Here is a 115,343-nt window from a genome sequence, read left to right as displayed (position 1 = left end):
CACCCACCAGCGCCTTCAGCGCGCCGCTGTGGGCATCCAGCGAGACCAGTGCGGACTGGCCGCGCGGGATCTGGTCCAGCAGCCACTCCCCTTCCTTGGCACCGGCGCGTACGCGCACGATGTCGCCGCGCTGCACCAGCTTGCCCGGGGTCTTGTTGGTCCACTTGGCGGCGCCGGCCGGCAGCACGATCTCGGTGCGGTTGGCCAGCACCACCGTGGCGCTGCCATCGGCCGCGGTGCTGGCGACGATTGCCGGCAGCAGGCCGGCCTGGCCGTACATGCCGCGCAGGTGCTCGGCCAGCGCGGCGGTATCGTCGCCGGCGCCCAGCTGCACCTGCTTCTCCACGCCGTGCCAGCCGTGGCGGTGGTCGTACAGCAGCAGGCCATCACGGACGGCCAGGTTGGCGGCGGTCTGCAGGGTGGAGTCGATCGTGGTGGTGACGTGGTAGCCCTTGTTGACCACGTCGCCGCCGAAGCGGGCGATCATTTCCTGGCGCACCAGCTCGGCCACGTAGGGCGCATCGACCTGCACCGGCGGCTCATGCGCGGTGGCGTGCATCGGCACGGCCTTGGCCGCGTCGGCTTCGGCCTGGCTGACGAACTTCAGGTCGGCCATGCGCTGCAGCACGTAATTGTCGCGGCGCTGGCGGGCACGTTCCGGGTTGGAGATCGGGTTGCCCGACGACGGGAACTTGGGGATACCGGCCAGCGAGGCCATCTCGTCCAGGTCCAGCTCGTTCAGCTTCTTGCCGTAGTAGAACTCGGCGGCGGCCGCCACGCCGTAGGCGCGGTTGCCGAAGAAACTCTTGTTCAGGTACAGCTCGAAGATCTCGTCCTTGCTCAGCTCGGACTCGATCTTGCGCGCCAGCAGGATCTCGGCCAGCTTGCGGGTGTAGCTGTACTCGGAGCTGAGGAAGAACTGGCGGGCAACCTGCTGGGTGATGGTGGAGCCACCCGGCACGCGCTTGTCGTTGGTGGTGGCCAGCAGCCAGACCGCACGGCCGATGCCCATGTAGTCCACGCCGCCGTGTTCGTAGAAGCGGGCGTCCTCGGTGGCCAGGAAGGCCTGCTTCAGGCGCTCGGGCACGTCCTTCATGGTGACCGGGGTGCGCCGGGTCTCGCCGAACACCGCCATCAGCTTGCCGTCGGCAGCGTAGACGTACATCGGCTCCTGCATTTCCACGTCGCGCAGGGTCTGCACGTCGGGAAGCTTGGAGGACACAGCGTAGTACAGACCGCCCACGGCGGCCGCGCCGATCAGCGCCAGGACCAGGACAATCAGGAAGATCCAGCGCAGCCAGCGGCGGAGTCGAGTCATCGGGTTCAGATTCCGATTGCGAATTTCGTGGTCGCAGAGTATAGATTACGCAAGGTGGCGGCTGGGGTCGGCACCGGGGAGCGCAAGGGGAACAGTCAGGGGCTGCATGGTGAATCCGTGAGGGATTTCACAGCAGGGCCGTTGCCATTTGCTAAGAATACGTTATTAATGCTCGGACGCAGGTCTTGCGTCCAAGTGCCCGTCGGCAGGGGAGAAACCGTGGGGCTCATCCCAAAAAGTCAGTCGCCGCTTGTAGGCGTCGACATCAGTTCGACTGCGGTAAAGCTTTTGCAGCTGTCCCGCAGCGGCAATCGTTTCCGCGTGGAACATTACGCTGTGGAACCTCTTCCGCCGAATGCGGTGGTGGAGAAGAACATCGTCGAAGTGGAGGCCGTCGGTGAGGCCATCCGCCGGGCGATGAACCGTTCAGGCAGCAAGGCCAAGTTGGCCGCTGCCGCCGTCGCGGGGTCGGCGGTGATCACCAAGGTGATCCCGATGCCGGCCGATCTCGACGAAAACGACATGGAAGCCCAGATCGAGCTGGAAGCGGTCAACTACATTCCGTATCCGATCGAGGAAGTGAACCTGGACTTCGAGGTGATCGGGTCGATCCCGAACAACCCGGAGATGGTCCAGGTGCTGCTGGCCGCGTCGCGTTCGGAGAATGTCGAGCTGCGCCAGTCCGCACTGGAGCTCGGTGGCCTGCAGGCCAAGGTGATGGACGTGGAGGCCTTTGCGGTCGAGAACGCCTACGCCCTGGTCGCCAGCGAGCTGCCGGTGTCCATCGACGGCGTGGTTGCGCTGGTCGACATCGGCGCCACCATGACCACCCTCAATGTCCTGCGCGGCGGTCGTAGCCTTTACAGCCGCGAGCAGGTGTTCGGTGGCAAGCAGCTGACCGACGAGATCATGCGCCGCTACGGCCTGAGCTACGAGGAAGCCGGGCTGGCCAAGCGCCAGGGCGGCCTGCCGGAAAGCTACGAGATGGAAGTCCTGGAGCCGTTCAAGGAAGCCACGGTCCAGCAGATCAGCCGCCTGCTGCAGTTCTTCTATGCGGGCAGCGAATTCAACCGCGTCGATCACATCGTGCTGGCCGGCGGCTGCGCCGTGCTCGGTGGCCTGCCGGAGATGGTCGAGGAACAGCTGGGCGTGCCGACCGTGGTCGCCAACCCGCTGGCGCAGATGACCCTGGGGCCGAAGGTGAACGCGCATGCGTTGGCCCAGGATGCCCCCGCGCTGATGATCGCGACCGGTCTGGCGCTGAGGAGCTTCGACTGATGGCACGCATCAATCTATTGCCCTGGCGCGCCGAGCGGCGCAAGCAACGCCAGCGCGAGTTCTACGCAATGCTGGGCATGGCCGCTGTCGGTGGCCTGCTGTTGTCGCTGATGATCTGGTTCTATTACGACCGCCAGGTGAGCGGCCAGATGGACCGCAACGCCTATCTGGAAGCCGAGATCGAGAAGGTCAAGGAACAGAACAAGGAGATCGATCGCCTCGACGCGCAGAAGGAACGCCTGCTGGCCCGCAAGAAGGTGATCGAGGAACTGCAGGCCAAGCGCTCGCAGATGGTCCACCTGTTCGACGCGCTGGTACGCACCATTCCCGATGGCGTGGTGCTGACCGCGCTGAAGCAGGAAGGGGATGTGCTGACGCTGGAAGGCCGCACCCAGTCCAACGCCCGCGTTTCGGCCTACATGCGCAACCTGGAGACCTCCGGCTGGATGACCAATCCGGAGCTGTCGATCATCGAAGCGCGTGACCCGGAGAAGGACAAGGATGGCAAGGTCGGTCCGCTGGCCGACATCAAGGCGCTGCCCTACGTGTTCGTGGTCAAGGTGAAACTGCCGGCACAGAGCGAAGAGGTCTCGGCGACGCCGGGCCTGAACGCCGATGGGTCGGTGGCGACGGCTCCGCCGGCACCGGTGGCTCCGTTGGCCGCAGGTCCGGATGCCGCGACGCCTGCGGCTCCGGCAGCGGGCCAGCCGGCAGCGGGCCAGCCGGCAGCGGCTCCCGCCGCACCGGCCGCTGCACCGCCGGCCACTCCGGCCAAGCCGAACCAACCGGCCGCTCCGGCCGCCGCGCCGGCCCCGGCACCTGCCCCGAAGCCTGAGGGCAGCCGCCTGGCGCAGCCGCCGCAGGCCTTCAATGCGCTGCTGCAGGGGGACCGCGCATGAGCCAGAAGATCGATATCAAGAACCTGGATTTCAACGACATCGGCAACTGGCCGCAGAAGGCCAAGATCGTCTTCTGCTCGTTGCTGGCGCTGGTCATCATGTTCGTGGCGTGGATGCTGCTGATCAGCGGCAAGCGCGAAGAACTGGCCGGCCTGGAATCGAAGGAAGTCGAGCTGCGCGCCGAGTTCACCAAGCAGCAGGAACGCGCGGTGAACCTGGGGCCGCTGAAGCAGCAGCTGGCGCAGATGGAGCAGGTGCTGCAGCAGATGCTGCGGCAGCTGCCGAGCAAGACCGAAATGCCCGACCTGATCATCGACATCTCGCAGACCGCGCTGTCCAGCGGCCTGACCAACGAGCTGTTCGAGCCGGAGCAGGAGCAGATCAAGGAGTTCTACGCCGAGAAGCCGATCAAGCTGCGCATGGTGGGCAGTTACCACCAGTTCGGCGCATTCGTCAGTGGCGTGGCCTCGTTGCCGCGGGTGGTGATCCTGACCATGCATGACATCAACCTCAAGCCCAAGGAAAAGACCGGCGGCAACGTCCGCAGCGGTGCACTGGAACTGTCCGGTACGGTCAAGACCTACCGTTACCTGGACGAGACCGAAGTGCAGGCGCAGCAGGCGGCCGACGCTGGCAAGGAGGGCAAGAAGTGATGCGCGCGCAGACCGTACGTGGTGCGATGGTGCTGGCTGTACTGCTGCTGGCCGGTTGCGGCCGTGGCGTGACCAGCACGCCCGGCGACGCACCGAACCTTGAGAAGTGGGTGGAAGGCGAGCGCGCGCGACCGGCGCAACCGCTGGAGCCGCTGCCGGTGATGCAGCAGTTCGAGACCTTTGAATACTCCGCGCAGGGCATGCGCGATCCGTTCACCGATGCCTGGACCAATCCGCAGCAGGGGAACGGCGGATTGCGACCGGACCCGAACCGGCGCAAGGAGCCGTTGGAAGGCTTCCCGCTGGATGCGCTGGACATGGTCGGCACCATCGGTACCGGTGCAGGCACCGTGGCGCTGGTGATGGGGCCGGACAAGGTCACCTACCGGGTTCGCCCGGGCGGTTACCTGGGGCAGAGCGACGGGCGGGTCACGGCGGTCTTCGAAGACCGCGTGGAGCTGATCGAACTGGTGCCGGATGGCGCGGGTGGCTGGCTGGAACGGCCGGCAACGCTCTCGCTTGAAGATCAATGATCGTTTACTGGGGATAGCACGATGACCTTTCACCAAGCCAAGGGGCTGCGTCCCATCCGGCGCTCTACCTTGAACCGTGTCAGCGCGCTGGGAGTCGCGCTGATGCTGGCCTGCGCTCCGGCGCTGGCTGCCGCACCGGCGGAAAAGCCGGTGGGCGCCACCGTGGCACCGGCCGCTGCGCCGGCAGGCCTGTCGGTGGCCAAGATCGATTTCAAGCGTGGCGATGACGGCGCCGGGCGCCTGATCGTGCAGTTCGACGGGCAGGGCGCGATCCCTGACCTGCGCACGCAGGGCAACAGCGTCGTGGTCGACGTCGGCAATGCCCGACTGCCGGCCAACCTGCAGAAGCCGATGAACGTCACCGACTTCGCCACGCCGGTACAGCGCATCGACGCCAAACCGTCCGGTGCCGGTACCCAGCTGGTGCTGAGCACCGGGGGTGCCGTGGAGTCGCTGGCCTACCAGAGCGGCAATGAGTACGTGGTCGAGATCAGCCCGCGGCAGGCCCCGGCCGCCGTCGGCGCGGTCACCGCCGGCAGCGTCACCCAGGCGGCCAAGGCCGTCGGCCAGCGTGGTTTCACCGGCAAGCCGGTGACCTTCAACTTCCAGGACGTGCCGGTGCGCACCGTGCTGCAGTTGATCGCCGAGGAGTCCAACCTGAACGTGGTTGCGTCCGACTCGGTGCAGGGCAATGTGACCCTGCGCCTGGTCAATGTGCCGTGGGACCAGGCGCTGGACATCGTCCTGCGCGCCAAGGGCCTGGACAAGCGTCGCGATGGCAGCGTGATCTGGGTGGCGCCGCAGGCTGAACTGGCCAAGTTCGAGCAGGAGAAGGAAGACGCGCGCATCGCCATCGAGAACCGCGAAGACCTGCAGACCGACTACATCCAGATCAACTACCACAGCGCCACGCAGATCTTCAAAGCGCTGACCGAGGCCAAGGGCATCGGTGGCAGTGGCGGTGGTGGCAGCGGTGGTGGTTCGGGCAGCTCGTCGCAGGAAGACAGTGGCTTCCTGTCCTCGCGCGGCCGCATCGTGGCCGACGAGCGCACCAACACGCTGATGATCAGCGACATCCCGAAGAAGATCGCGCGCATGCGCGAGCTGATCAACGTGATCGACCGCCCGGTCGACCAGGTGCTGATCGAAAGCCGCATCGTCATCGCCACCGATACCTTCGCCCGCGAACTGGGTGCGAAGTTCGGTGTCAGCGGCAGCCGCGACAACGTGTACTTCAGCGGCAGCCTGGATGCCAACGCCAAGACCCGTGAGTCGCAGGTGACGACCGACCTGGCCAACGCCAAGGCCGAGCGTGACTGGGAAGCCGGTGGCCGGGTCGGCCCGCCGCCGGTGAAGTCCGGCTCGGCGATCACCCGTGGCCTGAACTGGAACCTGCCGGTGGCCGCCGCCAGCAACCCGGGTTCGCTGGCACTGTCGATCCTCAATGCCGGCTACCTGCTGGACGTGGAACTGTCGGCCATGCAGCAGGAATCGCGAGGCGAGGTGATCTCCAACCCGCGCGTGGTCACCACCAACCAGCGCGAAGCGATGATCAAGCAGGGCAAGGAGATCGGTTACGTCACCATCAGCGGTGGTACCGCTGGCGGCGTGGCGACGCCGAACGTGCAGTTCAAGGAAGTGGTGCTGGAGCTGAAGGTCACTCCGACCATCACCAACGACAACCGCGTGTTCCTCAACATGCAGGTGAAGAAGGACGAAGTCGACCAGCTGATCCAGCTGGAGGGCTACGGCACGGTGCCGTCGATCAACCGCCGCGAAGTCAATACCGCGGTGCTGGTCGAGGACGGGCAGACCGTGGTGATCGGTGGTGTCTACGAGTTCACCGATCGCAACAGCATCAGCAAGGTGCCGTTCCTGGGCGACGTGCCGTTCCTGGGCAACCTGTTCAAGAAGCGCGGCCGCAACAAGGACAAGGCCGAACTGCTGGTGTTCGTCACCCCGAAGGTGCTGCGCGTGGCCAAGCAGAACTGAGCCACCGCTCCGAAGTCTTCGAAGAAGGGCCGCCCTGTGCGGCCCTTCCTCGTTTCCGCCGGTAGATCCACGCCATGCGCGGATGCGCTGTTCAGCCGTTCTTGATGCCAATCGCAAGGCACCCTGCGATGATGTCGGGAACCCGTGCCGTCCTGCGCCGGTCAAAGGCCCCCATGAACCTGCCACCGCCGATGCCCGAAACTGTCTCGCCGCCGCCCGCGCCGGCAACCTCCCGCCTGCATGCGGCATTCACCCAGCTGCGCGATGCGTTGTCGACCGAGATCGTCGGCCAGGCGGCCCTGGTCGAACGCCTGCTGATCGCGTTGCTGGCCGACGGCCACCTGCTGGTGGAGGGCGCGCCGGGCCTGGCCAAGACCACGGCGATCCGTGCACTGGCCTCGCGCCTGGAAGCAGACTTTGCCCGCGTGCAGTTCACCCCCGACCTGCTGCCGGCCGACCTCACCGGCACCGAGATCTGGCGCCCTCAGGAGGACCGCTTCGAGTTCGTGCCTGGCCCGATCTTCCACCCGATCCTGCTGGCCGACGAGATCAACCGTGCGCCGGCCAAGGTGCAGTCGGCGCTGCTGGAAGCCATGGGCGAGCGCCAGGTCACGGTTGGCCGCCATACCTATGCGCTGCCGCCGCTGTTCCTGGTGATGGCCACGCAGAACCCGATCGAGCAGGAAGGCACGTTCCCGCTGCCGGAAGCGCAGCTGGACCGCTTCCTGATGCATGTGCGCATCGGTTACCCGGACCAGGCCGCCGAATCGGAGATCCTGCGGCTGGCCCGTGAGCGTGCCCGTGGTGCATTGGGCGAGGCCGCGCCGGCGCCAGACAAGATGCCGATGCAGGACGTGTTCGACGCCCGCCGCGAAGTGCTGGACCTGCACATGGCACCGGCACTGGAGCGCTACCTGATCGAACTGGTGCTGGCCTCGCGTGATCCATCGCGCTACGACGCCGGCCTCGGCCGCCGCATCGCATGGGGGGCAAGCCCGCGCGGTTCCATCGCACTGGAACGCTGCGCCCGCGCGCGGGCGTGGTTGGCTGGCCGTGACTTCGTCACGCCCGACGACGTGCGCGCGGTCGCCGCCGACGTGCTGCGCCATCGCGTGCTGCCCAGCTATGAAGCCACCGCCGAAGGCTGGGACGGCGAGCGCCTGGTGCAGGAGCTGCTGGCCCGGGTGCCGGCACCCTGAGCCTGCGCATGACCGATCCATCCGTGGAACAGGCACCGTCTGCGCTCGAAGGTGACGGGCTGCGCCCGCAGCTGGCCGAACTGGTCGCGCTGCGCCGGCTGGCACAGCGTCCGCCGCCGCCGCGCCGTGGCCGCACCGGCAACGCGGGCCAGGCACCGTCCCCGCTGCGCGGCCGCGGCATGGAGTACGCCGAGTCGCGCGAATACGTGGCCGGCGACGACGCGCGCCACATCGATTGGCGTGTGACGGCGCGCACCGGTCGCGCCCATACCAAACTGTTCCAGGCCGAACGCGAACGAGTCAGCCTGATCGTGGCCGATACCTCGCCGGCGCTGTACTTCGGCACCCGCGTGCGCTTCAAATCGGTGCAGGCCGCACGCGCCGGTGCTGTTGCCGCGTGGTCGGCGCAGCGCCGTGGCGACCGCGTGGGCGCATTGCGTGGCAGCGACCGCGAAGCGCCGATCGCTCCGGCAGGTGGGCCACGCGGCGTGCTGCGCGTGCTCGACGCGCTGACCCGCTGGTACGCACAGCCGCCAGCCGACGATCTGGGCCTGGAGCGCGCGCTGGACCATGCCGGTCGCGTGCTGCGCCCGGGGGCACGCATGCTGGTGCTGGCCGATCCGCAGCAGGCCATCCGCATTCCGCCCGCGCGCTGGAGCGCGCTGGCCCAGCATCACGACCTCAGCCTGGTGCTGCTGGTCGATCCACTGGAGCTGCGGCCACCGTCGGCGGCGTTGCAGTTCCAGACCGCGCAGCAGCGCATCGGTCTCGACCTGCGCCGCAGCGAAGTGCAGGCGCACTGGCAGGCGCACTTTGTCGAGCCGCTGCAGGAACTTCGGCGCCAGCTCGGCGCACGCCGTGTCGACGTGCAGGTGCTGTCCTCCGATGCGCCCAGCGACGCCTGGCTGGCGCCGTCGCCGACCGAGGTGCCGGCATGAGCGCCGCGCTGCCGTTGCGCGATGTGCAGCTGCCGCCAGCACCGTCATGGTGGCCGCCAGCCCCTGGTTACCTGATGATCGGCGCGGTGGTCGTGCTGGTGCTGCTGGTGATCGCCGTGGTGATGTGGCGACGTCGCCGCCGCCGCCAGCGCTGGTTGCAGCTGTTCGATCAGGAACTGGCAATCGCCCCCGACGCTACGGCCGAACTGGCGGCCATCGCGGGACTGCTGCGCCGTGCCGCACGCCATGCGAAGCCGGGCAGCGAATCACTGCGCGATGACGCCTGGTGGCAACGCCTGGACCCGCAGGGCACGTTGCCCGATGCGCGCCGCAGCCTGTTGGCCGAAGGCGCCTATCGCCCGTGCGTCGACAGCAACGACGTGGCCGCTGTGCGCAGCTGGGCCCGCGAACGCTATCTGGCGATGCTGCTGGAGCGGCGCCGATGAACCTGCTGGCAAGTTACTGGCCATGGCCGGACCTGCAGCTGGCGTGGCCGCTGGCCCTGCTGGCCCTCCCGATGCCGCTGCTGATGCGCTGGTGGAAGCGCCGTGCAGAACCCGGCGCCGCACTGCGTGTGCCCTATGCTGCCGCCGAGCTCGAAGCCCTGTCTGGTGGCGGCCGTGTTGACGCGTCGTGGCTGCGCACGCTGCTGCTGTGGCTGGGCTGGTGTGCACTGTGCATCGCGCTGGCACGACCGCAGCAGCTGGGCGAAGCCATCACCCCGCCGCAGCAGGGGCGGCAGATGATGCTGGCGATGGATGTGTCCGGCAGCATGGGCGAGGGCGACATGGTGCTGGGCGGCCAGGCGGTCGATCGCCTCACCGCGGCCAAGGCCGTGCTGGCCGACTTCCTGGATCGTCGTGCCGGCGACCGCGTTGGCCTGCTGATCTTCGGCGACCGCGCCTATACGCTCACGCCACTGACTGCGGACCTGGCCAGCGTGCGCGACCAGCTGCGCGACAGCGTGGTCGGGCTGGCCGGGCGCGAGACCGCCATCGGGGATGCCATCGGCCTGGCGGTCAAGCGCCTGCGTAGCCAGCCGGAGGGGCAGCGCGTGCTGATCCTGTTGACCGATGGTGTCAGCAATGCTGGTGTGCTGGAACCCCTGCGCGCCGCGGAAGTGGCGCGCGCCGAGGGCGTGCGCATCCACACGGTTGCGTTTGGCGGCGATGGCAGCATGCGGTTGTTCGGCATTCCGATTTCCACCGACCAGGATCCGGTCGATGAGGCCACTCTGAAGAGGATCGCCAGCATGACCGGCGGCCAGTTCTTCCGCGCGCGTGATACCGCGCAGCTGGCCGGCATCTATGCCGAGCTCGATCGCCTGGAGCCAGTGGCCGCAAAGGGCCCGAGCCTGCGCCCTCGCGAGGAACGCTATGCGTGGCCGTTGGGCCTGGCATTGCTGCTGGGCGCATTGGCATGGCTGTGGCCGGAGCGTCGCCGATGATCGCGTTTGCTTCGAATCTTCCCGACTGGAACGCGCTGCACTTCCTGCGGCCCGAGTGGTTGTGGGCACTGCTGGCGCTGCCGCTGATCATCGCGTTGGCGCTGTACCGGCAACGGCGCAGTGATGCGTGGCGGCAGGCGGTGGATGCACATCTGTTGCCACATCTGCTGGCCGCCGGCGCGAAGCGTCGTGTGCGCCTGCCATGGGCGCTGCTGCTGGGCTGGACACTGGCATCGCTGGCGATGGCCGGGCCGAGCTGGCGGCAGCAGGCGCAGCCGATGTTCCAGGCCAGCGCACCGCTGCTGGTGGTACTGGACCTGTCCAGCCGGATCAGCGCAACCGATCTGCCACCGTCGCGCCTGCTGCAGGCGCGCGCGAAAGTGGGCGAGCTGCTGCGCGCGCGCCAGGGCGGGCAGGTGGGCCTGGTGGTGTATGCCGATGATGCCTACACCGTGGCGCCGCTGACTGATGACGGCCGCAATGTTGCGCTGTATCTGGATGCGCTGTCGCCGGACGTGATGCCACGCGATGGCCAGCGTGCCGACCGCGGCATCGACTGGGCAGCACGGCTGATGCGGCAGATCGGTGCGCTGCAGGGGCAGATCCTGCTGGTCAGCGATCAGGCGGATGGTGAAGCTGCACTGGCGGCAGCGCAGGCACGCAGCCTGGGCCTGCAGGTGTCGGTGCTGGGCCTGGGCACGCCTGCCGGTGCGGCCTACCGCGATGGCAGCGGGCAGATCCGCCAGGCTGCGCTGGATGAAGGCAGCCTGCGCGCGGTGGCCACTGCCGGCGGCGGCCGCTATGCACGCATCTCCGCCGATGACAGCGATCTGCGTGCGCTCGGTGTACTCGACGCGCGCGAAGGCACGCCGGCGCAGCGGCCGGGCGAAGGCAAGCAGTGGCGTGACGAAGGCTTCTGGCTGCTGCCGCCGGTGATGCTGCTGGCATTGCTGGCCTTCCGCCGTCGTGCGCTGCTGGCCGCGGTGCTCGCGGTCGGCCTCGTGCCATGGATGAATGACGCGCAGGCGCAGGCACCTGCGACGCAGGCCTCGCAACCCGCGCAGGGCACGCTGTGGAAGCGTAACGACCAGGCGCAGCATCAGCGCCTGGCCGAGGGGGTCCAGGCTTACCGCAAGGGCGACTTCGCCACTGCGCGCAGGCAGTTCGAGGGTATCGACAGCGATGCCGGCTGGTACAACCTGGCCAACACGCTGGCACGCGAAGGCAACTACGACGAAGCGATCGCCGCCTACGACCGCGCGCTGGCGTTGCATCCCGGCATGGCCGATGCGGTCGCCAACCGTGCCGTGGTCGATGCCGCGCGCAAGCGCAGGCAGTCGGGTGGCAAAGGCCAGGATCAGCAGAAGCCACCGCAGAAAGGGCAGCAGAAGCAGCAGAACGATGCCCCGGGCCAGCAGAACCCGCAGGGCCAGAAGCCGCAGCAGGGACAGCAGAATCCCGGCCAGGGCCAGCAGGGGCAGCCCAAGGCGGGTGACGACAAGAACCCGTCGAGCCCGCAGCCCGGCGAGCGCGGCCGCGATGGCCAGCAGGCGCCACCACAGGTGGAGGATGCCAAGGCACAGGCCCAGGCCGATGAGCAGCAGCGCCAGCGCATGCAGCAGGCGATGCAGCAGGCACGCGAGGGCGAGGCTGGCAAGGACGGCAAACCCGTACCGGGGGGGGAGGGCCGCACGCCGCGCGAGCGCGAGGAGCAACAGGCGGTGGAAGCGTGGATGCGGCGTGTGCCGGATGATCCGGGCGCGCTGCTGCGGGCCAAGTTCCAGCTGGAAAACGAACGCAGGAAGAGGGAAGGGCGATGACGCGGGCGATCAACATGCACGGGCACTGGTCACGGCCGGTACTGGCGGCGCTGTTGCTGTGGCTGCCGCTGCTGGCCTGGGCGCAACCACGTGCCTGGCTGGACCGCGACCGCATCGCGATGGGTGATACGGTCACCCTTAATGTCGAGAGCGATCAGGGCGCTCCCGACTTCACGCCATTGCGCACCGACTTCGACCTGAGCGGCCAGACCAGCAGCCGCCAGGTGGAATGGAGCAATGGCAGCATGCGGCAGCGCAACCTGTATGGCGTGGCGCTGACGCCGCGGCGCAGTGGTGCGCTGGTGGTACCGGGCCTGCAGGTGGGCAGTGTGCGCACTGCGCCGCTGACGCTGCAGGTCGATGCGGCCGCCGTGGCCAGGCCTGACAGCAATGCGATGGCCTTCATCGAAACCCTTGTCGATGACGATACGCCGTACGTGCAGCAGAGCGTGGGCGTGGTGGTGCGGTTGTATTTCGCCTCGCAGCTGGCCTCCGGCGAGCTGGTGCTGGATACCCCGGCGGGCGCGTCGTTGCAGCGCGTTGGCGACGACCGCACAGATGTGCGCCAGGTCAACGGGCGCCGCTACAACGTGGTCGAACGACGTTTCCTGCTGATCCCCGAGCGCAGCGGCGCGTTGCGGCTGTCCGGTGCGCGTTTCAGCGGGCGCAGTGCCGGAGGTTTCTTCGATGACTTCTTCGGGGGCGGCGATGGCCGCATGAATGCCACTGGCGCAGACCGCACGTTGCAGGTGCAGGCACAGCCGGCACAGGCGCCGCAGCCGTGGTTGCCCCTGCAGAGCCTGCAGCTGCGCTACACCAGCGCGCCCACCAGTGCCCGTACCGGCGAGGCAGCCAACGTGGTGGTCGAAGCGGTTGCCGAAGGCGCCACCCGAGCACAGTTCACCGACCTGCCGGTCCCCGATGTCGGCAACGCAGCGCAGGTGTTTGCCGAGCCGGCACAGTACGAAGAGACCTTCAACGGCAGCACGCCGCGCCTGAAGATCACCCGCCGCTATTCGATCGTGCCGCGCAAGCCGGGTTCGCTGGTGGTGCCGGGACCACGCCTGCCCTGGTGGGATGTGCGCAACGGCAAGGCACAGGAAGCCAAGCTGCCGGACCTGACGCTGGCCGTTGCGGCCGGTACCGGCGCTGCCACTGCCTCGCCGGCAGCGCTGCCACCGATCGACACCGCTGCCGCGCTGCCGGGCAGCGATGGACAGGATGCGCGTATCGCCGCGACCGATCCACGCGCCAGCGGCCTGTCCGAGCGTCCGTGGCCGTGGATGGCGGCGGCCATTGGCCTGGCGCTGCTGTGGCTGCTGACCCTGTTGTGGGGCTGGCAGCGAGGCCGACGCCCGCGTGTGGCGACGCCTGCAGCCGGCACGCCCTCTGTGCCGACCGTGGTGAGCGGACGCGCGGGCCTGGCCGAACTGCGCCGCGCGCTGGATGGTGAGGGTTTCGATCAGGTGGAGGCGCGTCTGTGTGCGATGGCGGGCGTGGAGCGCATCGAGCAGGTGATCGCCCGGCTGGATGACCCGGCCCAGCGCCAGGTGTTGCTGGACCTGCAGCAGGCGCGCTGGGGCGGGCAGGGCGAACTGGCCCCTTTGCGCACGCGCCTGCGCGAGGTCTTCCGTGACGGACCGCACTGGTCGGCGGCTACCGGCGCCGCCGACACTGGCCTGGCGCCGTTGTATCCAACGCGGCGAACCTGAACCGGCGCCGCTTGCGCGCTTTGTTAGAGTGCATTCATTTTTCGAGGAAACCCGCGCATGACAGCAGCTGCTGCCGACAAGAAGAAGTTGCCCCTGCATTGGAAGATGGGCATCGGCTTTGCGATCGGCCTGATCCTGGGACTGATCGTGCACGCCCTGGGCGGCAGCGTCGATGGTCTGCAGGCCGGTGCCAAGTGGGTCATGGACTACGTCACCACCCCGGCGTCGGGCCTGTTCCTCAACCTGATCTTCATGCTGATCGTGCCGCTGATCTTCTCGGCGCTGATCATGGGCGTGTCGGAGATGGGCGACATCCGCGCCCTCGGCCGCATCGGCTGGAAGACCCTGGCGTATACCGTGCTGCTGTCCGGCATCGCGGTGGGCATCGGCCTGGTGCTGGTCAACCTGCTCAAGCCGGGCGCCGGCGTGGATCCGCAGGTCGCCGCGATGATGCTGTCGGAGAACGCCGAACGCAGCAAGGAAATCGTCGCTGGCATCCATGGCACGCCGAAGGGCATGGACATGCTGCTGTCGATCGTGCCGAGCAATGTGCTGCAGGCCGCGTCGGACAATGGCGCGATCCTGTCGCTGATGTTCTTCGCGCTGATGTTCGGCATCGGCATGGTGCTGACCGACAACGAGAAGGTCGCCCCGTTGCGCCGCGCCATCGAAGGCGTGTTTGAAATCTCGATGACCCTGATCAACCTGGTCATCCGCTTGGCCCCCTATGCAGTGGCCTGCTTCATGTTCAATCTGGCCGCGCTGTTCGGCTTCGAGCTGATCATCCGCCTGGGCGCGTACGTGGGCGTGGTGGTGCTGGCGCTCGGCCTGCACATGGTCGTGACCTACGGTACTGCCGTATGGCTGTCTGGCCGCTCGCCGCTGTCGTTCTTCCGCGATACCCAGGAAGCGACGGTGATGGCGTTCTCCACCGCCTCCAGCAACGCGACCCTGCCGACCGCACTGCGCGTGGCGGACCAGATGGGCCTGCCGCAGCGCGTGTCGCGCTTCGTGCTGACCGTGGGTGCCACCGCCAACCAGAACGGCACCGCCCTGTTCGAGGGCGTGACGGTGATCTTCCTGGCCCAGTTCTTTGGCGTGGACCTGAGCATTGGCCAGCAGATCATGGTGATGGCGGTCTGCATCCTCGGCGGCATCGGCACTGCTGGTGTGCCGTCGGGCTCGCTGCCGGTGGTGGCGATGATCTGCGCGATGGTCGGTGTGAATCCGCTGGGCATCGGCCTGATCCTGGGCGTGAACCACTTCCTGGACATGTGCCGTACCGCCCTGAACGTGACCGGCGACCTGGCCCTGACCACGCTGGTGGCCAAGGGCGAGTCGCATGACGGACCGGCGCTGGGCACGCCCCTCGATTGAACGCGCCCTGAATGCCATGGATACTATCCCGACGCATGGAAGGCGTCGGGATTGGCGCCGTGCGAAAGGGAGCAGAAATGAGGATTTCGTACGTGATGGTCGCCGCCCTGGGCCTGCTGGCTTTCGACGCCAGTGCCCAGAAGGCCTGTGAAACCAACTACACCAAGACCGGCAGCTTCTTCGCCGGGCGCACCTTCACCACCTGGGACGTGGTGCCCAACGTTACCCCGGCCGACGCTCTCAAGCGTATCCAGATCGAGGGCGTGAAGTCGGGCCTGAAGGTGGCCAGCGTGGACAAGGACCTGGGCATGCTGACCCTGGAACAGAACGTCCAGTTCAATGGTGGCCAGACCACCCTGCCGTGGAACGTGCTGGTTGAAGCCGAGGGCAAGGGTTCGAAGATCACCGTGACCAAGACCACCCCGGCCACCTACGCCACTGGCGAGGACTTCCAGAAGAAGTCGATGTGTGGCGTGATCGAGGCTGCCGCGCCCAAGTAAGGGGTTGGCGGGACCAGATCCCTTTCACTGGCAAGGGATCTGGTCCTACGCCTGAACCCGGCCCCGCGTCTGTGGGACAATAGGCCGCCCGCACGTCCGCGGCCGCCTCCCGATTCCGACAGAACCATGACGCAGCCTACCCGTCGCCAGTTGGCCAACGCCATCCGCTTCCTCGCCGCCGATGCGGTTGAAACCGCAAAGTCCGGCCACCCCGGCATGCCCATGGGCATGGCCGACATCGCCGAAGTCCTCTGGAACGACTACCTCCGCCATAACCCGAGCAACCCGCACTGGTTCAACCGCGACCGTTTCGTGCTGTCCAACGGCCACGGTTCGATGCTGCAGTACGCGCTGCTGCACCTGAGCGGTTACGACCTGCCGATCGAGCAGCTCAAGCTGTTCCGCCAGCTGGGCAGCCACACCGCCGGCCACCCGGAGCGCCACGAGACCCCGGGCGTGGAAACCACCACCGGCCCGCTGGGACAGGGTTTCGCCAATGCCGTGGGCTTCGCCCTGGCCGAGAAGCTGCTGGCACAGCGCTTCAACCGCCCGGAGCTGGAAGTGGTCGACCACCGCACCTGGGTGTTCATGGGTGATGGCTGCCTGATGGAAGGCGTGTCGCACGAAGCGGCCTCGCTGGCCGGCACCTGGGGTCTGCACAAGCTGGTCTGCTTCTGGGACAACAACCACATCTCCATCGACGGCAACGTCGAGGGCTGGTTCACCGACAACACCCCGGAACGTTTCGAGGCCTATGGCTGGAACGTGATCCGCGATGTTGACGGCCACGACCCGGAAAGCATCAAGGCCGGCATCGAGGCCGCGCTGTCGCAGAGCGACAAGCCGACCCTGATCTGCTGCCGCACCACCATCGGCTTCGGTTCGCCGAACAAGGCGGGCAAGGAATCCAGCCACGGTGCTCCGCTGGGCAAGGACGAGCTGGAAGCCACCCGCAAGCAGCTGGGCTGGGAATACGGCCCGTTCGAGATCCCGCAGGCGATCTACGACGGCTGGCGCGCCAATGGCGCCGGCACGCTGCGCCAGGCCGAGTGGGAACAGCTGTTCGACAAGTACGCCAGCCAGTATCCGGCGGAGGCGGCTGAGCTGACCCGCCGCTCGCATGGCGAGCTGCCGGCCGACTTCGTTGCCAAGGCCGATGCCTACATCGCCCAGGTGGCCGCAGAGGGCCCGACGATCGCCTCGCGCAAGGCCTCGCAGCTGGCCATCGAAGCCTATGCGCCGCTGCTGCCGGAAATCGTCGGTGGCTCGGCCGACCTGGCGCACTCCAACCTGACCCTGTGGAAGGGCAGCAGGTCGGTCGCCAGCGACGACGCCAACGCCAACTACGTGTACTACGGCGTGCGCGAGTTCGGCATGACCGCCATCGCCAATGGCCTGGCCCTGCACGGTGGCTTCATTCCGTTCGACGCCACCTTCCTGGTGTTCAGCGATTACGCCCGCAACGGCGTGCGCATGAGCGCGCTGATTCCGGCCCACGCCATCCACGTCTATACCCACGACTCGATCGGCCTGGGCGAAGACGGCCCGACCCACCAGCCGGTGGAGCACCTGGCCTCGCTGCGCTACATCCCGAACAACGACGTGTGGCGCCCGTGCGATGCGGTCGAGTCGGCCGTGAGCTGGAAGGCCGCGATCACCCGCCAGGACGGCCCGAGCTGCCTGGTGTTCAGCCGCCAGAACCTGCCGCACCAGCCGCGCAGCGCCGAGCAGATCAAGCAGATCGAGCGCGGCGGTTACGTGCTGGCCGATGCCGCCGGTACCCCGGACGTGATCCTGATCGCCACCGGTTCGGAAGTCTCGCTGGCTACCGAAGCCAAGGCCCAGCTGGATGCGGCCGGTATCAAGACCCGCGTGGTCTCGATGCCGTCCACCGACGTGTTCCTGCGCCAGGATGCGGCCTACCGTGAATCGGTGCTGCCGAACGCGGTGCGCAAGCGCGTGGCCGTGGAAGCTGGCGTCACCGGTTTCTGGCGCCAGTTCGTAGGCCTGGACGGTGCCGTGATCGGTATCGACACCTTCGGTGCCTCGGCCCCGGCCGACCAGCTGTACAAGCACTTCGGCATCACCACGGCGCACGTGGTGGAGGCCGCCAAGGCGCTGTAAGCGGCGACATGGAGTGATGAAGGAAAGGCCGGCGCAAGCCGGCCTTTCTCGTTGACGGAAGAAAAAGGGGACGGAGGGAATCAAGTCGTATGTGCACAAACGACTTGATTCCCGCCGTACCCTTTTTTCAGGCGGTGCGTGCCAGTGCCAGGCGCAGCAGCCGCGCGTCCAGGCGTTCGGCGAAATCTTTCGGTGCCTGCAGGCCCATGCGCTGCAGGTACACCGCATCGCCGTCGCCGGCCGGTTGCCGCAGCGCTGCCCAGACGGTGCGCAGCTTGTCGCTGCGGGTCTGCGTGTTGGCCTTCAGCCACGCCAGCGCTTTGACCAGCACCTGCTCGATCTCGTTGAAATCGCTGCCCAGCGGGTAGTCCGGCAGGCTGCCATCGGCACGGAATGGGGCCAGTGCCGCGGCCAGTGCCTGCGGCGTGTTGCGCTGCTGGCGCTGCGGGTCGGGCTGGGACGCCGCCAGCAGCTTGCGCGAGGCGTGTGCCTGCTGCAGCAGATCGCCCTGGAAGGGCGCTTCGGTGATCGCGGTCATCGCATGCACGCAGTCTTCGTCGGTCAGGCCGCGCAGATCGGCGATGCCGTACTCGTTGAGGTAAATGTCGCGCAGGTGGCGCGGGATGGTGGTGTGGCCGTAGTTCCAGCGCACGTTCGATTCCCGGTGGCCCTTGTCATCGCGTGCGGCACGGAACATCAGCACGCTGCGCGCTTCCGGCAGGGCATGTGCCATCGCCACGAAGTTGTACTGGCCGCCCACGCCGGACACCACGCGTCCATCGTCCAGCGCGTCCGATACCGCCGCGCCGAGCGCGGTAGCCATCATGCAGGAATTGAAGAAGCGCGCATGGCGGCGCTGCAGGCGCTCCAGTGCCTCGTTACCGCCATACAGCTGGTTGATCTCGCTGATGCGGCGCATGCCGATCGCACGGCATTCGTCTTCCGGCAGCGTGCGCAGCCACTCGTAGAACTCCGGTGAGCCCAGGTAGAACGCACCGTGCAGGTACTCGCCTTCGGCGGCCAGGGTGGCATGGTCGATGGACAGCGTGCTGCCATTTTCGATGCGTTGCATCAGCGCCAGGTCGTCGTGCACCTTGCGCTTGATCACCCCGGTCTGCACCAGCCTGCGGAAGCCCTCGTTGAGCATCTCGCTGCAGCCGTACAGTCCCACTTCGAACGGGTCCACGCCGCCGATCTCCTGCACCAGCGGGTGGCTGGCCAGCTGCGGATCAAGTGCATGCAGCACGCGGCGGTAGCGCGCGTTGTCGGTGTGGCGCAGCACCAGCGCATGGCTGAGCGCGTCGGCCAGCGTGCCGATGCCGATCTGCAGGGTGCCGCCGTCGCGCACCAGGGTGCTGGCATACAGGCCGATGGCGTAGTCGGCATCGCCGACCGGCTGCCGCGGCAGCCCGAACAGCGCCGGGTACGGTGGCGGTGGGGTGATCACCAGATCGAAGAACGACACATCGACCGTCGCCGAGCCGGCCAGGTAGGGCAGCTGCGGATCGATCTCGGCGATCAGCAACGGGCGCGGCAGGCCGCGCGCGGTCATCGCATCGAGCGTGTCCTGGGTGATGTCGTTGTTGCACGACAGCGAAAGCCGGCGGTCATTCGGCCGCATCGCCACCTTCTGCACGATCACCTGCGGTGCGCGCTGAGCGACCGCATCGGCGGCGTGGGTGTAGTTCAGGCTGGTATAGCTGGATTGCGCCTGCCGCGAACCGAGCAGGGCGCCGGACTGCATGTAGAACTCTTCCACCTGCACGTGCGCTGGCAACGCGTCGCGCGCGATCGCATCGGCATAGGCCAGGCGCGGGAAATCGTCGCCGAAGTGGCGCTGCGCAAACGGCGCCAGGAAGCGTGCCTCCAGGCCGTTGCCACGCGCCTTCGGCGGATTCAACGACAGCGCGGTATACAGCTGCAGCGGCCGTGAGGGATCGTGCTCGACGCGCGCATACAGGGCGTTGAGCAGCCGATGTGGCTTGCCCAGCGCCAGCGGTGCCCCGATCCGCAGCGGCCCGTCCACGCGCGCTAACAACCAGTCGACGGCGGCGTCCAGGTCGGTGAGGTGTTCGGTCATGCGTGGCGGTCCTGCGTGCGGGGGAGTGCGGGCATTACAGCATGTCGGGCTTGAACCGCCGTCGACGCGAGACTTCCACGCCGGACACCATGAACTGCCCGTCGCCGCGGTAATGCACCGTGCGCGGCAGTTTCGGCCGGGACGCAACATGGGCGCGCACGATCTCCCAGATGAACAGGTTGCTCGACGCCACCTGGCTGTCGTCGTACAACCGGCATTCGAAGTTCGAGTGGCATTGCCCGACCAGCGGCGCACCGACCTCGCGCGCGGGCAGCGCATCGAGCCCGAAACGGGCGAACTTGTCGACCTCGCGGCCGCTGCAGTTGCCGATGTCCACCACGGTATCGAGCAGTTCCACGCCGGGTACGTTGATCACGCACTCGCCACTGCCGACGGCCAGTGCATGGCTGTGGTTTTCATTCCACAGGTAGGTGGCGACCAGCGACGGCGAGAAGCCCATCACCATGTGCCAGCCCATCGTCATCAGGTTGCGCTGGCCGCGCCAGGCGGTGCTGACCAGCACGATCGGGCCGGGTTCGAGGAAGCGTCGGGCCTGCTCGACCGGGAATTCCTTCTTGGGAAGCGCTTTCATCCGAAGCCTCGGCCGGGAGTGCTCGATGCTGGCGCAAAGCCGATGAATCCGGAGTCGAGGGGCTTGACAGGAGGTTCGATTACGCGCGTAATCAGATTATCGATTACGGATGTAAACAATGATCCCGATCAGCGAAGCCGAAGCCGTTGTGATGGAGGTGCTGTGGCAGCAGGCACCGCGCAGCGCCGATGATGTGGTGGCTGCGCTGGCTCACCGCGACTGGGCCGAGCCGACCATCAAGACCCTGCTCAACCGCCTGCTGACCAAGGGCGCCATCGCCGCTGAGCGCGATGGCCGGCGTTACCTGTACCGGCCGCTGCTGCAGCGTCAGGCGTGGGTGGAGGCGCAGAGCCGGGACTTCATCGGCCGTGTCTTCGAAGGCCGCGTGGCACCGCTGGTGGCGCACTTCAGCGAACGTGGCCAGTTGAGCGCGCAGGACATTGCCGAACTGAAGAAGCTGATCCAGGAGCTGGATCATGACTGAGCTGCTCGGCGGACTATGGCAGGCCAGCCTGTGGCTGGCGGCAGGCGTGATCATGCTGGCTGTGCTGCGTCCGTTGCTGCTGCGGCTGGGTGGCGTTGGACTGGCCTATCGCAGCTGGTGGTTGCTGCCGATGCTGCTGTTGGCGCTGATGCTGCCGCTGCCGCAGGTTGCGCTGTTGCAGCAGGTACCGACGTTGCCGCTGAAAGTGATGCCCGGTGCCATCGATGCGCTGAGCCGGCCGTCGCTGCCATGGGGTGGGCTGTTGCTGGCGCTGTGGGCGACGGGTGCAGGTGCCTGCCTGTTGCGCGACCTGCGCGCGCAGCGTCGCTTCGAACGGCGCATGGGCCAGCTGAAGCCGCGCGCCGATGGCAGCTGGCAGGCCAGTGGTGACCCAGGCCTGCCAGCACTGGTTGGCCTGTGGCGGCCGCGAATCGTGGTTGGCCCGGACTTCGATCAACAGTTCAGCGCACAGGAACAGGGGCTGATCCTGCAGCACGAGCGCAGCCACCGCCGCAATGGCGATCACTGGGCCAATGGTGCGTTGCTGCTTATGCGTGCGGTGTTCTGGTTCCACCCGCTGGTGCTCTGGGCTGCACGCTGCTTCCTGCGCGACCAGGAACTGGCCTGCGATGCCCGCACCATCGCCCCGCAGCCTGCGCTGCGCGGGCTTTACGCCAGCACGCTGCTGAAGGCGCAGCTGGTCCACCCGGTTGCGCCAGCGGTCTGCCATTGGCGCAGCCAACCCGTGTTGAAGGAGCGTATCGCCATGTTGAAGCAGTCCAAGCGGAAGGCATTGCCGTGGGTATCGGGGCAGGTGCTGGTCGTCGGGTTGTGCCTGGGAATGGGCGCAGTAGCGTGGGCCAGCCAGGGCGATGCGATGGCTGGCCGCCCGGCAGCGGCGGTCATGGATCGGGAGATCCAGGTCGTCAAGATGCCACCGCCTTCCTATCCGAAATCCGCGGTCGAGGAGCGCCAGGTGGGCGTGGTGAACCTGCGCGTGGAAGTGGATGCCAGCGGCCAACCCACCGATGTCAGGGTGCTCAGTGCCACCAATCCGGGCGTGTTCGACGCGGTGTCGATCACCGCAGCGCGCAGCTGGACCTATCGGCCGGCGATGAAGAACGGCAAGCCGGTGGCAGGCGCAGTGAAGATTCCGATCACCTTTGCGATGGACAACAGCGAGGACGCCCAGTGAAGTCCGCGCCGCTGCTCGTGGTGGCGGCGCTGATGATGGGGTGTGCGAGCCAGGAACGGCTGGCCACCGTGCACACCCGCAGCGAGAATGTCGGCCACCAGCGACTGCAGCCGCAGGCGGGCGGTGGCAGTGGGCAGTTGCAGGCATATTCGCTGGGTGCGACCGAGGGCTACCGGATGCCGCAGTTGTACGCGGCACCGGCCCCGGAGGTCGGCGATCGTGACCCGCGTGCGGAACTGGCGCCGACCACGATCTGCCTGCAGGTGGTGGTTGATGCCAACGGCGTCGTCGAGCGCAGCCTGCCATTGACCGATCGCCCGGAGTGCGCGGCAGGTGCTGCGGGCGAGAATGCGCCCCTGCTGCAGGCTGCGCAGGAGGCCGTGGCGATGTGGAAGTACTCGTCCGCAGCGGTCTGCCACTTCGCGGCTGGCAAGGTGCCTGCCGACCGCGGTGACTGCCGGGGCGCCGAACGGGTCGAGCCGGTGGCGGTCACCCTGCAGTACGCCTTCACCTTCGAGATCGTGAAGGGCCAGCATGTGGTGCGCACGCGGGGAAAATGAACGCTCGCGGTCCGTGATGGAAACCGATGGCGCCGGGCTCTGCCCGGCGTACGTCAGGCCCCTCCCTGGATGTTGGCCTTCACCGCCGGTTGCATCAGCTTCGGTTCTTCCAGCGTGGCATCGCGGGCCTGGCGCACGCTGACGAACTCTGCCTCGGCCACGCCGTCATGCACGTGGATGTTGTGCGCGCGCTGTTCACCGATGGTGGTTTCGTTGGCGAAATCACGGCCCCCCGGGCCGTAGTCGTGGCAGACGAAAACCCGGGTGGTATCGGGCAGCGCCAGCAGGCGCTGGATCGAGCGGTACAGCTGCGCGGCATCGCCACCCGGGAAATCGCAGCGTGCGGTGCCGCCGTCGGGCATGAACAGCGAGTCACCGGTGAACAGCGCATCGCCGATCAGGTAGGCGATGCTGTCGCTGGTGTGGCCGGGCACGGCGATCACCTGTCCTTGCAGCTCGCCAATGGCAAAGGTTTCGCCGTCGCTGAACAGGTGATCGAAGATCTCATCGGCGGCCGGAAGCTGCAGGCCATAGCGCGGCGCGAACGTGGCCTGCACCGCGCGGATGCCTTCACCGATGGCCAGCGTGGCGTGCGGGAAGCGCTGCTTGAGCCGGCGCCCGGCCGACACATGGTCCGCATGGGCATGGGTTTCCAGCAGCCAGCGCAGCTGAAGGTCCTGCTGTTCGATGGCCTGCAATGCCCCGCGCAGCGGTGATTCGCTGCTGGCGTCGGTGTCCGGGTCGTAGTCCAGGACCGGGTCGATCAGCGCCGCCTCACTGCTGGCCGGATCGCTGACCAGGTAGCTGAAGGTATTGCTGTCACGGTGGAAGAACGACTGCACCTGGACCGGCATCGGAATTCTCCTCAGCGCGTGCCGAGCACGCGGTTCAGCAACTGCGCCAGGTTCTCGCCGGCCAGTCGCAGCTGCGCTTCGGCCAGCGGCCGGTAGCGCTCGGTGTATTCGTCACCGATTTTACGCGTGGCCGGATAAACGCCAGCTTGCATGGAAATGCGGCAGCTGGCCTCGGCCCAGGTCTGTGGGTCGCGCTGCGGGTTGGACTGGCGCGCCAGCTTCGGCGCGCGCTGGCTCTGCAGCAGCGGCAGGTAGCCGGCGTCGTCCAGCTTGCGGGTGTTGAGCATGCCGCTGTCCCACAGCGAGTGCAGGTTGGTACCGCGGTTGCCGAACTGCAGCTGGAAATCGTTGCCGCCCTTGTCATGAGCGTAACCGGCATGCATCGGCTGGTGGATGTCGCCGACCAGGTGCACGACGAACTTCAGTGCCTGCAGGCGCTCGCCATCGGTCAGGCTGCGGTCGCCCAGGATGGCGCTCTGTGCTTTCAGGGCCTCGACGATGCAGTTGCCGTTCCTGCAGTGCTTCGGTGCTTCGTAATGGCAGTCGTCTTCGGCGATGTTGACGTAGTGCCAGCCGGCCGAACGACGGCCCAGGCCGGGGTCCTTGGCGCGCAGCTGGTCGGCCCACGGCGCGATGCTGGCCAGGGTGGCGTCCGCTTCGGTGGCCAGCAGGCGGTCCACTTCGGCGCGGGCGGCGGGGTTGAGGCGGGCGTCGGCGACTTCGGCAACCAGGCGGTGGCCTTGCGCGCCCCAGGCATGGGCGGGGGCGGAGACGGACAGCAGGGCCGGCACCAGGGTGGCGGCGAGGAACAGGGAGTGCAGGGCTTTCATGCACATATTCTAGCGGGGTAGGTGGATTGAAGAGCGCCTGCCCCTGCAGCCCCATCCAACATGGCTGCGGAGGCGGATGCAAACGTCAAAGGCAACATCAAGAACAAATGCAGGATCAAAATCCGCCTTTTGCAATTGCAGGCAACCATTACGCCTCGGATGTACAGGCTCTGCTCCCCGCCTCGCCCCAGCTCCGGAACCGCTTCAGTCCCAGGCACAAAAAAGCCCCGGCAATCACCGGGGCAACATGCTGCGAGGGTTTTGCGTATAGCGGGGGAGCGGGGGGGCGAAGCCCCCCGCACTCAACACACCGCTTTAGAACTTGAAGACGTACGAAGCGCCGTAGACCAGCGGATCGATATTGACCGTGCCGATCTTCTCGCCGTTCAACTTCACCTTGCTGTCGATGTCGATCCAGCGCATGTCCACGCGCAGGGCGCCCTTCTCGCCGATCGCGAAATCGATGCCCGCATGCGCGGCCAGGCCCCACGAATCCTGCAGCTTCAGCTTGCTGCCGGCCAATGCACCGGTGGTATCTTCGCTGAAGAAGGTGGTGTAGTTCACACCTGCACCGACGAACGGCGACACCTTGCCCTTGCTGTTGAAGTGGTACTGCAGGGTCACCACCGGCGGCAGCTGCTTGGTGCTGCCGACGCGGCCCAGGCCGTTGATGTTGATGTCGTGCTTGAACGGCAGCGCGGCCAGCACTTCGATGCCCAGGTTGTCGGCGATGAAGTACTCGCCGGTGATGGTCGGCTTGACGTCGTTGTCGACGTCGACCTTCAGGGTGCCGCCGGCCAGCCAGCCGTTGTTCGACTTCGGCGCCACCTGGTGCACGCCGGCCGAAACGGTCCAGTCGCCCTTGGACTGGGCCATGGCCGGGGCGGCGGCGAGGGACAGGGCGGCGGCCAGGCTGGCCACGATCAGGGAGGAGGTCTTGCGCATGGGGGTGTTCTCGTTGCTGGGTGGATGGCGACAGTCTCGGCCTCACGCCGCGCTAACGCTTTGATCCGGATCAAATCCTGTCCGCCGACCTGCTGGCGGCCCGGCCTGGCCCACGGTGGCCAGCCCCGGCCTGCTAGACTTGTGGGCCCTATCCATCCCGCCGCACCCGTCGCGGCTGCAGGAGCTTGAGAAATGGCAATCAAGGTTGGTATCAACGGTTTCGGTCGCATCGGGCGTAACGTCCTGCGCTCGGCGGTGCTGAACTTCGGCGACGACATCGAAATCGTGGCCATCAACGATCTGCTGGAGCCGGATTACCTGGCCTACATGCTCAAGTACGACTCCGTGCACGGCCGCTTCAAGGCCGACGTAGCGGTGCAGGGCAACGACCTGCTGGTCAACGGCAAGAAGATCCGCCTGACCCAGGAACGCGACCCGGCCAACCTGAAGTGGGACGAGGTCGGCGCCGACGTGGTGCTGGAAGCCACCGGCCTGTTCCTGACCAAGGAAACCGCGCAGAAGCACATCGATGCCGGCGCCAGGAAGGTCATCATGTCGGCCCCGTCGAAGGACGACACGCCGATGTTCGTGTTCGGCGTGAACGACAAGACCTATGCTGGCCAGGCAATCATCTCCAACGCGTCGTGCACCACCAACTGCCTGGCTCCGCTGGCCAAGGTCATCAATGACAAGTGGGGCATCAAGCGCGGCCTGATGACCACCGTGCATGCGGCCACCGCCACCCAGAAGACCGTCGATGGCCCGTCCAACAAGGACTGGCGCGGCGGCCGTGGCATCCTGGAAAACATCATTCCCTCGTCCACCGGTGCGGCCAAGGCCGTCGGCGTGGTCATCCCGGAACTGAACAAGAAGCTGACCGGCATGAGCTTCCGCGTCCCGACCTCGGACGTGTCGGTGGTCGACCTGACCGTCGAGCTGGAGAAGGAAGCCACCTACGCCGAGATCTGCGCTGAAGTGAAGGCACAGAGCGAAGGCGCGCTGAAGGGCATCCTCGGCTACACCGAAGACAAGGTCGTGGCCACCGATTTCCGCGGCGAGACCTGCACCTCGGTGTTCGACGCCGACGCCGGCATCGCCCTGGACGGCACCTTCGTCAAGCTGGTGACCTGGTACGACAACGAGTGGGGCTACTCCAACAAGTGCCTGGAAATGGCCAAGGTCATCGCCGCCAAGTAAGGCCGGTGTAGATCGCAGACGGACCCCGGCCTGGCCGGGGTTCGTCGTTTATGGGACCCACCCTGTCGTAGCATGGGGCGGTCGACCGCCGCCGCTGGGGCGCGGGATCGCATTGGAAGCACGCAATGGAAGCACTGATAGCCCTGGTCGTACTGGTTCTTCTGGCCATTCCGCTGTTGCTGGTGGTCGCGCTGGTGATGATTGCCGGCCTGCGCCGCCGCGTCGCTGCGCTGGAAAGCGCGATGGCCGCCGCGCCGGCCGCCGTCAGGCCGGCCGCCACCGCACCCGCGCCTGAACGGCCTGTGGCCGCACCTGCTGCCAGCGCCGATCCACCGTTCCTGCGGCCGGCCGCCGCTGCTGCTGCGCCTCAGCCCCCGCAGCCACCGGTGCGCGAAGCAACGCCCACCGAGGTGCCTGTCCCCCGTCCTGCTGCGCCACCGCCGGTGCCGCCGGTGCCGGTGCAGCCGCCGCTGCCTTCCGAACCGGAACTGCCCAATGTCATCGAGCGTGGCATCGGTGCGGTCAAGCGCTGGTTCACCGAAGGCAACGTGCCGGTCAAGATCGGCATGCTGGTGCTGCTGGCCGGTGTCGCAGCGCTGCTGAAGTACGTCAGCGACCAGGGCTGGCTGGTGCTGCCGATCGAACTGCGCCTTGCCGGCATCACCGCGGCTGCGCTGGGCCTGCTGGCCTTCGGTTGGCACCAGCGTGAACGCCGGCGGCTGTTTGCCCTGGCGCTGCAGGGCGGTGCCATCGGCGTACTGCTGCTGACCATCTTCGCGGCGTTCAAGCGCTTCGACCTGATTCCGCCGGCCTTTGCCTTTGCCAGTTCGATCGCACTTGTGGCCGGGCTGTGCGTGCTGGCGGTGGTGCAGAACTCGCGCACGCTGGCCGTACTGGGCATCCTGGCCGGCTTCATGGCACCGCTGTGGCTGTCCACCGGCAGTGGCAACCACGTGGGGCTGTTCAGCTATTACGCCGTGCTCAATGCGGGCATCTTCGCCATCGCCTGGTTCCGCCCGTGGCGCGCGCTGAACCTGCTGGGCTTCGCCTTCACCTTCGGCATCGGCACCTTCTGGGGCGTGCTGCAGTACGCACCGGACAAGTTCAGCAGCACTGAGCCGTTCCTGGCGCTGTTCTTCGTGTTCTACCTGCTGATTCCGCTGCTGTACGCGCGTCGCCAGCCGGCCGGCCGGCGCGACCTGATCGATGGCAGCCTGGTGTTCGGCACGCCGCTGGTCGCGTTCTCGCTGCAGGCAGGCATGCTGCACGCGCAACCGATGACGCTGGCACTGTGCGCGCTGGGCCTGGCGGCGATCTACGCGGTGTTGGCCCGGGCGCTGATCGCACGTGCGTCGTACACCGTGCTGGCGCAGTCGCATGCCGTGCTCGCGGTGGGTTTCGCCACGCTGGCGGTGCCGCTGGCATTGTCGGCGCGCGCCACGGGCGCCGTGTTTGCACTGGAAGGCGCTGGCCTGGCGTGGTTGGGGCTGCGCCAGAAGCGGTGGCTGCCGCAGGTCTCCGGCGCGTTGCTGCAGATCGGCGCCGCATTCGCCTTCGTTGCCGGTGGCGACCACTGGCACGAAGACCTGCGCTTCCTGATCAACCCGACCGCCGTTGGCGCGCTGTTGCTGGCCCTGGCCGGCTTCGCGTCGGCGTGGAGCTACCAGCGCAGGCCGCGTCATGAGGTCGCACTGGTGTATTACCTGTGGGGCCTGCTGTGGTGGCTGGGCGGCCTGGTCCATGAGATCACCCGCTTCTTCCCGTACCGCACCGAAGTGGACGCGTTGCTGGTGCTGGCCGCGGTCACTGCCTGGCTGGCGGCCGAAGCGCAGCGTCGCCAGCCGGCGCGTGCGCTGGGCGTGACCGCGCTGGCCATGCTCGCGCTGGGCTTCCCGCTGGCCCTGATGCAGAGCGATGCACACCACCAGCCATTCGCCGGCCACGGCGCGCTGGCCTGGGCGGTGTTCGCGGTACTGGGCGTGCGTACCCTGCTGTGCCTGCGCCAAGGCGGCGATACCGTGGCCCGCATCGCGCAGTTCCTGTGGTGGCTGCTGTGGCCGTCGCTGCTTTCGTTGCTGGCCTTGTGGGGTAGTGGCGAGGCCGGCCTGGCGCAGGGTTGGACGACCCTGCTGGTGACCTTGCCGTGGCTGCTGATGGCGGCGCTGTCGCTGTGGCGCTGGAACGCATTGCGCTGGCCGCTGGGCGCGGCATTCGACAGCGCGCGCGTCCCGCTGCAGTGCGTGCTGTTCGGCCTGCTGGCGATCGGTTGGCTGCTGGGCCAGCTGCTGCCGGGCGACGCCGCACCGCTGCTGTGGCTGCCGGTGCTGAATCCGGCCGAGATCGGCCAGTGGCTGAGCCTGCTGCTGCTGGCGCGCTGGCTGTACGGCAGTGAGGCACCGCAGGCATTGCTGAACATCCGCATGCCGCTGCTGGCACTGGCGGCCTTCCTCGCGTTGACCAGCCTGGTGCTGCATGGCGTGCACCAATGGGGTGGACTGGCGTGGAATGCCTCGATGATGCGCTTCAGCCTGGCGCAGACCAGCCTGACCGTGTTGTGGAGCGTGCTGGGTGTGATTGCCTGGGTGTGGGGTTCGCGTCGCAGCCAGCGTGTGTTGTGGATGGTCGGTGCCGTGCTGATGGGCGTGGTGCTGGCCAAGCTGGTTATTGTCGATCGCCAGCACCTGGGCAACCTGCTGGGCATCGCATCGTTCATCGCCTACGGCCTGCTGTGCACGGTCGTGGGTTATCTGGCACCGGCACCGCCAAGCGCGGCGCCGACCGTGGAGGAAACGCAATGAGGAAGTGGAGCAGGGCGCTGCTGCCGGCGATGTTCGGCATGCTGGCCGCCGTCGTGGTACAGGCGGCTGATTACCGCACGCAGTATGCCGAGCAATGGCCGCTCACATTGTCCAGTGCGCAGTCCGGTGCCTACCGTATCGTGCTGGAGCCGGCGATCTACCGCCGTGCCGTGACCGCCGATCTCAGCGATCTGCAAGTGTTCAACGCGGCCAGCCAGTTGTTGCCGTCGGCACTGCTGGCGCCGGACCAGCCGCTGGCGCAGTCGCCGGTGCAGCGTGAACTGCCGTGGTTCGTGCTGCCGCCGCTGGCCGATGCACAGCGCAACGACCTGCAGCTGCTGACCGAGCGTGATACCGATGGGCGCGTGCGCCGGGTCGAAGCGCGGGTGGGTGGCGGGGCAGGGTCGAGCGGGCAGGGCGGCTGGCTGATCGACGCCAGCATGCTCGATCAGCAGCCGCTGGCGGCACTGGTGCTGGACTGGAACGACAGCGGCCAGCCGCTGCAGGTGCAGGTGCAGCTGGATGCCAGTGACGACCTGCAGCACTGGCGATCGATTGGCCGCGACGTGCCGCTGGTGGATCTGCAGCGCGCCGGCAAGCGCCTGCTGCAGCGCCGCCTGCAGGTGGACGGCGCTGCACGCTACCTGCGCATCCTGGCGCAGGGCGACTCGCGCCTGCCGACCCTGCGCGGCGTACTGGCGGAACTGCCGCCAGCTCCGGCCACGCTGCCCTGGGAATGGCTGTCGCTGGAGCCGACGTCGTCGGGCAAGGGCGAGTACACCTTCGAGATGGATGGCCGGTTCCCGGTGGCACGTGCCGATGTCGCCAGCACCGATAACAGCCTGGTGCAATGGACGCTGTTCAGCCGCGATGACGAGAGTGCGGAATGGCAACGTCGCAGCGCGCCGTGGATCGCCTACCAGGTGCAGCAGGGCACGCAGGGCCAGCGCCAGCAGTCGGCGGCACAGCCGCTGGGCGGGGTGCACCGCGACCGCTACTGGAAACTGGTGGCGAATCCGGCGGAAACCGCCACCGCGCCGACGCTGCGCCTGGGTTACCAGCCGGAAGTGCTGGTGTTCCTGAGCCAGGGTGCGGCGCCCTACGCACTGGCGGTGGGCAGCGCGACCGCGCGCCGCACGGACGCGCCGATCGGGGTGCTGATCGAGGAACTTCGGCAGCGCAACGATCCTTCGTGGCAGCCAACACTGGCGCGCCTGGAAGGCAGCCCGGAGCCGCTGGCCGGCGATGCGGCGCTGAAGCCGCAGCGCGATTGGAAATCGTGGTTGCTGTGGGCGTTGCTGGGCCTGGGCGTACTGGTGGTGGGTGGCCTGGCGCTCAGCCTGCTTCGGCAGAAGCCTGCGCCTTCGGAATAGGTTCCAGCGAACGGCGCAGCCCCTCGTGGGTGGGGTTGGTCGTGCAAAGCAAAAGCAAAAGCCGCGCTTGGCCGGGCGGGGTGGGTTCGTGGGGGACGCCGCAAGTACGTCCTTGTAGGCTTGGCAGCCGCATCCATGCGGCTGGCACCCCCGCGAACCCACCCCGCCCGGCCTCTGACAATTTCCGTGTGCGTCCACCCACGGAAAGAAAAAAAGGAGAGCAAAAGCTGCTTGGCAGGGCGCTCTTTGTAGAGCCGAGCCCATGCTCGGCTGCTGTTCGCGATAGACCCAGCCGAGCACGGGCTCGGCTCTACATTTTTCTCCGACACCAGAAACCGCTTTTGCCTTTGCCATCTGCATCACCTCAGGTGCCTGTCGAGGCCGGGGCGGTGTGGGCTGGCAGGGGTGTCAGCCGCATGGATGCGGCTGCCAAGCCTCCAGGGATGGATTCACGGCGTCCCCTGCCAGCCCACACCACCCCGGCCCACTCACAGCACCACGAAGCGCCAGCGCTTTGGCCGTTGCTGTTGCTGTTGCATTTGCCCTGCGCCTCTGCCTGCCGCAGGCATCGGCCCTCCCACCAGCCGCACCCGATACAATGGCCGTCTGCCGCAGACCGGCATCCCGTCCCCGAGCCAAAGAGTTGCCCATGTCCATTGTCCGCATGACCGACCTCGACCTCTCCGGCAAGCGCGTGCTGATCCGCCAGGATCTGAACGTGCCGATCGAGAATGGCCGCATCACCTCCGAACAGCGCATCACCGCTTCGTTGCCGACGCTCAAGCGCGCGCTGGAGCAGGGCGCGGCGGTGATGGTCACCTCGCACCTGGGGCGCCCGAAGGAAGGCGTGTGGAGCGAGGCCGATTCGCTGGCACCGGTCGCCCAGCGCCTGTCCGAGCTGCTGGGCCGCGAAGTTCCACTGGTGCGCGACTGGGTCGACGGCGTCGACGTGCAGCCGGGCCAGCTGGTGCTGCTGGAAAACTGCCGCATGAACGTCGGCGAGGGCAAGGACGACGAGGCCCTGTCGAAGAAGTACGCCGCCCTGTGCGACGTGTTCGTGATGGATGCCTTCGGTACCGCGCACCGTGCGCAGGCCTCCACCCATGGTGTCATCCGCTTCGCACCGGTCGCGGCCGGTGGCCCGCTGCTGATGGCCGAGCTGGACGCGCTGGCGCAGGCGCTGGATGCACCGGCCAAGCCGCTGCTGGCCATCGTCGCCGGCAGCAAGGTCAGCACCAAGCTGGAGTTGCTGGCCAATCTGGTTGGCAAGGTCGACCAGCTGATCGTCGGTGGCGGCATCGCCAACACCTTCATCGCCGCAGCTGGCTACAACGTCGGCAAGTCCCTGTACGAGCCGGACCTGCTGGATACCGCGAAGAAGATCGTGGCCGATGCCAAGGCACGCGGCGCCGACATTCCGCTGCCGGTTGACGTGGTCACCGCCAAGCAGTTCCTGCCCGACGCTGCCGCGGAAGTGAAGGCGGTCGATGCCGTTGCCGAAGACGACCTGATCCTGGACATCGGCCCGCAGACCGCCGCGCAGTACGCGCAGCTGATCGAGAAGGCCGGCACCGTGGTCTGGAACGGCCCGGTCGGCGTGTTCGAGTTCGAGTCCTTCAGCAAGGGCACCGAAGCGCTGGCCCGCGCGATCGCCAGCTCGAAGGCGTTCTCCATCGCCGGCGGTGGCGACACCCTGGCCGCAGTCGACAAGTTCGATATCGCCGGCGACGTCAGCTACATCTCCACTGGTGGTGGTGCGTTCCTGGAATTCCTGGAAGGCAAGACCCTGCCGGCTGTCGCCGCACTCGACGCGCGCGGCGCATGAGCGCCGAGCGCGGCAAGGATGTGCTGTTCTTCGATCTTGACGGCACGCTGATCGATTCGCAGGTGGGCATCACCGCCTGCATCGCCTATGCGCTGCAGAAGATGGACCATCCGGTGCCGCCGCAGGAAACCCTGCTGGGCTGGATCGGTCCTTCGCTGCGCACCACCTTCGCGCCGTTGTTCGTCGAACCGGCGCGGGTGGAACAGGCCGTGGGCTACTACCGGGAGCGCTTCGACGTCGAAGGCTGGCGCGAGCACACGGTGTACCCGCAGGTGGAAGGCACGCTGCGCACGCTGCATGGCCGTGGACACCGGCTGGCGGTGGTCACCGCCAAGAACGAGCCGCACGCGCGCCGCATCCTCGCCCACCTGCCGTTCGGTGGGCTGTTCGAGGAGATCGTCGGTTCAACCCTGGATGGCTCGCGCAGCCACAAGCCGGAACTGGTCGGCGAGGCACTGCGCCGGCTGCAGGTGCAGCCTGCACAGTGCTGGATGATCGGCGACCGGCGCATGGACATCGAAGGCGCGCGCCACCACGGCCTGCGTAGTGTCGGCGTGCTGTGGGGCTTTGGCGGAGAGGCGGAATTGACCGAAGCCGGTGCCAGCCAGCTGGCACGTGAGCCGGCGCAGCTGGAAGCGCTGCTGGCCTAGCTTCCTGTGGAGCCGAGCCCATGCTCGGCTCCACAGAACCGCCCCCCTGCGCCAGCGTATGTCCGGATGATGTCCGTTCCATGACCCGCGAAGTCAGGCGGCACAAGGCTGTAACCGTATACATGCGGCGTGAAGGATGTGCTAATTTCCGTTCTTTATCGGGAGAGGCCCATCCACCATGTTCGAGCGTCAGCGTCGCACCAAGATCCTTGCCACCCTCGGTCCGGCCACTGACCCGCCGGGCGTGCTGGAGGATCTGTTCCGCGCCGGCGTCAACGTGGTGCGCCTGAACTTCAGCCATGGCGATCCGTCCGGCCAGGCCAAGCGTGCCGCCGAAGTGCGTGCCGCTGCGGCCCGCGTGGGCGTGGAAGTGGGCATCCTGGCCGACCTGCCGGGCCCGAAGATCCGCATCGAGCGCTTCGCCGAAGGCAAGGTGCAGCTGAAGGCGGGCGACCGCTTCGACCTGATCGCCAGCGAGAACGCCGGCCCGGGCACTGCCAGCGAGGTGGGCGTGAGCTACCTCGGCCTGCCGCAGGACGTCGGCCCGGGTGATGTGCTGCTGCTCGACGACGGCCTGATGCAGTTGCAGGTGGTGGAAGTACAGGGCGACCGTATCGTCAACACCGTGCTCAACGATGGTGTGTTGTCCGACCGCAAGGGCCTGAACAAGCAGGGCGGCGGCCTCTCGCTGGGTGCGCTGACCGAGCGCGACAAGGAGCTGATCGGCATCGTTGCCAAGATTGGCGTGGACTTCATCGCCGTGTCGTTCTGCCGCAATGCGCAGGACATGAACGATGCGCGCGACATCGCCCGTTCGCACGGCTGTGATGCCGCGCTGGTGTCGAAGATCGAGCGCACCGAGGCAATCGAGAACCTGGAAGAAATCGTCGAGGCCAGCGACGTGGTGATGGTCGCCCGTGGCGACCTGGGCGTGGAAATCGGCGATGCCGAGCTGCCGGGCCTGCAGAAGAAGATCATCAAGGCCTCGCTGGCGCAGAACAAGGTGGTGATCACCGCCACGCAGATGCTGCAGTCGATGGTGGAAACCCCGATCCCGACCCGCGCCGAAGTACTGGACGTGGCCAACTCGGTCATCGACGGCACCGACGCAGTGATGCTGTCGGCGGAAACTGCCGCTGGCGCCTACCCGGTCAAGGCCGTGGAGGCGATGGCACGCATCTGCCTGGGTGCCGAGCGCCAGTTCCAGACCGAGACCGACTTCAACGCGTCGCCGCGCAACCTGGAACGTGCCGACCAGGCGATTGCCATGGCCACCATGTTCCTGTCGCAGCACGTGGGCGTGCGCGCGATCGTGGCGATGACCGAATCCGGTGGCACCGCACGTTACCTGTCGCGTTTCAGGGCCAAGGCGCCGGTGTTCGCGGTGACCCGCCATGACGGTGCGCGCCGGCAGATGGCGCTGATGCGCGATGTGTTCCCGATCAACTTCGACAGCCGCGGCCTGACCCCGCGTGAAGCCGCGCGCGGCAGCATCCGCCTGCTGGTGGAATCGGAACTGCTGCAGGCCGGTGATCGCGTCGTGTTCACCAGTGGCGAGCACATGGAAACCCACGGTGCCACCAATACCCTGCGCCTGCTGGAAGTGGGTGAGGACGGCCGCGCCATCGGCCTGGGCGACCTGTAAGTAGTGCTGCCCTGGGGCCGGCGCCGCGTTGTGGATCCGACCCCGGGGTCAGATCCCGCAGGGGCCCTGACCCCCGACGGCAGGACACGGCGTGTCCGGTGCGGACATTGGAAGCGTTTCCATCCTGTCCTCCACGGCGAGGCAACGGGCCGCGGGGCTATACTTGTGTTTTTCCCGCACCCGCCACAGGAAATACATGAGCATCGAACAGCTGGCTGAAACCGCCCAGGCCATGGTCGCCCCGGGCAAGGGCATCATCGCGATCGACGAATCCACCGCTACCATCGCCAAGCGTTTCGCCGGCGTCGGTATCGAGAACACCGAGGAGAACCGTCGCGCCTACCGCGAGCTGCTGCTGACCACGCCGAAGCTCAACGAGCACATTTCCGGCGCCATCCTGTTTGACGAAACCATCCGCCAGTCGACCAAGGACGGCGTGCCGTTCGCCAAGTACATGGCCGACCACGGCATGATTCCGGGCATCAAGGTGGACAAGGGTGCGCACCCGCTGGCCGGCTGCCCGGGCGAGCTGGTGACCGAAGGCCTCGATGGCCTGCGTGAGCGCCTGCAGGAGTACTACAAGCTGGGCGCGCGCTTCGCCAAGTGGCGTGCAGTCATCAACATCGGCGAGAGCATCCCGTCGGGTACCTGCATCGAATCCAACGCCCATGCGCTGGCCCGCTATGCAGCGCTGTGCCAGGAATGCGGCCTGGTGCCGATGGTCGAGCCGGAAGTGATCATGGACGGCGATCATGACATCGAGACCTGCTACGAAGTCACCGAAGCCACCCTGCGTTCGCTGTTCGACGCCCTGTATCAGCAGAACGTGCTGCTGGAAGGCACCATCCTGAAGGCGTCGATGGTCATCTCCGGCAAGGGCTGCGATGAGCAGGCCGACGTCGAGGAAGTGGCCGAGTCGACCGTGATGTGCCTGAAGAGCACCGTGCCGGCGATCCTGCCGGGCGTCGTGTTCCTGTCCGGTGGCCAGAGCGACGAGCAGTCCACCGAGCACCTGAACGCGATGAACCAGCTGGGCAACCTGCCGTGGCCGCTGAGCTTCTCCTACGGCCGCGCCATGCAGCAGGCCGCGTTGAAGCTGTGGGCCAAGGACATGAAGGGCAACTACGCTGCTGCCCAGAAGACCGTGTACGAGCGCGCCAGGGACAACGGCCTGGCGGCGCTGGGCAAGTGGAACGGTTGATCCGTCCCATCGCTGGATGAACAAGGCAGCGCCGGCATCACGCCGGCGTTTGCTTTTGCGGGTATCTTTTCCGCCCCCATGCGCCTGGCCGGTGCGTGGGAACCACATGGAAGGCCAAGGAGAAACAACATGCGTTTGGCAGCAATCACACTGGCCGTAGCCACGGTCCTGGTCGCCGGCGGTTGCAACCGCATCGGCGGCGGCGCGGATGCGGGCAAGGCCGCGTCGCTCGATTTCGACAAGCCGGTATCCGGCGAGATCACCTCGCGCAGCGGCATCAACTACAACGACGGCAGCCACCACCAGCTCTACCAGATCAAGCTGGAAGACAAGCAACTGGTCGGACTGAAGCTGACCGGTTCGTTGAGTGGCTCGATTGCCGTGTTCAACAACGGCAGCCTGGTGGCCAGCAGCAACACCGGCTACGAGCGCGAAGGCGACGTCTCGCTGGCCTTCCGTGCCAACGGTGGCGGCATCTACCAGGTGGCGGTCAACGCCAACGGCTCGACCGACTATGGTCCGTACCGCCTGCGTGCCGAGAAGCTGGTGCCGTACGACGGCAAGCCGCTGGCGGGCAGCGGCGAGATCGTCGACATGCTGGCCGGTGGTTCCCAGGACTACACCCTGCAGGTGGACAAGGCCGGCCTGTACGAGATCCGCCTGGTGTCGGAGGTCTTCGATCCAGTGCTGAAGCTGTCGGGCCAGGGCGTGGATGCCGAGAATGACGACGGCGGTGACAGCACCAACTCGCGCCTGACCCTGTCGCTGAAGCCGGGCAAGTACACCCTGACCGCGCGTGGCCTGGGCGACGGCGTCAGCGGCATGTTCACCCTGTCGGCCACCCGCATCGAGCTGCCCGGCAATCTGGTCGAGCGCGATGGTACGGCGCTGCCGAAGTCGGGGAGCGTGTACACGATGCTCGACAACGATGGCCGCCGCCGCTTCCTGCTGTCCCTGGACCGCCCGGCCGATGTGCGCCTGGATGCGATCTCCAGCCAGGTCGATACCCTGCTGCGCGTGGTTGGCGGCGATGTCGAGCTGACCGACGACGACGGCGGCAACGGTACCAATTCACGCCTGGAAGAAACCCTGCCGGCCGGTCACTACACCGTCGATGTGTCCAGCCTGAACAATGGCGCAGGCATGGTGGAAGTGCGCGTGCAGGTGGATGGCGCGAGCGCCGACGGGGCCGCAGCCTCGGCGGCACGTGCCGCAGCCGATGCAGCCGCCGTGGCCGATGATGCCGCCGCGGTGGAAGCCTCCAGTCGCTGAGTGTGATCCACGCCGTGCGTGGAAGAGCACTACGCTGCAACGGAAAAGGCCGGGCAATGCCCGGCCTTTTCTTTTACCTGAAGCACCACGGTTCAGTGCGCGGCGGCAAGGCCCGCATCGCCCAGCGGCGGCAGCAGCGACCCACGCGGTTCGCTGTCAGCACTTTGCCCGGCGGCGCTCAACGCCTGCTGGTAGGCCTTGGCCGTTGCGGTATTGAACGCCACCAGCACGATGCGCATCGGTTGCGCATGGCTGCGCTGCCAGGCCAGTGTTTCGGTGACCGCGATCTGCGCGGCCTGGTACAACGGGTAGCCATACACGCCGCAGCTGATCGCCGGGAAGGCGATGGAGTGCACGCCCAGTGATTCGGCCAGCTGCAGTGACTTCCAGTAGCAGTTGGCCAGCAACGCCGGTTCGTCGCGCTGGCCGTCGTGCCAGACCGGGCCTACCGTGTGCAGTACATGGCGCGCCGGCAACGCATGGGCACCGGTGGCGCGCACTTCACCCGTCGGGCAACGCACGCCCGGGCGCAGCTCCGGCAACTGCTCGCATTCGGCCCGCAAGGCGGGCCCGGCCGCACGATGGATCGCGCCGTCGACACCGCCGCCACCGAGCAGCGTTTCATTGGCCGCGTTGACGATCGCATCCACCGCCAGGGTCGTGATGTCGCCCTGCCAAACCTCGATCTTCATGCGTCCGTCTCCTGCCTGTGAGGTGATCCGCGCAGCATCTGCGCCGGCTGTTCCCACGGTAGGGGACAGGGCATCGATGCTGCGTCATGACCGTCTCACGCGCTGCGATCCAACGGCCTTCGCGCACGATGGCGGGCGACGCCTTCACGCAGGCTGAAGCGGGAAGGAGCCGGATCCTTTTCCGAACGGAAAAGGCTCTGACCCCGGCTGTTACGGCAGGCCGGCCAGCCAGTCGTCGTCGGATCCTTCGTTCACATCGGCGAACAGCGGCGTGGAGAAGTAACGTTCACCGGTGTCCGGCAGCATCGCAAGGATCACCGAGCCCGGTTCAGCGCGGGCAGCGATGTCCAGCGCGCTGGCCACGGTGGCGCCGGCGGAGATGCCGACGAAGATGCCTTCCTCGGCGGCCAGGCGACGCGCGGTGGCGATTGCACGATCGTCTTCGACCGAGACCAGTTCATCCACCACGTCGCGGTTGAGCACGTCCGGCACGAAGTCCGGGGTCCAGCCCTGGATCTTGTGCGGCTTCCAGTCATCCCCCTTGAGCAGGGCGGCGCCGGCCGGTTCGGTGGCGATGATGCGGGTCTGCGGGCGTGCCACCTTCAGCACTTCGCCTACGCCAGTGAGCGTGCCGCCGGTGCCCCAGCCGCTGACGAAGTAGTCCAGCCGCTTGCCGGCGAAGTCGCGCAGGATCTCGGCAGCGGTGGTGTTGCGGTGATACGCCGGGTTGGCCGGGTTGGCGAACTGGCTGGCCAGGAACCACCCGTGCTGCTCGGCCAGCTCGGCCGCCCTGCGCACCATGCCGCTGCCGCGCTCGGCGGCCGGGGTCAGGATCACCTTGGCGCCGTAGGCACGCATCAGCTTGCGGCGCTCGACCGAGAAGGTTTCGACCATGGTGGCCACGAATTTGTAGCCGCGCGCGGCGGCGACCATCGCCAGTGCTACGCCGGTGTTGCCCGAGGTGGCCTCCACGATCGTGTCGCCCGGCTTGAGCAGGCCGCGTGCTTCGGCATCGAGGATGATCGCCAGCGCCAGGCGGTCCTTCACCGAGCCGCCCGGGTTGAACGACTCGACCTTGGCGTAGACGCTGACCTGTGGCGGCGCCAGGCGCTGCAGCCTGACGATGGGGGTGTTGCCGACGGTATCGAGGATGGAGTCGTACAGGGCCATGGGAGCGCTCCGGAAACGGGGCCGCGACGGGTCACGGCGGGCGAAGGGGAGAGGGCTGGCCGTTCAGGCCAGCGGCTGCCGGCTGACCGTAGCGCCGGCATATGACGCCCGGAAATGACCAGATACCTTTCTTAAACAACCTTTGGTTATAAGCTGGTGACGGCAATTGACCCTAGAGTGGACTTCCGCCCCATGCCGCCTGCCTGCCCATGACGCTGACCCAGCTGCGCTACCTGGTAGCCATCGCCGACGCCGAGCTGAACATCACGCTGGCCGCCTCGCGTGTGCACGCCACCCAGCCCGGCCTGTCCAAGCAGCTCAAGCAGCTGGAGGACGAGCTCGGCTTCCTGCTGTTCGTGCGCAAGGGGCGCAGCCTGGAGTCGGTTACCCCGGCCGGAACCGAAGTCATCGCGCGTGCCCGCGCAGTGCTGGCCGAAGCCAACAACATCCGTACGTACGCGGCAAACCAGCGGCGCGAAAGCCAGGGCCAGCTGATCCTGACCACCACGCACACCCAGGCGCGCTTCGTGTTGCCGCCGGCGGTGGCGGCGATCAAGCAGGCCTATCCGCAGGTCAGCGTGCACCTGCAGCAGGCCGGTGAAACCGACGCGCTGGACCGCTTGAACCAGGGTGACGCCGATATCGCCATCATCAGCACCGCAGGCGGTGAGCCAACCGACGGCATCGCAGTGCCGCTGTTCCGCTGGCGGCGCCTGGTGGTGGTACCCAAGGGCCACCCGTTGGACCGCGCCGGCCGCGCACCGGACCTGGCCGCGCTGGCCCGCCAGCCGTTGATCAGCTACGAATCCTCGACCCGACCGAACTCTTCCCTGCAACGCGCCTTCGCCGCCAATGGGCTGGTGTCCGACCTGGCGCTGACCGCGCTCGATGCCGACCTGATCAAGACCTACGTGCGCACGGGCCTGGGCGTAGGCCTGCTGGCCGAGATGGCGGTCAGTTCCAATGACGAAGACCTGAGGTCGTGGCCGGCGCCGGATCCGATCAGCGAGTGCATCGCCTGGGCGGTGTTGCCGCGCGACCGCGTGCTGCGTGATTACGCGCTGGAGCTGGTGCACGTGCTGGCCCCACAGATTGATCCGCGCGACCTGCGGCGGGTGCTGGATGGAAACCAGGCCGCAGCGTGGCCGGTGCCACCGACCTGGGAGTCGCTGACCCAGACCATCACGGTGTGAGGTGGGTCGAGCAGGGCGTGCAGCCCTGCACCTGCCGAATCAAAGGCAAAAGCCGAAGCAACAGCAACTGCTGGCTTCCGTGGGGCGGCGGGGCGGTGTGGGCAGGCAGGACACGCCGTAAACCCATCCCAGGGGGCTCGATGGCGCCATCCATGGCGCCAACGGTCCTGCCTGCCCACACCGCCCCGCCTCTGACAGATTCCGATGGCTGTTGGTAGGTGTCGACCTTGGTCGACACGGTAGATCCACGCCATGCGTGGATGAAATCTGTCAGATATGGAAATGCATCTGGGGTCAGATCCGTTTTCCTGCGGAAAACGGATCTGACCCCAAGAGCCGTTTCAACAGACCGCAGAAGACTGTCGAAGGCGGGGTGGGTCCGGTTGCGGGGGCGTGAGCCGAGCCTGCATGGACGTATTTACGGCGTCCCCCGCAACCGGACCCACCCCGCCTACCCACAGGAAACCGCTTTTGCTTTTGCTGTTGCTTGGGCTCTTGCCGTGGACGTGGTCTCTGCAGGTGCAGGGCGCAGCCCTGCCGAACACCCCCGCGACGGGGTGTCGCAAACGCCTGCGACGGTTCGTCGCACGGGCAACCCTGGACCCGCCTCTACACTAGCGGGGTGACCCGCCTGTCCCGCCCGCAGCGCCTCCTGCTGCAGCTCGCCGTCCTGGCGACGCTGCTGATGGTGCTTGCGCCACTGGTCAGCCGCGCGCTGCAGGCGCCGCCGATGGACCACGCGGCGATGGCAGGCATGGACCACGCGCACATGCACCACGACGCTGCCGCAGTGGGTCAGAGCCCTCTGCACGGGCAACGGAGTCCGACCCCACCGGCCGATCCCCACGCCATGCATGGCGAAGCCTGCGAATACTGCGTGCTGGCCATGCGCCTGCTGCCGTGGCTGGCTGTACTGGTGCTGCTGTTGCCACTGCTGTGGCGGCCGCGGCTGGTATTCCCGTGGTCACAGCAGGTACTACCGGCACTGCGCTGGCCGGCACACGCCGCGCGTGGGCCACCGCGCGCCTCCATCGTCCGCTGATTTTCCTGTCGAATCTGCCGCACGACGCCTGACCGGGCGCCGTGCGCGCGTGCGTACCTTGGAGCTGTTCCGATGAAAATGACTTCCCGCCCCGCGGGCGCCTGCGTGCGCCTGCCGGTTGCCCTTGGCCTGGCCGCAGCTGCAACGCTCGCCCATGCCGCGCCCGCCGAAGAGGCGCGCACTCTCGATACGCTGGTGGTCACCGCCGCCGCGCCTTCGTCGCCACTGCACTGGGTGACCGATCCACGCCTGCCGCGGCAGCCGGTCCCTGCCAGTGACGGCGCCGATTACCTGAAGACCGTTCCTGGCTTCTCCGCCATCCGCAACGGCGGCACCAACGGTGACCCGGTGCTGCGCGGCATGTTGGGTTCGCGCCTGAACATCCTCAGCAATGACGGCAACCTGATCGGCGCCTGCCCCTCGCGCATGGACAACCCGCTGTCCTACATCGCACCGGAGAGCTTCGACCGCCTGACCATCATCAAGGGCCCGCAGAGCGTGCGCTGGGGGGCAGGTGCCTCGGCCGGCACCGTGCGCTTCGAACGCGATACACCGCGCTTCGAGGAACCGGGCCTGCGTGCCGATGCCAGTACGCTGGTCGGTTCGCGCAACCGCAACGACCAGGTGCTGGACCTGACCCTGGGCAACCCGACCGGCTATGTGCGCGCCAGCGGCAACCGTTCCGAAGCCGATGACTACAAGGACGGCAACGGCGATGTGGTGCCATCGAAGTGGCGCAAGTGGAACGGTGACGTGGCGATCGGCTGGACGCCGGATGCCGACACGCTGCTGGAAATTTCTGCCGGTGCCGGCGATGCGATCGCACGCTACGCGGGGCGCGGCATGGACGGTGCCGCGTTCGAACGCACCAGCTACGCCGCGCGCTTCGAGAAGCGCAATCTGCCGGGTGCCTGGGACACAGTGCAGGCCAACGTGTACTACAACGAGGCCGACCACGTGATGGACAACTACACGCTGCGAACGCCGAATCCGCACAGCATGATGCCGATGCCGATGGCATCGAACGTGGACCGACGCACCCAGGGCGGCCGGGTCAGTTCCGAGTGGCGCTGGCAGGACGTGCAACTGGTGGCGGGTGTGGATGGCGAGGACAGCCGCCATCGTGGGCGAATGGGCATGGGCCGGGGCACCTATCGCCAGGCGGCGTGGCAGACCGATGCCAGCTTCCGCCGCTATGGCGTTTTCACCGAGTTGACCCTCGGCGCCGGCACCGATCAGCGCTGGATCAGCGGCCTGCGCATCGATCGTGCCAGCGTGCGTGATGAGCGGCAGTCGATCCGTGGAATGATGGGCAGCCGGCCCAACCCAACGGCCGAGCAAAAGCGCAAGGCGTGGCTCGGCAGTGGCTTCCTGCGCTACGAGCAGGACCTGGCCGACGGCCTGACCTGGTACGCCGGCCTCGGCCACAGCGAACGCATGCCCGACTACTGGGAGCTGTTCTCGCCCGACCACGGACCGGCCGGTGCAATGAACGCGTTTGCCGGCATCCAGCCCGAGCGCACCACCCAGCTCGACGTGGGCCTGCAGTACAAGGGACCGCGCGTGCAGGCCTGGGTCTCGGCCTATGCCGGGCAGATCCAGGACTACATCCTGTTCACCTACCACGGCAGCGGCATGATGGGCATGAGCCAGGCCAGCAACGTCGAGGCGCGCATTGCCGGTGCCGAGGCCGGGTTGGAAGTGAGCCTGACCGAGCAGTGGAAGCTGGGCGGCACGCTGGCCTATGCCTGGGGAGAGAACCGCGACCAGCAGCGTCCGCTGCCGCAGATGCCGCCGTTGGAAGCACGCCTGAGCGCGAACTGGGAGGGCCAGCGCTGGAGTGCCGGCGCATTGCTGCGCGCGGTGACCCATCAGCATCGTGTCGCAGATGGACAGGGCAACGTGGTCGCGCAGGACCTCGGGCCGAGCGCCGGGTTTGCCACCTTCGCGCTCAATGCCGCGTACCGTTTCAGTTCGCAGCTGCAGCTCAGCGCCGGCGTCGACAACTTGTTCGACCGCGCCTACAGCGAGCACCTGAACCTGGCCGGCAGCGCCGACTTCGGCTTCCCGGCCGACCCGGTGCGGATCAACGAGCCGGGGCGGAGCGTGTGGATGAAGTTGAACTACCGGTATTGATCCGCCGGGCATAAAAAAACGGGGCCGGATCCCCGCCAGGATCCGTCCCCGCCCGACGCCCTCGGTCGGGCAGGTTCGACTCTACGATGACGGCCGCGGTGGTGCACCACTGGATACACCCCGACACACGCCGACACTGCCCATGGCAGCCTTGCACGGAACGGGTTCAAGGCGCTATCGCAGCCTAGGTTCCACGCCGGTAAACGCTTGGCACATACCGCTTTTATGGGCACTTGCCTACACTCGGCGGCCGTGGATCAATCAGGACCGTTCATGTTGGCTCGTATCGCTTCGACCCTGGCCCTCGGCCTCAGCCTGGCCGTGCTGGCCGGGTGCGCAGGCAAACAGGAGGCCGCCGCACGTCGGCAGGGCGAGGCGGTGCCGGTCACCGCGCAGGTCGTGCAGCCCACGCAGTGGAACGACACCCTGCAGGCACTGGGCACGGCCAAGGCGCGCGAGTCGATCAGCGTCACTGCCAAAGTCAGCGAGATCGTCGAGAAAGTGCACTTCGAGAGCGGCCAGCACATTGCCGCCGGTGCGCCGATCGTGACGCTGCGCGGGCAGGCCCAGGAAGCCGCACTGGTGCAGGCGCAGGCCACTTTCCATGAAGCCGATCAGCTGTACAAGCGCCAGCGCGAACTGGCCGCCCAGCGGCTGGTGTCCAGCGCCACGCTGGATACGCAGAAGTCGATCCGCGACGCCGCCGAGGCGCGCGTGATGCAGATGCAGGCAGACATTGGCGACCGCCGTGTGCGTGCGCCCTTTGCCGGTGTGCTTGGCATCCGCCAGGTCAGTCCGGGATCGCTGCTGACCCCGACCACGGTCATCGCCACGCTCGACGACATCGAGCACATGCATGTCGATTTCCAGGTGCCGGAAGTGGAGCTGGCTGCGCTGGGCGTTGGTGACAAGGTCAGTGCCACCAGCGTGGCCTGGCCGGGTCGCACCTTCGAGGGCGTGGTCAGCACCATCGATGCGCGCATCGATCCGGCCACCCGTGCGGTGACCGTGCGCGCCGATTTCGCCAATGGCGACCACGCATTGCGCCCGGGCATGCTGCTGGACGTGCGCCTGTTCCGCCCCGAGCGCCCGGCGCTGGTGGTCCCGGAAATCGCCGTGGTACAGGTCGGCCGCGATACCTTCGTGTACCGCATCAAGGCCGACGACAGCGTCGAGCGGGTGGACGTGGTAACCGGCGCGCGCCGTGCCGGCGTGGTCGAGATCCGGCAGGGCCTGGAAGCAGGCCAGCGCATCGTGGTCGATGGCACCGGCAAGCTGCGCCCGGGCCTGAAGGTCGCTGCGAAGGACGCCGCACCGGCCTCTGGCGCCAAACCGGCTGACGCGCCGGCGCCGGTCGCGACCGAGGGCCACGGCGGATGAAGCTGTCCGACATCTCCATCCAGCGGCCGGTGTTCGCCGTGGTGATGAGCCTGTTGCTGCTGGTGCTGGGCGTGATGTCCTTCACCCGCCTGACCCTGCGCGAACTGCCCGCCATCGACCCTCCGATCGTTTCGGTGTCGGTGGACTACACCGGCGCGTCGGCGGCGGTCATCGAAAGCCGCATCACCCAGGTGCTGGAAGATGCGCTGGCTGGCATCGAAGGCATCGATACGATCAACGCGCGTAGCACCAACGGCCGCTCGCAGGTCAGCATCGAGTTCACCTCCAACCGTGATATCGAAGCGGCGGCCAACGACGTGCGCGATGCGGTCAGCCGCGTCGCCGACCGCATGCCGGAAGAGGCGCGGCCACCAGAGATTGCCAAGGTCGAGAGCGATGCCGACCCGATCATCTGGTTCAACATGGTGTCCTCGACCATGGACACGCTGGAGTTGAGCGACTATGCCGACCGCTACGTGGTCGATCGTTTCTCCAGCCTCGATGGCGTGGCCCAGGTCCGCATCGGCGGCCGCCAGCGCTATGCGATGCGGATCTGGCTGGACCGTGACCAGCTGGCCGCGCGCGGGCTGACCACCGGCGACGTGGAAACCGCACTGCGCAACGAGAACGTCGAGCTGCCGGCCGGCCGCATCGAGTCGACCGACCGCGATTTCACCCTGCGCGTGGAACGCAACTACATCAAGCCCGAGGATTTCGCGACCATCCCGCTGGGCAAGGGCCGCGACGGCTACGTGGTGCGCATGGGCGACGTGGCGAAGATCGAGCTGGCCTCGGCCGAACGCCGCGCGTACTACCGCAGCAACGGCGAGCCCGGCATCGGCCTGGGCATCGTCAAGACCTCCACCGCCAACTCGCTGGACGTGGCACGCACTGCGCGCGCTGAGGCCGAGCGGGTGGCGCTGACCCTGCCCAAGGGCACGCAGATCTTCGTCGCCTTCGACAACACCACCTTCATCGAAGCTGCAGTGGACCGCGTCTACGCCACCCTGGTGGAAGCGATGATCCTGGTGCTGGCGGTGATCTGGCTCTTCCTCGGCAGCTTCCGCGCCGCGTTGATTCCGGCGGTGACGGTGCCGGTCTGCCTGGTGGCGGCGTTCATCGCGCTGTATGCGTTCGACTTCTCGATCAACCTGCTGACCCTGCTGGCGCTGGTGCTGTGCATCGGCCTGGTGGTGGACGATGCGATCGTGGTGGTGGAAAACGTGCAGCGCCGCATCGACCTGGGCGAACCACCGCTGGTGGCCTCCAAGCGCGGCACCGCGCAGGTCGCCTTCGCGGTGATCGCCACCACTGCCGTGCTGGTGGCGGTGTTCCTGCCGGTCGGCTTCCTGGAGGGCAACACCGGGCGACTGTTCCGCGAACTGGCCGTGGCGCTGGCCGCTGCCGTGGCGTTGTCCGCGTTCGTTGCGCTCACACTGACGCCGATGATGGCTTCCAAGCTGCTCAAGCCGCATACCGGGCAGGCCCCGCGAGGCCTGCACGGCTTCATCAACCGCAACCTGGAACGCCTTGCGGGTGCCTATGGGCGGGTTCTCGATCACCATGTCGACCGCACCTGGATCTACCTGCTGGTGATGGTGGCTGCGCTGGCCGCCAGCTGGGGCCTGCTCAAGCTGCTGCCGTCGGAACTGGCGCCAGCCGAAGACCGTGGTTCGTTCCAGATCATGATCGACGGCCCGGAAGGCGCCGGCTACGACTACACCGTGCAGCAGGTGCAGCAGGTGGAAGCGCTGCTGGCACCGCATGTCGGCCCGGACAAGCCGATCGTGCGTGCCAACCCCCGCGTGCCGGGCGGCTGGGGCGCCAGCGAGGAAATGCATACCGGCCGCGTCAGCATCTTCCTGCAGCCGTGGCGCCAGCGCAGCGAGGGTACGCCCGAAGTCGCCAACGAACTGCAGAAGGAACTGGATACCATCCGCGGCGTGCGCGTACGCACGCAGGTGGGTGGTGGCCTGGTGCGCAGCGGCGGCCAACCGTTCCAGATCGTGCTGGGCGGCCCGGAATATGCCGAGATCGCGCAGTGGCGCGACCGCATCCTGCTGCGCATGGCCGACAATCCCGGCCTGGTCGGCCCCGATTCCGATTACAAGGAAACCCGGCCGCAGATGCGGGTGAACATTGACCGCCAGCGTGCGGCCGATCTCGGCGTGCCGGTCACCGCGATCGGTTCGGCGCTGGAAACCATGATGGGCTCGCGTCGCGTCACCACCTTCGTCGACAACGGCGAGGAGTACGACGTGCTGGTGCAGGCCGGTCGCGATGGTCGTGCCAGCCCGGCCGACCTGGCCGCGATCCGCGTGCGCGCCAACTCCGGCGAGCTGGTGCCGCTGTCCAACCTGGTCACGCTGAGTGAAGTGGCCGAGGCCGGCACCCTGAACCGCTTCAACCGACTGCGCTCGATCACCATCAGTGCCGGCCTGGCGCCCGGTTATCCGCTGGGCGAAGCCATTGCCTGGGCACAGAACGTAGCCCAGGAAGAGCTGCCGCAGTACGCGCAGGTGAACTGGAAGGGCGAATCGCGCGAGTACCAGAGCGCCGGCGGCGCGGTGCTGCTGACCTTCGCGATGGCGCTGCTGGTGGTGTACCTGGTGCTGGCGGCGCAGTTCGAGAGCTTCATCCATCCGCTCACCATCATGCTGACCGTGCCGCTGGGCGTACTCGGCGCGCTGGTCGGGTTGTGGGTGAGTGGCGGTACCGTGAACCTGTTCAGCCAGATCGGCATCGTGATGCTGGTCGGCCTTGCCGCGAAGAACGGCATCCTCATCGTCGAATTCGCCAACCAGCTGCGCGACGATGGGCGCAGCGTGCGCGAGGCGATCATCGAGTCGGCGATGGTGCGCCTGCGCCCGATCCTGATGACCTCGATCGCCACCGTGGTCGGCGCGATCCCGCTGGTGGTCGCCGGTGGTCCTGGTTCGGCCAGCCGTGGCACGATCGGCATCGTGATCATCTTCGGTGTGACCCTCTCGACCTTCCTGTCGCTGTTCGTGGTGCCGGCGTTCTACGCGCGGCTGGCGCCGTACACCCGTTCGCCGGAAGCGGTGAAGCGCGAGCTGGAGAAGCAGGAAGCGGAATCGCCGTCGGTGGGTGGTCATGCCTGACCGGCCTGTCGACGGGGTCGGATCCCTTTCCCAAGGGGAAAGGGCTCTGACCCCACCACTGCAGGGCGAAGGCTTCACTCTGCGCCCGTGGCAGCCCGGCGACCTGGAATCCCTGCTGCGCCACGCCAACGACGCCGAGGTGTCGCGCGGCCTGCGCGACCGCTTCCCGTATCCGTACACGCGCGAGGATGGCGAGGCCTTCCTCGCGGGCCGCGTACTGGCCCCCAGCACCCTGAACCTGGCCATCGAGATCGACGGCCAGGCCTGTGGCAGCGTCGGTGCCCAACAGGGGCTGGCCGAGCGTGGGCATACCGCCGAACTGGGTTACTGGCTGGGCCGGGCCTATTGGGGGCACGGCCTGATGACCCGCGTGGTCGGCCTGTTCGCCCCGTGGGTGATGGATGAGCTGCGCCTGTTCAGGCTGCAGGCCACCGTGGTCGACTTCAACCTCGGCTCGGCCCGGGTGCTGGAGAAGAACGGCTTCCAGGAAGAGGGCGTGGAGCGCTGTGCGGTCTACAAGCGCGGCGTGTTGCACGACCTGCGCCGTTTCGCCCGGGTGCGCACGCAGCTGCCCTGAACGGCCCGGGGTCAGATCCCTTTTCCAGTGGAAAAGGGATCTGACCCCTTCTCCGCTCTCCGGTCATGGCCCGGCGCGACCAATGGCGCTACCGCAGCGGCCTTCGATCAGGGAGAATCGACCGGTCCCCTCCAGCCGACGGGACGTCCTTACAACCCGCCGACTGGAGAGAGCGCGCGTGGAAGCAACCGTACACTTCATCAACAGCATCATCTGGAGCAAGGCACTGATCTTCGTGTGCCTGGGCGCCGGCCTGTTCTTCAGCCTGCGCACGCGCTTCATGCAGATCCGGGGGTTCCTCGAGATGTGCCGCCTCACCGTCAAGGGTGAGAAATCCGACGCCGGTGTGTCCTCGTTCCAGGCGCTGGCCATGTCGATGGCCGGCCGCATGGGTATCGGCAACATCGCCGGTGTGGCCACCGCCATCGCATTCGGCGGTCCCGGTGCGATCTTCTGGATGTGGGTGATGGGCTTCCTCGGCGCGTCCACCTCGTACGTGGAATGCACCCTGGCGCAGATCTACAAGACCAAGGACGCCGAAGGCCGCTATCGCGGTGGCCCGGCGTACTACATCGAAAAAGCCATGGGCCTGAAGTGGTACGCGCTGGCCTTCGCCATCGCCACGATCATCGCCGCAGGCTTCCTGATGCCGGGCGTGCAGGCCAACGCCATCGCCGACAGCATCATCAACGCCTGCCGTGGCACCGCGCTGTGCGGTCCGCTCGATGGCCAGGCCTTCGGCATGGAATCGGTGCAGGCGCTGAAGCTGGGGATCGGCATCGTGGTGGCGCTGCTGCTGGGCGTGGTGATCTTCGGTGGCGTCAAGCGCATCGCCAACTTCGCCGAGGTGGTGGTGCCGTTCATGGCTGCCGGTTTCATCCTGATGGCCATCATCATCATGATCATCAACTACGACCGCGTGCCGGAAATGTTCGGCATCATCTTCAAGAGCGCCTTCGGCACGCATGCCGCGTTCGGCGCGATGATGGGCCTGGCCGTGGAGTGGGGCATCAAGCGCGGCATCTACGCCAACGAAGCCGGCCAGGGCTCGGGCCCGCACGCGGCGGCCGCCTCGGAAGTCTCGCATCCGGCCAAGCAGGGCTATGTGCAGGCCTTCGCGATCTACTTCGACACCATGATGGTGTGCACCGCCACCGCGTTCCTGATCCTGGCCAGCGGTACCTACAACGTGTACTCGCCGGTGGAGGGCGCCGCGCCGATCTTCCAGGGCCTGGCCGGCATTCCGGAAGGCGCCGGTTACGCCCAGGCCGGCGTGGAAGCGGTGCTGCCGGGCTGGGGTTCGGCGTTCGTATCGGTGGCCATCTTCTTCTTCGCCTTCACCACCATCATGGCGTACTACTACATGGCCGAGACCAACCTCAGCTATGTGAACCACAACAGGAAGCGGCCGCTGACCGTGCTGCTGCTGCGCCTGGGCATCATCGGCATGGTGGTGTTCGGCGCGTTCCACAATGCCACCCTGGCCTGGGCGCTGGGCGACATCGGCGTCGGCCTGATGGCCTGGCTGAACATCATCGCCATCCTCATCATCCAGAAGCCGGCGATGCTGGCCCTGCGTGACTACGAACGACAGAAGAAGCTGGGCCTGGATCCGGTGTTCGACCCTGATGCCCTGGGCATCAAGAACGCCGATTTCTGGCGCCAGCGCAAGCAGGAGAGTGTGTAAGTGAACAACCCTTGGAACAACCGCCGCCCGTCCGCCCGTCCGCCGCGCGCAACGCCGTTGCCGCGCCCGGAGGTGCCGGCCACGGGCGGTGGTGGGCGCGGTGGCAGCGATGAGCTGCGTCTGTACGGCCTGAATGCCGTGCTGGCTGCGTTCGAAGCGCGGCCGCAGGCGCTGCGCAAGCTGTACCTGCTGGAAGCACGCATCCCGCGCCTGCAGCCGCTGTTGAAGTGGTGCGTTGCCAACCGCGTGGGCTACCGCGTGGTCGAGGATGGCGATCTGAACAAGCTCGCCGGCACCACCCATCACGAAGGGGTGGTGGCTGATGTGCTGCGTGCACCTGCACTGCCGCTGGCGCAGTGGCTGGAGCAGGTCGGCGAGGCCCCGGCGCTGGCACTGTGGCTCGATGGCGTGGGCAACCCGCACAACCTCGGCGCGATCCTGCGCTCGGCCGCGCACTTCGGTGCCAAGGCGCTGCTGTTGCCGGCCGGCAGCACGCTGGCCCTGTCCGGCGCCGCCGCGCGCGTTGCCGAAGGCGGTGCCGAAGCGGTGCCGCTGGTGCAGCTGCCGGAGACCGATCAGGCAATGGCGCAATTGCGCGCAGCCGGTTTCGGCCTGGCCGCGACCCTGGTCGAGGGCGGTGATGACGTGTTCCGCAGCTCGCTGCCGGCCCGCCTGGTGTATGTGATGGGTGCCGAAGGCGAGGGCATGGACCGCAGCCTGGCGGGGGCGTGCGACCTGCAGGTCTCGATTCCCGGCAGCGGCGCGGTGGAGAGCCTGAACGTAGCCTCGGCCACGGCGGTACTGCTGGCGCAATGGGCCAGCCGTCGCGGCTGATCCGACCCCAGCGGCTCGCCATGTTCGGGGTCGGATCCCTTGCCGCAGGCGAGGGCTCTGACCCCTTCCGGGGCCGGCAATTGCGTCAAGCACGCATGATGTTTTGAAAGTTTCCTTATTGGTCAGCCGCTTCTGGCGACGCAGGGTGGAATTCCATCCCATGCTGTCCAGGAGTGGCTGTCATGCATCATCCTCGCCGTACCCTCGTCGCATTGCTGGTGCTGGCCAACGTCCTTGCCAGTGCCCACGCAGCGGCTGACGAACGCAGTCTTGACGGTGTCAACTTCACCGGCCCGCTGATCACCCCCAATCCGGCCGGCCTGCCGCAGGGCAACTGGTACATCGAACCCTATCTGGTGCGGATCGACAGTCGCGATCATTACGACGATGGCGGCCATCGCCGCCGCAGTGGGCAACGTAGCGGTGCATGGGCCACGGTGGTGCCGATCATCTATGGCTTCAGCGACCGGGTGATGGGCCAGGTCAATCTCAGTGCATCGCGCTCGGAGTCCGGCGGTGCGCGCAGCAGCGGCTTCCGTGCCGGTGACACCACCGCGCGGCTGCAGTACCTGCTGCAGGCGCCGAATGCCGATGGCACCCGTCCGGCCATCTCGGTCGCGCTGGTGCAGCGTTTCAGCACCGGCAGCCACGATCGCATCGCCGGCAATCCGCTCGATGCGCAGGGCGACGGCGTTCAGCGCACCACTGCAGCGCTGGGCGTGCAGCAGGTCGTGTGGCTGGGCAATGACCGCCCCGTGCGCTGGCGTGCCCAGCTCAGTGCCGGGCCGGCACCGTCGCGCACCGCCATATCCGGCACCAGCGTCTACGGCACCGATGACAGCTTCCAGGGACATATCTCCCGCGGGTCGGTGCTGGGCCTGTCGGTCGGCGCCGAGTACAGCTTCAATTCGCGTTGGGTGGGCGTGATGGAGGTGGCCGCCAGCCGCGAGACAGGCCAGCGCCTCAGCGGCTTCGCACGCAACAGCAGCGGTGCGATCGAACGGATCGAAGAGCATCGCCCGGCCAGCCGCAGCGTCACCCTGGCGCCGGCCGTGGAGTACCACTTCAGCCCGACGCTGGGCCTGATCGCCGGCGTGGAGTTCAGCGTGGCGGGCCGCAACACCAGCCATATCGTCAGCCCCCAGATTGCCTTGGGCATGTTCTTCTGAGGGGCCGCCGATGAACATCGAATCCATCGTCAACACGATCCTTGGCGTCGTCTGGAGTCCCTACCTGGTGGTGCTGTGCCTGCTCACCGGCCTGTACTTCAGCGTGCGCACGCGCTTCATCCAGTTGCGTGCGTTGCCGGACATGCTGCGCCTGATGTTCCGCCATGAGCGCTCCGATGCCGGCGTGTCGCCGTTCCAGGCGTTGTCCATTTCGCTGTCAAGCCGCGTGGGCGTCGGCAACATCGCCGGCGTCGCCATGGCCATCGCCTTCGGCGGCCCCGGCGCGATCTTCTGGATGTGGATCGTCGCCTTCCTTGGCGCATCCAGTGCCTTCATCGAATCCACGCTCGCGCAGATCTACAAGGATCGCGACGGCAAGGGGCAGTACCGGGGCGGCCCGGCGTATTACATCGAAAAAGGCCTCGGCCAACGCTGGTATGCAGTGCTGTTCGCACTGGTGACGGTGCTGGCGGGCGCGATGCTGGCTGGCACCCAGTCCAATGCGATCACCAGCGCGGTGAACGAAGCCTGGGACGTCCCGGTGATGACCACCACCGCGGTTCTGCTGGTGGTGCTGGGTGCCATCCTCATCGGCGGTGTGCGGCGCATTGCGCGCGTGGCCGAATGGGTGGTGCCGCTGATGGCCGTGGCCTACCTGCTGGTTGCGGCGCTGGTGATGGTGCTCAACGCGGAAAAGGTGCCGGAGGTGATCATGCTGGTGCTGCGCAGTGCATTCGGCGTGGACGCAGCGTTCGGCGCGATGATCGGTACCGCTATCCAGTGGGGCGTGCGTCGCGGCGTGCTGTCCAACGAGGCCGGCATGGGCAGTGGTGCGCATCCGGCCGCCGCCGCGGAAGTCTCGCATCCGGTCAAGCAGGGCCTGGTGCAGTCGTTCTCGGTCTACATCGACACGATGGTGGTGTGCAGTGCGACCGCCTTCCTGATCCTGTCCACCGGCCTGTACAACGTCTACGACCCCGCGGTGAACGGCATTCCGGATGAGGCGCGCCTGTTACTGGGCAATCTGCCGGGTGTCGAGGCCGGGCCACGCTTCGTGCAGCATGCGGTGGAATCCGCGCTCCCGGGCTTCGGCCGTTCGTTCGTAGCGCTGGCGATCCTGCCGTTCGCGTTCACCACCATCCTCGCGCTGTACTACATGGCCGAGACCAACGTCAGTTATCTGTGCCGCGATCGGCCGACGCCGTGGGTGATGGGCAGCTTCCAGCTGCTGTTCCTGGCAGCGACCGGGTACTCGGCGGTGAACAGTGCAACGGTGGCCTGGTCGCTGGGTGACATCGGCGTCGGCCTGATGAGCTGGTTGAACATCATCGCCATCCTGCTGCTGCAGAAACCGGCCTTGGCGGCGCTGCGTGACTACGAGCAGCATCGCCAGGCCGGCAAGGATCCGCTGTTCAACCCGAAACTGCTGGGCGTGCGCAACACCAGCGTGTGGGAAGGCTGACAGGATCGGGGTCAGAGCCCTCGCCAAGGGCGAGGGCTCTGATCCACGCCATTGCCCGGTGGGGGGGGGGCGGGGGGGGCCCCGCCCGCCGCCCCACCACTTTTCCCGCTGCGCTCGCCGGGCATGGCCCGACGCTACAGCATCATTCGTTCGGCGGCGTGGTCGCCTTGGCCTCGCTGCCGAAGCTGCCATCCGCTTCCGCCGCCAGGTAGGCGAACACGGTGTACGCGGCTACGTTCTGCGCCAGTGCCTTCGGGTCGATCTTGTCCAGCGTGTCGTCGGCGGTGTGGTGCAGGTGGAAGTAGTCCGAGCCATCCTGCGCCAGCCACGCCCACGCACCGCCCTTGGCGGCCAGTGGGCCGACGTCCGGGCCCGGGCCACCCTTGTCGGCCTGGTACTCGATGCCCAGCGGCTTCATCACTTCGGCAATCTGCTTCGTCGCTTCACGCGAGCCGTCCGGATTCGGCGAACCGGTATTGAAGGCGTAGATGCGGCCTGCGCCGAAATCGCTCTCGGCGGCCAGCTGGTGCAGGGCCACGTCCTTCGCGTGCGCTTCGGCATAGGCCTTGCCGCCATACAGCCCCTGTTCCTCATTGGCGAAGGCGATCACGCGGATGGTGCGCTTCGGTGCCTGCTTGAGCTGGCCGATCAGGTGGCCGGCGGCCATGGTGATGCCCACGCCCGCGCCGTCATCCACCGCGCCAGTGCCCAGGTCCCACGAATCCAGGTGACCGCCGATCACCACCACTTCCTTCGGCAGGCTGCGGCCGGTGATCTCGCCGATCACGTTGTAGGAGGTGGCGGTGCCATCCCAACCGCAATCCAATGCCATCTTCACCGTGGTGCTGCCACGCGCCAGCAGGCGGGCCAGCTGGTCGGCATCGGGCACCGACAGCGCGGCCGACGGCACTGGGGTCAGGCCCTCATCGAAACGGGTGATGCCGGTGTGCGGCACGCGGTGCGAGTCGGTACCGGCCGAGCGCATGAGGAAACCGACCGCGCCCTTGCGGATCGCTTCGGACGGCCCCTTGCTGCGGATCGCACCGCCGCGGCCGTAATCGCGGCCATCGCGGAACGGCAGCATCTGGTAATCGACGAAGGCGATCTTGCCCTTCAGCGAACCCGCCGGTGCGGCCTGCAGCGCGGCCAGGTCGGCGAAGCGCACCACCTCGGCTTCCACGGTGCCGCCTGGGCTGCCGCCCAGCGCAGTGATCTGCAGCGGCTGCGGGTTCCTGCCGGTCACGGCGGCGTGTTCACTGCGCCGCTCCCACTTCGGGAATGTCACCGGCTCCTTCCACACCTTGTCGAAACCGAGGGCCTTGAACTTGGCTTCGGCCCAGGCCACGGCGCGGGCGTCGGCTTCGCTGCCGGCGATGCGCGGACCGATCTCGGTGGTGAGCGACTCGACCACCTTCCAGCCGGTGTCATCGGCCAGCGCCTGGTCGCGCAGCTGTGCGGCGGTGGCCAGCGACGCCGGGGGCAGGGTAGTGGTGTGCGGCGCCGCGAAGGCCGGGGCGGCCAGCAGGGCGAGGGAGGATGCGATGGCAAGGACGCGGCGACGCATGGACAACTCCGGGAAGGGACCTAAGCCTTGGAGCTTAACAGTCGTTCAGCCCGGCGCATGGGCGGGAGGTCATGGCTGGCGCGAACGCTGTTTTCCGCCATGACCGGCAAAGCGAAAGCCCCGCCAGGACGGGGCTTTCGCCTGCTTCTGTAGAGCCGAGCCAATGCTCGGCTGCCTTTTGCAGATCAGCCGAGCGTGGGCTCGGCTCTACAGGTGGGAGGGGCGCCCATAGGCGCCCGATACCTCATTTCTTCAGGCTGTCGCGGATCTCGCGCAGCAGCACCACTTCTTCGGCCGGCGCCGCCGGGGCAGCTTCCTTCTTCCGCGACAGCCGGTTGATCGCCTTGACCACGATGAAGATCGCGAAAGCCACGATCACGAACTGGATGACGGTGTTGATGAAGTCGCCGTAGCCAACCACCACCGCCGGGATCTCCTTGCCATCCGGTCCGAGCCGGGCTGGCGACAACGTCCAGGCCAGGCTGGAGAAATCCACGCGCCCGATCAAGTAGCCCAGCGGCGGCATGATGATCTTCTCGACCAGCGCCGTCACGATCTTGCCGAAGGCCGCGCCGATCACCACGCCGACGGCGAGGTCAATGACGTTGCCGCGCATGGCGAATTCCTTGAACTCGGTGAGCATTCCCATTGTTGTTTTTCTCCGGTGGGGAAGTGGACAGCGCGCAGGGTAGCGCAGGTGATGTCAGCCGGCGATCACGCCGTGGCGCTCGGCCACGTTTTCAAGGCGGGCACTGAAGCGGTCGCCGGGCTTCAACGCAGCCACCCCGGACGGGGTGCCCATGAACACCAGGTCGCCGGCACGCAGCTGCCACAGCTTGGACAGCTCATGCAGGATCTCCGGCACGTTCCAGATCATCTGGTCGAGCAGTGCCTGCTGGCGCACTTCGCCGTTGACCTCCAGCGACAGGTTCAGCGCGGCCAGGTCGCCGACTTCCTCGGCGTGGACGATTTCGCTGATCGGCGCGGAGGCGTCGAAGCCCTTGGCCGCGTCCCACGGGTGGCCCTTGTCCTTGGCCGCGGCCTGCAGGTCGCGGCGGGTCAGGTCCAGGCCGACGGCGTAACCATAGACCAGCGCATCGGCGTCGGCCACGGCCAGCTCGCCGGTGGGCGCATCGCGCCCGATCGCCACCACCAGTTCCACTTCGTGGTGCAGGTTGGCGGTTGCCGGCGGGTAGGGGATGGCATCGTCGTGGCCGACCACGATCGCATCGGCCGGCTTGCTGAAGAACATCGGGCGGCCGCGGTCATCGGCGGCCGGCACCGCCGCGCCCATTTCGCGGGCGTGGTCGGCGAAATTGCGGCCGACGCAGTAGATGCGGTGCACGGGGAAGCTGCCGCCACCGGCTACCGGTACACGCGGCAGGGCTACGGCAGGGATCACATCGGAGACATCGGACATGCGGGCATCCAGGAAGGGCGTGCCCGCAGTCTAGAACGCATGGCGCCCGCCGTCAGCGGGCGCGGAAGGCCTGGATCAGCGCGAGGCCGGCAACACCGGCTTGCGCACCACGCGATACTCGCCTTCAACCACGGTCGGGTCAACCGGACGCGCAACGCCCGGCTTGCGCGAAGCCAGCAGCTTCCACGCCAGGCCGACCAGGATCATCGCCGCGCCAACGAACACACCGATGAACACCATCGCCGCCAGGATCGCCAGGCCAAGCAGGCCCACGGCGACGCGCACCAGCGGATGACGCGGCTTACGCGGCGCGAACAGGGTGCGGAACTGGTTGAAGGCGGATGCGCGATTGAACATGGCGGCTCGATAGGCTGGGATCAGCGAAAACAGAGTATCGGGACGCGCCACTGTCATTGAGTGAAAAACTCGTTAAATATAGCCTGTGCTTATTACGGATCAATGACTTGTGTTCATGTCGCAGCCAGTCACCTGAGCAGGCATGCGACAATTCCGGTTTACCGTCCGAGCCTTCGCCATGACTATCGCTGCTGCCCTGATCGCCCTTGATGCCATTGCCGATGGCGCGTTTGCCGAGGTCGAAGCGGTGGTCGATGGCGATGCCGAATCGCTGGTGCTGTACCGCGACGGCGCGCAGGTGCGCGCGTTCCTGAACATCTGCCCGCACGCTGGCCGCCGCCTGGACTGGGCCCCAGGCCAGTTCCTGAAGAGCCGTGAGGGCCACCTGGTATGCGCCGCGCATGGCGCCTCGTTCACGCTGGACAGCGGCGACTGCATCGCCGGCCCGTGCAAGGGTGACCGCCTGCGCGCGGTGCCGGTGGACGTGCGCGACGGGCAGGTCTACCTGGCTTGAGGCCAGCTAGTGGGTCAGAGCCGTTTTCCGCAGGAAAACGGCTCTGACCCCATCAAGCCAGGAGCAGTCGAGCATGGCTCGACGCTACAAAGGCATCCACGCATGGCGTGGATCTACCGTGTCGACCAAGGTCGACACCCACCAGCGGCACAGAATGGCGTTTCGACAGTTCTCCGCCAGCTGTTGCCGTTGCTGTTGCTGGCGCTTCTGCAGGTGCAGGGCGCAGCCCTGCAAACAGCCCCCAACCTCAGAACATCAGGTTGATCATCAGCACCACCACGCAGGTATAGATCAGCGACAGCGGGCCGCCGACCCGCCACATCTCGCGCGGGGTGTAGTTGGCCGGGCCAGTGATCATCGAGATCACCGGGTTGGAGGCCGTCATCAGGTTGTTGGACGCCGACAGCGCCACGATCAGCGCGAACGCGGTCGGGTTGCCCCCCGCCGCCAGTGCCAGGTTCACCGCGATCGGCACCATCACGATGGTCGCACCCACATGGCTGATCACCAGCGAGAACGCCGTGGTCAGCAGCGCCAGCGCCACCTCCAGCACCCACACCGGAATGCCGGTCGGCAGCTTGTCGATGGTATGGCCGGCCACCCACGCGGCCGCACCGCTGGAGTCCATCGCCCAGCCGAGCGGAATCAGCCCGGCCATCATGAACACCGTCTTCCAGTTGATCGAGGCATACGCCTCGTCCATACGCAGCACGCCGGTCAGCAGCATGCCGGCCACGCCGGTCATCAGCGTCAGCGCCACCGGCAGCTTGCTGGTCAGCGCGATCAGGATTGTCAGCGCGAAGATCGCCATCGCAATCTTGAACTTGTGCGGGCGCTGCTCGCCGGTCGGATAGTCGGTCACCACCACGAAGTCGCGGCTGCGCGCGGCCTGCGCCAGGTCGGTCCAGATGCTGTGGAACACCAGCATGTCGCCGGCGCGCAGCTGCACGTCGCGCACGTCCTCGCGGATCACCTGTTTGTCGCGGTTGATCGCCAGCAGGCTGATGCCGCGCTCCTTGCGAAGTCGCAGATCGGCCGCACTCTTGCCGATCACGTTCGAGGTCGGTGGCACCACTGCCTCGGAAATGCCGGCGCGGCTGGGGTTGAACAGGTCACCCAGGTGCTTCAGGCGCGAGGACATGCGCAGGAACTGGTTCTGCGCGAAGTCGCTGATCTGCTGGCGCGGTCCCATCGCACCGAGCACACTGCCGACCCAGATGCGCATCTCCGCCGGCGGTGCCAGGCGGGTGTCGTTGCCGGTCTTCAGGGCCAGCAGCAGTGGCGCATCGTGCAGGGTCTCGGCCTCGCCCAGGGTCATGCCCACCAGCGGGCTCTCGGCGGTCACCACCAGCTCGAACACATCGCCTTCGATGCCATAGGTCTTGGCGAAGTAGCTCTCGGTGCGCGCCGGGGTGACCCCGTCATTGACCAGGCTTTCCTCTTCGATCAGCTTGCGGTCGCCGTAGTAGCGGAAGTACAGCAACGAAGCGATCAGCAACGCCACACCGATCGGCAGCGGCGCGAACATGCGCAGCGGCTCGATGGTGGCCAGGCCGGAGGGAAGGTTGTTGTTGGCCGAGGCCAGCAGATCGTTCAGCAGGATCAGCGGCGAATTGCCGACCATGGTCAGTGCACCGCCCATCACGATCGCCGCCGAGATCGGCAGCAGCAGGCGCTGCATCGTCAGCCCGGTGCGCGCTGCCAGTCGTGAGGCAACCGGCAGATACAACGCCATCACCGACGGGTTCTGCATGAAGGAGGAGTTCAGGCCGGCGATGGCGGTGGTCATCATCAGCAGCCGTTGCTCGACACCGTGGCCGCGCCGCAGCAGCCAGGCCGCCAGCCGGTTCAGCGCCCCGGTGCGGTCCAGGCCCGCACCGAGGATGGTGGTGGCGATGATGCTCATCACCGCGTTACCGGAGAAACCGCCGAAGATCTCCTCCGGCGCGATCAGCCCGGTGACACCAAGCACCACCAGCACCACCAGCGCGACCACGTCGGCGCGGATGCGCTCGAACAGGAACATCGCCATCGTGAAGCCGACCAGCCCGAGCACGAGCTTCATGTCGTTGGTCAGCGTCAGCGCGGTATCCATGTGGGGCGCGGCGTCCTCAGGCGATCGTCAGGTGCGGTCGTACAGCAGGTCCCAGACGCCGTGGCCCAGCTTCTGGCCGCGGGTCTCGAAGTGCGTCTGCGGGCGCCAGTCCGGGCGCGGCACGCTGCCCCGCGGGCCGGCGCGGTTGACCAGCCCGGCGGTTGCGTCGAGCACGTCCCACATCTGCTCGGCGTAGTCTTCCCAGTCGGTCGCGCAGTGCAGGCGGCCCCCCGGGCGCAGCTTGCGCACCAGCAGTTCGGCGAATGCCGGCTGCAGCAGGCGGCGCTTGTTGTGGCGCTTCTTGTGCCACGGGTCCGGGAAGTAGATGCGCACTTCATCGAGTGCGCCGTCGGCGATCTCGTTCTGCAGCACTTCCACCGCGTCGTGGTGGTACAGGCGCACGTGGTCGGCATCGTCCTCGGCCAGCGCGTTCAGCAGCCGGCCCACGCCCGGGGCGTGCACCTCGATGCCGATGTAGTCGCGCGATGGGTCGTGCTGGGCCGCGAAGCGCAGCGCGGCACCGTTGCCGAAGCCGATCTCCAGCACCTTGTGTGCCGGGCGGCCGAAGGTGGCGTCCAGGTCGCGCGGCTGGCCGTTGTAATCGATGCCGAAGCGCGGCCAGCGTTCGTCGAACGCGCGCTGCTGGGCGGGGGTGAAGCGACCCTGGCGCAATACGAAGCTGCGCACCTCGCGGCGGCCCTCGCTCACGGTGAAGGGCTTGGGCGGGGCCTTGGAACCGGCGCTGTCAAAAGGATTGGTCATCAGCCGATCAGCCCGTCCACCGGCGAGGAGGCGCTGGCGTAGCGCTTGCGCGGGATGCGCCCGGCCAGGAAGGCCTCGCGGCCGGCCTCGACCGCCTTGCGCATCGCGCTGGCCATCAGCACCGGGCTGCGCGCACCGGCAATGGCGGTGTTCATCAGCACGCCGTCGCAGCCCAGCTCCATCGCGATCGCCGCGTCCGACGCGGTACCCACGCCGGCATCAACGATGATCGGGACCTTGGCGTCTTCGATGATCTGCAGCAGGTTGTACTTGTTCTGGATGCCCAGGCCCGAACCGATCGGCGCGGCCAGCGGCATCACCGCAGCGCAGCCGATCTCTTCCAGGCGCTTGGCCAGGATCGGGTCGTCGGAGGTATAGACCATCACCTCGAAACCGTCCTTGACCAGCTGCTCGGCGGCCTTCAGGGTCTGCATCACGTCCGGGTACAGGGTCTTCTGGTCGCCGAGCACTTCCAGCTTGGTCAGGTTGTGGCCGTCCAGCAGCTCACGGGCCAGGCGGCACGTACGCACCGCGTCCTCGGCGGTGTAGCAGCCGGCGGTGTTGGGCAGGATGGTGAAGCGCTCCGGCGACAGCACGTCCAGCAGGTTCGGCTCGCCCGGGTTCTGCCCGATGTTGGTGCGGCGGATGGCCACGGTGACGATCTGGGCACCAGCGGCCTCGGTCGCCAGGCGGGTTTCTTCCAGGTCCTTGAACTTGCCGGTGCCGGTCAGCAGCCGCGAGCCATAGGTCTTGCCGGCGATTACCAGCGAATCGGGGGAGACATGAACGTTCATGGCGCAATTATCGCTTATCCGCCTGAAGATGGGGTCACGTAGAGGGCGGGGTCGAGCGTGGGGTCAGATCCCTTTGCCACCGGCAAAGGGATCTGACCCCTGAACACCCGCGCAGCCTCAGCCCCCACCCAGCGCGTGCACGATCTCCACCACGTCGCCCTCGGCCAGGACGTGCTCGCCATGGCGGCTGCGGCTGACGATCTCGCCGTTGACCTCGACCGCGACCCGGCGTTGCAGCAACTGCTCGGCCTGCAGCAGATCGTGGAGGGTCGCCGAGGCGGGCAGGGTACGGGGTTCGCCGTTGAGCTGGATGTTCATCGCCGCATTGTCGCCTACGGCCTGCGCGGATCGGAACCCTTGCAAATTGCCTCGGCCGCCAGCCCCGGCACAGCGTTGTCCGACGCTGCCGGGCGACAATCCATGCGGCGGCGCAGCGTGAGCAAAACGCGGCGCAGTGAAACCATTCACCGTGCGCCGGCGTACGTCCGCCGGGTCCTCAACGATATCCCCACAGGAGTTTCTTACATGCTGCTCAGCAAACGCCCGATCCGCTCCCTGATGGCGGCCGCGATCGCGCTGGCCGCGGTTCCGGCCATGGCAGGCGAATCCCCGTATTCCAAGGCCGTGTTCTTCGGCGACAGCCTGACCGATGCCGGCTATTTCCGCCCGCTGCTGCCGGCCGATGTGCGTCCGGTCACCGGCCAGTTCACCACCAACCCGGGTTGGGTGTGGTCGCAGCAGGTCGCCAACTACTATGGCCTCAATGGCGCCGCCAACGGCAACGGCCAGAGCGGTGACAACTATGCAGTCGGCGGTGCCCGCGTGTCGGTGGACGAGGCCGGTGGCCTGGGCGTGATTCCGTCGCTGAAGTCGCAAGCAACCCGCTACCTTGCCGCGAACGGTGGCAAGGCTGACGGCAACGCCCTGTACACCGTATGGGGAGGGGCCAATGATCTGTTCGCGGCCACCCGTGCGGCGGCAGGTGGCGCGTCGCAGGCCCAGGTGCAGGGCATCATCGGCGCAGCGGTCACCGACCAGATCGCGCTGGTGGGTGCGCTGAAGCAGGCCGGCGCCCAGTACGTGCTGGTACCGAACCTGCCGGATGTGGGCATCACCCCACAGTTCCGCGGCCCCAATGCCGCCGCCGCCACCGCACTGTCGGCCGGCTACAACAAGGCCCTGTACGGTGGCCTGAAGCAGGCGGGCATCGAGTTCATTCCGCTCGATACCTTCAGCATCCTGCGTGAAGTGACCGCCAACCCGGGCATGTACGGCTTCACCAACGTCACCAGCACCGCCTGCAAGATCGATCCGGCCAACTCGACGCAGAGCATCCTGACCTGCAACCCGACCAGCTACGTCAGCCCGGATGCGGCCAACACCTACCTGTTCGCCGATGGCGTGCACCCGACCACCGCCGGCCATCAGCTGCTGGGCCAGTACGCAGTCTCGGTGCTGGAAGCGCCGCGCCTGCAGCAGGTGCTGAGCCACTCGGCGCAGACCATCGGCCGCTCGCGCGCCGACCAGGTCAGCATGCACCTGGGCGGCCGTCCGGCTGACGGCCTGTCCTGGTGGGGGGGCGTGCGCGGTGACCTGCAGCGCTACGACCACGCCGACCTGTACGACGGGCTGGCCCCGGCCGGCCTGTTCGGTATCGACTGGGCACGCGACGGCATGGTGTTCGGCGGCTTCGCCGGTTTCGGTCGCCTCAACGCCGACTTCGGCAACAACCGTGGCGACTTCACCCAGAAGGACACCTCGGCCGGTCTGTTCGCTGGCTGGTACGGCGACCGCATCTGGGTGAACGGTCAGGTCAGCTACACCTGGCTGTCCTATGACGTGAACCGCAAGGTCCAGCTGGGCCCGGCCACTCGTGAGCATGGTGGTTCGCCGGACGGCAGCAACCTGACCGCCGCCCTGAACGCCGGTTACGAGTTCGGCACCGAAGGCGGCTTCCGTCACGGCCCGATCGCTTCGGTGATCTGGCAGAAGGTGAAGATCGACGGTTACACCGAAAGCGCCGCGGCCGGCACGCTGGCAACCGCGCTGGGCTACGACCGCCAGAATGTCGATTCGACCGTCGGCCGCATCGGCTGGCAGGCCCGCTTCGATGGCGGCACCCTCAAGCCGTACGCGCAGGTGACCTACGACCACGAGTTCGAGGACACCAAGCAGGCCAGCGCCTGGCTGCAGACCCTGCCGGAACTGGGCAGCTACCGCGTGCCGGGCCTGAAGTTCGACAAGAACTACGCCACCGTCGTGCTGGGTGCCCGCACCGAACTGTTCGGCCTGCAGAGCAACTTCGGCCTGAGCGCGTCGACCGGCCAGAAGCGCGCGCAGGACGCCACCCTGTTCGCCAACTTCAGCGGCACGTTCTAAGCAGCAACCGCCGGGGTCGGATCCCTTTCCGCGAGGAAAGGGCTCTGACCCCTCGCGGATGCGGTGGCCGCCATTGCGCAACACCGGGCCAACCGCATAGACTTTCACCGCGCACTGCGGGCGTAGCTCAATGGTAGAGCTGTAGCTTCCCAAGCTACTGACGTGGGTTCGATTCCCATCGCCCGCTCCATTTGTCACGTGATCTGCGCTTAAGTTGTTGATAGCGCACGTGTGAACTGGCAGAAGAACGAATGCTCAAACGACCTGTTTAGGTATCGTTCGAGGTATCGTTTTTGCCCAAGCCGCTGCTTCTTGCTCGTCCCAGTGGGCTATACGCCCGCTTTCTTGTGCCCATCGATCTGCGTGGCGCCGTCGGTTCGCGTTTCCTCGTTCGTCCTCTCCATGAGCCTGCCGGCGATAGGGCACGGCTGGTGGCCGCCTGCATGGGCGTGGCACTCTCTCAGGCATTCGAAGCGATACGCCAGGGGGACGCGGTGGATCTGAAGAAGGCACTGGAAGCGGCACGCGCTGCTGGGCGCAGGGACCTGATCATCAGAGGCATGACCCTGCGCAACGGAACACATGTTGCTGAGGCTCAGCTGGAAACACTCCAGGACGTGGAGATGCTGGAGCGGCTGATGGGCCAAGTGGCGGAGAAGGATCCGCTGGCTGCTGCGGTGGCCGGCTACCCTCCTCAGGTGCCCACGTCGGCTGCGGCCCCGTCAGGACCACTGCTCTCCGCCTGCATCGACAAGCATCTGGCCAGCTTGGGAAAGCTGGCGCCGAAGACCATCATCGAAAGTCGGCACAGCCTGCGAATTCTGTTGGGCCTTGTTGGGGACATTCCTGTCGCCACACTGGACGCTGACCACGTGCAGGCCTTCATGGACGCAGTGGAGCATTGGCCCAGAAACGCAACCAAGAACAAGTTGTATCGCGACCTAAGTGTGCCTCAGGTGCTTGCGCTGTCGAAACGCAACGCAGAGAAGCCGCCGGCCAGTGCGACGCTCAACAAGCATTGGGACAGATTGGGGGTGTTTATTTCGCACCTGCGCAAGCAGCGGCTTCTACAGCTTGACCCGATGGAGGGCGTCGCCTCACCGTCGGAACGGCGGGGAGTGGAGGAGCCGGAAACGGGTCGCCCGTTCACGCATGACGAACTGAAGGTGGTATTCGGGGCAGGTTTCTTGCGCTGGGCCTCGAAGTATCCGCACCGCTTCTGGGGGCCGATACTGGCCTCTACAGCGGCGCGCGCGTGAACGAGGTGGCGCAGCTGCGCGCAGCAGATGTGATGCATGTGGATGGGGTTGCCGGCTTCCTGGTCACAACTCGGGGAGAAGGAAACAAGGTCAAGAACACGAGCTCACTGCGGTTTGTTCCATTGGCTCAACCGGTGCTGGATGCAGGTTTCCTCCATTTCGTAGATGAGGTGCGAGCGTCCGGCGTGGATCGCCTTTTCCCGGACCTTCCCAACAGCACAGGACTGGGCTTTGGGCGTCAGCTGTCACGTCAGTTTTCGACCTACATCAAGCGGCAAGGCGTCACCGAAGAGGGCATGGGATTTCATGCCTTTAGGCATTACTTCATCACCCACACGGATCGAGCGCTGCTGGCCACCGGCATGGAGGTCAGTGCCAGGGACGTGGCCATTGGCCGCATCACCGGACATGGCAAACCGCCCAAATCGGTCTTGCGAAAAGTCTACGTGGACAACAGCGGGTTGGCCGTGCCAGCGGCAGTTCAGCCAGAGACCTTGCCTCTGCGGGTGGAGACGTTGGCGATGTTCAATCCGCCGGTGACCCTGCCGTCGCATGTGCCGGGTCAATTTGGGGAGAACTTGCAACGGGCCGCTACGGAAGCCAAGCGAATTGCGCGAGAGGCAAAAAGAAACAAAACATCCGCATGACTGCCGCGGCTGGGATGGCGTTGGCCCGGCAAGACGTGGAAGCCGATGAGGCGCGGTTTCCACTCACTTCGAAAGCAGAAGTTCAGCCTCTCGGACGCGCAGGCATACCGTCCGAGTTGCGGGTCCAGGTGGTTGAGCGAGCTGACGACGAGCACCAAGCCACGTATAGCCGCGAATTCACCGTCCAAGAAGATCTGCATGGCCCGGGCGTGAACACCCCTGGGCTGGCAGTGCTGGACTTCAACTTGAACCTACCGGTTCTCAAGGCACTCCTGTCCGAAGGTGCTCCGCGAAAGCGCGCGAAAGCAAAGCCCGAGCACGCTCCAGCCTGAGGCGGCAGGAGCAGGGCAAGAGTTTGGCTTCCGTCGGAGCTGGCCAGACGAGGCATTGGTCGGCCCGCTGCGAAGTCACAGGTGCATCAAGCAACACAGTGGCCCGAGGCAGCCTCGGCTGCGGACAGCCCGTGAACATATATTGTTATGTCATAACATTTCAAGCGGCCTCAGTTGGATTGTGCGGAAGGCCGTCACAGTCTTGAATGAAAGCGCCTGCTGGGTGCACCAATGTGAACCACGAAGGCCACAGCGCGTCGCTGACGAAGCTCCGGCGCATCGAGAATATTGGTTAACTCGATGCCGCCACGCTTGGTCTCGAGGCGAATTCGCAACTCTCATTACTCCGACAGCATCGCAATGGAGGCTATATGCGTGATCTTAGTCAATTGGAACTTGCAGAAGTGTCAGGCGGTACGAAGGGCATCAACATTCAGATTGGTTCGAGCGAAGGAAGCCACGTCAGCGGAACTCTCCACAGCTTCATGGAGACCGCGTATATGTATGGAAGGGTTGCGCCCTTCAGTGGAATCGGCGCTGCTGGTCTAATCTACCATCACCTCATGGCTCAATGATCCAGAATGCCTGATCGGGCGCCAGCGTGAATACGAGGCCGAACCTCTGAGGCACAATTCAGAATGATGTAGGCGCGTTAGCTAAGGCCCAGGCCCAATTCCGGGCCTGGGCCCTCGGGAGAAAGTTCTTGCTCAGGAGAATCGCGCACTGGAGGCCTCGCCCCATAGCGGAGAACAAGATATTCGTAGCTGCAATTGCAACTGTGGGCGCCGGTGCGGCACTTGGAGTTCTGAAATACTTCGACGTTTTTGGATCAAGAGCGATCGTCGAACTTCTCGCCTTCGCGGTTTGTGTCTGGCTACTTCCCAATGAGCCCAGGAGAGAGTGGACTTTCCGGCTTGGCGCTGCCTTGGTGGCCATGGGGATCGCTGGAGGCGCGATTTGGGTTTACGTCGTTGGAATCCCTGCAATACCACACACAAAATTCATCCCCTTTAGCGAAATTCCAATCAATTTCTATTTTCTTGGCTTGATTTCGACCTGCATCATCGGACCTCTTTTCGAGGAGAAGGTAGTGAGACACCTGCTCTTTGATGGCGTATCTCACTACTTCGGGCGCGTATTGGGAACCATCATGGTTAGCGCGGCATTTGCTGCGGTTCACGTCGACGCCGTTATCTCGTCATTCCTATTTTCGATACTGCTATGCATTTTGGCCTATCCATTCAACCTGAGCATAACCCAGCTGGCTACAGTCCACGGCACAATAAATCTCACAATAACGCAGTGGGTCATATTCTACCCGACGCTCAGGGACTACGGAATTCAGTCGTGAGCACCAGCGGACCTTCCCATGCAGCGCCGTGCGTTCAAGCCAGCGACTCGCGCAGGCAAGCACGAATGTCAACGCGGAGGAGCCTTTGATTCAAATGACCAAGCACAGTGACGCCAGCATCCTTGCTTTCGCTCTTGTAGCAGCCTTTGCTTTTTTTGTAGCTGGCTACCACGGCGGGAAATACCTCGCAAAGCAAGAAGATTCTGATAAGCGATCGGAACAGTCTCAGTAGTTTGAATTCACGATTAAAGGGGCGGGGAGTTCTACCCCGTCCCTTCTCGCATCACGCGCAATTCTGCAGAACCTCCAACAACTACCCTGTTCAATTCGCCATTTCTAGCGATAGAGAGATGCTATCTTATTGACGCCGTGATTCAATCCGAGGCAGCGGAATGCGGTCTTGCATGCTTAGCCATGGTCGCGTCGCATCATGGCAACAACATTGGACTGCGGGAACTCCGCCGCCGCCATGCCCTCTCACTTAAGGGCTCGACGCTTGCTCAAGTCATTGAAATTGGAGGCGCGCTAGGCTTTCGCTGCCGCCCGCTACGCCTGGACTTGGAGCACCTGAGCCAACTTCAACTGCCCTGCATTGCACACTGGGACCTCAACCACTTCGTTGTAATCAGCAATGTCCGTCGCAATGTCGTGACCGTTCTGGATCCCGCCTTTGGCAAACGCAAGCTTTCTCTGGATGAAGTCTCGCGCCATTTCACCGGAATTGCGCTGGAGTTGTATCCAACTGCCGAGTTCCGGGCCAGTCCTCGCCCGCCAGTCGTCTCGCTCGCGCAGCTGACGGGCAAGATCGAGGGATTCTGGCGTGCACTAAGCCTGCTGCTGCTTCTGTCCATTGCTCTTCAGGTGTTTGTTCTGATAGCACCATTCTTCATGCAATGGACCGTGGATCAGGCCCTCATTGCCCATGACAGGGACTTGCTGACCGTGCTGGGCACCGGGTTTGCCCTGGCGCTGTTGCTGCAAGTCTGCATCGGGCAAGTCCGAGGACGGGCGGTCATCTACCTGTCAAACCGGCTCAACCTGCAATGGACCGGCAACGTCTTCCGGCACCTGTTGCGTTTGCCCCTGGACTTCTTTGAGAAGCGCCATTTGGGCGATGTCACCTCACGCATGGGAAGCGTCCAGGCTATCCAGCAAACGTTGACGATCAGCTTCGTAGAGGCGCTCATTGATGGCCTCATGGCGGTGGTGACGCTGGGAATGATGCTGCTCTACAGCTGGAAGCTGGCGCTGGTTACGTTGATTGCAGTTGCTCTGTATGCAATCGCGCGTGCTTGTGCCTTCGCCCCGCTCAGGCGAGGCACAGAGAGGCAGTTGATCGCCGGGGCACGGCAGGAGAGCCACCTGCTCGAGTCCATCCGGGGGGTTCAATCGGTGAAAGTTGCTGGCCGAGAGTCCATTCGCCAGGCCGGCTACTTCAATCTCATGAACGAAACGGTCAATCACGACGTTTGGCTAGCAAAGTTTGGGCTGAGCTTCGGCGGGGCCAATCAGTTGCTGTTTGGACTGGAGCGCATTGCGGTGGTTTGGCTGGGAGCACTGCTGGCAATGGAGAACGTGTTCTCCGTGGGCATGCTGATTGCCTACATCGCCTACAAGGACCAGTTTTCACAACGAGTGGGAGCCTTGATCGACAAGTGGGTGGAGTTCCGCATGCTCCGTCTTCACGGCGAACGGCTCTCCGACATTGTTCTTACCGAACCAGAGAACCTCGCTTCCAGCACCTGCGCTCTGTCGCCGGACGGCATCCGAATTGAGGTCGAAGGGCTTGGATTCCGCTATGCCACCGGAGAGCCCTGGGTGCTGAGGAACTGTAGTTTTGTAGTGGATCCTGGTGAGTCAGTCGCCATCATCGGCCCATCTGGCTGCGGAAAGACCACGCTGATCAAGATTCTCCTCGGCCTTCTCCAGCCGACGGAAGGTGAGATCCGCATCGGAGGCGTGCCCTTGTCAAAGGTCAGCGTAAGCGAGTATCGCAGCATGATCGGCGCGGTGATGCAAGATGACCAGCTCTTCGCGGGAAGTGTCAGCGAGAACATCGCCTTCGAAGACGATCACCATGATGAATCCAGGGTGCGTGAAGCCGCAGAGTTGGCCGCTGTGCATGACGACATCGCAGCGATGCCCATGGGCTACAACAGCCTGATCGGCGACATGGGGACGACCCTCTCTGGTGGTCAGAAGCAGCGGGTGATCCTTGCACGCGCCCTGTATCGCAAGCCCCAGTTGCTATTCTTGGACGAGGCAACCAGCCATCTGGATGTTGAGCGGGAAAGGCTGGTGAATGAAGCCGTCCGACAACTTGAGCTGACCCGGGTGATCATCGCCCATCGGCCAGAGACCATCGCCAGTGCAGACCGGGTGCTGATCATGCACGCGGGCGCGGTAGCGCGCGAGTTGGTGCAGAACGCATCAAGCTCCGCGAAAGCCGCACGGGACGGCCTTGAGGAGGTCCTCGCATGAGCGGCCTCTTCCGCAAGGAAGCCATCGATGCCCAGCGACGAAGCTGGCTCGGTGGAGTGTCCTTGGCGCAACCGCTCCGTTTCTGGATTCTTGCGGTGTTCGCAGCGATGGCTGCCTCGGCCATCGTCGGCTTCCTCTACCTGGGCGAGTATTCACGCAGATCCAGGGTTATGGGCGAGCTTGTGCCTGATCTCGGGCTTTCCACCGTGGTCGCTCCGTCGGCTGGCGTGGTTGCGAGACTGGATGTCGAAGAAGGCGACCACGTCCGGCGCCAGGACGGGCTGCTGACGATCAATGTGCCGCGGGTCACCTCCACAGGGCAGGATGCCGTGTCCACGTTGCTTGACGCACAGCGCTCCCGTATGACCAGTGTGGAGGCGATGAGCGAGTTCCAGGACAGGCAGCTCGCGGCACAACAGGAGGGAGCCAAGGCCCAACGCTCGGCGATGCTGCGCGAGCTTTCGCAGATTGAGGCAGAGATCCACACCCGCGGCGAGCAGGTGCGAATTGGTCGCGAGACCCTCGCCCGATTTCGGAGCGTCGAGGATGAGCGCTACGTAAGCCTGGTTCAGATCAACCAACAAGAGCAATCGATACTCGAGGCGGTCAACGCGCAACAAGCCCTTCAACGCCAAGCGACCTCGATTCGGCGGAACCTGGCTGAACTGGAGCAGCGGCTAGCAGAAATTCCCCATCAGAGGCTCTCCGCCAAGGCGGCCTCGGAACGTGATCTGGCTGCATTGAGCCAGGAGACCGTCCGGATGGAGGCCGACGGGGAGCTGCTGCTTCGCGCACCAGTAACTGGACTGGTAGCAAATCGACTCGTCGAGGCCGGCCAGGCGGTGCAGCCGGGCCAACCCATTCTCAGTCTACTTCCCAAGGGATCCGAGCTTCGAGCACAACTGCTGGTGCCCAGCTCGGCCATTGGGTTCGTCAAATCAGGCGACCGGGTTCTCTTGCGCTATCAAGCCTATCCTTACCAGAAGTTCGGTGCCCACGAAGGAACGGTCATCCGCATCTCTCGCAGCGCGTTGACAGTATCCCAGAAGGACGGCGATGCAAGGCAGTCCTTGTATCGGGTCCTGGTCTCGTTGGACCAACAAGGAGTGCTGGCATACGGGAAGATGGAGACGCTCCGCCCAGGCATGCAGCTTGAAGCCGATATCATGGGTGAGCGTCGCAAGCTCTACGAATGGCTGCTGGAGCCTCTCTATTCTGTTACTGGGAAGCTGGGCGGTTAGCCTTTGCTTGCGACGATAACCGTACGCGTGCTCACTTGGTGGTCCCCAACCTCGGCCACTTAAGGTGTCATCTTGAGCCTCATTTGCAGGATGCAACCGACGTCCCAAGGGTGGGGGCGCAATAGCGACACGTCGTAACGGTGCTTGATGGCTCTTCCGCAATTCTGCTGGGCTTTCAGTCGTCGTTTTGAGTGTACTTATTTTAGTCTTGAGTGTACTTATTTTAGTCGAACTGCCTGGGAATTTAATTGTGCAGCCGCATGACTGGCTATTGGTTCGATTCCCATCGCCCGCTCCAATCACGCCACGCGCGTAGACAGAAGGCCGCTCATCAGCGGCCTTCTTCATTTCTGATTAGTTTCATATCCACGGCCATCCGCGCCCGGTTAGCGTTGCCGCATTTTCTACACGGGAAGCAGCGCATGGAAACGAAGGACGACGTCGTCGGCAGTATTCACGAGATCTACAAGAACTCCGGTGCCGGCACCTCCCGGTAGCTGGAAGCATTGCGTGCGCTGGGTCGCGCCGGTGGGCCGAAGGCCGCGCAACTGCTGTGGCAGATCTACAAGAGCACCTCGGCCGGCTCGGCCACGCAGACGACCTGCCTCGCGGCGCTGGGTGAATCCGCGCGCGGGTTCTGAAGCGGAACCCGCTCGCACGGTGATGCGGGCGTGTGGTGTATCCGGCGGCGGTTACTCCTTCGCCGGAATCGCCGCCGCTGGAGCCGACCACCGGCGGTGCTGGCAGCGCCGGCCAGGCATCATCCGCCCGCCACACGCCCGCGCTATGCTGCGCGCCTGCCGACCGATCCCTCCGCGATGAAGCTCGCCATCCTGTCCCGCAACAGCTCCCTGTATTCCACCCGTCGGCTGGTCGAGGCGGCGCGCGCGCGCGGCCACACCGTGCGCATCCTCGACCCGTTGCGCTGCTACATGCGCATCGCCGCCGATGGCTTTTCCATGCACTACAAGGGCCGGCCGATGACCGGCGTGGACATGGTCATTCCGCGCATCGGTGCCTCGATCACCCGCTACGGCACCGCCGTGCTGCGCCAGTTCGAACTGATGGGCGCACGCACGCCCAATCCGTCCGATGCCATCCTGCGTTCGCGAGACAAGCTGCGCGCGCACCAGCTGCTGGCGGCCAAGGGCATCGACATGCCGGTTACCGTGTTCGGCGACAACCCCGATGACACCGTCGATCTGCTGTCCATGCTTGGCCCGCCGCCGCATGTGGTGAAGCTCAATGAGGGCACCCAGGGTCGCGGCGTGATCCTGACCGAGAAGGCCAGTGCCTCGCGCGGCATTGTCGAAGCGCTGCGCGGCCTGTACGCCAACTTCCTGATGCAGGAATTCATCGGCGAGGCCAAGGGCGCCGACCTGCGCTGCTTCGTGGTGGGCGACCAGGTGGTGGCGTCGATGCAGCGGCAGGCACCGGAGGGTGACTTCCGCTCCAACCTGCACGCTGGCGGCACCGCCGTGGCGGCCAAGGCCAGTCGCGCCGAGCAGCAGGTGGCGGTGCGTTCGGCCAAGGCGCTGGGCCTGTCGGTGTGCGGCGTGGACCTGATCCGCTCCGCGCGCGGCCCGCTGGTGCTGGAGGTCAACTCCACGCCGGGGCTGGAGGGCATCGAAGCGGCCTGCGGTGTGGACGTGGCCACACGCATCATCGAACACGTAGAGAAGATCAAAAAGCCTTGATTATTCATGGGGTTGTGATTCTCATGGGTAAATGATCCGGGGCTTTAACGAGGCTTTAATCGGCCCCGGCGTAGGCTTCAGCGAACCGCAGCTCTGCCTCTCAGCAGGATCGGTATCGGGATACGACTTCAGGCCCAGGCGGGTGCACCGCCTGGGCCTTTTTTATGCCTGTCGGCTCTGTGCCCAAGGTCTCTTGTGGAGGCCGCGTGACGGTCGTAGAGTTGGCCCTTCGTTCCGGGATGGATCGGGAGGTTGGCGATGTACCGCATCATGACGATCGCGTTGCTGCTGGGCCTGTCTGGCGCTGTTGCCGCCAAGCCGGAGAAAGTCGCTGTACAGATGGACCGGCAGGGGTCGGTCGCCGAGCAGATGCGCCAGGTGGAAACCGCGCTGGCTGCCCCCGACTATGCCGAACTGTCTGCCGAGGATCGCGGCCAGGTGCAGCAGGCGCTGTCGCGTATCCGCCAGCACATGGGCGAACGCCAGACCGTGCAGGAGCTGCCGCCGCAGTTGCAGGCCGAGGTCTTTAACGAGCAGGAACGCATCAACACCCTGATGGCGCGTGGCCATGACGACAGCCGGCAGATCTGCAGGTACGAACGCACCACCGGCAGCAACATGCCCAGGAGCCGCTGCCTGACCGTGGCCGAACGGCGCCGGATCGAAGAGAAAGGCAAGGCGCTGATCAACGACCAGCGCAGCTACAACACGCTCAGCCCACCGCCCGCTGGGCGTTGACCGCACCGCCTTTCGGTCCACCGGGGTGCCTTAACGGCGTATCGGTGGCACCGCAGGGTCGGTGTTCCACTCATGGAAGAACCTGGAGGTAACAATGCAGCGCATGACCCCCTTCACCCTGATGCTGGGCCTGGCACTGGCCACCACCGCGCACGCCAAGCCCGAGAAAGGGCAGGTGAAGTTCGACGCCAACGCACCGGTGGCCGAACAGATCCGCAACGTTGAGACGGCGATCAACACCGAGGACTACAGCGAGATCGGGCTGGAAGACAAAAGCCGTGTGCAGCAGGCGCTGGGCCGTATCAAGATCAAGATGGGCGACCACGAACGGGTAGAGCAGTTGAGCCCGCAGGACCGCACCGAGATCTTCAACGACCAGGAAGTGATCAACACGATCATGACCCGCGCCCATGCCGACAGCCGCATGGTCTGCCGCCGCGAGCGCACCACCGGCAGCAACATGCCGCAGAGCGTCTGCCTGACCGTGGCCCAGCGCCGCAAGGCGCAGGAAGACAGCCGCAAGGCCCTCAACGACAACCAGCGTTTCAACAACTACAAGCCGTAACCGTGGTTGGACCGGTCGCAGGCCGCCATCGGTCACCCTGCCGTGCGTCCCTTGTGGACGCATCGGCGCAACCGTAAAGTCGAGACCCTATTCATGGACGAACATGGAGCTCGTCATGTACCGCACCACTATGCTCGCCCTGATGCTGTCGCTCGGCCTGGTGGCCACCGTGCAGGCCAAGGCGCAGAAGGACACCGTGCAGATGGATTCTTTCACCCCGGTATCCGAGCAGATCCGCCGCGTTGAAACGGCCATGGGCAGCGAGGACTACAGCGAGATCGGGCTGGAGGACAAGAGCCGCGTGCAGCAGGCGCTGAACCGGATCCGGATCAAGATGAATGGCCGCGAGAAGTTGGATGAGCTGGCCCCGCAGGAGCGCAACGACCTGTTCAACGAGCAGGAGATCGTCAACACCATCATGACCCGCGCCCAGGCCGACAGCCGCATGATCTGCCGCCGCGAGCGCCTGACCGGCAGCAACATGCCGACCAGCGTCTGCCTGACCGTGGCCCAGCGTCGCAAAGCCCAGGAAGAGAGCCGCCGGGCGCTGACCGACCAGCAGCGCATCAGCCGCTGAGCGCTCGCCCCGGGGGCGTTTGCCGGTGTCGTCCCTCCGGTACGAAATGTTAAGAATGGAACCTGTATCGTTCAGCAGGTAGACGTCGCGTCCACCCGCACAGGGGCATCCTGAGCAGGTGGGCCTGGCCCCCCGACGACCCTTCAAGAACCAGAGGTCCCAGTGCGCATTCTCGTAATCGAAGACAACAGCGACATCGCCGCCAACCTTGGCGACTACCTTGAGGATCGTGGCCACACCGTGGACTTCGCCGCCGACGGCGTGACCGGCCTGCACCTGGCGGTGGTCCACGAGTTCGACGCCATCGTTCTGGACCTGAACCTGCCGGGCATGGACGGCATTGAAGTCTGCCGCAAGCTGCGCAACGAAGCGCGCAAGCAGACCCCCGTACTGATGCTGACCGCCCGCGACTCGCTGGACAACAAGCTGGCCGGTTTCGATTCCGGCGCCGACGACTACCTGATCAAGCCGTTCGCGCTGCAGGAAGTGGAAGTGCGCTTGAACGCTTTGTCGCGCCGCGGCAAGGGCGTGCAGACCCGCGTGCTGGAAACCGGCGATCTGGAATACAACCTGGACACGCTGGAAGTGCGTCGCCAGGGCAAGCTGCTGCAGCTCAACCCGACCGCGCTGAAGATCCTGCAGGCCCTGATGGAGGCCGCGCCGGCCGTGGTTACCCGCCAGGAACTGGAGACCCGCGTCTGGGGCGAAGAGCTGCCCGATTCGGATTCGCTGCGTGTCCACATCCACGGCCTGCGTGCGGTGGTCGACAAGCCGTTTGAAGTGCCGCTGATCCAGACCCGCCATGGCATCGGATACCGCATCGCTACCCCGGAAGCCTGATTCCGTGGCAACCAAGGGGGAGCGCCGGCGTTCGCCGTATCGGCGGCGCCTGCGCAGCCGCATCATCGTCTCGTTCGTGTTGTTGGGCTTCTGCCTGACAACACTGTTCGCGTTCGCCACCAACTGGGCCCGCATGCGCGTGGAAAACCAGCTGGTGGAAGACGTGATGAACCGCAACATCAACGAGTACGTGCGGCGGTTCTACGAGAGCCCGGATCGCAACCCCGACCTGCCCGTGCAGCAGATGCGTGCGCGCCTGATCAAGCCTGACAAGTTCGAGGCGCTGCGCGAGGAAGAGCCGGACTGGTACGAGTTCAAGGATGGCCTGTACAACATGGGCGGCGTGGATGAGCGCGGCCAGCGCTATTCGTACAAGCTGGCCGTGCGCAAGACGCCCGACGCCTGGGCATTCCTGGCTTACGACATGACCGACAGCGTGCGTGGCGGGCAGCAGCTCAACCGCGCGCTGGTGCTGTCGGTGCTGGTGTTCAGCCTGTTGTCGCTGGTGCTGGGCTGGTGGTCGGCGTCGAAGGTGATGAAGCCGGTCTCGGACCTGGCCGCGCGGCTGCGTGCCTATCGCGGCGGCACGAGCGAGCCCGAGCCGCTGGCACCACGTTTCCCCGATGACGAAGTGGGGCAACTGGCGCAGGCGCTGGATGACTATTCGTCGCGGCTGACCGAAGTGGTGCAGCGCGACCGTGAGTTCAATGCCGACGTCAGCCACGAGCTGCGCACGCCGCTGGCGGTGATCCGTGGCGCCACCGAACTGCTGCTGACCCGGCCCGGCCTGGATGAGAAGGTGCTGCAGCGTCTGCAGCGCATCCAGCGCGCCGAACAACAGTGCAGCGACCTGATCGGCGCACTGCTGCTGCTGTCGCGCAACGAACGCGGGCAGGGCACCAGCAACGTCGCCCGCGTAGCCGAACAGCTGCTGGACGCCCACCGTGCACAGCTGGGCGGCAAGCCATTGGAACTGGCACTGGAAGGCGAGCGCAACCTGGTGATCGATGCGCCGGAAGCCGCGTTGTCGGTGGCGCTGGGCAACCTGATCGGCAACGCGGTGAAGTACTCGCAGGATGGCGAAGTGCGCGTCTTTGTCGGCAGTAATTCGGTGTCGGTGACCGACAGCGGACCGGGGCTGAGCGAAGAGGATGCCGCCAAGCTGTTCCAGCGCGGCTATCGCGGCACGCATGCCGGCCATTCGCAGGGCGGTGGCATCGGCCTGTCGATCGTCAGCCGCCTGTGCGATCTGTATGGCTGGCAGGTGAGCGTGCGCCCCGGTGGCGAGCGCGGCGTGATCGCCACCCTGACATTCTCGCCGAAGCCGTTGTAAGGGCCTCTGCTTTGGTGGGTGCCGACCTTGGTCGGCACGAATCCGGCCGGCGCCGTATAGCGCCCAGTGTCGCTTGTGCCACCGAATCCCCCTCGCAGGAACCCAGGGCCAGAAGCCCAACACGACATCACCGTGATCGCCGCCACGCCGCGTGCGTGTCCGCATGCACGCATTCGTACCCTCAACTGCGGCTTGAGAATTTCCTTACAGATCACAGCGCTACGTGATGGCCAGATGGAGCGGCCGGGGCAGGTGCCCTGGCCGGGATTGGCGTCCTGAAAAAAACCTTCAACTCAAGCGCTCCGGGTGTGCTGCGGCTCATCATGGAAAATGCATCGGCTGCCTTGTTTCGGCGGATGGTGCGTGGGGATTCATCAGAATCCGCTGGAGTCTTTTTCCTCGCGCTTGAGTTGTTGGGTCTCCGGTACGCCAACCCGCACCGTCCGCCACCTTGCATCCGCAGGTGGCTCGTCGTCTGCGAGGAGATTCACTATGTCCGCACGCCCCTTGTTCCCCCAGCTGCACGCCCTGATCGGCGAAGCCGCCGACCTGCTGCCGGCCGACGTCGCCGAGCGCGTCGAAACCCTGCTCGATGATCCCAAGGATCTGCTGCCCACGCTGCTGGCCCGCATGGACGGGCGCGATGCAGCCGACGGCCGACGGCTGGAAGCGGAGGGCCTGAGCCCGGCACAGGCGGCCACCATGGCCGGCCTCAGTCGCACCCTGGCCGGCTTGAATGCACTCATGCAGGTGCTGCACGCCGCCGAGGCGGCCCGCGAGCAGGGTGGTGCGCACCAGCAGCTCAGCCCGGATGTCGTAGATGGATTGCTGCTTGGCGCACGAGAACTGGCCCGCTATGCCCGCCTGCAGCTGGAGTAGATCCACGCCATGCGTGGATGCAGAACACTTTGTAGAGCCGAGCCCATGCTCGGCTTGATGATCGCAGCCGAGCATGGGCTCGGCTCCACAGCAGTTCCACGCTGGCGCCGGGTAGATCCACGCCATGCGTGGATGCTGTTCGGTAGTGCCGGCCGCTGGCCGGTAGCCAGGCCTCAGCCCCCAGCCAACCCCAGATACCGCGCATGCAGCGCTTCCACCTGCGCCTGCAGGTCCCCCGGGTGACCATCGCTGACCACCACATCATTGGCCGATGCCGACTCCCGCGCGCGGCCGGCCTGGGGGACGATGATGTGGTAGGTATAGGGCTAAGAGGGGCTAGAAACGCGAGACTTTTATTGCTTGCAAGAAGGCCGTTGCTACATGTGGCTGAGCTGGTAAAAGTACGTTGATTGCAATGCGCGCATGCTCAATTGCATCATTCTGGTGTTCATACGGTTTGCCGTTCTATTTGTGGAATTTGCCAATCATCGGTGGAAGTGATGCATCTCGGGATTGAAGTAAAGTTGATGGCTTCCGTAGCTAGTTGTGCGAGCTATGGCCTGGTGACGCAATTCTCGCGGGAAGTGAATGAGCTGGACGCGGCGGATATTCTGATCAGGAAAGTCATTGAATGTCGCGGAGCGGCAACCCTGGCTGAGTCGACCCATCAGGCTCCTGAGATCATCGTGCGAGTTCGGGTAGGCGAGGGGGATAGGGCGTGTCTAAATCTCTCTTCCGCAACCCTTGAAAAGATGGCATCTATATCTGCCTCATTAAGTTTTGATCCCGAGTTGACTGGAGACGGCGGCGCAGATGGTTTGGAATTGGAGGAGGAATGTGCTCCATCGACGCGACCTGAGCTGGTTGTCGTTCTCGTTGGTGACTCTCCTGTAAGTGGTGAAGAAGTCATCCTTTCCAGAGTCGAGCGCCAGCAATATGGAACTGGCGACATCCAAGGGGGAGTTCATGAAGCGTTGCAGCGCGGCCTTGAGAAGGTGGGAGGAGAGGCGAAGGTGTGGGCGCTGGAGGTGGGAGTACGCCTATCGAGTCAGCGCGGGGTGTGGCCGGGTTTCAATCTTTCTTGTGACGTGATCAGACTGATGGCGTCTAGTGGAGTCTCATTGGATTTCGATCCGTATGTCTAGCTCGGTCCTGTTGGTGGCCGACAATGGAGATCCGAATCGGCCGCCCCGTATGGCGCTATCCGAAGCATGCTTGAGCTCGAAGCCCGCTCTGATCTCGTCGACATTCATGGACTTTCCTGAGTGCTTCCTATGAACTACCCACATGGGGAAAAGGTGCTACTTGGCGACACCGTTGATCTTGGTGGCGGAACGCGCGGGATCGTGGTTGCCGTGATCGATGATGAGTCTTATGCAGTTGGCTTTTCCGCGGAAGAGTGGCGGTACCTCGGACGAGGTGCGTTGTTGCGAGCGCCTGGATTCGGTCTGCTGCACTGTGCAGACGCTGAGTACGACTTCACTTTGATCGACCGAGGGCGATCAGGAATTCTTGAGCCGTAGAGCTGAGGGGCTTGATTCATCCACCAAGAGATTGGCGTTCTTCGCGCCCATAGCAGAGTCTTTGGTGCGCACACAGGAAGATAGATGGTTGCCGTGCGTCTTTTCGGATGTCTCGTAGGTGTGCTGATGGTCGTCTATGGCGTGGCGGTCATGGACGATGCATTGATTGGGACAGGTCCTTGCCGAGCGAACTGCGGTCTGTATAGCGCCTTGATTCGTTTGTTCGGGCAATCGGTCTATAACAAGTTGATGGGCTTTTCCTGGGTTGTTGCGGGGGTGATGTTCATTTTTGTTTCCATTGTGGTTTGGCGCGGAAAAGGATCTGCGGAAAGGCGTAGGCGGAAAAAGGGACGCCGAGGCCGATCGAGATGAGTGGATGAAATATCTCAGGAGATCCAAGTTGTGTGTGAAAGCGCTTCCGCGCAATGCGGACGGCTCAGCCCCCAGCCAAATCCAAATAGCGCTCATGCAGCGCTTCCACCTGCGCCTGCAGGTCTTCCGGGTGGCCATCGTTGACCACCACATCATCGGCCAGTGCCAACCGCTGCGTGCGGCTGGCCTGGGCGGCGATCATCTGGTCGGCCAGCGCGGCGTCGATGCCGTCGCGCTGCATCAGCCGGGCGTGCTGCACGGCTTCGGGCGCATCCACCAGCAGCACCCGGTCCAGCCACGGGTAGGCGGTCCGCCCACCGACCTCGGTCAGCAGCGGAATTGCGGCAATCGCATAGGGGCTGGCGGCCTGCTCGCACTGCTGTTGCATCAGCAGGCGGATGGCCGGGTGGGTGATCGCTTCCAGTGCCGCCCGTTCGGCCGGATCGGCGAATACGTGGGCACGCAAGCGCGCCCGGTCAAGGCTGCCGTCCGTCAGCAGCATGTCGGCGCCGAAGCGCTCGGCGATGCGGCCCAGTGCAGGGCTGCCGACAGCAACCACCGCGCGGGCGGCCAGATCGGCGTCGGCCACCACGATGCCCAGCGCCTCGAAGCGCCGGGTCACCTCGCTCTTGCCGGCGGCAATGCCGCCGGTCAGGCCCACCACATACCGGCTCATGGGGATTCCCCTCAGCGCAGTCCGCTCAACACCAGGTACTGCTCCACCACGGGCGCGCCCCACATGAAGTACAGCCAGCCTGCGATGGCCAGGTAGGGGCCGAACGGAATGGGCGTGGCGCGGTCACGGCCCCGGGTGTACAGCCAGATCGAACCGATGATGGCACCCAGCACCGACGACAGCAGGATGATCGGCAGGATGCCTTTCAGCCCGCACCAGGCGCCGAGGGCGGCCAGCAGCTTGAAATCGCCGTGACCCATGCCTTCCTTGCCGGTCAGCTGCTTGAACAGCCACCAGACCATCCACAGCGACAGGTAACCCACCGCCGCGCCGACCAATGCAGGCTTGGCCGGCATGTAGAGGTTGTCGATGTTGCCTATCAGGCCCAGCCACATCAGGGGTAGGGTCAGCTGGTCGGGCAGCAGCTGGGTGCGCAGGTCGATGCCGGACAGGGCGATCAGGAAGCAGGTCAGCACGATGGCGCCGAAGCCCTGCCAGCCGAAGCCGAACTGCCAGACGCAGGCCAGCACCAGCACCGAGGTCAGGGCCTCGACCAGCGGATACTGCAGCGAGATCGGCGCCTTGCAGTGGCGGCACTTGCCGCCCTGGATGAGCCAGCTGAACAGCGGGATGTTCTCGTACCAGCTCAGCTTGTGCTTGCAGTGCGGGCAGTGCGAGGGCTCGACCACGATCCCCGGTGGTGGGGGCTCGTAGAAGTCCGGTTCCTCCAGGACCTCGCGCGCATCGCGCTTCCACTGCCACTCCAGCCGCTTGGGCAGGCGCAGGATGACGACGTTGAGGAAACTGCCCAGCAGCAGCCCCAGGGCGGCCGCGGCGGGGTAGCCGAGGCCGGGATGCTGGTCGAGAAATGCCATTCAGTAATTATCCGACAACGGCGGCAAGTTTGAAGATGGGCAGGTACATGCCGATGACCATGCTGCCGACAATGGTACCAATGATCACCATAATCACAGGCTCCAGAAGGCTGCTCAACGCGTCAACGGCGTTGTTGACCTCCTGCTCATAGTACTCGGCCACCTTGAACAGCATGGCGTCCAGGGCGCCGGCCTCTTCGCCGATGCCGGTCATCTGGATGACCATGTGCGGGAACAGGGCGGTCTGTTTCATGGCCATGTTGACCGGATATCCGACCGACACGTCGTCGCGCATGCGCAATACGGCATGCTCATAAACCGTATTGCCGGTGGCGCCGGCCACGATGCCCAGAGCTTCCACCAGCGGCACGCCGGCCTTGAAGGTTACGGCGGTCGTGCGGGCAAAGCGGGCGATCGAGCTGTTGTGCATGATCTGCCCGATGACCGGTAGCTTCAGGACCAGCCGATCCATGCCGTGTTGCATGCGCGGAGAGCGCTTGTAGGCGGCGAAGAAGCCGCCAATCGCCCCTATGCTGATCAGCAGAATCAGCCACCACCAAGAAACCATGAAGCGGGAAAGGTTAACGATCATCTGGGTGAACGCAGGCAGATCCGCGCCGAAGCCTTTGAACACATCCTCGAACTGCGGTACCACCCAGACCAGTAGGATGCCGCTGACGATAAGTGCAACTGCCAGCACCATGACCGGGTAGAACAAGGCCTTTTTTATCTTGCCCTTCAGAGCTTCGATGTTCTCCTTGTAGGTCGCCACGGTGTCCAACACCGTCTCTAGCACGCCAGCGCCTTCGCCCGCACGCACCAGATTTCGGTACAGCTCGTCGAACTGTACAGGGTGGCGGCTGATCGCTTCGTACAGCGAAGAGCCGCCTTCAATGTCGGTCTTGACAGTTTCAACCAGCTTCTTCATCCGCGGGTTCTTGTGACCGCTGCCGATGATGTCCAAGGCGCCGACAATTGGTACCCCCGACTTCATCATGGTGGCCATCTGCCGGCTGAAGAAGGCGATGTCTTTCGGAGTTACCTTGCTACCCGCTGCACCGAAGAGCGGCTTGGGCTTTGGCTTGACCGTGCCAGGATTAATGCCTTGGCGGCGCAGCTCGGCCCGAAGCAGGTTCGCGTTCTTCGCGGTCTGCTCACCCTTCATCTTCACGCCCCGCTTGTCGGTCCCCTCCCAGACAAACGGTTGCAGTTCCGTGGTGCTGCGCGCCACGGGCTCCTTCTTGATCGTACTGCGACTGACAGACATATCGGCTCCCCAAGACCCGCCATCCCCAGGCGGGCGTCTAGCCGTCGATGGTAGCGGGTTCATGCCCGTCTGGGCAGTTGCCAAGGGGCCCATGATGCGAATTCGTGCTAGGCGCCGACCAAAGGTGACGCACTGCGTCACATTGCCGCGTCCATCGCAGATTCGCATGCGGGGGGTTCCCATCCGTGAAATAGCTGCCATCATGGGCGCGGGGAAATCCAGGGGGAGGCGTGCCGGGGTTGGCACGCAACCTGCGTTGATCCACCCGCAGGGGGCAGGACCCGCTCAGCTGGCCGCCGGCCAGACCGATCCTGTGCTCTGAAATCAACCACCACTTATCTTGGGGATGTACCAAAATGAAGAACCAGAAGGGCTTCACCCTTATCGAACTGATGATCGTCGTTGCGATCATCGCCATCCTGGCCGCCATCGCCCTGCCGATGTACCAGGACTACGTTGCCAAGTCGCAGGTCGGTGCCGGCCTGGCTGAGATCACCCCCGGCAAGACCAACGCCGAGACGCTGATCAACGAAGGTCTGGCTGCTGACGTCACGGATGTGACCAAGATCGGCCTCACTGCTTCGACCACCCGTTGCGCGATTACTACGAATATTGAGACCAGTGGCGCTGCGACCATCACCTGCACGCTCAAGGGTAATCCGAAGATCAATAACGGTACCGTGGTGTGGACTCGCGCTGCTGCCGCAGGCACCTGGGCATGCAGCACCACTGGTGGCGCCGCAGATGACAAGTACAAGCCGAAGGGCTGCTAATCCCATCTGGATTGGCTGAAGAAGGCCCCGCTTGTCGGGGCCTTTCTTTTGTCGCCTCGTACATTTTGAGTTGCAAGTTTCGCGTCGAAGGCAGTGGGGATTGCCGTGAAATACAGGGGGATTGTCGTGAACGAGAAAGGTTTTACATTGATCGAGCTGATGATTGTGGTTGCCATCATCGCGATACTCGCGACCGTAGCGCTGCCGATCTATCAGGCCTATGTAGCCAAAGCACAGTTGGGGGCGGCGCTCGCTGAAATTAGACCCGGCAAGACGACAATCGAGGCGGTCGTACAAGATAGTCGTGATAGCACGCTAGTAGATCCAGCTTATGTTGGTATCGCCCCGTCTACGCGCTGCTCTGCTGTATCTGCCCAACTTGCCTCTGATGGAGTGGCCACCATCGGATGTACGCTGCTCGGGGGGCCTGCCGTCAACGGCAAAGACCTCATCCTCCGCCGCGCAGCCGACGGCACCTGGACCTGCGACGGCAGCGCCTTCGAAGCGCGCTATCGCCCAACCGGCTGTTGATCACACTTCGGCCTGCCAATGGGATGTTGGCGGGCCGTTGACGGGGCTATCATCCCGGGGGGAGTCAGGATCGTGCCTGCCGGGCTGGGAGTGCCGGGCGAGGCAGTCATGCTGAAGGATTGGCGTCGTCGTCGGCCAGCGGGTCGCGGCAGGTTCTGCTGCCCTGTGCGGTGCCCCTGGAGGGCGCGCCGCACTGCCTGACCCATGATGAGCCAAGGATTCATATGAACGCCGTAACCACCGCCAATCTCGTCGGCATCACCGGCTTGGCCCGTCGCCTGGTCCAGGATGGTGCGCTGGACGAGGCTTCCGCCCGCGACGCGATGGCCAAGGCCGCTGCGGCCCGCCAACCGCTGCCGACCTGGTTCGCGCAGAACAAGGTGGTCGGTGCCGCACAGTTGGCGGCCGCCAATGCGGTCGAGTTCGGCATGCCGCTGTTCGACGTGTCCACGTTCGACGCCAGCCAGAACGCGATGAGCCTGGTCAGCGAGGAGCTGCTGCGCAAGCACAACGTGCTGCCGCTGTTCAAGCGCGGCGGCAAGCTGTTCGTGGGCACCAGCAACCCGACCCATTCGTTGGACGAGATCAAGTTCCACACCAATCTGGTGGTGGAGCCGATCCTGGTGGATGAGGACCAGATCCGTCGCACGCTCGAGCAGTGGCATGCCAGCCATGACACGCTGGGCGACGCGCTGGGCGGTGACGACGATGGCATGGGCAACCTCGATGTTGCAGCCGGAGACGAGGATCTCGGCGCCGGCGGCGACTCCGGCATCGATGCCAAGGGCGACGACACCCCGGTGGTGAAGTTCGTCAACAAGGTGCTGGTGGACGCGATCCGCAAAGGCGCCTCGGACATCCACTTCGAGCCCTATGAAGACGACTACCGCGTGCGCCTGCGCATCGATGGCCTGCTGAAGATGGTCGCGCGCGCGCCGGTGAAGTTGAACCAGCGCATTGCCGCGCGCCTGAAGGTGATGGCGCAGCTGGACATCGCCGAGAAGCGCGTGCCGCAGGACGGACGCATCAAGCTCAACCTGTCCAAGACCAAGCAGATCGACTTCCGCGTGAGCACCCTGCCGACCCTGTTCGGCGAGAAGGTGGTGCTGCGTATCCTGGATGGCAGCGCGGCCAAGCTGGGCATCGACAAGCTGGGTTACGAGCCGGACCAGCAGAAACTGTTCCTGGAAGCCATCCATAAGCCGTACGGCATGGTGCTGGTGACCGGCCCGACCGGTTCGGGTAAGACCGTGTCGCTGTACACCGCGCTGGGCATCCTCAACGACGAGACGCGCAACATCTCCACCGCCGAAGACCCGGTGGAAATCCGCCTGCCCGGTGTCAACCAGGTGCAGCAGAACAACAAGCGCGGCATGACCTTTGCCGCGGCACTGCGCTCGTTCCTGCGACAGGATCCGGACATCATCATGGTCGGCGAAATCCGCGACCTGGAAACGGCCGAGATCGCGATCAAGGCGGCGCAGACCGGTCACATGGTGCTGTCCACGCTGCATACCAACGATGCACCCCAGACCATCGCGCGCCTGATGAACATGGGCATCGCGCCGTACAACATCACCAGCTCGGTGACGCTGGTGATCGCCCAGCGCCTGGCGCGCCGGCTGTGCAGCAACTGCAAGCGCCCGGCCAATCTGCCCGAGCATGCGCTGCTGGCCGAAGGCTTCACCCAGGCGCAGCTGGACGCGGGTATCGAGCTGTACGAGGCGGTCGGCTGTGATGAGTGCACCGAGGGCTACAAGGGCCGTACCGGTATCTACCAGGTGATGCCGATGACCGACGAGATCGCCACGATCGTACTGGCTGGCGGCAATGCGTTGCAGATTGCCGAGGCCGCACAGCAGATCGGGGTGAACGATCTGCGCCAGTCTGCGTTGAAGAAGGCCGCTGCGGGCATCACCAGCCTGGCCGAGATCAACCGCGTTACCAAGGATTGAGGTCGATCCACGCCATGCGTGGATGCCGCGATGCATGAGGTTGCCGGCCAGCGGCCGGCACTACCACATTGGTGGGTAGATCCACGCCATGCGTGGATGCCGCGATGCATGAGTTTGCCGGCCAGCGGCCGGCACTACCAGGTTGGCGGGCCCGCGTCGGGCCCTGTCCTTACTCCATGCCCAACTTCTTCAGCTTGTAGCGCAGCGCACGGAACGTGATGCCCAGCTGCGCGGCGGTGCGGGTCTTGTTCCAGCGGTTTTCTTCCAGCGCGCGCTGGATGGCGCTGCGCTCGAGCTGTTCGATGTACGAGGGCAGGGCGGCGTTGCCGGGCTGCAGGTCAGCCACGGCTTCGGCATGTGCTGCGCTGCCGGGCGTGCGCGGGGCATGTTGCGGCAGGCGCAGGTCGTCGGCGCCGATGCGGTCTTCTTCGGCCAGTGCCAGTGCACGCTCCAGGATGTTCTCCAGTTCACGCACGTTGCCGGGGAAGGCGTACTGGGCCAGTGCGTCCAGTGCCGACGGCGCCAACAACGGCGTCGGGCGGCCATGGCTGCGGGCCAGCCGTGCCAGCACCGACGCGGCCAGTTCCGGCAGGTCCTGGCGACGCTCGCGCAGCGGCGGCACCCTCAGCTCAATCACGTTGATGCGGTAGTAGAGGTCGTGGCGGAAACGGCCGTCCTCGACCAGCTCGGCCAGGTCCTTGTGGGTGGCCGAGAGGATGCGCACGTCCACCGGCTCCTCGTTGGCGGCGCCGACCGCACGCACCGACTTTTCCTGGATCGCGCGCAGCAGCTTCACCTGCATCTGCAGTGGCAGCTCGGCCACTTCGTCCAGGAACAGGGTGCCGCCATGCGCGGCCTGGAACAGCCCGGGCTTGTCGGCGTGGGCGCCGCTGAAGCTGCCCTTGCGGTGGCCGAAGAATTCGCTCTCCATCAGCTCGCCGGGAATGGCGCCGCAGTTGACCGGCACGAACGGGCCGGCCGCGCGGGCACCCTGGGCATGGATGGTGCGCGCGACCAGCTCCTTGCCCACGCCGGATTCACCGAGGATGTAGACCGGCGCCTGGCTGCGCGCGACCTTGCCGATGGTGGTACGCAGCACGTCCATGGCCGGCGAATCGCCGAGCAGGCGCGCCCCTTGTTCGGCGGCGGGGCCGGGCACGGGGCGCTCGGTGTTGTTGAGTTCCAGCGCGTGCTTGACCAGGCCACGCAGCACGGCGATGTCCACCGGCTTGCTGACGAAGTCGAAGGCGCCGGCCTTCAGCGCTTCCACCGCCAGGTCCATGCTGCCAAAGGCAGTGATCATCGCCACCGGCGTGCGCGGGTAGTGCTGGGCGATCTCGCTGACCAGCTCGATACCGTTGCCGTCCGGCAGGCGCATGTCGGTGATGCACAGGTCGTACGGATTGCTGGCCAGCAGTTCGCGCGCTTCGGCAAGGTTGGCTGCGGTACTGATGCGCAGCCCCATGCGGCCGAGCGTGAGTACCAGCAGTTCGCGGATGTCGCGTTCGTCGTCGACGACGAGGGCGCTGCGGGTTTCGTTCATGGGCGTGAAAGATAAACGAGGGGGCTGGAAGCGACAAATGTTTGACGCACAGAATCGAGATCAGGTGGGCAACAGCGTATGCGGGCCGGGCAGCACCAGGCGGAAGCAGGAGCCTCCAGCGGGAACCGGGATGTAGTCCAGCCGTGCCTGGTTGGCCCGGCACAGCTCGCGGGCGATATACAGACCCAGCCCGGTGCCGTGCTCGGACGTGGTGAAGAACGGCCGGAACAACTGCGCGGCCACGCTCTCGGGAATGCCGGGGCCACGATCCATCACGTCGATGACCGCGCTGCGCTCGTGCTGCGCCACGCGCAGGCGCACCCGCGCCGGTTGCTGGCCGATGCGGCCATACTTGAGCGCGTTGTGCACCAGCACGGTCAGCACCTGGTAGAGGTGCTTGCTGTCGACCTGGGCCAGCACCGAGGTGTCGTTGATGATCGGCTCGATGCTGTCGGTTTCCAGCGTCTGCCCCTGCTTGTACTCCAGCACGAAGCGGCGCACGAAGGCGGCCAGGTCGACGTTTTCGGGCGTGGCGCGCTCGCGCCGGGCCAGGCCCAGCACGCTTTCGACGATGCCGTTGGTGCGCTGGCACTGCTGGCGGATGATCTGCAGCAGGCGGCGGTCGCTTTCGTTGAAGCCGGTGCCTTCCTCCAGCAGCTGCACCGCGTAGTTGATCGCGGCCAGCGGGTTGCGGATCTCGTGGGCGAGGCTGGCCGAGAAGCGTCCCATTGCTGACAGGGTGAGCGATTCGGCACGGCGCGAGACCACGCTGGAGTCGTCCAGGAACACCAGGGCCAGCTCGCTGCCGGCCAGCAGGCGCGCAAAGCGGGGCTGCACTTCGGGCTGGTCGGGGTTGAGCTGCAGCGGCAGTTCGTCCTGCGCCCAGCCGTTGCGCCAGCGCTGCAGGCGACGGGCCAGTTCCGGGGCGGCGCTGGCCAGGTCCAGGCGGCCGCTTTCGCCGCTGCCGTCGCTGTCACCGAGCAGCATCGAGGCGGCCTCGTTGGCCAGGGTGACGCGGTTGTCGGCGTCGACCACCAGCACGCCGGTACGCATGCGGCGGATGATCAGCTCGTTGATCTGGAACAGGTTGGCTACTTCGTCGCCGCGCTGGTTGGCCAGCTGCTGGTTGCGGCGCGCGCGGCTGCCGACCTGGTAACTGATGAAGGCCAGCGCCAGGTAGCTGGTGGCGAACATGGCCAGTTCGGCCAGGGTACGGGTGGGATCGCCGCCTTCCAGCAGCTTCCAGGTGTATTCCACGCCGGTGGCGAGGCTGGCGGCCAGTGCCAGGCCCAGCCCCAGGCTGAGCGGCAGCAGGGTGGCGGCAGCGGCGATGTTGAACAGCAGCGACATCGAGATGCCGGCGCTGGCACCCGGCAGGGCATGCGACAACAGGGTGGCGGCGACGATGTCCACCAGCACGCCGCTGACCACGATCGGGCGCAGCCAGCGTTCGTTGCGGCCGATCACCAGCGCCAGCAGCGACAGCACCAGGTAGATGGCGGCGACGGTGTCGGCCAGCCGCGGGTGGTGGGCTTCGCCGACCAGGGCCGACAGGGGGCTGTAGAGCAGGGCGGCGATGACCGAGGCGATCAGCACCCGGTACAGCGCGAAGAAATACAGCTCACGCCGCGGAATCGATTCGATGCGGTCGATCAATGAAGCACTGGGTGACACGCCGGAACTCCCCTTCTGGCTGCCTGGGTCTGGAATCTGCGGCGGGCCTGCCCGGCGTCCCCTGAGGCCGGGCGGTACGTCGCTTCGATGTGGCCTGCGGTGGAAAACCGTCGAGCACCCCCGACGCTACACACCCTGGCTGACCAGTATAGGGCCCCCGGCAGGGGCCCGCCGCTGCGGCCCGGATCGCGCATTTGGCCTGGGATGGATACCGCTGGCCAGCCGGCCCCTGTGCGCAACTGCCTGAATGACGGCGGAAATCTGGCCGGGTCTGGCGTTTTGTACAGACTTCTTTGCGCCCCGGCGCCGGCTCGGCCACAATAGTGGGCCCGCCGCGGTCCGTGCCGGTGCCTCTTCGAGGGGGCCCTGAGGAATTGCGTGCGGTCGTTCCTATTCCCACGGTGACGCATGAATTTCCACGAATACCAGGCAAAACAACTGCTTGCCGAATACGGCATCCCGGTCCCGGCCGGCAAGGTCGCGGCGACCCCGGACGAGGCGGTTGAAGTCGCCCAGTCGCTGGGCCAGGGCCCCTGGATGGTCAAGGCGCAGATCCACGCTGGCGGCCGCGGCAAGGCTGGCGGCGTCAAGTTCTGCAAGACCGTCGACGACGTGAAGGCCGCAGCGGCCAAGATGCTCGGCACCAAGATGGCCACCTACCAGACCGCCGGCGTCGAGCTGCCGATCAACCTGGTGCTGGTGACCACCGCCGGTGAGATCGTCAAGGAGCTGTACCTGTCGGTCCTGGTGGATCGCGGCACCCGCACCATCAGCTACATCGCCTCTTCCGAAGGCGGCATGGAAATCGAGCAGGTCGCTGCCGAGACCCCGGACAAGATCCACACCCTGAACGTGGACTTCGTCGAGGGCGTGCAGGGTTACCACGGCCGTGACATCGGCTTCAAGATGGGCCTGACCGCCAAGCAGGCCGGCCAGTTCGCCAACATCATGGTGAACCTGTACCGCATCTTCAACGAGAAGGACCTGGCGCTGGTTGAGATCAACCCGCTGGCGATCCTGGACGATGGCAACCTGTACGCGCTGGACGGCAAGTTCAACAGCGACGACAACGCCAACTTCCGCCACAAGGAACTGGTCGCGATGCGCGACAAGTCCCAGGAAGATGAAACCGAAGTGACCGCTTCGGAGCTGGACATCAACTACGTCACCATGGACGGCAACATCGGCTGCATGGTGAACGGTGCCGGCCTGGCCATGGCCACCATGGACGTCATCAAGCTCAACGGCGGCGAGCCGGCGAACTTCCTGGACGTGGGCGGCGGTGCGAACAAGCAGCGCGTCATCGAAGCGTTCAAGCTGATCCTGTCCTCGGACAAGGTTGAAGGCATCTTCGTCAACATCTTCGGCGGCATCGTCCGCTGCGACATGATTGCCGAAGGCATCATCGCCGCCGTGAAGGAAGTGGGCGTCAAGGTTCCGGTCGTGGTGCGCCTGGAAGGCACCAACGTGGAAGAGGGCAAGCAGCTGCTGCGTGACAGCGGCATGGCCATCATCCCGGCTGACAACATCAACGACGGCGCCAAGAAGGTCGTTGAAGCGGTCAAGAACGCCGCCTGATCCACGACACCGAAGGAAATTCCCATGTCTGTTTTGATTAACAAGAACACCAAGGTGATCGTGCAGGGCTTCACCGGCCAGCAGGGCACCTTCCACGCCACTCAGATGATCGAGTACGGCACCCAGGTTGTTGGCGGCGTGACCCCGGGCAAGGGTGGCACCACCCACATCGACCTGCCGGTCTTCAACACCGTTGCCGACGCCGTGCAGAGCACCGGCGCCAACGCTTCGGTCATCTACGTGCCGCCGCCGTTCGCGGCCGACGCGATCCTGGAAGCTGCGGCTGCCGGCATCAAGGTGATCGTCTGCATCACCGAAGGCATCCCGGTGCTGGACATGCTGCGCGTGAAGAACGTGCTGACCCGTTCCTACCCGGACACCGTGCTGATCGGGCCGAACTGCCCGGGCGTCATCACGCCGGGCGAGTGCAAGATCGGCATCATGCCGGGCCACATCCACAAGCCGGGCAAGATCGGCATCGTGTCGCGTTCGGGCACCCTGACCTATGAAGCGGTCAAGCAGACCACCGAAGTCGGCCTGGGCCAGTCCACCTGCATCGGCATCGGCGGTGACCCGATCAACGGCCTGAACTTCGTCGACTGCCTGAAGCTGTTCAACGAAGACCCGCAGACCGAAGGCATCATCATGGTCGGCGAGATCGGCGGTGACGCCGAAGAAGCCGGCGCCGAGTACATCAAGAACCACGTGAAGAAGCCGGTCGTCGGTTTCATCGCCGGTGCGTCGGCTCCGGCCGGCAAGCGCATGGGCCACGCGGGCGCGATCGCCTCGGGCGGCAAGGGCACCGCGGAAGGCAAGTTCGCCGCGATGGAAGCTGCTGGCGTGGTCACCGTCCGCTCGCCGGGCGACCTGGGCGCCGCCATCGCCAAGCTGGTGAAATAAGATCGACTGCCTCGCGCAGACGACGCTGTAGAGCCGGCCGCTGGCCGGCTGCCTGAAACAGAAGGGCCGCCTTTGGGCGGCCTTTCTGCGTCTGGCATGCGGTCAGACCCCTTTTGCCATGCAAAAGGGATCTGACCCCGGCGTTACAATGGAAGCATTGCAACCACAGGCTGGATTCCCATGGCTTCGATCCGCATCGCGATGGCGCAGTTCGACTTCCCGGTCGGCGACGTCGCCGGCAACACCGAGCGCATCATCGAGATGATCGGCCAAGCGCGCGATGAGTACGGCGCCGAGCTGGTGATGTTCCCCGAGCTGGCGGTGAGCGGGTACCCGCCGGAGGACCTGCTGCTGCGCCCGGGTTTCCTGTACGAGTGCGAGCAGGCGATGACCCGCATCGCCACCGCCTGCCGTGGCATCACCGCCGTGGTCGGCTGGCCGCAGGCGGCTGGCGCGGTGGTCTACAACGCTGCCAGCGTACTGCGTGACGGCCTGGTCGAGCAGACCTACCGCAAGCGCGAACTGCCCAACTACGCGGTCTTCGACGAGCGCCGCTACTTCGACGTCGATCCGGATGGTGGCAGCTGCGTGTTCGAGGTCAATGGCATTCCGGTCGGCCTGCTGATCTGCGAGGACCTGTGGTTCGCCGAGCCGCTGGCCGACACCACGCGCGCGGGTGCGCAGCTGGTGGTGGTGCCGAATGCTTCGCCCTACGAGCGTGGCAAGCACGCGCAGCGCGACGCCGTGCTGGCCGCGCGTACCCGCGAGAGCGGGGCGGCCATCGCTTACCTCAACGTGGTGGGCGGCCAGGATGCGCTGGTGTTCGACGGTGCTTCGGTGGTGGCGGATGGTGATGGCACGGTGCACCCGGCCGCTGCTGCCTTCGTCGACCAGTGGCTGGTGGTGGAGTATGACGGTGAGACCCGCCGCTTCATGCCGCATGTGTGGATGGACGACGGCGACGAGAGCATGGACGCGCTGGCCTGGCGCGCGGTGACCCGCGGCATCCAGGACTATTGCCGCAAGAACGGCTTCAGGAAGGTGTGGCTGGGCCTGTCCGGTGGCATCGACTCGGCCCTGGTGCTGGCATTGGCCGTGGATGCGATGGGCGCGGAGAACGTGACCGCCGTGCGCCTGCCCTCGCGCTACACCGCCGGCCTGTCCAACGACCTGGCCGCCGAGCAGTGCCGGGCGCTGGGGGTGAAGCTTGAGGCTGTGTCGATCGAGCCGGCGTTCAAGGGCCTGATGGAATCGCTGGCGCCGATGTTCGAAGGCACCGCGCCGGACGTGACCGAAGAGAACCTGCAGTCGCGCAGCCGTGGCGTGATCCTGATGGCGCTGGCCAACAAGTTCGGTGGCCTGCTGCTGACCACCGGCAACAAGAGTGAGTACGCGGTCGGCTACGCCACCATCTACGGCGACATGTGCGGTGGCTATGCGCCACTGAAGGACCTGTACAAGACCGAAGTGTTCGGCCTGTCCAAGTGGCGCAATACCGTGGGCGGCGCACCGGTGATCCCGCCGGCGGTGATCAGCCGCCCGCCATCGGCCGAACTGCGCGAGAACCAGCTGGACCAGGATTCGCTGCCGGCCTATGACGTGCTGGACGGCATCCTGTACCGCTATATCGACCAGGAGCAGTCGCGCACGGAGATCGTGGCGGCCGGTTACGACGCGACCGTGGTCGACCGTGTGCTTCGCCTGGTGCGCATCAGCGAGTGGAAGCGGCATCAGGCCGCGCCCGGGCCGAAGGTCTCGCGCCGCGCGTTCGGCCGCGAGCGGCGCTACCCGATCAGCAACGGCTACAAGGGCTGAGGCAGCGCTTGGCGGGTCGTGCCGGCCGCTGGCCGGCAACCCGTTGGTCCCTCTCCGGTGGGTGCGGACCCTGGTCCGCACGATGGTCGAAGATCATCCACGCTTGGCGTGGATCTACCGGACTCCGTCGAGCAACTGTTCGAGACCGGCGGTTTCCGCAGCGTCGTTGAAGGGATCGTCCCCCAGTCGCGCACGTACGAACGCCAGGCCATCGGCCGCCGCTGCGTCCAGCGTGCCCCGGTGGTCGACGGGGTAGCGCCGGAACGCGACCGGCTCGCCTCGCAGGGCCAGCCCAGCGGCGTACAGCAGGGTGGTCAGGTAGGGCACATCGCGGTCCTGGCTGCCATGGCCCAACATCAGCGGTTGGCTGAAGCCGCGGCGCGGTACGCCGAGATAGTCGTACAGCACCGCCCAGATGCCCGGCACGCTGGCCAGCGGCGCAGTGAACATGCTGCCGGTGTCGGCGCCGTCCAGCGTGGTGGCCAGTTCGCCCAGGCACTGCTCGCGTGCCACGGCCACACGGGCGCGGCCGGCGTCGCTGAGGACGCGGTCGATCTGTGGCGCGACCTGCAGCAGGCCATCGAGCAGATACGCGTGATACGCGTTGAGCGCGCCAGGATTGGCTGTGCGGTTGTCCGGCTTCATCACCAGCGCGGTCAGTTCGACTGCGGTGGGCGTGCCGGTGGTGAAGCTGCCGCGGTACTGCAGCGACGGTCCACCATAGGTGGGGGCGATGTGGCCCGCCGTGAGCGCGGCGGCACCGCCCTGCGAATGGCCGACCGACACCCAGCGTGGCGACAGCGTCCCGTTGCCGAGGTACTGGCGGCTGGCCTTGATCATGTCGATGGCGTTGCGCGCGGCAGTGCGCACATGCAGATAGGCATGGTCGCCTGAGCTTCCGAGGCCCTGGTAATCCGCGGCGACCACTGCATAGCCCTGTGCCAGGAACCGATCGAGAAAGCGCCCGTCGCGTTCGGGTTGATAGGGGCCGGAGACCGAGGGCGCACAACGATCCGCAATGCCCTGGGTGCCATGCGCCCACGACACCACCGGCCAACCGCCGATGGGCGGCGTGCCGGCGGGCAGGTACAGCAGGCCGGTGCCTTCGGCCAGCTGCCCGCGGTGGTCAGGGGTGCGGTAGTGCAGTTTGTAGGCCTGGGCGGCCTGGGACGGCACCCAGGTGGCGCGATAGGGGGCTGCGGACAGCAGTTCGCCCGCTGCGTCCTGTGCGGCGGCCGGCGGCGCCGAGGTCAGCGCCAGCAGCGCGATGGCGAGGAGGCAGGACAGAGGGCGGATACTGCAGCAGGGCAGACGGGCCATGGGGCGCTCCGTGATGGCCGGTGTGGCCGTGGCGCTGCAGTGTGGATGGCCGTGCCCGGGCAGGCTGCGACCGGCGTCGCATCCGCCGTGGATTCGTAGCATTCCTAGGTGCCGGCCCCGGCGCGGGGAGGCGGACGAGGAAAGCAGTCGAGCATGGCTTGACTCTACAAAGAAGAAGGGCCCCTTTCGGGGCCCTCGCTTACTTCTTTTCCAGTCGCGCGTTGCGCTGGCCGGTGCTGGCGGACTTCTCGCCGGCGAACGGGTTCAGCTTGCGGATCATCCACGGGTACTTCGGCCACTTGCCTTCCAGCCACGGGTGGTCCGGCTGGTTCAGCTGCAGGACGCGGCGGGCGTCGTCGGCCAGGGTCTTGTTGCCCAGGTGGGTGTAGGAATCGGCCAGCACGGCCACGGCGTCGTACTGGAAGGCGCTCTGCGGGTAGGTTTCCAGCAGGTAGTTGGCGCGGCCCACGGCTGACACCCAGGCGCCGCGGCGCATGTAGTACAGCGCGTTGTCCAGCTCGTGCTGGGCGAACACGTCACGCAGCTCCAGCATGCGCTGGCGCGCATCGGCGGCGTAGCGGCTGTTCGGGTAACGATCAACCACGATGTTGAAGTCCGAGTACGCCTGGTGCGGCGTGGACAGGTCGCGGCGGCTGGCATCCAGCGACCATACGCGGCGCAGGAAAACCGTACTGCGGTTGGAGTTGGCCAGGCCGCGCAGGTAGTACAGATAGGCAATGTTGCGGTGGGTCGGGTAGGTACGGATGAAGCGGTCGATGCTGGACACCGCGTCATCGTGCTTGCCGGCCTTGTACTGCGCGTAGGCGGTTTCGATCATCGCCTGCTCGGTGTACGGACCGTACGGATACTGGGCCACCAGACGGCGGAAGCTGGCTTCGGCGCCGCTCCAGTTGCCGCCCTGCATCAGCTTGTGGCTTTTCTCGTACAGCTGTTCGACCGGCACGCCTTCATCGGGGCGATCACCCTTCTTGGCGCCGCGATGGCAGCCGGTTGCGGCGATGACCAGCACCAGCAGCAGGGCGGTGAGGCGGACGGGCGCGGAGAGCATGGCGGAGCGTCGGATCATGGGGTCGAGGCGGGACGCGGCTGGAATACGAAGGGTCGATGATAGCCTAGTGTCCTGTCCAGCGACTGAAACCGGCCGCCGGGACCCCAAAATTTCAAAGAATGCCCCCTGCCATGTCTGAACAACCCTCTGAATCGGCCCGCCAGGCCATCGTCCCCGACACCGCCGCCGGCCGCCGTTTCGACGCGGTCGTGGCCGAACTGTTCCCCGAATACTCGCGCTCGCGGTTGACCGAGTGGATCAAGGCCGGGGAGGTCCTGCTGGACGGTGCCCGGGTGCGCCCGCGCGATCCGCTGCGCGGCGGCGAGGTGGTGACCCTCAACGCGGTGCTGGAAACCCAGACCGATGCCCAGCCGGAGGACATCCCGCTGGACGTGCTGTTCGAGGACGAGCACCTGCTGGTGATCAACAAGCCGGTGGGCCTGGTGGTCCATCCGGGTGCCGGCAACCACAGCGGCACCCTGGTCAACGCGCTGCTGTTCCGCGATCCGTCGGTGGCGGTGCTGCCGCGCGCCGGCATCGTGCACCGCCTGGACAAGGACACCAGCGGCGTGATGGTGGTGGCCAAGACCTTGGAAGCGCAGACCGCGCTGGTCGAGCAGCTGGCGGCACGTGACGTGCACCGTCAGTACCTGGCCATCGTGATGGGCGCTTTGGTGGCCGGTGGTACAGCCGATGCCCCGATCGACCGCCACCCGCGCGACCGCCTGAAGATGGCGGTGCGTGAGGACGGCAAGGAGGCGGTGACCCACTACCGCCTGCGCGAGCGCTTCCGGGCACACACCGCGCTGGAGTGCCGCCTGGAAACCGGCCGTACCCACCAGATCCGCGTGCACATGGCGCACGTGCGCCATCCGATCATCGGCGACCCGCTGTATGGCGGCGCGCTGAAGCTGCCCAAGGGCGCCAGCGACGAGCTGGTGGCCGCGCTGCGCGGCTTCAAGCGCCAGGCCCTGCACGCCGAGACCCTGGAGTTCATGCACCCGATCACCGGTGAACCGGTGCGCAACACCGCGCCGGTGCCGGAGGACATGCTGCACCTGATGAAGGTGCTGCGCGAAGACAGCGAAGCCTTCGCCGCCCGCGAGCGGGACCGCTGGTGATGGCGGCCGCGCTGCCGTTGCTGCAGGCCGACTGGCCGGCGCCCGCAGGCGTCCATGCGCTGACCACGCGCCGGCACGGTGCGGGCATCTCGCCGGCGCCGTTCGCGCAGTTCAACCTGGGCAACCGGCACGCGGCCGATGGTGATACCCCAGCCAACGTTGAGCACAACCGCCAGCTGCTGCAGCAGGGGCTGGCGCTGCCGTCGGCACCGCACTGGCTGCGCCAGGTGCACAGCAGCACCGTGCTGCGCTTCGATGCACCGCCGACGCCCGGCGCGAGCGAGCCGGTGGCCGACGCGGCGGTAACCTCGGTGCCGGGCGTGGTGCTGGCGATCCTGACCGCCGACTGCCTGCCGGTGGTGTTCGCCGCCGCAGACGGCAGCGAGGTGGGCGCGGCCCATGCCGGCTGGCGGGGGCTGGCCGACGGCATGCTGGAGGCCACGGTGGCCGCCATGCAGACGTCGCCGGCGCAGCTGCGGGCCTGGTTGGGCCCGGCCGCCGGGCCGTCCGACTATGAGATCGGCGAGGAGGTCTATCACGCCTTCGTCGGCCATGATCCCGCTGCTGAGCGGGCGTTCGTCGCGACCCGTCCCGGACACTGGAAAGTGGACCTGTTCGCGCTGGCGCGGCAGCGCCTGCAGTCTGCGGGGATGGACCCGGCACAGGTGTATGGCGGCACGGTGTCGACGATGGCCGACCCGGACCTGTATTCGCATCGGCGCGATCGTCGCACCGGGCGCATGGCGACCCTGGCCTGGATCGCGCCCTGACTCCGCCGCTGTTCGCGCGCGTGCTGGGGCCGGCCTTTGCCACCCTGGCAGGACCGGTGCAGGCGCTGCATGCCGCGCCGTTGCCCTGCCGCTACGTGGGGCGGGCGCGTATCGTGAGGGGGCGGCACTGGCTGGTGCCGCTGCTGGCTGCGTTGGCGCGGTTGCCACAGGACGGTGACGCGCTGCCCACCGAGGTGGCGTTCAACCGCTACCGGCAGGGCGAGCAGTGGGCGCGGCGGTTCGGCCGCTGGCCAATGGTGTCGCGGCTGTGGGCGCACGACGGGCATCTGCGCGAGCAGCTGGGCGCGGTGCGCTTCGAGTTCGCGCTGCAGGCCCGCGACGGTGGTATCGACTGGTCGGTGCGTCGGGTCTGGGCGTTCGGGCTGCTGCCGCTGCCGACGCGTTGGTTCGGCGGTGTGCGCTGCCGTGAAGCCTGGCAGGGCGAGCGCTACACTTTCCTGGTCGATGTGACGCTGCCCTGGGCCGGAGCCCTGATCCGCTATGAAGGTTGGCTCGAACCGCAGTGACGCTGCCGCCGAGGCGGGCAGCGCGGTGGTCGTGTTCGATGGCGTGTGCGCACTGTGCAATCGCTGGGTGCGGTTCCTGCTGCGTTTCGACCGCAGGGGGCGCTACCGCTTTGCAGCGATGCAGGGGCAGAAGGGCAGCGCGATGCTGCGCGCGCACGGGCTGGATCCGCAGGACCCGATGTCGTTCCTGCTGCTGGATGCACAGGGTGCCTGGACCGACACCGATGCGATCCTGCGCGTACTTGCGGGGCTGGGCGGCGCCTGGCGCCTGGCCGGCGTGCTGCGGCTCGTGCCGCGCGGCTGGCGTGATGCGGCGTATCGCGCGCTGGCACGCAACCGCTACCGCTGGTTCGGTCGGCATGACACCTGCCATCTACCCGCACCGGAACAGGCCGCGCGGTTCCTGGATTGACGAAAAAGGGGACGGAGGGGATTAAGTCGTTTGTGCATAAACGACTTAATCCCCTCCGTCCCCTTTTTTCTTCAGCCTTCCAGCGCGTCGAGGTAGCTGCGGCGCCAGTGGTTGATGTCGTAGGTGCGCAGATGTTCCATCATCGCGTGCCAGCGTTCCTTGCGCCTGCTCAGTGACATCGTCGCTGCGGTGGCGATCGCGTCGGCCACGCCGTCGAGGTCGTGCGGGTTCACCAGCAGTGCCTGCTTCAGTTCGTCGGCGGCGCCGGCCAGCAGTGACAGCACCAGCACGCCGGGATCCTCCGGGTCCTGCGAGGCCACGTATTCCTTAGCCACCAGGTTCATGCCATCGCGCAGCGGCGTGACCAGGCCGACCGCCGCCGCTCGGTAGAAGCCGGTGAGCGTGGCATGGGTGAAGTTCTGGTTGACGTAGCGCAGTGGCGTCCAGTCCGGCTCGGCGTGGCCACCGTTGATGTGGCCGGCGATCTGTTCCAGTTGGCTGCGCAGCTGCCGGTACTCGGTGACATCGCCGCGCGAGACCGGCGCAATCTGCAGGTAGGTGAGCGAGCCGCGCTGGTCGGGGTGACGCTGCAGGTAGCGTTCGAAGCCGAGGAAGCGTTCGGGCAGGCCCTTGGAGTAATCCAGGCGATCCACGCCAATCGCCAGCTGGCGGTCCCGCAGGCTGCTGCGCAGGTTCTTCACTGCGGCCTTGGTGGCGGCGGTGCCGGCCTGGCGTGCGATCAGGTCGGTGTCGATGCCGATCGGGAAAGCCGCCGCGCGGAATCGGCGCCCACCGGGTGCTTCCAGCTCACCGTTGTCGAGCACGCGGCCACCACCGAACAGGCGCAGGTAAGTCTGGAAGCGATCGGCATCGCGCTGGGTCTGGAAGCCGACCAGGTCGTAGGCGTACAGCGCGGAGAACAACCGCAGGTGGTCGGGCATGGCCTGCAGCAGGTCGGCCGACGGCATCGGAATGTGCAGGAAGAAGCCGATGCGGCAGCCGATGCCGCGCTCGCGCAGCAGTGCGCCGAGCGGGATCAGGTGGTAGTCGTGGATCCAGACGATGTCGTCCTCGCGCAGCAATGGTGCGAGCTTGTCGGCGAACAGCGCATTGACCTTGTGGTAGGTCTCGCGGGTGCCGCGGTCGTAGTCGACCAGGTCCAGCCGGAAGTGCAGCAATGGCCACAGCGTGCGGTTGGCGAAACCATTGTAGTAGCCATCGACCTCGCGCTTGCTCAGGTCCATGGTGACGTAGTCGATGTCACCATCCTTCTGCCGGTGCAGCGTGCCGCTGCCTTCCTTTACGGTCTTGCCGCTCCAGCCGAACCACAGGCCGCCGCGCTCCTTCAGGGCGGCCAGCAGGCCGACCGCCAGGCCGCCTGCGCGGTTCTCGCCGGGCACGGCCACACGATTTGATACCACGACCAGACGACTCACGATGCCTCCTGCCAGGACCGCGACAGGCGCATCGCGGCGGTGATCAGGCCGACATGCGAATAGGTCTGCGGGAAGTTACCCCAAGCCTCGCCGGTGTCGAAGGCCAGATCCTCCGACAGCAGGCCCAGGTGATTGCGCTGCTTCAGCAGCAGCTCGAACATCTCGCGCGCCTCGTCCAGGCGCCCGATGGCGGCCAGTGCGTCGATGTACCAGAACGTGCAGATGGTGAAGCTGGTTTCCGGCTCACCGAAGTCATCCGGAGCGACATAGCGGTACAGCGAATTGCCGTGCTTGAGGTCACGGCCGATGGCTTCGACGGTGGCGATGAAGCGGGCGTCCATCGCGTCGATGAAGCCGATGTCGGCCAGCAGCAGCAGCGAGGCGTCCAGGCGATGGCCACCGAAGGTATCGGTGAAGTGGCCCAGCTCTTCGCTCCACGATTCGGCCATGATGCGCGCGTGGATGGTGTCGGCACGTGTGCGCCAGTAGTGGGCGCGGTCATCGCGCTTCAGCCGCACGGCGATCTTGCACAGGCGGTCGCAGGCGGCCCAGCACATCGCGCTGGTGTAGGTGTGTACCTCGGTGCGGCCGCGGAACTCCCACAGGCCGGCATCGGGTACGTCGTGCAGGGCGAAGGCCTGCTCGCCGAGGGGTTCGAGGCGGGCGAAGGTGTGCGCATCACCCGGGTCCTGCAGGCGCCGGTCGAAGAACAGCTGCGTGGACGCCAGCACGACGCTGCCGTAGACATCGTGCTGGCGCTGCACCCAGGCCAGATTGCCGCGTCGTACCGGGCCCATGCCGCGGTAGCCGGACAGGCTGGGGACCTCATCTTCGTCCAGCTTGGCTTCGAAGCCGATGCCGTACAGCGGCTGCAGCGTGCCGTCGGTGGTGGCCAGGTTGAAGATGTAGCCGAGGAACTGTTCCATCGTGCGCGTGGCGCCGAGGCGGTTCAGCGCCCGCACCACGAACGCCGCATCACGCAGCCAGCAGTAGCGGTAGTCCCAGTTGCGCACGCTGCCGGGGGCTTCAGGAATGGAGGTGGTCATCGCCGCGATGATCGCGCCGCTGTCCTCGTACTGGCACAGCTTCAGCGTGATCGCACTGCGGATCACCGCGTCCTGCCATTCCAGCGGAATGGACAGGTAGCGCACCCATTCGCGCCAGTAATCGCGGGTACGCTGGAAGGCCTCCTGCACATAGCCGCTGATCGAACGGTTGAGCGATTCATCCACGCCCAGGATCAGGTGGATGGGATGGTTGAGCACGAACGGCAGGCCATCGCGCACGAAGCGCACCGGCACGTCGGTGGTCAGCCGCAGCACGTGTTCGGGCAGCACCCAACGCACATGGTTGCTGCCCCAGGTGGATTCCGGAACGCGCGCGCCCCAGTCCGCCAGCGGGCGTGCGCGTACGGTGATGCGCGGGCTGCCAGCCAGCGGACGCACCTGGCGGATCAGGCTGACCGGGCGGTAGAAACGGTCGTTCTGGCGCCAGCGTGGGGCGAAGTCGAGGATTTCCAGTTCGCCGCCGTGCATGTCGCGCAGCACGGTGCGCAGGATCGCCGTGTTGGTCAGGTATTCCTGCTCGCTGCTGGCGAAGTCTTCCAGCTCGATGGCGAAGTCGCCACCGGTCTGCTGGTTGGGGCCGAGCAGCGCACAGAAGGTAGGGTCGCCGTCGAAGGTGGGCAGGCAGCTCCAGACAACGCGGGCACGTTTGTCGACCAGGGCGCCGAAGCTGCCGTTGCCGACCACGCCCAGATCAAGATCGGGTTGGGTCATCACGCGGTACATCTCGGTTGCGGCCGTGGGGGTTGGCCGGGTCAATAGGCATTCTCACGCAGCCAGGCGTGCACGCTGCGTATGTCGGGCAGCGCGAACACCGCCGCGCTGGGTTCACGTTCGCCCACCAGCACGCTCCAGCCATGCTGGCCGTTGGCGGCATCGAAACCGAACTCATCGGTCAGGTCATCGCCGAGGAACACCGGCAGGCGACCGCGGAAGGGCAGGTACTGCATCATCCGAAGCACCGCACGGCCCTTGTCGGTGCCGACGGGCACGAATTCGACTACATGGTCGCCGGGTTGCAGGCGGTAGCTGGCACGGCCCCGCACGTGGCGGTCGGCGAAGGCGCGGACGTCCCTGGCTGCATGCGGCGCGCCGCGCCAGTGCAGGGCCAGGCCGACACCCTTGTCTTCCACCAGCACGCCGGGATGGCCGTGGGCGAAGCGCATCGCCTGCTGGTGCAGTGCGTGCAGCCATTCGGCGGTGTCGTCGTCGTGTTCGTCGCGCAGTACGCGACCATCCTGCCCACGCAGTTCATGGCCATGCAGGCCCGCAGCAGGCAGTTGCAGCGGAGCGAACAGTTGATCCAGCTGTTCGAGCGGGCGACCACTGACCAGTGCCACGGCACCTTCCAGGCGGTCGCTGATGCGGCCGATGGCTTCGCGCACATCCGGCAGCAGCTGCACGGCATCCGGGCGTGCAGCGAATTCAATCAGGGTGCCGTCGACATCAAGGAACAACGCGCAGGCGTCATCCAGCAATGGCGGCGGCGGACGCAGGGGGAGCGGTTCAGCCATGACGCCCAGCTTGCCAGCGTGGGCGTGTACGTGGGGTCGAGGGCAGGCTACGGATCGGGGTAGTGCCGGCCGCTGGCCGGCAACGTGTCAGTCCTTGGATGCACCCTGCGGTTGCCGGCCGCTGGCCGGCACTACCGGGCTGGTGAATCAGAACGTATAGCGGACGCGGCCGTAGTAGTACGCACCGTTGCTGCCGATCGGCGACAGCACGTCGTACGGCAGGTTGCCGAAGTAGTGAATATCGCTGTTGGATCGATCCGGATAGTTGTCGGTCAGGTTCTGCCCGCCGAGAGCCACGCTCCACTGCGGGGTGATGCGGTATTCGACTTCCGCATCCAGCTGCCACTCGGCCTGGTAGGTCTGGCGCGGGATGTAGCCCTCACCGAAGTTGAACACGCGGGTGGCGCTGCCATAGCGGTTCACGCGGGTGCTCAGCGACCAGTGGTCGTTGCTCCATGCGGCCGAGAAACTACCACGCGTGCGCGGCGTGGCGTCGGTCAGCGTGTTGGTCTCTTCGATGCCGAACAGCACGTAGTCCGGATTCAGCGCGCGCAGCTGGGCCGGGGTGGCCAGCACGTTCTTCAGCGTGGTCTTGGTATACGCATAGGTGCCGGTCAGCAGCAGCTGGCCATCGCCCAGCGACTGGCGCCAGTTGCTCACCAGCTCGGCGCCACGGGTGCGGGTGTCGGCGGCGTTGACGAAGAAGCTGGCGCTCTGCAGGCCGCTGACGCCGTAGTTGGCGGCCACGTAGTCGGTCAGTGCATCACCGGTGATGCTCTCCGACAGTGCAATGCGGTCATCGATGTCGATCTGGAAGAAGTCCAGCGAAAGGTCGAAATGCTCGCCGATGCGGCTGGTGAAACCGAGCGAGGTGTTCAGCGATTTCTCTGGTTTCAGGTTCTGCGCCCCCAGGCCGCGTGCGATCGGATTGTTGACTGACAGCAGGCGGCCCTGCACCAGCTGGCCACCTGCGTTGTAGCCGGTGGAGGTGGACTCGTAGCCGATCTGTGCCAGCGACGGCGCGCGGAAGTTGTTGGAGATGGCGCCACGCAACGCGAACGCCGGGGTGAACTCATAGCGCAGGCCGAGCTTGCCGGTCAGTTCGCCGCCGAAGTCGTCGTTGTGCTCGTAGCGCGCGGCCAGGTCGGTGGAGAACTTCTCGCCGAACTGGCTGGACAGGCTGGCATAGGCACTGGCCACATCGCGCGACAGGCGCGCCGCATCCTGCGGGGTCAGGCCACCACCGGCCTGTGAACCGGTCGGGCGGTCGGTGTACGGGCCGGCCGCATAGCTGGCCGGGTCGCCGGGGCGGGTCTGGTAGCGCTCATGGCGTGCTTCCACGCCCAGGCCCAGCGTGTGGCTGATGCTGTCGCTCTGGGTGAACACGCGGCTCAGATCGAGATTGCCCACCGTCTGTGCGTACTGGTAATCGGCGGTCTTGAAGCGGGTCGGGCTGGTCGGGCCCAGCGAGGCGTTGAGCGAATCGCGCAGGCGGTAGGTGAAGTCGTTCTGGCCATAATCCAGGCTGCCGTCGTAGCTCCACTCGCCCCACTGGCCGCGCACGCCGGCCACGGCCTGTACGTCGCGGTTCTCGCCTTCGGAGATCGGTCGGTAGCCGTTCGGATAGACCTGCTTCCAGTTGGCATCGCCATCGGGATAGCGGAAGTAGTTCGCGCCTTCGGTATCCCGCTGGTTGAAGGTACCGAACGCGTAGAACGTCGAGGTCTGGCCCACCGGGATCTCGGTGTTCAGCCACAGGTTGATGTCCTTGCTCTTGCCATCGCCCAGCACATAGTTGCGCTTGCCCTGCAGCACCAGGTTGTCCGGAGTCTGGTCCCACGGCGGAATCTGGTCGAAGCCGGCGCGGTTGGTACCGTTGCGGTGCTTGTATTCCAGGCCGACGCGCAGGAAGCCGCCGTCTTCGCCCAGCGAGGTGCCGACCTTGGCGCTGAGGTTGCCGGTCTGGCCATCGGTGAGGGTGCGGCCGATCGGCTTGAGGTCGGTGTGGTTGGCACCGTAGCTCGCCTCGATCTCGCCGCCGTCACCGCCGTTGTCGAGGATCACGTTGATCACGCCGGCCACGGCGTCCGAGCCGTACAGCGCCCCGGCGCCATCGCGCAGCACTTCAATGCGCTTGATCGCGCTGACCGGAATCGAATTGAAATCGACCGGGGTGGTGCCCTTGCCGATCTTGCTGTCGGTGTTGACCAGCGCGGTGTGGTGGCGGCGCTTGCCGTTGACCAGCACTAGCACCTGGTCCGGCGACAGGCCACGCAACTGCGCAGCGCGCACATGGTCGGCGCCACCGGAGTTGGACTGGCGCGGGAAGTTGAACGACGGCAGCAGCGCCTGCAGCGCGCTGCCCAGCTCACCGTTGACCACGCCCGCCTTGCGGATGTCCTCGGCGGTGAGCACATCCACCGGCGAGGTGGATTCGAGCACGGTGCGGTCGGCGGCACGGGTGCCGGTAACGATCACCGTATCCAGGTTGGTGGCGTCCTGGGCCAGGGCCGGGGCGGCCGCGGAGGAAAGCGCGAGGGCGATGGCGAGGCCGAGCGGCGACGCGGGCAGGCGGGCGGACATGGGGGCTCCAGCAACAACGACGACGGGGGAAGGGGAGATAGTTTCACTTACATGCATCCGGATGAAGCGATATATTATCTTCGCGTGATGACCGGTGCGGATGCAAGCCCCTGCCGGTCCGGCATGAGCTGATGCCCGGTTGGCATCAGCACGCCGGGCCGGTGGCGCTGTACGCTGCCGGCTCGCCTTGTCCCCCTTCCCCGGAGCTGTACCGATGAAACACCTTGGCCTCGTCTTCGCCGTGCTGTTGGCCACCAGCGGCTGCGCCAGCCTCTCATCGCAGGCGCCCAGCGCCTATGCCACGGCCACTACCGCCGAACTGAAGGGCGACGCCGCGCGCCCGTCTTCCGCGCACGGCTGGGTGCGCAGCGAGCTGTACTTCGGCGTGGGCGAGGAGCAGGGCGCCGGCAACCGCCCGCAGGCCGACACCATCAGCGACGCGCAGTGGCGCACCTTCCTGGACAAGGAAGTGACCCCGCGCTTCCCGGATGGCCTGACCGTGTTCGATGCCTATGGCCAGTGGCTGTTCCGCGGCGATGCCGCGCCCAACCGCCTGCGCACCAAGGTGCTGGTGGTGCTGCATGAGGACACCCCGCAGCGCCGCGCCGATATCGAAGCGATCCGCCTGGCGTGGAAGCAGCAGACCAGGCATCAGTCGGTGCTGTGGTCGCGGCAGCCGGTCGAGGTATCGTTCTGAGCTGAAGGCGCCACCGCGGTGCCACAAGGACCGATGATGAAACACAGGGAATGCCTGCTGGGCCTGGTGTTGGCCGGCACGCTGGCACCGTCGGCGCAGGCCAGTGGCGACGACATCGAAACACTGCGGTTCCAGGTGGCCGCGCACGTGCAGGCGCACGCCGATCCCCAGCAGGATGGCAGCATCGCCGTGCAGCTGTCGCCGTCGGGAAAGCGCCAGACGCTGGCGGGCGCGGCGGATGCCGACGGCAATTCGCGCTGGGGTCTGGAGGACGTCGATTTCGATGGCTACCCGGAACTGGTCGCACGCGCCTCGGTGGGCATGGTCAATGAAGCGGTGACGGTGTATCGGTTCGATCCGGCCAGTGCTTCGTATCGCGTGCTGCAGGCCGACACCCACGGCAAGGACAGCTGCGGTGATCTGATGGGTCTGAGCGTGGACGTTGCCACCCGCACCCTCACCAGCAGTTGCCGCAGCGGGCCGATGTGGTACGCCGACCAGTACCGGTTCGCGGGTGCGAAGCTCTACCTGTACCGCGCCGAGCGCGTGTTGATGCTGGGCGACACATTGAACGCCGCGCTGCAGTGGGAGCAGACCGACGAGCAGGGTCCGCTGGCCGTCTGGCGCACCTATGATCCCGCCGGCCGTGTGCTGGAAAGTGCCATTGCCGATGGCCTGGGCGCACCGCCGGATGGACCGTTGCGCGGCCAGCAGGCCACCGTGGTACCCGCGCGGCTGTTCCTGTTCGACCGGCCTGGTGCGTCCAGCACCAAGCGTTACCTGGTGCAGGGCGATCGCGTGGAATTGCAGGATGAACAGAACGGCTGGGTGAGGCTGCGCTATCGCAGCCCGAATCACGGCGACGTGCTGGGCTGGATCAACGTCAACGACTAAAAGGGGACGGAGGGAATTAAGTCGTTTGTGGCACAAGCGACTTAATTCCCTCCGTCCCCTTTTTTTGCGGAGGCATCACTTCATCGGGTCTAGCCTCGGGGGTTCCCCCGTTCGAGGATGTATCCGATGAGCAAGCGCGTAGCCGAAATCGTGGTGGACGCCCTGCAGCAGGCCGGTGTCCGCCGTTGCTACGGCATCGTGGGCGATACGCTCAACCATGTGACCGATGCGATGCATGGCAGCGAGATCGCCTGGGTGCACGTGCGCCATGAAGAAGTGGCCGCATTCGCTGCCGGCGCCGATTCGCTGGTGAGCGGCGAGTTGACCGCCTGCGCGGGTTCCTGTGGTCCCGGTGGCCTGCACTTCATCAATGGCGTGTTCGAGAGCAACCGCAACCGTGCGCCGATGGTGCTGATCGCCAGCCAGGTGGTGACCAGCGAGCTGGGCATGGAATTCCCGCAGGAAGTGGATTTCAAGGCGGTCTATGGCAGCTGCACGGTGTTCTGCGAGCAGGTGCACAGCCCGGAGCAGGCGCGACGCGTGGTGGCCCTGGCCTGCCAGGCCGCGATCAGCCGCCGTGGCGTGGCGGTGGTGATCCTGCCGGCCGATATCAGCCAGGCCGAGGTGAAGCACGATGTGCCGTTCTCGGTGCATTACACTCAGCCGGTACTGCGCCCCTCCGACGCCGAACTGCAGCGCATCGCTGAGCTGCTGGGGCAGGGCAAGCGCATCGGCATCTACGCCGGTGCCGGTTGCCAGGGCGCGCACGCGCAGCTGCTGGAGCTGGCCCGGCGCTTGCAGGCCCCGATCGCGCATACCTCGCGCGCGAAGGATTTCGTCGAGCCGGACAACCCGTACAACATGGGCATGACCGGCATCTTCGGCATCGAGTCCGGCTTCCACACGCTGATGGAGTGCGACACGCTGCTGCTGCTCGGCGCCGACTTCGCCTGGGGCCAGTTCTACCCGGACAAGGCCACCATCATCCAGGTCGACCGCGATGGCAGCCACCTTGGCCGCCGCCACCCGGTGAACCTCGGCGTGGTCGGCGATATCGCACCGACGCTGGATGCATTGCTGCCGATGCTGCCGCCGCGCGAGGACGGCAGTTTCCTGGACGAGTGCATCGAGCATCGCGACAAGGCGCTGAAGAAGCGCGAACAGGAAGAGCAGCCGGGCGAAGGCGAATTGATCCATCCGCAGCACCTGACCGCGCTGCTCTCGAAGCACGCCACCGAGGATGCACTGTTCACCGCCGACGGCGGCTCGCCGATGGTGTGGGTGCTGCGCCATATCCGCGTGAACGGCCGCCGCCGCACGCTGACCAGCCTGCTGCACGGCACGATGGCCAACGCGATGCCGCAGGCGCTGGGACTGCAGAAGGCCTTCCCCGGCCGGCAGGTGATTTCACTGTCCGGCGATGGTGGGCTGGCAATGCTGCTGGGCGACCTGTTGACCGCGGTACAGGAGAATCTGCCGATCAAGGTGGTGGTGTTCAACAACGGCTCGCTGAACTTCGTCGAGCTGGAGCAGAAGGTGGAAGGCCTTCTGGATAACTACACCGACCTGAAGAACCCGGACTTCGGCCGCCTGGCCGAAGTGATCGGCTTCCATGGCCGCACGGTCACCCGCAGCGAGGATCTGGAGGAAGCGGTGCAGGATTTCCTGGCGCAGCGCGGCCCGGCATTGCTGGATGTGCACACCAGCCGCGCCGAGCTGGTGATGCCACCACAGATCGAGGCCAAGCAGGTCGCCGGCACGGCGCTGTATGCGGCCAAGGCGGTATTGAACGGCCGCTTCGACGACGTGAAGCATCTGCTGGTGGACAACTTCCTGAAGAAGTAGGGGGTGGTCGATGCAGGGCTGGGCCCTGCACCTGCGGAGGTGAAGGTCGAAGCAACAGCAACAGCAACAGCAACAGCAACAGCTGGGTATCCGTGGGATGGCGGGGTGGGTCCGGTTGCGGGGGGCGCTGCAAGTCCCCCTCCGGGGCCCGGCCCAGCCGCTGGCGGCTGTGCGTTCGGGCGCTTGCGAAGCAATGCTTCGCAAGCAAAGCGCCCTCACCCATGTAAGCTCGGTCGCCGCATCCATGCGGCTCACGCCCCCGCAACCGGACCCACCCCGGCTTAGACAGATCATCGCGATCTGCCGGTAGATCCACGCCATGCGTGGATAGCGTGGAAATGATCGAATTGTTCTTGTGGAGCCGAACCGTGCTCGGCTCAGAAGCTTCGCGTACAGCAGCCGAGCATGCGCTCGGCGCTACAACGAGAGCCTGCCTTTGCTTTTGATCTTTTGATTCTCTTCCGTGGCTGGCACGCGCAGGAAATTGTCAGGGGCCGGTCGGGATGGGCTGCGCAGGACCGTTGGCGCCATGGATGGCGCCATCGAGCCCCCAGGGATGGGTTTACGGCGTGTCCTGCGCAGCCCATCCCGACCGGCCCAACTGGCAATGCCAGTCGACTAACAGTCGGCTCTACCCGCGCCCAGCCACGAGGGGCCCCGCCGTTGGCTGGAACCCATCATTCCACGACGGAATTGGCGCCCAGGCGCCGCTGGGCCTACCATCGGCGGTCCCCACCCCCACCGCCCCTTCCATGTCCGCTCCCGCTTCCGCCGCACCGCGTCGCTGGTTCGTCGCCGGCGACTTCAACGGCTTCTTCGGCCTGGTCGTCGACAACCTTTCCATCCTCGGCTTCATCGCCATGGCCCTGGTCGGGATCTTCCAGTTCCCCGCCGACGTGGTGTTCGGCCGCATGTTCCCAGGCACGGCCTTCGGCGTGCTGATAGGCAACCTGCTGTACACCCTGATGGCACGCCGGCTGGCCGCGCGCAGCGGCCGTGACGACGTCACCGCCATGCCGCTCGGCCTGGATGCCCCCACCAGCATCGGCATGGCCCTGCTGGTGCTTGGCCCGGCCTTCATCGCGTTCAAGCAGCAGGGCATGGACCCGCACGCGGCGGGCATCGCCACCTGGCAGCTGGGCATGGCGGCGCTGGTCATCATGGGCGTGCTCAAGTTCGTGCTGTCGTTCTTCGGTGAAGCAGTCACCCGTGCGCTGCCGCGTGCCGCGCTGCTGGGTTCCATCGCCGGCATCGCGCTGGTGCTGATGGGCCTGTTGCCGCTGCTGGAGACGCTGCGCTCGCCGCTGGTCGGCTTCACCACGCTGGGCCTGCTGCTGTATGTGCTGATCGCCAAGGGCAAGCTGCCGGTGCGAGGCCCGGGCGTGCTGCTGGCCTTCGTGTTCGGCACCGCGCTGTACTACGGCCTGGGCCTGGCCGGGCTGGGCGCCCCCGGCTTCCATGTACCGGAGTGGGTGCCGCCGCAGGTGGTGCTGCCGCTGCCGACACTGGGCTTCCTCGACGGCCTGCCCACCGCGATGACCTACCTGCCGCTGCTGCTGCCGTTCGGCCTGCTGATGGTGGTCGGCGGCATCAATGTTTCTGAAAGCGCGCGTGCGGCCGGCGATGACTACCGCACCCGCGACATCCTGCTGGTGGAAGCGGTGGCTACGCTGGTGGCAGGCGTCTGTGGCGGCGTGGCGCAGACCACGCCGTACATCGGCCAGCCTGCGTACAAGCACATGGGCGCGCGCAGCGGCTATACGCTGCTGACTGGCCTGTTCGTCGGCATCGGCGGCATGCTTGGCATCATCTCCGGGCTGGTGCAGTGGCTGCCGCTGGCGGTGCTGGCACCGATCATCGTGTACGTGGCCATCGACATCACCACCCAGGCCTTCCAGGCCACGCCGCGCCACCATACCGGCGCGATGGTGTTCGGTTTCCTGCCGTCGGTGGCCTACCTGCTGGCGATCAAGGCACCCGGCTGGATCACACCGGATCAGCTGCCCCAGCTGCTGACCAAGCTCGACGGCCACGGCCTGCCGGAGCTGGCGGTGATCTTCACCCTCGGCAACGGCTTCATCATCACCTCGATGCTGTGGATTTCGGCGGTGGCGGCGATGGTCGATGGCCGCCTGCGCCGTGCCTGCGGCTTCCTGCTGGTGGCGGCGGTGCTGACCCTGTTCGGGCTGATCCACTCGGTGGATCCGCGCGGCGGCATCTACCTGCCGTGGGAGCTGGAAGGATTGGCGCGCATCATCAGTTTGCAGTTTGCCGGTGCCTACGTGGCCCTGGCGGTGCTGCTGGGCTTGCTGTCGCTGCAGAAGCAGCCGGTGAAGCCGCTGGGTGATCGCACCGATCATTGACCGGTGACGCCGGGCATGGTCCGGCGCTACCGCTTCTTCCACTTCTGGTGCTCTGTAGAGGCGAGCCTGCGCTCGGCTGCTCTGAGCCGAGCATGGCTCGGCTCTACAGGGGCGTGTTGCAGGCGGCGAATGCTTACAGCGCGCTCTGCCGGCCAGCGGCCGGCACTACCGCTCGGCGTCCAGCTCCGGGTAATGGCGGAAGATGCCATTCGTGTTGAATGCCAGCCGCCGTTCCGAGCCCAGGTAGGCGGCGATGTTCGGCCGCTTCGCCACCCGCTCCTGCAGCGCGCGCAGCAGGGGCACGGCGGGCGCCAGTGCCTGCATGCGGCGCGGGAACATGTAGTCCAGACCACTCAGCAGCTGGAACAGCGACAGGTCCACATACGAATGCTCGCGCAGTGCATGGCGGCCACCGTTGGCGGCGAGCACCCGTTCGAAGTAGCCCAGGAACTTCGGCAGGCGCTCGCTGCGCAGCGACGCGGCACGTGCCTTGGCCTCGGTCTTCTGCTCTTCGTAGTATTTTGATGCGGCGATCGGATGGTGAGTGTCATGCACCTCGGCCACCAGGTCAGCGATGGTCAACTGCAGTTGCAACGCCTGCATCCGCCGCGATGCGGCCTGCGGCACCAGATCCAGCGTCGGGCCGAGGAAGTCCAGGATGGCGGCGACCTGCGCAATGACCTGGCGACCGGCCTTCAGGAACGGCGGCGCGAAGGGCTGTGCCCCGTCACTGCTGCCGTCGAGAAACGGTTGCATCACCGCATCACCGTGCACCCGCGCCATGTCGATGTAGTCGGCGCCGGCATCTTCCAGCGCCAGGCGCACGAACTCGCCACGGCCCTGGATACCGGTCCAGTAGTACAGCGCATACTGCATGGCAGTGTCTCCGCAGGACAAGGCCCACAGCCTCGCGCGCGGCACGCAAAGCAGGCGTGAGCGCGGCTTTGGCGTGGGCCGAAGCCGAACGGCAGCGGAACAGGCAGGGAACCGGCTGGAACCGGTGGGGTCACACCTTCTCCATGCGTGTGAAACGAGGTGCTGCATCATGCAGAGTGGAAAGGCGGTATGGCCCTGGGTGCTGGGTGTGGTGGTGATCGGCGGCGCGGGCGGTTGGTTGTTCCGCGATCAGCTGAGGCACCTGGCAGACGGTGCTTCGGTGCCGGTGCACTCAACCCCCGCCAGCACCAGCGCACCGCCGCAACCGCAGGCGGCCGCGGACCCCGCGCCAGCACCGCCGCCGATCAGGCATCCGCTGGACACCGAGGCCGCCGCTGACCCGGCGCTGCCCAAGTTGGCCGACAGTGATGCGGCTGCCTGGGGCGCATTGAGCCAGCTGTTCCAGGGCGAGGGCCCGATGACCCTGCTGCTGCGCGATCACCTGATCCAGCGCCTGGTCACCCAGGTCGACAACCTGGACAAACCAAGCGTGCCGCCGACGGCGCTGGCCGCACGGCCGCTGCCGGGCAACCTGCAGGTCGAGCCTGGCGAGGGCGGGGAACGCATCGCGCCAAGCAACTCGGCGCGTTACGCGCCCTATGTGCAGGCCTTCACTGCGCTGGATCCAGCGGCAACGGCTACGGCGTACAAGCGCTTCTATCCGTTGATCCAGCAGGCCTACGTCGACCTGGGCCGGCCCGAGGGCTACTTCAACGACCGTCTGGTGGCGGTGATCGACCATCTGCTGGAGACCCCGGAACTGGTGCAGGCGCCATTGGTGCAGCGTGATGAGCGCGGTCGCTACCGCTTCGTCGATTCCACCCTGCAGTCGCGCTCGATAGGCCAGAAGGCGCTGTTGCGCATGGACGACGCGCAGGCGCGGGCGGTCAAGCAGCAGCTGCGGGCGATCCGCAGCGCGATCACCGGCTGAGTCCGCTCACCGCGCCGAACTGATCGGGATCAACGCGCCGACCACACCCGTTCCGGCATGCTGGCCGCAGGCTGACTGGCCTCGGGGTGCAGTCGCAGCCACCCTTGAAACGGGGTGGGGCAACCGCATCTTCCCAGCATCGCCGGCGCGGGCCGGCCCTGATGACCGATGAGGATTCGCAATGCGGATGGACAAGCTCACCTCGCGTTTCCAGCAGGCGCTGGCAGACGCACAGTCGCTGGCCGTGGGCCGCGACAACAGCATCATCGAACCGGTTCACCTGTTCAGCGCGCTGCTTGACCAGCAGGGCGGCAGCACGCGCCCGCTGCTGGCCCAGGCCGGGGTGAACGTGCCGGTGCTGCGCGAGCGCCTGACCGAGGCGCTGGATGCACTGCCGAAGGTGTCCGGCCAGGCCGGCAACGTCTCGATGGGCAATGACCTGGGGCGCCTGCTGAACCAGACCGACAAGCTGGCCCAGCAGCACGGCGATGCCTTCATTGCCAGCGAGTGGTTCGTGCTCGCGGCGCTGGAAGACGGCGGCACGCTGGGCATGGCGCTGCGCGCCGCCGGTGCCGACAAGACCCGCCTGCAGGCGGCTATCGACAAGCTGCGCGGCGGCGAGAACGTGCAGTCGGAGAACGCCGAGGAGCAGCGGCAGGCGCTGGAGAAGTACACCATCGACCTGACCGCGCGCGCCGAGAGCGGCAAGCTCGACCCGGTGATCGGCCGTGACGAGGAAATCCGCCGCACCATCCAGGTGCTGCAGCGCCGGACCAAGAACAACCCGGTGCTCATCGGCGAGCCCGGCGTGGGCAAGACCGCGATCGTGGAAGGGCTCGCCCAGCGCATCATCAATGACGAAGTGCCCGAAGGCCTGCGCGGCAAGCGTGTGCTGTCGCTGGACATGGGCGCGCTGATCGCCGGCGCCAAGTTCCGCGGTGAATTCGAGGAGCGCCTGAAGGGCGTGCTCAACGACCTGGCCAAGAACGAAGGACAGATCATCCTGTTCATCGACGAGCTGCACACCATGGTCGGCGCCGGCAAGGCTGATGGCGCGATGGATGCCGGCAACATGCTGAAGCCCGCCCTGGCCCGTGGCGAGCTGCACTGCATCGGCGCGACCACGCTGGATGAGTACCGCAAATACATCGAGAAGGACGCCGCGCTGGAGCGCCGCTTCCAGAAGGTGTTCGTCGGCGAACCCACGGTGGAGGACACCATCGCGATCCTGCGCGGGCTGAAGGAAAAGTACGCCGTGCACCACGGTGTGGAAATCACCGACCCGGCCATCGTGGCTGCCGCCACGCTGTCCAACCGCTACATCACCGACCGCCAGCTGCCGGACAAGGCCATCGACCTGATGGACGAAGCCGCCTCGCGACTGCGCATGGAGATCGATTCCAAGCCGGAGGAGCTGGATCGCCTGGAACGCCGGGTAATCCAGCTGAAGATCCAGCGCGAGATGCTGAAGAAGGAAAAGGACGAAGCCTCGCGGCAGCGCCTGGCCGACCTGGAGAACGATATCGACGGGCTGGAGCGCGAGTTCTCCGACCTCAATGAAATCTGGAAGTCGGAGAAGGCAGCGCTGCAGGGCGCCACCAAGATCAAGGAACAGGTCGAGCAGGCCAAGCTGGAGCTGGAAGCTGCGCAGCGCCGCCAGGATTTCGCCAAGATGAGCGAAATCCAGTACGGCCTGTTGCCGCAACTGGAAAAGCAGCTGGCCGCCGCGCAGGAAGCCGAGCACAAGGACTTCAAGCTGGTACAGGACCGCGTGACCGATGAGGAGATCGCCGAGGTCGTTTCGCGCTGGACCGGCATCCCGGTCAACAAGATGCTCGAAGGCGAGCGCGACAAGCTGCTGCGCATGGAAGAAGTGCTGCACAACCGTGTGGTCGGCCAGGAAGAGGCGATCAAGGTCGTCTCCGATGCGGTACGCCGCTCGCGTGCCGGCCTGTCCGATCCGAATCGTCCGGCCGGCTCGTTCCTGTTCCTCGGCCCGACCGGCGTCGGCAAGACCGAGCTGTGCAAGTCGCTGGCCGAGTTCCTGTTCGACAGTGCCGACGCGATGATCCGCATCGACATGAGCGAGTTCATGGAAAAGCACAGCGTCGCCCGCCTGATCGGTGCGCCCCCGGGCTACGTCGGCTACGAGGAAGGCGGTTACCTGACCGAGGCCGTGCGTCGTCGCCCGTATTCGCTGATCCTGCTCGATGAGGTGGAGAAGGCGCATCCGGATGTGTTCAACATCCTGCTGCAGGTGCTGGACGATGGCCGCCTGACCGACGGCCAGGGCCGCACTGTGGACTTCCGCAACACCGTCATCGTGATGACCTCGAACCTGGGCTCGCATCAGATCCAGGACATGAGCAGCGACGACAGCCCGGAGGCCTACACGCAGATGAAGGCAGCAGTGATGGGCGTGGTGCAGGCGCACTTCCGTCCGGAGTTCATCAACCGCCTGGACGACATCGTGGTGTTCCACCCGCTGGACAAGCAGCAGATCAAGCAGATCGCACGCATCCAGATGCGCGGGCTGGAGAAGCGCCTGGCCGAGCGCGGTTTGAAGCTGGCGGTCTCCGATGCGGCGTTCGATCTGCTCGGCAACGTCGGCTTCGATCCGGTGTATGGCGCGCGGCCGCTGAAGCGCGCGATCCAGTCGCAGCTGGAGAATCCGCTGGCGCAGCAGATCCTGTCCGGTGCCTTCGTCAACGGTGACACCATTGAAGTCGGCAACGACGGGGGACGCCTGGTCTTCGCCAAGGCTTGAACCGGTGGCGCGCCTGCCCTGGCTGGCGCGCC

Annotated in this window: 93 protein-coding genes, 1 tRNA gene and 1 pseudogene (1 of these 95 running past the window's edge); 67 read left to right on the top strand and 28 right to left on the bottom strand. The window is 66.1% G+C overall.

Annotated features, from left to right (window positions below):
• Nucleotides 1–1,318, bottom strand: partial view of a penicillin-binding protein 1A gene (locus ACM0PB_RS19090; protein ID WP_065179086.1) — the 5' portion only. It extends 1,106 nt beyond the left edge of the window; 1,318 of the gene's 2,424 nt are visible here — the first part of the coding sequence; it begins with the start codon at nt 1,316–1,318; its stop codon lies off the left edge, out of view.
• Nucleotides 1,319–1,537: 219 nt separating this feature from the next.
• Between ACM0PB_RS19090 and ACM0PB_RS19085 the strand changes: the two genes are divergently transcribed.
• From ACM0PB_RS19085 to tkt, 14 genes are all read left to right on the top strand, one after another.
• Nucleotides 1,538–2,596 (top strand): pilus assembly protein PilM, encoded by a 1,059-nt coding sequence (locus ACM0PB_RS19085; protein WP_014038321.1) that lies wholly within the window; start codon nt 1,538–1,540, stop codon nt 2,594–2,596.
• Nucleotides 2,596–3,495: a PilN domain-containing protein gene (locus tag ACM0PB_RS19080; RefSeq protein WP_262090968.1), complete on the top strand. Its 900-nt coding sequence runs from the start codon at nt 2,596–2,598 to the stop codon at nt 3,493–3,495. Before ACM0PB_RS19085 ends, ACM0PB_RS19080 begins: the two co-directional genes overlap by 1 nt.
• Nucleotides 3,492–4,148 carry a type IV pilus inner membrane component PilO gene (locus ACM0PB_RS19075; protein WP_057493352.1) on the top strand — a complete coding sequence of 219 codons (657 nt, stop codon included), beginning with the start codon at nt 3,492–3,494 and terminating at the stop codon, nt 4,146–4,148. The genes ACM0PB_RS19080 and ACM0PB_RS19075 overlap by 4 nt, the downstream gene beginning before the upstream one ends.
• Nucleotides 4,148–4,681: a pilus assembly protein PilP gene (locus tag ACM0PB_RS19070; RefSeq protein ID WP_005418914.1), complete on the top strand. Its 534-nt coding sequence runs from the start codon at nt 4,148–4,150 to the stop codon at nt 4,679–4,681. Before ACM0PB_RS19075 ends, ACM0PB_RS19070 begins: the two co-directional genes overlap by 1 nt.
• Before the next feature lie 21 nt (nt 4,682–4,702).
• A complete protein-coding gene (locus tag ACM0PB_RS19065) occupies nt 4,703–6,673 on the top strand; it encodes a type IV pilus secretin PilQ (RefSeq protein ID WP_065185316.1) in 1,971 nt (656 codons plus the stop codon).
• 173 nt (nt 6,674–6,846) lie between these two features.
• The gene (locus ACM0PB_RS19060) at nt 6,847–7,872 is read left to right on the top strand and encodes an AAA family ATPase (RefSeq protein WP_065185315.1); all 1,026 of its coding nucleotides are present in this window, start codon (nt 6,847–6,849) and stop codon (nt 7,870–7,872) included.
• A gap of 8 nt (nt 7,873–7,880) precedes the next feature.
• Complete coding sequence (locus ACM0PB_RS19055; RefSeq protein WP_065179082.1) at nt 7,881–8,810, top strand: DUF58 domain-containing protein; 930 nt, start codon at nt 7,881–7,883, stop codon at nt 8,808–8,810.
• Nucleotides 8,807–9,256, top strand: coding sequence for a DUF4381 family protein (locus ACM0PB_RS19050; RefSeq protein WP_065179081.1), 450 nt, complete (start codon nt 8,807–8,809; stop codon nt 9,254–9,256). The genes ACM0PB_RS19055 and ACM0PB_RS19050 overlap by 4 nt, the downstream gene beginning before the upstream one ends.
• On the top strand, nt 9,253–10,257 hold the full coding sequence (locus ACM0PB_RS19045) for a vWA domain-containing protein (protein WP_053498463.1): 1,005 nt from the start codon (nt 9,253–9,255) through the stop codon (nt 10,255–10,257). Before ACM0PB_RS19050 ends, ACM0PB_RS19045 begins: the two co-directional genes overlap by 4 nt.
• Nucleotides 10,254–12,077, top strand: a complete 1,824-nt coding sequence (locus ACM0PB_RS19040) for a VWA domain-containing protein (protein ID WP_414604612.1) — start codon at nt 10,254–10,256, stop codon at nt 12,075–12,077. Before ACM0PB_RS19045 ends, ACM0PB_RS19040 begins: the two co-directional genes overlap by 4 nt.
• Nucleotides 12,074–13,789 carry a BatD family protein gene (locus ACM0PB_RS19035; protein ID WP_065185313.1) on the top strand — a complete coding sequence of 572 codons (1,716 nt, stop codon included), beginning with the start codon at nt 12,074–12,076 and terminating at the stop codon, nt 13,787–13,789. Before ACM0PB_RS19040 ends, ACM0PB_RS19035 begins: the two co-directional genes overlap by 4 nt.
• Before the next feature lie 57 nt (nt 13,790–13,846).
• Entirely contained in the window at nt 13,847–15,166 is a 1,320-nt protein-coding gene (locus tag ACM0PB_RS19030; RefSeq protein WP_065185312.1) for a dicarboxylate/amino acid:cation symporter, read from the top strand.
• A gap of 77 nt (nt 15,167–15,243) precedes the next feature.
• A complete protein-coding gene (locus ACM0PB_RS19025; protein ID WP_227837915.1) occupies nt 15,244–15,666 on the top strand; it encodes a hypothetical protein in 423 nt (140 codons plus the stop codon).
• A gap of 126 nt (nt 15,667–15,792) precedes the next feature.
• The gene (tkt, locus tag ACM0PB_RS19020; RefSeq protein WP_065179078.1) at nt 15,793–17,790 is read left to right on the top strand and encodes a transketolase; all 1,998 of its coding nucleotides are present in this window, start codon (nt 15,793–15,795) and stop codon (nt 17,788–17,790) included.
• A gap of 127 nt (nt 17,791–17,917) precedes the next feature.
• Here the strand turns inward: tkt and ACM0PB_RS19015 are convergent, their stop codons facing one another.
• Together ACM0PB_RS19015 and ACM0PB_RS19010 are read right to left on the bottom strand one after the other, a co-directional pair.
• A complete protein-coding gene (locus tag ACM0PB_RS19015) occupies nt 17,918–19,870 on the bottom strand; it encodes an acetyl-CoA hydrolase/transferase C-terminal domain-containing protein (protein ID WP_065179077.1) in 1,953 nt (650 codons plus the stop codon).
• 34 nt (nt 19,871–19,904) lie between these two features.
• Entirely contained in the window at nt 19,905–20,462 is a 558-nt protein-coding gene (locus tag ACM0PB_RS19010) for a flavin reductase family protein (RefSeq protein WP_065179076.1), read from the bottom strand.
• 118 nt (nt 20,463–20,580) lie between these two features.
• On the opposite strand from ACM0PB_RS19010, the gene ACM0PB_RS19005 reads away from it, so the two are divergent.
• From ACM0PB_RS19005 to ACM0PB_RS18995, 3 genes are read left to right on the top strand one after another with little or no spacing between them, the layout of a single operon-like run.
• Nucleotides 20,581–20,946: a BlaI/MecI/CopY family transcriptional regulator gene (locus ACM0PB_RS19005; protein WP_065179075.1), complete on the top strand. Its 366-nt coding sequence runs from the start codon at nt 20,581–20,583 to the stop codon at nt 20,944–20,946.
• Nucleotides 20,939–22,141 carry a M56 family metallopeptidase gene (locus ACM0PB_RS19000; RefSeq protein WP_065179074.1) on the top strand — a complete coding sequence of 401 codons (1,203 nt, stop codon included), beginning with the start codon at nt 20,939–20,941 and terminating at the stop codon, nt 22,139–22,141. Before ACM0PB_RS19005 ends, ACM0PB_RS19000 begins: the two co-directional genes overlap by 8 nt.
• Nucleotides 22,138–22,701, top strand: coding sequence for a hypothetical protein (locus ACM0PB_RS18995; protein ID WP_065179073.1), 564 nt, complete (start codon nt 22,138–22,140; stop codon nt 22,699–22,701). The genes ACM0PB_RS19000 and ACM0PB_RS18995 overlap by 4 nt, the downstream gene beginning before the upstream one ends.
• Before the next feature lie 53 nt (nt 22,702–22,754).
• On the opposite strand, the gene ACM0PB_RS18990 is transcribed toward ACM0PB_RS18995, so the two are convergent.
• The 3 genes from ACM0PB_RS18990 to ACM0PB_RS18980 all read right to left on the bottom strand — a co-directional run bounded on the left by ACM0PB_RS18990 (nt 22,755) and on the right by ACM0PB_RS18980 (nt 25,330).
• Nucleotides 22,755–23,555 carry an MBL fold metallo-hydrolase gene (locus ACM0PB_RS18990; protein ID WP_065179072.1) on the bottom strand — a complete coding sequence of 267 codons (801 nt, stop codon included), beginning with the start codon at nt 23,553–23,555 and terminating at the stop codon, nt 22,755–22,757.
• Between the two features lie 11 nt (nt 23,556–23,566).
• A complete protein-coding gene (locus ACM0PB_RS18985; RefSeq protein ID WP_065185306.1) occupies nt 23,567–24,385 on the bottom strand; it encodes a S1/P1 nuclease in 819 nt (272 codons plus the stop codon).
• 315 nt (nt 24,386–24,700) lie between these two features.
• A complete protein-coding gene (locus tag ACM0PB_RS18980) occupies nt 24,701–25,330 on the bottom strand; it encodes an OmpW/AlkL family protein (RefSeq protein WP_005418891.1) in 630 nt (209 codons plus the stop codon).
• Nucleotides 25,331–25,522: 192 nt separating this feature from the next.
• Between ACM0PB_RS18980 and gap the strand changes: the two genes are divergently transcribed.
• The 8 genes from gap (at nt 25,523) to ACM0PB_RS18940 (ending at nt 37,291) form a co-directional block, all read left to right on the top strand.
• Nucleotides 25,523–26,527 (top strand): type I glyceraldehyde-3-phosphate dehydrogenase, encoded by a 1,005-nt coding sequence (gene gap, locus ACM0PB_RS18975; protein WP_005418885.1) that lies wholly within the window; start codon nt 25,523–25,525, stop codon nt 26,525–26,527.
• 125 nt (nt 26,528–26,652) lie between these two features.
• Nucleotides 26,653–29,325 carry a DUF2339 domain-containing protein gene (locus tag ACM0PB_RS18970; protein WP_065197136.1) on the top strand — a complete coding sequence of 891 codons (2,673 nt, stop codon included), beginning with the start codon at nt 26,653–26,655 and terminating at the stop codon, nt 29,323–29,325.
• Entirely contained in the window at nt 29,322–30,698 is a 1,377-nt protein-coding gene (locus ACM0PB_RS18965; protein WP_065197135.1) for a DUF3999 domain-containing protein, read from the top strand. Before ACM0PB_RS18970 ends, ACM0PB_RS18965 begins: the two co-directional genes overlap by 4 nt.
• A 649-nt stretch (nt 30,699–31,347) precedes the next feature.
• Nucleotides 31,348–32,523, top strand: a complete 1,176-nt coding sequence (locus ACM0PB_RS18960) for a phosphoglycerate kinase (RefSeq protein WP_065185302.1) — start codon at nt 31,348–31,350, stop codon at nt 32,521–32,523.
• On the top strand, nt 32,520–33,173 hold the full coding sequence (locus tag ACM0PB_RS18955) for an HAD hydrolase-like protein (protein WP_065179512.1): 654 nt from the start codon (nt 32,520–32,522) through the stop codon (nt 33,171–33,173). Before ACM0PB_RS18960 ends, ACM0PB_RS18955 begins: the two co-directional genes overlap by 4 nt.
• A gap of 178 nt (nt 33,174–33,351) precedes the next feature.
• Complete coding sequence (pyk, locus tag ACM0PB_RS18950; RefSeq protein WP_414604611.1) at nt 33,352–34,818, top strand: pyruvate kinase; 1,467 nt, start codon at nt 33,352–33,354, stop codon at nt 34,816–34,818.
• A gap of 196 nt (nt 34,819–35,014) precedes the next feature.
• Nucleotides 35,015–36,019, top strand: a complete 1,005-nt coding sequence (locus tag ACM0PB_RS18945) for a class I fructose-bisphosphate aldolase (RefSeq protein ID WP_005418861.1) — start codon at nt 35,015–35,017, stop codon at nt 36,017–36,019.
• Between the two features lie 129 nt (nt 36,020–36,148).
• On the top strand, nt 36,149–37,291 hold the full coding sequence (locus tag ACM0PB_RS18940) for a hypothetical protein (RefSeq protein WP_005418859.1): 1,143 nt from the start codon (nt 36,149–36,151) through the stop codon (nt 37,289–37,291).
• A 92-nt stretch (nt 37,292–37,383) separates the two neighbouring features.
• Here ACM0PB_RS18940 and ACM0PB_RS18935 read toward each other — a convergent pair whose 3' ends face one another.
• Both ACM0PB_RS18935 and cysK read right to left on the bottom strand, forming a co-directional pair.
• On the bottom strand, nt 37,384–37,983 hold the full coding sequence (locus tag ACM0PB_RS18935; RefSeq protein WP_065185299.1) for an O-acetyl-ADP-ribose deacetylase: 600 nt from the start codon (nt 37,981–37,983) through the stop codon (nt 37,384–37,386).
• Nucleotides 37,984–38,193: 210 nt separating this feature from the next.
• Nucleotides 38,194–39,153, bottom strand: coding sequence for a cysteine synthase A (gene cysK, locus ACM0PB_RS18930; protein ID WP_061479314.1), 960 nt, complete (start codon nt 39,151–39,153; stop codon nt 38,194–38,196).
• A gap of 209 nt (nt 39,154–39,362) precedes the next feature.
• Here cysK and ACM0PB_RS18925 point away from each other — a divergent pair, with 209 nt between their 5' ends.
• The 10 genes from ACM0PB_RS18925 (at nt 39,363) to ACM0PB_RS18880 (ending at nt 53,755) form a co-directional block, all read left to right on the top strand.
• Nucleotides 39,363–40,346 (top strand): LysR family transcriptional regulator, encoded by a 984-nt coding sequence (locus ACM0PB_RS18925; protein WP_065179510.1) that lies wholly within the window; start codon nt 39,363–39,365, stop codon nt 40,344–40,346.
• 622 nt (nt 40,347–40,968) lie between these two features.
• A complete protein-coding gene (locus tag ACM0PB_RS18920; RefSeq protein ID WP_005418850.1) occupies nt 40,969–41,388 on the top strand; it encodes a DUF2946 family protein in 420 nt (139 codons plus the stop codon).
• A 72-nt stretch (nt 41,389–41,460) separates the two neighbouring features.
• Nucleotides 41,461–43,524 (top strand): TonB-dependent copper receptor, encoded by a 2,064-nt coding sequence (locus tag ACM0PB_RS18915; RefSeq protein ID WP_065179508.1) that lies wholly within the window; start codon nt 41,461–41,463, stop codon nt 43,522–43,524.
• 273 nt (nt 43,525–43,797) lie between these two features.
• The gene (locus ACM0PB_RS18910) at nt 43,798–44,904 is read left to right on the top strand and encodes an efflux RND transporter periplasmic adaptor subunit (RefSeq protein ID WP_111128032.1); all 1,107 of its coding nucleotides are present in this window, start codon (nt 43,798–43,800) and stop codon (nt 44,902–44,904) included.
• The gene (locus ACM0PB_RS18905; RefSeq protein WP_005418827.1) at nt 44,901–48,026 is read left to right on the top strand and encodes an efflux RND transporter permease subunit; all 3,126 of its coding nucleotides are present in this window, start codon (nt 44,901–44,903) and stop codon (nt 48,024–48,026) included. Before ACM0PB_RS18910 ends, ACM0PB_RS18905 begins: the two co-directional genes overlap by 4 nt.
• Nucleotides 48,019–48,603: a GNAT family N-acetyltransferase gene (locus tag ACM0PB_RS18900; RefSeq protein ID WP_065179506.1), complete on the top strand. Its 585-nt coding sequence runs from the start codon at nt 48,019–48,021 to the stop codon at nt 48,601–48,603. The genes ACM0PB_RS18905 and ACM0PB_RS18900 overlap by 8 nt, the downstream gene beginning before the upstream one ends.
• 178 nt (nt 48,604–48,781) lie before the next feature.
• A complete protein-coding gene (locus ACM0PB_RS18895; RefSeq protein ID WP_005418815.1) occupies nt 48,782–50,290 on the top strand; it encodes an alanine/glycine:cation symporter family protein in 1,509 nt (502 codons plus the stop codon).
• Nucleotides 50,291–51,124 carry a TrmH family RNA methyltransferase gene (locus tag ACM0PB_RS18890; RefSeq protein WP_005418814.1) on the top strand — a complete coding sequence of 278 codons (834 nt, stop codon included), beginning with the start codon at nt 50,291–50,293 and terminating at the stop codon, nt 51,122–51,124. It abuts the gene before it with no gap.
• Nucleotides 51,125–51,306: 182 nt separating this feature from the next.
• Nucleotides 51,307–52,293, top strand: a complete 987-nt coding sequence (locus ACM0PB_RS18885; RefSeq protein ID WP_065179505.1) for a hypothetical protein — start codon at nt 51,307–51,309, stop codon at nt 52,291–52,293.
• A gap of 10 nt (nt 52,294–52,303) precedes the next feature.
• Nucleotides 52,304–53,755, top strand: a complete 1,452-nt coding sequence (locus ACM0PB_RS18880) for an alanine/glycine:cation symporter family protein (RefSeq protein ID WP_065179504.1) — start codon at nt 52,304–52,306, stop codon at nt 53,753–53,755.
• 142 nt (nt 53,756–53,897) lie between these two features.
• On the opposite strand, the gene ACM0PB_RS18875 is transcribed toward ACM0PB_RS18880, so the two are convergent.
• The 4 genes from ACM0PB_RS18875 to ACM0PB_RS18860 form a co-directional block, all read right to left on the bottom strand.
• On the bottom strand, nt 53,898–55,319 hold the full coding sequence (locus ACM0PB_RS18875) for a M28 family peptidase (protein WP_065179503.1): 1,422 nt from the start codon (nt 55,317–55,319) through the stop codon (nt 53,898–53,900).
• A gap of 244 nt (nt 55,320–55,563) precedes the next feature.
• A complete protein-coding gene (mscL, locus tag ACM0PB_RS18870) occupies nt 55,564–55,968 on the bottom strand; it encodes a large-conductance mechanosensitive channel protein MscL (RefSeq protein ID WP_005418809.1) in 405 nt (134 codons plus the stop codon).
• 54 nt (nt 55,969–56,022) lie between these two features.
• Nucleotides 56,023–56,739: a fumarylacetoacetate hydrolase family protein gene (locus ACM0PB_RS18865; protein WP_005418807.1), complete on the bottom strand. Its 717-nt coding sequence runs from the start codon at nt 56,737–56,739 to the stop codon at nt 56,023–56,025.
• 75 nt (nt 56,740–56,814) lie between these two features.
• Nucleotides 56,815–57,096, bottom strand: coding sequence for a hypothetical protein (locus ACM0PB_RS18860; RefSeq protein WP_005410817.1), 282 nt, complete (start codon nt 57,094–57,096; stop codon nt 56,815–56,817).
• 178 nt (nt 57,097–57,274) lie between these two features.
• On the opposite strand from ACM0PB_RS18860, the gene ACM0PB_RS18855 reads away from it, so the two are divergent.
• The gene (locus ACM0PB_RS18855) at nt 57,275–57,610 is read left to right on the top strand and encodes a Rieske (2Fe-2S) protein (RefSeq protein ID WP_065196708.1); all 336 of its coding nucleotides are present in this window, start codon (nt 57,275–57,277) and stop codon (nt 57,608–57,610) included.
• Between the two features lie 247 nt (nt 57,611–57,857).
• Here the strand turns inward: ACM0PB_RS18855 and ACM0PB_RS18850 are convergent, their stop codons facing one another.
• The 4 genes from ACM0PB_RS18850 to thiS all read right to left on the bottom strand — a co-directional run bounded on the left by ACM0PB_RS18850 (nt 57,858) and on the right by thiS (nt 61,579).
• The gene (locus tag ACM0PB_RS18850; RefSeq protein WP_005418803.1) at nt 57,858–59,705 is read right to left on the bottom strand and encodes an SLC13 family permease; all 1,848 of its coding nucleotides are present in this window, start codon (nt 59,703–59,705) and stop codon (nt 57,858–57,860) included.
• 27 nt (nt 59,706–59,732) lie between these two features.
• On the bottom strand, nt 59,733–60,467 hold the full coding sequence (trmB, locus tag ACM0PB_RS18845) for a tRNA (guanosine(46)-N7)-methyltransferase TrmB (protein ID WP_005418800.1): 735 nt from the start codon (nt 60,465–60,467) through the stop codon (nt 59,733–59,735).
• Nucleotides 60,467–61,261, bottom strand: coding sequence for a thiazole synthase (locus ACM0PB_RS18840; RefSeq protein WP_164229966.1), 795 nt, complete (start codon nt 61,259–61,261; stop codon nt 60,467–60,469). Before ACM0PB_RS18840 ends, trmB begins: the two co-directional genes overlap by 1 nt.
• A 117-nt stretch (nt 61,262–61,378) precedes the next feature.
• A complete protein-coding gene (gene thiS / locus ACM0PB_RS18835; protein WP_005418796.1) occupies nt 61,379–61,579 on the bottom strand; it encodes a sulfur carrier protein ThiS in 201 nt (66 codons plus the stop codon).
• Nucleotides 61,580–61,786: 207 nt separating this feature from the next.
• On the opposite strand from thiS, the gene ACM0PB_RS18830 reads away from it, so the two are divergent.
• The 15 genes and pseudogenes from ACM0PB_RS18830 (at nt 61,787) to ACM0PB_RS18760 (ending at nt 78,725) form a co-directional block, all read left to right on the top strand.
• Nucleotides 61,787–63,640 (top strand): autotransporter domain-containing esterase, encoded by a 1,854-nt coding sequence (locus ACM0PB_RS18830; RefSeq protein WP_053501089.1) that lies wholly within the window; start codon nt 61,787–61,789, stop codon nt 63,638–63,640.
• 116 nt (nt 63,641–63,756) lie between these two features.
• Nucleotides 63,757–63,830: transfer RNA gene (locus tag ACM0PB_RS18825), tRNA-Gly, on the top strand.
• Between the two features lie 253 nt (nt 63,831–64,083).
• Nucleotides 64,084–65,546 (top strand): annotated as a pseudogene (locus ACM0PB_RS18820) (site-specific integrase).
• Nucleotides 65,547–66,581: 1,035 nt separating this feature from the next.
• Nucleotides 66,582–67,229: a CPBP family intramembrane glutamic endopeptidase gene (locus ACM0PB_RS18815; protein ID WP_235649152.1), complete on the top strand. Its 648-nt coding sequence runs from the start codon at nt 66,582–66,584 to the stop codon at nt 67,227–67,229.
• Between the two features lie 360 nt (nt 67,230–67,589).
• Nucleotides 67,590–69,710 carry a peptidase domain-containing ABC transporter gene (locus ACM0PB_RS18810; RefSeq protein WP_414604754.1) on the top strand — a complete coding sequence of 707 codons (2,121 nt, stop codon included), beginning with the start codon at nt 67,590–67,592 and terminating at the stop codon, nt 69,708–69,710.
• Nucleotides 69,707–70,951, top strand: a complete 1,245-nt coding sequence (locus tag ACM0PB_RS18805; protein WP_111174855.1) for an HlyD family secretion protein — start codon at nt 69,707–69,709, stop codon at nt 70,949–70,951. The genes ACM0PB_RS18810 and ACM0PB_RS18805 overlap by 4 nt, the downstream gene beginning before the upstream one ends.
• Before the next feature lie 506 nt (nt 70,952–71,457).
• Nucleotides 71,458–71,592: a hypothetical protein gene (locus ACM0PB_RS18800; RefSeq protein WP_275585215.1), complete on the top strand. Its 135-nt coding sequence runs from the start codon at nt 71,458–71,460 to the stop codon at nt 71,590–71,592.
• Between the two features lie 177 nt (nt 71,593–71,769).
• Nucleotides 71,770–72,648, top strand: coding sequence for a 30S ribosomal protein S6--L-glutamate ligase (gene rimK, locus ACM0PB_RS18795; protein WP_005418651.1), 879 nt, complete (start codon nt 71,770–71,772; stop codon nt 72,646–72,648).
• A gap of 258 nt (nt 72,649–72,906) precedes the next feature.
• Nucleotides 72,907–73,386 carry a hypothetical protein gene (locus tag ACM0PB_RS18790; RefSeq protein ID WP_005418649.1) on the top strand — a complete coding sequence of 160 codons (480 nt, stop codon included), beginning with the start codon at nt 72,907–72,909 and terminating at the stop codon, nt 73,384–73,386.
• Nucleotides 73,387–73,480: 94 nt separating this feature from the next.
• Complete coding sequence (locus tag ACM0PB_RS18785; protein ID WP_065178937.1) at nt 73,481–73,951, top strand: hypothetical protein; 471 nt, start codon at nt 73,481–73,483, stop codon at nt 73,949–73,951.
• Between the two features lie 115 nt (nt 73,952–74,066).
• Nucleotides 74,067–74,528: a hypothetical protein gene (locus ACM0PB_RS18780; RefSeq protein WP_065178936.1), complete on the top strand. Its 462-nt coding sequence runs from the start codon at nt 74,067–74,069 to the stop codon at nt 74,526–74,528.
• A gap of 162 nt (nt 74,529–74,690) precedes the next feature.
• On the top strand, nt 74,691–75,368 hold the full coding sequence (locus ACM0PB_RS18775) for a response regulator transcription factor (protein WP_005410804.1): 678 nt from the start codon (nt 74,691–74,693) through the stop codon (nt 75,366–75,368).
• Complete coding sequence (locus ACM0PB_RS18770) at nt 75,331–76,701, top strand: sensor histidine kinase (RefSeq protein WP_053499207.1); 1,371 nt, start codon at nt 75,331–75,333, stop codon at nt 76,699–76,701. Before ACM0PB_RS18775 ends, ACM0PB_RS18770 begins: the two co-directional genes overlap by 38 nt.
• 492 nt (nt 76,702–77,193) lie before the next feature.
• Nucleotides 77,194–77,580, top strand: coding sequence for a hypothetical protein (locus ACM0PB_RS18765; protein WP_065185266.1), 387 nt, complete (start codon nt 77,194–77,196; stop codon nt 77,578–77,580).
• Between the two features lie 527 nt (nt 77,581–78,107).
• Entirely contained in the window at nt 78,108–78,725 is a 618-nt protein-coding gene (locus ACM0PB_RS18760) for a hypothetical protein (protein WP_447907456.1), read from the top strand.
• A gap of 814 nt (nt 78,726–79,539) precedes the next feature.
• Here ACM0PB_RS18760 and coaE read toward each other — a convergent pair.
• From coaE to ACM0PB_RS18745, 3 genes are read right to left on the bottom strand one after another with little or no spacing between them, the layout of a single operon-like run.
• Nucleotides 79,540–80,151, bottom strand: coding sequence for a dephospho-CoA kinase (gene coaE / locus ACM0PB_RS18755; RefSeq protein WP_065185264.1), 612 nt, complete (start codon nt 80,149–80,151; stop codon nt 79,540–79,542).
• 11 nt (nt 80,152–80,162) lie between these two features.
• Entirely contained in the window at nt 80,163–81,026 is an 864-nt protein-coding gene (locus tag ACM0PB_RS18750; protein WP_065185263.1) for a prepilin peptidase, read from the bottom strand.
• Nucleotides 81,027–81,033: 7 nt separating this feature from the next.
• Nucleotides 81,034–82,293: a type II secretion system F family protein gene (locus tag ACM0PB_RS18745; RefSeq protein WP_061479295.1), complete on the bottom strand. Its 1,260-nt coding sequence runs from the start codon at nt 82,291–82,293 to the stop codon at nt 81,034–81,036.
• A 356-nt stretch (nt 82,294–82,649) separates the two neighbouring features.
• Between ACM0PB_RS18745 and ACM0PB_RS18740 the strand changes: the two genes are divergently transcribed.
• From ACM0PB_RS18740 to pilB, 3 genes are all read left to right on the top strand, one after another.
• On the top strand, nt 82,650–83,066 hold the full coding sequence (locus ACM0PB_RS18740; protein ID WP_061479294.1) for a pilin: 417 nt from the start codon (nt 82,650–82,652) through the stop codon (nt 83,064–83,066).
• A gap of 126 nt (nt 83,067–83,192) precedes the next feature.
• Nucleotides 83,193–83,597, top strand: coding sequence for a pilin (locus tag ACM0PB_RS18735; protein WP_414604753.1), 405 nt, complete (start codon nt 83,193–83,195; stop codon nt 83,595–83,597).
• 224 nt (nt 83,598–83,821) lie between these two features.
• On the top strand, nt 83,822–85,552 hold the full coding sequence (gene pilB / locus ACM0PB_RS18730) for a type IV-A pilus assembly ATPase PilB (RefSeq protein ID WP_065185262.1): 1,731 nt from the start codon (nt 83,822–83,824) through the stop codon (nt 85,550–85,552).
• Between the two features lie 169 nt (nt 85,553–85,721).
• Here the strand turns inward: pilB and ACM0PB_RS18725 are convergent, their stop codons facing one another.
• Both ACM0PB_RS18725 and ACM0PB_RS18720 read right to left on the bottom strand, forming a co-directional pair.
• Entirely contained in the window at nt 85,722–87,095 is a 1,374-nt protein-coding gene (locus ACM0PB_RS18725; RefSeq protein WP_065178929.1) for a sigma-54-dependent transcriptional regulator, read from the bottom strand.
• Between the two features lie 60 nt (nt 87,096–87,155).
• On the bottom strand, nt 87,156–88,769 hold the full coding sequence (locus ACM0PB_RS18720; protein ID WP_065185261.1) for a sensor histidine kinase: 1,614 nt from the start codon (nt 88,767–88,769) through the stop codon (nt 87,156–87,158).
• A gap of 408 nt (nt 88,770–89,177) precedes the next feature.
• Between ACM0PB_RS18720 and sucC the strand changes: the two genes are divergently transcribed.
• The 3 genes from sucC (at nt 89,178) to ACM0PB_RS18705 (ending at nt 93,062) form a co-directional block, all read left to right on the top strand.
• Nucleotides 89,178–90,347: an ADP-forming succinate--CoA ligase subunit beta gene (gene sucC / locus ACM0PB_RS18715; protein ID WP_005418614.1), complete on the top strand. Its 1,170-nt coding sequence runs from the start codon at nt 89,178–89,180 to the stop codon at nt 90,345–90,347.
• A 24-nt stretch (nt 90,348–90,371) separates the two neighbouring features.
• Nucleotides 90,372–91,247: a succinate--CoA ligase subunit alpha gene (sucD, locus tag ACM0PB_RS18710; RefSeq protein ID WP_005418610.1), complete on the top strand. Its 876-nt coding sequence runs from the start codon at nt 90,372–90,374 to the stop codon at nt 91,245–91,247.
• 180 nt (nt 91,248–91,427) lie between these two features.
• Nucleotides 91,428–93,062, top strand: coding sequence for an NAD+ synthase (locus tag ACM0PB_RS18705; RefSeq protein WP_065185260.1), 1,635 nt, complete (start codon nt 91,428–91,430; stop codon nt 93,060–93,062).
• A 114-nt stretch (nt 93,063–93,176) separates the two neighbouring features.
• Here the strand turns inward: ACM0PB_RS18705 and ACM0PB_RS18700 are convergent, their stop codons facing one another.
• Together ACM0PB_RS18700 and ACM0PB_RS18695 are read right to left on the bottom strand one after the other, a co-directional pair.
• Nucleotides 93,177–94,382, bottom strand: a complete 1,206-nt coding sequence (locus ACM0PB_RS18700) for a lipase family protein (protein ID WP_065185259.1) — start codon at nt 94,380–94,382, stop codon at nt 93,177–93,179.
• Between the two features lie 199 nt (nt 94,383–94,581).
• The gene (locus ACM0PB_RS18695; RefSeq protein WP_032960726.1) at nt 94,582–95,469 is read right to left on the bottom strand and encodes an outer membrane protein assembly factor BamD; all 888 of its coding nucleotides are present in this window, start codon (nt 95,467–95,469) and stop codon (nt 94,582–94,584) included.
• A 113-nt stretch (nt 95,470–95,582) separates the two neighbouring features.
• On the opposite strand from ACM0PB_RS18695, the gene rluD reads away from it, so the two are divergent.
• Genes rluD through ACM0PB_RS18675 form a run of 4 tightly spaced genes read left to right on the top strand, consistent with a single transcriptional unit; the run spans nt 95,583 to nt 98,281 of the window.
• Nucleotides 95,583–96,572: a 23S rRNA pseudouridine(1911/1915/1917) synthase RluD gene (gene rluD, locus ACM0PB_RS18690; protein WP_081275742.1), complete on the top strand. Its 990-nt coding sequence runs from the start codon at nt 95,583–95,585 to the stop codon at nt 96,570–96,572.
• Nucleotides 96,572–97,342: a peptidoglycan editing factor PgeF gene (pgeF, locus tag ACM0PB_RS18685; protein ID WP_065178923.1), complete on the top strand. Its 771-nt coding sequence runs from the start codon at nt 96,572–96,574 to the stop codon at nt 97,340–97,342. Before rluD ends, pgeF begins: the two co-directional genes overlap by 1 nt.
• 20 nt (nt 97,343–97,362) lie before the next feature.
• Nucleotides 97,363–97,869: a DUF4166 domain-containing protein gene (locus tag ACM0PB_RS18680; RefSeq protein WP_065178922.1), complete on the top strand. Its 507-nt coding sequence runs from the start codon at nt 97,363–97,365 to the stop codon at nt 97,867–97,869.
• Nucleotides 97,844–98,281: a thiol-disulfide oxidoreductase DCC family protein gene (locus ACM0PB_RS18675; protein ID WP_005418590.1), complete on the top strand. Its 438-nt coding sequence runs from the start codon at nt 97,844–97,846 to the stop codon at nt 98,279–98,281. The genes ACM0PB_RS18680 and ACM0PB_RS18675 overlap by 26 nt, the downstream gene beginning before the upstream one ends.
• Nucleotides 98,282–98,352: 71 nt before the next feature.
• On the opposite strand, the gene otsA is transcribed toward ACM0PB_RS18675, so the two are convergent.
• The 4 genes from otsA to ACM0PB_RS18655 form a co-directional block, all read right to left on the bottom strand.
• Nucleotides 98,353–99,717 carry an alpha,alpha-trehalose-phosphate synthase (UDP-forming) gene (gene otsA, locus ACM0PB_RS18670; protein WP_065178921.1) on the bottom strand — a complete coding sequence of 455 codons (1,365 nt, stop codon included), beginning with the start codon at nt 99,715–99,717 and terminating at the stop codon, nt 98,353–98,355.
• Nucleotides 99,714–101,495 (bottom strand): glycoside hydrolase family 15 protein, encoded by a 1,782-nt coding sequence (locus ACM0PB_RS18665; protein ID WP_053499222.1) that lies wholly within the window; start codon nt 101,493–101,495, stop codon nt 99,714–99,716. Before ACM0PB_RS18665 ends, otsA begins: the two co-directional genes overlap by 4 nt.
• 41 nt (nt 101,496–101,536) lie before the next feature.
• Entirely contained in the window at nt 101,537–102,295 is a 759-nt protein-coding gene (gene otsB, locus ACM0PB_RS18660) for a trehalose-phosphatase (protein ID WP_061480563.1), read from the bottom strand.
• A gap of 147 nt (nt 102,296–102,442) precedes the next feature.
• Complete coding sequence (locus tag ACM0PB_RS18655; RefSeq protein ID WP_065185257.1) at nt 102,443–104,878, bottom strand: TonB-dependent receptor plug domain-containing protein; 2,436 nt, start codon at nt 104,876–104,878, stop codon at nt 102,443–102,445.
• A 214-nt stretch (nt 104,879–105,092) separates the two neighbouring features.
• Between ACM0PB_RS18655 and ACM0PB_RS18650 the strand changes: the two genes are divergently transcribed.
• The 4 genes from ACM0PB_RS18650 to ACM0PB_RS18635 all read left to right on the top strand — a co-directional run bounded on the left by ACM0PB_RS18650 (nt 105,093) and on the right by ACM0PB_RS18635 (nt 110,677).
• Nucleotides 105,093–105,575 carry a DUF3574 domain-containing protein gene (locus tag ACM0PB_RS18650; protein ID WP_021202058.1) on the top strand — a complete coding sequence of 161 codons (483 nt, stop codon included), beginning with the start codon at nt 105,093–105,095 and terminating at the stop codon, nt 105,573–105,575.
• A 36-nt stretch (nt 105,576–105,611) separates the two neighbouring features.
• On the top strand, nt 105,612–106,469 hold the full coding sequence (locus tag ACM0PB_RS18645; protein WP_414604815.1) for an XAC2610-related protein: 858 nt from the start codon (nt 105,612–105,614) through the stop codon (nt 106,467–106,469).
• Nucleotides 106,470–106,595: 126 nt separating this feature from the next.
• A complete protein-coding gene (locus ACM0PB_RS18640; RefSeq protein ID WP_065185255.1) occupies nt 106,596–108,314 on the top strand; it encodes a thiamine pyrophosphate-dependent enzyme in 1,719 nt (572 codons plus the stop codon).
• Nucleotides 108,315–109,066: 752 nt separating this feature from the next.
• Nucleotides 109,067–110,677 carry a SulP family inorganic anion transporter gene (locus tag ACM0PB_RS18635; RefSeq protein WP_005418574.1) on the top strand — a complete coding sequence of 537 codons (1,611 nt, stop codon included), beginning with the start codon at nt 109,067–109,069 and terminating at the stop codon, nt 110,675–110,677.
• Between the two features lie 165 nt (nt 110,678–110,842).
• Here ACM0PB_RS18635 and ACM0PB_RS18630 read toward each other — a convergent pair whose 3' ends face one another.
• On the bottom strand, nt 110,843–111,553 hold the full coding sequence (locus ACM0PB_RS18630; protein ID WP_065196686.1) for a glutathione S-transferase: 711 nt from the start codon (nt 111,551–111,553) through the stop codon (nt 110,843–110,845).
• A gap of 169 nt (nt 111,554–111,722) precedes the next feature.
• On the opposite strand from ACM0PB_RS18630, the gene ACM0PB_RS18625 reads away from it, so the two are divergent.
• Together ACM0PB_RS18625 and clpB are read left to right on the top strand one after the other, a co-directional pair.
• Nucleotides 111,723–112,544, top strand: coding sequence for a DUF3014 domain-containing protein (locus tag ACM0PB_RS18625; protein ID WP_111201489.1), 822 nt, complete (start codon nt 111,723–111,725; stop codon nt 112,542–112,544).
• Between the two features lie 181 nt (nt 112,545–112,725).
• Nucleotides 112,726–115,311, top strand: coding sequence for an ATP-dependent chaperone ClpB (gene clpB, locus ACM0PB_RS18620; protein ID WP_065178915.1), 2,586 nt, complete (start codon nt 112,726–112,728; stop codon nt 115,309–115,311).
• Nucleotides 115,312–115,343: the final 32 nt, after the last annotated feature.

Origin of the sequence: Stenotrophomonas sp. AR029 (assembly GCF_047520695.2) — a bacterium.
Taxonomy (GTDB): domain Bacteria; phylum Pseudomonadota; class Gammaproteobacteria; order Xanthomonadales; family Xanthomonadaceae; genus Stenotrophomonas; species Stenotrophomonas sepilia.
Note: the sequence above shows the minus strand (reverse complement) of the source record. Positions and strands in the feature narration are given on the sequence as shown.

Excerpts from the sequence above, each read along its gene's own strand:
- ACM0PB_RS18900 (WP_065179506.1), top strand. The coding sequence starts at position 48,019 with ATGCCTGACCGGCCTGTCGACGGGGTCGGATCCCTTTCCCAAGGGGAA.
- ACM0PB_RS19000 (WP_065179074.1), top strand. The coding sequence starts at position 20,939 with ATGACTGAGCTGCTCGGCGGACTATGGCAGGCCAGCCTGTGGCTGGCG.
- ACM0PB_RS18910 (WP_111128032.1), top strand. The coding sequence starts at position 43,798 with ATGTTGGCTCGTATCGCTTCGACCCTGGCCCTCGGCCTCAGCCTGGCC.
- mscL (WP_005418809.1), bottom strand. The coding sequence starts at position 55,968 with ATGGGAATGCTCACCGAGTTCAAGGAATTCGCCATGCGCGGCAACGTC.
- ACM0PB_RS18750 (WP_065185263.1), bottom strand. The coding sequence starts at position 81,026 with ATGGCATTTCTCGACCAGCATCCCGGCCTCGGCTACCCCGCCGCGGCC.
- ACM0PB_RS19045 (WP_053498463.1), top strand. The coding sequence starts at position 9,253 with ATGAACCTGCTGGCAAGTTACTGGCCATGGCCGGACCTGCAGCTGGCG.
- clpB (WP_065178915.1), top strand. The coding sequence starts at position 112,726 with ATGCGGATGGACAAGCTCACCTCGCGTTTCCAGCAGGCGCTGGCAGAC.
- ACM0PB_RS18700 (WP_065185259.1), bottom strand. The coding sequence starts at position 94,382 with ATGGCCCGTCTGCCCTGCTGCAGTATCCGCCCTCTGTCCTGCCTCCTC.
- ACM0PB_RS18955 (WP_065179512.1), top strand. The coding sequence starts at position 32,520 with ATGAGCGCCGAGCGCGGCAAGGATGTGCTGTTCTTCGATCTTGACGGC.
- ACM0PB_RS18880 (WP_065179504.1), top strand. The coding sequence starts at position 52,304 with ATGAACATCGAATCCATCGTCAACACGATCCTTGGCGTCGTCTGGAGT.
- ACM0PB_RS18915 (WP_065179508.1), top strand. The coding sequence starts at position 41,461 with ATGAAAATGACTTCCCGCCCCGCGGGCGCCTGCGTGCGCCTGCCGGTT.
- ACM0PB_RS18785 (WP_065178937.1), top strand. The coding sequence starts at position 73,481 with ATGCAGCGCATGACCCCCTTCACCCTGATGCTGGGCCTGGCACTGGCC.
- ACM0PB_RS18830 (WP_053501089.1), top strand. The coding sequence starts at position 61,787 with ATGCTGCTCAGCAAACGCCCGATCCGCTCCCTGATGGCGGCCGCGATC.
- ACM0PB_RS18940 (WP_005418859.1), top strand. The coding sequence starts at position 36,149 with ATGCGTTTGGCAGCAATCACACTGGCCGTAGCCACGGTCCTGGTCGCC.
- ACM0PB_RS18965 (WP_065197135.1), top strand. The coding sequence starts at position 29,322 with ATGAGGAAGTGGAGCAGGGCGCTGCTGCCGGCGATGTTCGGCATGCTG.
- ACM0PB_RS18885 (WP_065179505.1), top strand. The coding sequence starts at position 51,307 with ATGCATCATCCTCGCCGTACCCTCGTCGCATTGCTGGTGCTGGCCAAC.
- ACM0PB_RS19065 (WP_065185316.1), top strand. The coding sequence starts at position 4,703 with ATGACCTTTCACCAAGCCAAGGGGCTGCGTCCCATCCGGCGCTCTACC.
- ACM0PB_RS19040 (WP_414604612.1), top strand. The coding sequence starts at position 10,254 with ATGATCGCGTTTGCTTCGAATCTTCCCGACTGGAACGCGCTGCACTTC.
- ACM0PB_RS18625 (WP_111201489.1), top strand. The coding sequence starts at position 111,723 with ATGCAGAGTGGAAAGGCGGTATGGCCCTGGGTGCTGGGTGTGGTGGTG.
- ACM0PB_RS18855 (WP_065196708.1), top strand. The coding sequence starts at position 57,275 with ATGACTATCGCTGCTGCCCTGATCGCCCTTGATGCCATTGCCGATGGC.
- ACM0PB_RS18860 (WP_005410817.1), bottom strand. The coding sequence starts at position 57,096 with ATGTTCAATCGCGCATCCGCCTTCAACCAGTTCCGCACCCTGTTCGCG.
- sucC (WP_005418614.1), top strand. The coding sequence starts at position 89,178 with ATGAATTTCCACGAATACCAGGCAAAACAACTGCTTGCCGAATACGGC.
- coaE (WP_065185264.1), bottom strand. The coding sequence starts at position 80,151 with ATGAGCCGGTATGTGGTGGGCCTGACCGGCGGCATTGCCGCCGGCAAG.
- ACM0PB_RS18805 (WP_111174855.1), top strand. The coding sequence starts at position 69,707 with ATGAGCGGCCTCTTCCGCAAGGAAGCCATCGATGCCCAGCGACGAAGC.
- ACM0PB_RS18745 (WP_061479295.1), bottom strand. The coding sequence starts at position 82,293 with ATGTCTGTCAGTCGCAGTACGATCAAGAAGGAGCCCGTGGCGCGCAGC.
- ACM0PB_RS19035 (WP_065185313.1), top strand. The coding sequence starts at position 12,074 with ATGACGCGGGCGATCAACATGCACGGGCACTGGTCACGGCCGGTACTG.
- ACM0PB_RS19025 (WP_227837915.1), top strand. The coding sequence starts at position 15,244 with ATGAGGATTTCGTACGTGATGGTCGCCGCCCTGGGCCTGCTGGCTTTC.
- ACM0PB_RS19055 (WP_065179082.1), top strand. The coding sequence starts at position 7,881 with ATGACCGATCCATCCGTGGAACAGGCACCGTCTGCGCTCGAAGGTGAC.
- ACM0PB_RS18640 (WP_065185255.1), top strand. The coding sequence starts at position 106,596 with ATGAGCAAGCGCGTAGCCGAAATCGTGGTGGACGCCCTGCAGCAGGCC.
- ACM0PB_RS18635 (WP_005418574.1), top strand. The coding sequence starts at position 109,067 with ATGTCCGCTCCCGCTTCCGCCGCACCGCGTCGCTGGTTCGTCGCCGGC.
- ACM0PB_RS18875 (WP_065179503.1), bottom strand. The coding sequence starts at position 55,319 with ATGCGTCGCCGCGTCCTTGCCATCGCATCCTCCCTCGCCCTGCTGGCC.
- ACM0PB_RS19050 (WP_065179081.1), top strand. The coding sequence starts at position 8,807 with ATGAGCGCCGCGCTGCCGTTGCGCGATGTGCAGCTGCCGCCAGCACCG.
- ACM0PB_RS18765 (WP_065185266.1), top strand. The coding sequence starts at position 77,194 with ATGTCCGCACGCCCCTTGTTCCCCCAGCTGCACGCCCTGATCGGCGAA.
- ACM0PB_RS19030 (WP_065185312.1), top strand. The coding sequence starts at position 13,847 with ATGACAGCAGCTGCTGCCGACAAGAAGAAGTTGCCCCTGCATTGGAAG.
- ACM0PB_RS18935 (WP_065185299.1), bottom strand. The coding sequence starts at position 37,983 with ATGAAGATCGAGGTTTGGCAGGGCGACATCACGACCCTGGCGGTGGAT.
- ACM0PB_RS18780 (WP_065178936.1), top strand. The coding sequence starts at position 74,067 with ATGTACCGCACCACTATGCTCGCCCTGATGCTGTCGCTCGGCCTGGTG.
- ACM0PB_RS18695 (WP_032960726.1), bottom strand. The coding sequence starts at position 95,469 with ATGATCCGACGCTCCGCCATGCTCTCCGCGCCCGTCCGCCTCACCGCC.
- rimK (WP_005418651.1), top strand. The coding sequence starts at position 71,770 with ATGAAGCTCGCCATCCTGTCCCGCAACAGCTCCCTGTATTCCACCCGT.
- ACM0PB_RS18945 (WP_005418861.1), top strand. The coding sequence starts at position 35,015 with ATGAGCATCGAACAGCTGGCTGAAACCGCCCAGGCCATGGTCGCCCCG.
- ACM0PB_RS18960 (WP_065185302.1), top strand. The coding sequence starts at position 31,348 with ATGTCCATTGTCCGCATGACCGACCTCGACCTCTCCGGCAAGCGCGTG.
- rluD (WP_081275742.1), top strand. The coding sequence starts at position 95,583 with ATGTCTGAACAACCCTCTGAATCGGCCCGCCAGGCCATCGTCCCCGAC.
- ACM0PB_RS18705 (WP_065185260.1), top strand. The coding sequence starts at position 91,428 with ATGGCTTCGATCCGCATCGCGATGGCGCAGTTCGACTTCCCGGTCGGC.
- ACM0PB_RS18725 (WP_065178929.1), bottom strand. The coding sequence starts at position 87,095 with ATGAACGAAACCCGCAGCGCCCTCGTCGTCGACGACGAACGCGACATC.
- ACM0PB_RS18925 (WP_065179510.1), top strand. The coding sequence starts at position 39,363 with ATGACGCTGACCCAGCTGCGCTACCTGGTAGCCATCGCCGACGCCGAG.
- ACM0PB_RS18970 (WP_065197136.1), top strand. The coding sequence starts at position 26,653 with ATGGAAGCACTGATAGCCCTGGTCGTACTGGTTCTTCTGGCCATTCCG.
- ACM0PB_RS18665 (WP_053499222.1), bottom strand. The coding sequence starts at position 101,495 with ATGACCCAACCCGATCTTGATCTGGGCGTGGTCGGCAACGGCAGCTTC.
- otsB (WP_061480563.1), bottom strand. The coding sequence starts at position 102,295 with ATGGCTGAACCGCTCCCCCTGCGTCCGCCGCCGCCATTGCTGGATGAC.
- ACM0PB_RS19060 (WP_065185315.1), top strand. The coding sequence starts at position 6,847 with ATGAACCTGCCACCGCCGATGCCCGAAACTGTCTCGCCGCCGCCCGCG.
- ACM0PB_RS18980 (WP_005418891.1), bottom strand. The coding sequence starts at position 25,330 with ATGCGCAAGACCTCCTCCCTGATCGTGGCCAGCCTGGCCGCCGCCCTG.
- ACM0PB_RS18850 (WP_005418803.1), bottom strand. The coding sequence starts at position 59,705 with ATGGATACCGCGCTGACGCTGACCAACGACATGAAGCTCGTGCTCGGG.
- ACM0PB_RS19070 (WP_005418914.1), top strand. The coding sequence starts at position 4,148 with ATGCGCGCGCAGACCGTACGTGGTGCGATGGTGCTGGCTGTACTGCTG.
- thiS (WP_005418796.1), bottom strand. The coding sequence starts at position 61,579 with ATGAACATCCAGCTCAACGGCGAACCCCGTACCCTGCCCGCCTCGGCG.
- ACM0PB_RS18740 (WP_061479294.1), top strand. The coding sequence starts at position 82,650 with ATGAAGAACCAGAAGGGCTTCACCCTTATCGAACTGATGATCGTCGTT.
- ACM0PB_RS19005 (WP_065179075.1), top strand. The coding sequence starts at position 20,581 with ATGATCCCGATCAGCGAAGCCGAAGCCGTTGTGATGGAGGTGCTGTGG.
- ACM0PB_RS19080 (WP_262090968.1), top strand. The coding sequence starts at position 2,596 with ATGGCACGCATCAATCTATTGCCCTGGCGCGCCGAGCGGCGCAAGCAA.
- gap (WP_005418885.1), top strand. The coding sequence starts at position 25,523 with ATGGCAATCAAGGTTGGTATCAACGGTTTCGGTCGCATCGGGCGTAAC.
- pgeF (WP_065178923.1), top strand. The coding sequence starts at position 96,572 with ATGGCGGCCGCGCTGCCGTTGCTGCAGGCCGACTGGCCGGCGCCCGCA.
- ACM0PB_RS18630 (WP_065196686.1), bottom strand. The coding sequence starts at position 111,553 with ATGCAGTATGCGCTGTACTACTGGACCGGTATCCAGGGCCGTGGCGAG.
- ACM0PB_RS18865 (WP_005418807.1), bottom strand. The coding sequence starts at position 56,739 with ATGTCCGATGTCTCCGATGTGATCCCTGCCGTAGCCCTGCCGCGTGTA.
- ACM0PB_RS18905 (WP_005418827.1), top strand. The coding sequence starts at position 44,901 with ATGAAGCTGTCCGACATCTCCATCCAGCGGCCGGTGTTCGCCGTGGTG.
- pyk (WP_414604611.1), top strand. The coding sequence starts at position 33,352 with ATGTTCGAGCGTCAGCGTCGCACCAAGATCCTTGCCACCCTCGGTCCG.
- pilB (WP_065185262.1), top strand. The coding sequence starts at position 83,822 with ATGAACGCCGTAACCACCGCCAATCTCGTCGGCATCACCGGCTTGGCC.
- ACM0PB_RS19010 (WP_065179076.1), bottom strand. The coding sequence starts at position 20,462 with ATGAAAGCGCTTCCCAAGAAGGAATTCCCGGTCGAGCAGGCCCGACGC.
- trmB (WP_005418800.1), bottom strand. The coding sequence starts at position 60,467 with ATGACCAATCCTTTTGACAGCGCCGGTTCCAAGGCCCCGCCCAAGCCC.
- ACM0PB_RS18770 (WP_053499207.1), top strand. The coding sequence starts at position 75,331 with ATGGCATCGGATACCGCATCGCTACCCCGGAAGCCTGATTCCGTGGCA.
- cysK (WP_061479314.1), bottom strand. The coding sequence starts at position 39,153 with ATGGCCCTGTACGACTCCATCCTCGATACCGTCGGCAACACCCCCATC.
- ACM0PB_RS18840 (WP_164229966.1), bottom strand. The coding sequence starts at position 61,261 with ATGAACGTTCATGTCTCCCCCGATTCGCTGGTAATCGCCGGCAAGACC.
- ACM0PB_RS18645 (WP_414604815.1), top strand. The coding sequence starts at position 105,612 with ATGAAACACAGGGAATGCCTGCTGGGCCTGGTGTTGGCCGGCACGCTG.
- ACM0PB_RS18655 (WP_065185257.1), bottom strand. The coding sequence starts at position 104,878 with ATGTCCGCCCGCCTGCCCGCGTCGCCGCTCGGCCTCGCCATCGCCCTC.
- ACM0PB_RS18790 (WP_005418649.1), top strand. The coding sequence starts at position 72,907 with ATGTACCGCATCATGACGATCGCGTTGCTGCTGGGCCTGTCTGGCGCT.
- ACM0PB_RS18985 (WP_065185306.1), bottom strand. The coding sequence starts at position 24,385 with ATGAAAGCCCTGCACTCCCTGTTCCTCGCCGCCACCCTGGTGCCGGCC.
- ACM0PB_RS19075 (WP_057493352.1), top strand. The coding sequence starts at position 3,492 with ATGAGCCAGAAGATCGATATCAAGAACCTGGATTTCAACGACATCGGC.
- ACM0PB_RS18990 (WP_065179072.1), bottom strand. The coding sequence starts at position 23,555 with ATGCCGGTCCAGGTGCAGTCGTTCTTCCACCGTGACAGCAATACCTTC.
- ACM0PB_RS18650 (WP_021202058.1), top strand. The coding sequence starts at position 105,093 with ATGAAACACCTTGGCCTCGTCTTCGCCGTGCTGTTGGCCACCAGCGGC.
- sucD (WP_005418610.1), top strand. The coding sequence starts at position 90,372 with ATGTCTGTTTTGATTAACAAGAACACCAAGGTGATCGTGCAGGGCTTC.
- tkt (WP_065179078.1), top strand. The coding sequence starts at position 15,793 with ATGACGCAGCCTACCCGTCGCCAGTTGGCCAACGCCATCCGCTTCCTC.
- ACM0PB_RS18675 (WP_005418590.1), top strand. The coding sequence starts at position 97,844 with ATGAAGGTTGGCTCGAACCGCAGTGACGCTGCCGCCGAGGCGGGCAGC.
- ACM0PB_RS18760 (WP_447907456.1), top strand. The coding sequence starts at position 78,108 with ATGGCTTCCGTAGCTAGTTGTGCGAGCTATGGCCTGGTGACGCAATTC.
- ACM0PB_RS19015 (WP_065179077.1), bottom strand. The coding sequence starts at position 19,870 with ATGACCGAACACCTCACCGACCTGGACGCCGCCGTCGACTGGTTGTTA.